Origin of the sequence: Streptomyces sp. NPDC101118 (assembly GCF_044759445.1) — a bacterium.
Lineage (GTDB): Bacteria > Actinomycetota > Actinomycetes > Streptomycetales > Streptomycetaceae > Streptomyces.
Genome location: NZ_JBIVZG010000016.1, coordinates 114,154 through 196,137 on the forward strand (window position 1 = coordinate 114,154; position 81,984 = coordinate 196,137).

Sequence of the window (81,984 nt, forward strand, 5' to 3'; positions counted from 1 at the left end):
TGCCGTCCATCACCCACTTCGTGGCCGGCCTGGGCACCACCGGCACCCTGATGGGCGCCGGCCGCTACCTGCGCGAGCACAAGCCGGACGTCAGGATCGTGGCCGCCGAGCCGCGCTACGACGACCTGGTCTACGGCCTGCGCAACCTCGACGAGGGCTTCGTCCCCGAGCTGTACGACGCCTCCGTGCTCACCACCCGCTTCTCGGTGGGCTCGGCCGACGCCGTCACCCGCACGCGGGAACTCCTCCAGCAGGAGGGCATCTTCGCCGGCGTGTCCACCGGCGCCGCGCTGCACGCCGCCATCGGCGTCGGCCGGAAGGCCGTCAAGGCGGGGGAGTCCGCCGACATCGTCTTCGTCGTCGCGGACGGGGGCTGGAAGTACCTGTCGACGGGCGTCTACACGGCGGCCACCACCGAAGAGGCCATCGAGACGCTCCAGGGACAGCTCTGGGCCTGAGGCCGCTGCGGGCCCGAGGCGGCCGCGGGCCTGAGCTGACCGACGGCCTGAGGCGGCCCCGGGCCTGAGGGGCCTTGGGCCTGAGGGGCCCTGGGCCTGAGGCGGCCCCGGCCCGAAGAGGCCCCGGCCCGAAGAGGCCCCAGGCCGGCCGGAGGCCCCTGCATCACCCGGCGAGGTGGCGGACCTGGTCCCACAGGACCGGGTCCACCACCCCGACCCGGCGGCGGAAGTCCCACACCGCGACCTCCCGCAGCTCGTCCGTCTCCAGGAAGCTCGGCCGCCCGTGCGCGTCGCCCACCACCCCCGGCGGCAGCGCGATCACCCCGGGCCGCTCGTCGTGGTACTTGCTGGTGATCTTGACGACCCGAGCCACCTGCCCCCGTACCGCCAGCACCAGACACGGCCGGTCCTTCTCGCCCGGCCCGTCCTCGAACGGCACCATCGCCCACCAGATCTCCCCGGGCTCCGGCCGCCTCCGCGGCCCCGGCCCGTGCGGCCCGCCCGGCGGCCGGCCCGTCCCGGGACGCGCCGGAGGCCGCGCCGGACGGCGCCCCATCAGCACCACCGCCACGGCCAGCGCCACCGCGGCGGCCAGCGCCGGCCACCAGGACGTGTCCATGCCCCGACGGTAACCGCGCCCCCGCCACCCGTCGCGGCGACATCGCTGGCCGCGTGTGCGGAGGGTCGCTCACCCGGGTGACAGCGCAGGTGAGTTCGCCCACACAGGCCTGCCGCAGAGGAGCGGCCGGCCGGTCGGCGCCTTACCTTTGACGGACGCACGGCCCCCGTCGCCCCCGCCGTCCCACGTCCACGGACCGTCCACGGAGGTTCCTGCTCCATGAAGCTCACCGTCGTCGGCTGCTCCGGCTCGTTCCCCTCAGCGGAATCGGCCTGCTCGAGCTACCTCGTCGAGGCCGACGGCTTCCGGCTGCTCCTCGACATGGGCAACGGCGCCCTGGGTGAGCTGCAGCGCCACTGCGGTCTCTACGACCTCGACGCGATCTTCCTCAGCCACCTGCACGCCGACCACTGCATCGACATGTGCGCGTACTTCGTGGCCCGCTACTACCGCCACGAAGGCGGCCGCTGCGGCACCATCCCGGTCTACGGGCCCGAGGGCACCGAACGGCGGCTGACCACGGCGTACGAGGACGTGCCGCACGAGCGGTCCATGAGCGAGGTCTTCGACTTCCGGACCCTCAAGTCCGGCAGCTTCGAGATCGGCCCGTTCCAGGTCCGCACCGAGCGGGTCGCGCACCCCGTCGAGGCGTACGGCATCCGGGTGGAGCACGGCGGCCGCTCCCTCACCTACTCGGGCGACACCGGCGTCAGCAGCGCGCTCGACGCGCTCGCCGAGGGCACCGACCTCTTCCTGTGCGAGGCCTCCTTCACCCACGGCAAGGAGGACATCCCCGACCTGCACCTCAACGGCCGCGAGGCCGGGGAGTACGCCCAGCGCGCCGGCGCCGGCCGCCTGGTCCTCACCCACATCCCCCCGTGGACGGACGCCGAGATCAACCTCGCCGACGCCCGAGCGGCCTACTCGGGCCCCACGGAACTGGCCCACGCAGGCGCGGTCTACGAAATCTGACCGACGCGGGCCTCCCCGCCCGTCCCGCAGGCCCGTCCGGCCGGTGTACCGACACGACGAAGCCCCCGTCCTTCCGCTGGGAAGGACGGGGGCTTCGGTCCCGTGTGGGGAGGTGCCGGAGCGGCTGGGCCCTACTTGGCCTCGGCCTTCTCCATCTCGGCGAGCTCCTCGTCGGACTCGCGGCCCGGGGTCGGGAGGTTGAACTTGGTGATCGCGAAGCGGAAGACCACGTAGTAGATCGCGCCGAACGCGAGGCCGACCGGGATGAGCATCCACGGGTTGGTGGACTTGCTCCAGCTCAGGCCGAGGTCGATGAGTCCGGCGGAGAAGGTGAAGCCGCCGTGGATGCCCAGGGCCCAGGTGATCGCCATCGACAGGGCGGTGAGCACCGCGTGGATCGCGTACAGCAGCGGCGCGATGAACATGAACGAGAACTCGATCGGCTCGGTCACACCGGTGACGAACGAGGTCAGGGCCAGCGAGACCATCATGCCCATCACGGCCTTGCGGCGCTCGGGGCGGGCGGAGTGCGCGATGGCGATGGCGGCGGCCGGGAGGCCGAACATCATGATCGGGTAGAAGCCCGTCATGAACAGGCCGGCGCTGGAGTCACCGGCGAAGAAGCGGTTCAGGTCGCCGTGGACGATGTCGCCGGCGGCGTTGGTGAAGTCGCCGAGCTGGAACCACGCGACGGTGTTGACGAACTGGTGCATGCCGATCGGGATCAGACCGCGGTTGATCAGGCCGAACAGGCCGCCGCCGGCAGCGCCGAGGCCGGTCATCCACTCGCCGAAGTTGGAGATGACCTCACCGATCGGCTCCCAGACCAGACCGAAGAAGACGCCGACGACCACGCCGACGAACGCCATGATGATCGGGACGAGACGGCGGCCGTTGAAGAAGCCGAGCCAGTCCACGAGCTTGGTGCGGTGGAAGCGCTGCCACAGGACCGCCGCGAGCAGACCCATGATGATGCCGCCGAGGACGCCCGGGTTGTTGTACGTCGCGGCGACGTCCACACCCTTGTTCGCGGTCGTGTTCACGACCGCCTCGGTCACCGGGAACGCGGTGAGGACGTTCTTGTAGACCAGGAAACCGACCAGCGCCGCCAGCGCGGTCGAACCGTCGGACTTCTTCGCGAAACCGATGGCCACACCGATGCAGAACAGCAGCGGCAGGTTGGCGAAGACGGCGTCACCCGCGGTGGCGAAGACGGCGGCGACCTTGGTCCAGCCGAGGCCGTCCGCGCCGAAGACGTCGGGCTGGCCGAGGCGGAGCAGGATGCCCGCGGCCGGGAGGACCGCGATGGGCAGCTGAAGGCTGCGACCGACCTTCTGCAGGCCCTGGAACAGGCCGGCGCCGCGCTTCTTCGCGGGCGCGGCAGCAGTTGCCGTACTCATTGACTTCCTCCAGAAGGCAAGGCGCCGCCTGGGGGGTTTGAGCCACGGGGGGACGGCGACGTCTCGGAAATGGGGGCACGTGAGCGCGGAAACCCGCTCGCGTGGTCTACACCAATGGGTGGTGTAGACCAGTTGTAGCACGGTGAGGGATAGATAAGGAACCTTCGATAAACTGTGGTCTACACCACACGGCGAAGGCCCCCGGACCGGTGGTCCGAGGGCCTCTGCGGGGCGGGCCGAAGGGCCCGTACGGCTACGCCTTGGTCACGTCCTTCTGCATCTCCTCGATCTCCTCGTCGGACTCGCGGCCCGGAGTCTTGAGGTCGAACCTGGTGATCGCGAAGCGGAAGATCGCGTAGTAGAGGGCGGCGAAGCCCAGGCCGATCGGGATGATCAGCCACGGCTTCGTGGCCAGCCCCCAGTTGATGACGTAGTCGATCAGGCCCGCCGAGAAGCTGAAGCCGTCGTGCACGCCCAGCCCCCACGTCACCGCCATCGACACGCCCGTGAGCAGCGCGTGGACCACGTACAGGGCCGGCGCCACGAAGAGGAACGAGTACTCCAGTGGCTCGGTGATGCCCGTGACGAACGAGGTCAGGGCCACCGACAGCATCAGGCCGCCCACCTCCTTGCGGCGCTGCGGCTTCGCGCAGTGCGTGATCGCCAGGGCGGCCGCCGGGAGCGCGAACATCATGATCGGGAAGAAGCCCGTCATGAACAGACCCGCGTTCGGGTCGCCGTTCAAGAACATCGCGATGTCGCCGTGGACCGTCTGCCCCTCGGGCGTCGTGTAGCTGCCGAACTGGAACCACACCGGCACGTTCAGGAACTGGTGCAGGCCGATCACCAGCAGCGCCCGGTTCGCGATGCCGAAGATGCCGGAACCCCACGCACCCAGGTCCACCAGCCAGTCGGAGAAGCTCTCCAGCGCGTCACCGACCGGCGGCCACACCCCCAGGCAGATCACCGCGAACCCGATCGCGACGAACGACATGATGATCGGCACCAGCCGGCGGCCGTTGAAGAACCCGAGCCAGTCGACCAGCTTCACCCGGTGGTACCGCTGCCAGAACCACGCCGACAGCAGGCCCATGATGATGCCGCCGAAGACGCCCGGGTTCTGGAACGTGTACTCGGCGAACGTGTCGTCCGCACCCAGGCAGCCGCCCCCGACGTCCGTCGTGCCCGTCGGGCAGGGCTCGGGGAACACGCGCAGCACTCCCCGGTAGACCAGGAAGCCCGCCACCGCCGCCAGGGCGGTCGAGCCGTCCGCCTTCTTGGCCATGCCGATCGCGACGCCGATGCAGAACAGGAGCGGCAGTCCGAGGTCGGCGTTGAGCAGGGAGCCGCCCGCGGCCGCCATGACCTTCGCGACGTCCACCCAGTTCAGGCCGTCCTTGCCGAACACGTCCGGCTGCCCCAGACGGTTGAGGATGCCCGCGGCCGGCAGCACGGCGATCGGCAGCTGGAGGCTGCGGCCCATCTTCTGCAGGCCCTGGAACAGACCGTTCCACCACCTCTGCTGCGGCTCCGCGGCTGCGCTGCTGGCGCTCATCGGCGTCCTCCCTGCCACCACCAGGTTTGGCGGTTGCCGCACACTGGTGTAGACCAGTCGTGGATACGGTCCGAACGGCCGCCCGCACGGCGCACCGCTACTGATCGTCATCATTCGGCACAGTCGGGACCAACGCCTCGTGAAGATGGTCCAACCGTGGGTTACCGTGACAAAGCGGGCCACCCGCTACCGGCAAACTGCCGCCGAGACTCGTTCCTTGAAGACAGGGGAAAGACACATGGCCACCAAGGCTGAGAAGATCGTCGCCGGGCTCGGCGGTATCGACAACATCGAAGAGGTCGAGGGCTGCATCACCCGCCTCCGCACCGAAGTCGTCGACCCCAGCAAGGTCGACGAAGCCGCACTCAAGGCCGCCGGCGCCCACGGCGTCGTCAAGATGGGCACCGCGATCCAGGTCGTCATCGGCACCGACGCCGACCCCATCGCCGCCGACATCGAAGACATGATGTGAGCTGAGCCCACCCGCTCACCCACCCCTCCACACACAGGCCCCGACCGGCAAACCCCGGCCGGGGCCCACGTGCGCAACGGCTACGCTCGTCCCATGTCTCGCATCGACGGCCGCACGCCCGAACAGCTCCGCCCGGTCACCATCGAACGCGGATGGAGCAAGCACGCCGAGGGCTCCGTCCTCATCTCCTTCGGCGACACCAAGGTCTTCTGCACCGCCTCCTTCACCGAAGGCGTCCCCCGCTGGCGCAAGGGCAGCGGCGAAGGCTGGGTCACCTCCGAATACTCGATGCTCCCCCGCTCCACCAACACCCGCGGCGACCGCGAATCCGTCCGCGGCAAGATCGGCGGCCGCACCCACGAGATCAGCCGCCTCATCGGCCGCTCCCTCCGCGCCGTCATCGACTACAAGGCCCTCGGCGAAAACACCATCGTCCTCGACTGCGACGTACTCCAGGCCGACGGCGGCACCCGCACCGCCGCCATCACCGGCGCCTACGTCGCCCTCGCCGACGCCGTCGCCTGGGGCCAGCAGAAGAAGCTCATCAAGGCCGGCCGCAAGCCCCTCACCGGCACCGTCGCCGCCGTCAGCGTCGGCATCGTCGACGGCGTCCCCCTCCTCGACCTCCGCTACGAGGAAGACGTCCGCGCCGAAACCGACATGAACGTCGTCTGCACCGGCGACGGCCGCTTCGTCGAAGTCCAGGGCACCGCCGAAGGCGAACCCTTCGACCGCAAGGAACTCAACGCCCTCCTCGACCTCGCCGCCGGCGGCTGCGCCGACCTCGAAGCCATCCAGCGCCAGGCCCTCGGCCTCTGACCGGCCCCTCCGGCCCCACCGCCAGGCCACCCGCGCAACCAACCCGCCGGACCGCCGCGTCTTGACGGATACGGGCGCACAGACCGAAGCTTCGGCACTGTGCGCCCGTCCGCACAAGATCCGACAACCGGGGGGACCCGCATGACCACGTACCGCCGCACCGCCGCGCTCGCGATCGCCGCCCTCATAGCGGCCCCCGCCCTCACCGCCTGCAGCGCCATCAGCACCGCCATGGACTGCGCCCAGACCGCCGTCGCCATCACCGACGCCGTCAACGACCTCCAGCAGGCCGTCTCCCAGGCGGGCAACAGCCCCCAGGACGCCCAGAACGCCCTCAACGAGATCGACCAGAACCTCAAGGCCATCGGCGACAAGACCGACAACGCCGACCTCGGCAAGGCCATCGACTCCCTCACCACCGGCGTCGACAACGTCCGCAACGCCATCGACCAGGGCAACCCCACCCCCGACGTCACGCCCATCGTCGACGCCGCCTCCGAGATCAGCAAGGTCTGCTCGCCCGGATAATCGACGCCATGAGCCGCCTCATCCTCGCCACCCGCAACGCGGGCAAGATCACCGAACTGCGCGCCATCCTCGCGGACGCCGGCCTGCCCCACGAGCTCGTCGGCGCCGACGCGTACCCCGAGATCCCGGACGTCAAGGAGACCGGCGTCACCTTCGCCGAAAACGCCCTCCTCAAGGCCCACGCCCTCGCCCAGGCCACCGGCCTCCCCGCCGTCGCCGACGACTCCGGCCTCTGCGTCGACGTACTCAACGGCGCCCCCGGCATCTTCTCCGCCCGCTGGGCCGGCCGGCACGGCGACGACCGGGCCAACCTCGACCTGCTCCTCGCCCAGCTCTCCGACATCGACGACGCCCACCGCGGCGCGCACTTCAGGTGCGCCGCCGCCCTCGCCCTCCCCGACGGCACCGAACGCGTCGTCGAAGGCCGCCTCCCCGGCACCCTCCGCCACGCCCCCACCGGCACCGGCGGCTTCGGCTACGACCCGGTCCTCCAGCCGGCGGGCGACACCCGCACCTGCGCCGAACTGACCCCGTCGGAGAAGAACGCGATCTCCCACCGCGGCCAGGCCTTCCGCGCCCTGATCCCGGTCATCCGGGAACTGCTGGGCTGACAGCAGGAAGCCCCCGCACCTTCGATCCGAAGGTGCGGGGGCCTATTCGCCTGTGGGCCCGGTGGGACTCGAACCCACGACACACCGGACCTAAACCGGCGCCCTCTTGGCCAGCTGGGGTACGGGCCCCTCGGGGCATACCTTACTGGTCGCCGGGAGCCCGGTGCGACGGGTCCCCGGTACGCCGTCGGCGATCACCTCCGCGGCACCAGGTGGCCGTAACCGCATGGCAGTTGGGGCAGAGCAACCGGAGGTTTTCCCTTCGGTCGTCGCTCCAGTCGCCGTTGATGTGGTCGACCTCGAGGGTCATGGGTCGCCCCAGCCACTCGGGAGCTGTGCCACATCGTGCGCAGCGCTCGGGCACTCCGGATTCCTTGAGCGCGCGGCGCAGGAACCGCGTTGCCGTGCGCCGCTTGCCCTCGTGCCGTACGAGGATCTCCGATGCGGATTTCTTCGGCACCGGTCCTGGCTTGCCGCGCTGGTGTGCCTGGCCGAGGAAATGGTCCGTCGGGAGGCCGTCCTCACGGATCCACCGCTTGAGCGCCGCGTGGGTGGCGCCGGAGGGGCGGATCCCCAGCCGCCGGAGCGTCCCGGCAAGCGATTCCGAGGCCGCAACGGCCTCCTGCAGAGTCCGGCCGGCGGGCTTGGTGTGCCGTTCGTACTTGCGGTGGCCGAAGTGCGAGATGTCGATGCCGAACTTGCGGAACCGTGAGCGGAGATAGCTGTCGAGCCTTGGATATCTCACCGTGCCGAGGAAATCGATGACCTCCTCGATGTGTGTGCACTGGGCGACGGCCTCGGCGAGGCGGTGCGCCGGGTACGACTGCCGCGCCCTCATCGGTGCCCCTGCGAGCGGCCACGGTAGGTGTCGGTGGTGGAGTGACAGTTGGGACAGAGAAAGCGCAGGTTCTCATGCCGATTGTCCCGCCAGTCGCCGCTGATGTGATCCACCTCCAGGGCGAGCGGTTCGCCGAGCCAGACGGCCTGGTTGCCGCACCCGGCGCAGCGCTCCTCAACACCGGTTTCCAGCAAGGCCCGTCGCAGGCGCGCGTTCGGCACCCGCCTGGGGTGTGGGGAGCGGTCCTCCCGCAGAATCTCGTCCGGGTACCGGCGGCGTCGGTTGTCCCGCATGCGATCGGTCCGGTGATGGGGGCTGAAGTGCGATGTGTCGATGCCGAAGCCCTTCACGCGGCGGCTGATGTGGGTGTGGTGGCCGCCCACCACATCCAGGCCGAGCCGCCTCAGGACGTCGCACATGTTGGTGGAGGCGGCGACCGCCTCCGTGAGGATCTCCTTCGTCCACTTCGCGCCCGTCGCCCTTTCGAAGTGGGACGTGTCCACGCCGAGCTTCTTCATGCGTTCGCGGATGTAGTTCCGCGTACCGCTCTTCGGGTCCACCCCGAGTTTCTCCAGCGCCTCCGTCAGCGTGCGTGACGAGCGGGCCGCCTCCATCAGGCGTTCCTTCGTGTACGGGCTTTCCGGCATCGTGTTCCCTCCCCGGCCGCCTGTGCGGCTCTCGGATGGAGTAACGAGCCGATATTCGGACGGTTACGTCCGATATACGGAAGGGCCCGCGCCGGTTGCTGCCGGTGCGGGCCCTTCCGGGGGAGGCGGTGGGGGCGGGGGTCAGATGCCCAGGTCCTTGATGATCTTGGCGACGTGGCCGGTGGCCTTGACGTTGTAGAGGGCGCGCTCGACCTTGCCCTCCTCGTCCACGACCACGGTGGAGCGGATCACGCCGGTCACCGTCTTGCCGTACAGCTTCTTCTCGCCGTACGCGCCGTACGCCGCCAGGACCTCCTTCTCCGGGTCGCCGACCAGGGTGACCTTCAGGTGCTCCTTCTCGCGGAACTTGGCCAGCTTCTCCGGCTTGTCCGGGGAGACGCCGATCACGTCGTAGCCGGCGCCCGCCAGCACGTCGAGGTTGTCGGTGAAGTCGCAGGCCTGCTTGGTGCAGCCGGGGGTCAGGGCGGCCGGGTAGAAGTACACGATCACCTTGCGGCCCTTGTGGTCGGCCAGCGAGACCTCGTTGCCGTCCGCGTCGGGCAGGGTGAAGGCGGGAGCCGTGTCGCCGGGCTGGAGTCGCTCGCTCATGTCCTCAAGTCTCCTCGGGAGGGGATCCGTACGGCACGAGCGTAAGCTGACAGACTGTCCACGTCGGACTACGCCCACCCACGACCATCACGGAGGCAGCGCGGTGTCGGATGTTAGGACCCCCGCCCAGATCGAGGCGGACATCATCCGCAGGCGCGAGCAGCTCGCGGAGACGCTCGACGAGATCGGCGTGCGCATGCACCCGCAGACGATCATCGGGGACGCCAGGGCCCGGGTGGCCTCGACGGTCGACGAGACGGCGGGCCGTGCCTTCGCCGCCGTGAACCGGGTGGTCATCGACCTCAAGGCCGGCCTGCGGCACGAGGACGGCGCCCCGCGCTTCGAGCGGGTCGTGCCGGTGGCGATGGTCGCCGTGGGTCTGATCGGTCTGCTCGCCGTCTCCGCGCGTCGCAGGCGCGGGTGACCCTGGGGGGCGCGGGGCGGGCGCGGGCAGGTAGGTTCGGTACGTGAGCGATAACCCCACCCACCACGACAAGCTGCCCATCCGGATGCTGCACGACCGCGTGCTGGTCCGGTCGGACTCGCCCGAGGGCGAGCGCCGTTCCGGCGGCGGCATCCTCATTCCGGCGACGGCTGCGGTGGGCAAGCGGCTGGCCTGGGCCGAGGTGGTCGCGGTCGGTCAGAACGTGAGGACCGTGGAGCCGGGCGACCGGGTGCTGTACGACCCCGAGGACCGTGCCGAGGTGGAGGTGCGGGGCGTGGCGTACGTGCTGATGCGCGAGCGGGACCTGCACGCGGTGGCCGCGGAGCGGCTGGAGGGGTCGGAGGACTCCACCGGCCTGTACCTGTAGACGGTTTTCCGAGGAAGGGCCGGTGACCTGGGTCACCGGTCCTTTTTTCGTGTTTTGCTACGGTGGTCTGGAACCCCGACGAGACGCGCCGTACCGGGTACGACAAGACGACGCACCCCGTTCCGCTCTCGTCCCGGAGGTGCCGTCATGGCCTGGGTTCTTCTTCTCGTCGCCGGTCTGCTCGAGGTCGGCTGGTCGGTCGGCATGAAGTACACGGAGGGGTTCACGCGGCTCTGGCCGAGCGTGTTCACCGGTGCCGGCATCGTGGCGAGCATGGTGTTGCTGTCGTACGCGGCGAAGTCGCTGCCGATCGGTACGGCGTACGGCGTGTGGGTGGGCATCGGTGCGGCCGGTGCGGCGGTGCTGGGCATGGTGGTGCTGGGTGAGCCGGTGACCGCCGCCCGGATCTTCTTCATCTGTCTGCTGCTGGTGGCTGTGGTGGGTCTGAAGGCGACCTCGGGTCACTAGTTCCGCCGCTGTCGGTGCCGCCGGGGCCTCCGGTGGTGGTGGTGCCGCCCGTGGTGGTGGTGCCGCCTCCGTCGGTGCCGGTGGTGGTGCCGCCGGTGGTTCCCGTGGTGGTGCCCCCCGTGGTGCCGGTGGTGGCGCCCTGGGTCCGGCCGCCTTCGTCGCCCCCGCCCGTGTTGCCCCCGTTGTTCCCGCCCTGGGTGCGTCCCTGGTCGCGGCCATGGTTCTGGCCTTCGGTCTGGCCCTGGGGGCGGCCGGGGCGCTCGCGGTCGGGGCCGCGGGTGCGGGTGGGCTCGGCGGGCGGTACGTACGCGGCGCCGGGCTGGAGTTCCAGGTCGAAGTCGACGGGGTCGGTGCCTTCCAGTGCGGCCGCGGTGTACGCGGCCCAGATGCGGGCGGGGTAGCCGCCGCCGTTGATGCGGGCCTCGCCGAGGGCGCCGTAGAGGGGCTGGAGGGTGCCGGCGTCGGGGTCCTGGCCCATGACGGCCACGACGGTGGCGAGCTCGGGGGTGTAGGCGGCGAACCAGGCGGCCTTGTCCTCCTCGGCGGTGCCGGTCTTGCCGGCGGCGGGGCGTCCTGCGGCGAGGGCGGCGGTGCCGGTGCCGCTCTCGACGACGCTCTGCAGCATGGAGGTGGTGGTGTCGGCGGCCTCGCGGGTGACGGCCTGGCGGGGGGTGCGGCGGGGGAGGGGGACGGAGTCGCCGTCCTTGGTGATCTTCTCGACGATGGTCCAGGGGGTGTGGCGGCCGTGGTCGGCGAGGGTGGCGTAGACCTGGGTCATGTCGAGGACGCTGGCCTGGAGGGTGCCGAGGGCCATGGCGGGTACGGCGTCGAAGGCGGGTACGTCCTTGGGCATCCCCATGTCGACGGCGGTCCTCTTGACCTTGGTGGGGCCGACGTCGACGGCCAGCTGTGCGTAGACGGTGTTGACGGAGTCGTTGGTGGCTTCGCGCACCGTGATGTCCCCGTAGGAGCGCTGGTCCTCGTTCTCGGGGGCGTAGGCGATGGCGGAGCCCTGGACGGGGCGCCGGTTGTCGCCGTTGTAGAGGGTGTTGGGGGTGATGCGGCGGCCGTCCTGGGTGGTGGATCCGTTCTGGACGGCGGCGGTGAAGACGAGGGGCTTGAAGGTGGAGCCGGGGGTGTAGTCGCGCCGGGTGGCGTTGTTGACGTACTGCCTGGTGTAGTCGATGCCGCCGTAGAGGGCGACGACCTTGCCGGTTGCGGGGTCGATGGAGGCGCCGCCGGCGCGGACGATGCGGTCTTTGGCGCGGTCGGGGTCGAGCTTGCTCATGAGCTGGTCGCGGACGGCTTCGACGAAGGCGGTCTGGCGCCGTTTGTCGATGGTGGTGGTGATGCGGTAGCCGCCGGCGGCGAGGTCGGTCTCGTCGATGACCTTGTTGGCGAGGAGGTGGTCCCGGATGGTTTCGACGAGGTAGCCGCGCTGTCCGGACATGCCGGAGGGGGCGCGGACCTTGCCGGGTTCGGGGAAGGTGGTGGCGGCGCGTTCCGCGGGGTCGAGCCACTTCTTCTTGACCATGCCGTCGAGGACGTAGTTCCAGCGGGCGACGGCGCGGCCGCGCTGCTGGGGGTGGGCGACGACGTCGAAGGCGCTGGGGGAGTTGAGGAGGGTGGCGAGGTAGGCGCCCTCGGCGGTGGTGATGCGGCTGATGTCCTTGCCGTAGTAGGCCTGGGCGGCGGCCTGGATGCCGTAGGCGTTGCGGCCGAAGTAGCTGGTGTTGAGGTAGCCCTCCAGGATGGACTCCTTGGTCTCCTCGCGGCCCAGCTTGATCGCGATGAAGAACTCCTTGACCTTGCGCTCGATGGTCTGTTCCTGGCCGAGGTAGTAGTTCTTGACGTACTGCTGGGTGATGGTGGAGCCGGATTGCTTGCCCTTGCCGGTGAGGGTGTTCCAGGCGGCGCGGACCATGGCTTTGGGGTCGACGGCGCGTTCGCTGTAGAAGTCGCGGTCCTCGGCGGCGAGTACGGCTTCCTGGACGTTCCCGGGCACTTGGGCGAGGGGGACGTTCATGCGGTTGACCTCGCCGTCGCGGGCGAGCTGGGTGCCGTCGGCGTAGAGGTAGACGTTGCTCTGGGCGGTGGCCGCCTTGTTGGCGGGCGGGATGTCGACGAGGAGGTAGCCGGCGACGAGGGCACCGCCGATGAGCAGGACGATGAGGGTCAGGCCGCCTAGGAGCATGCGCCAGGTGGGGATGAGGCGGCGCCGGCCGGTGCGGCGGCGGCGGGCGGGGCCGGGTCTGCCGGTGTGTCCGGCGGCCTGCTGGCCGGGGGTGGGGCCGGTCGGCGCGTCCGGATCCCGGGGGGGCCAGCCCCTCCGAGGTGACTCGTTGCTCATGTCTCCTGGGACTCCTCGGCCGGGTGTTCTGTCGCCCTGGTGGGCGATTTCTGTTGATCTGTACCCATGGAACTACGTCGCGAGCCGGTCGGCCGATATTCGGTCGCGAGGGTTCCCTCCGCCGCACTAAGCTCGCTCGCTTTGGCTGACACGGTTTCAGGCACTGGTTCCAGGGCCTGGTTTCAGGACCTGGTTCAGGCACTGCTTCCAGGCACTGGTTTCGGGCGCTGGTTTCGGGCACGGGTTCAGACGGGTTTCCTGTTCGCGGGGTTGCCCGTCGCCCGCGCACGTCCGGATAACGATGCGGACCGCGGAAGGGAGTGAGCGGGGTGTGGTCGCAGGTGCGGCTGTACGCGGCGGTGGCGGCCGGGGGCTTCCGGCGGTACGCGACGTACGGGACGGCCACGGCGGCGGGGGTGTTCACGAACACCGTGTTCGGGTTCATCCTGGCGTACACGTACGCGGCGCTGTGGGAGGAGCGGCCCGGGCTCGGCGGGTACGACCAGGCACAGGCGCTGACCTTCGTCTGGGTGAGCCAGTCGCTGCTGGCGGCGGGGGCGCTGATCGGCGGGGGGTTCCAGGAGGAGCTGCAGGAGCGCATCCGCACGGGTGACATCGCGGTGGACCTGTACCGGCCGGCGGACCTCCAGCTGTGGTGGCTGGCGGCCGATCTGGGCCGGGCCGCCTTCCAGTTGCTGGGGCGGGGGGTGGCGCCGCTGCTCGCGGGGGCGCTGGTCTTCGAGCTGGCGCTGCCGTCGGATCCGGCGCGCTGGCTGCTGTTCCTGGTGTCGGTGTGGCTGGGGATGGTGGTGGGCTTCGCGCTGCGGTTCATCGTCGGGCTGGTGACGTTCTGGCTGCTCGACGGGGCGGGGGTGAACATGGTGGCGCTGCTGGTGTCGATGTTCTGCTCGGGGATGCTGCTGCCGCTGACCGTGTTCCCGGGCGCCTTCGGGGAGTTGGTGCGGCTGCTGCCGTGGTCGGCGATGCTGCAGGTGCCGCTGGACGTGCTGCTGGGGACGCATGCGGGGGCGGGTGCCGCGGGGCGGGCGCTGGGTTTCCAGGTGGTGTGGGCGGTGGTGCTGCTGGGGGCCGGGCGGCTGGTGCAGTCCGCGGCGACCCGGAAGGTGGTGGTCCAGGGTGGTTGAGGCGGTGCGGGGGTACGGGCTGATCGTCGCGATGTGGGTGCGGTCGACGCTCGCGTACCGGGCGTCGTTCCTGCTCGCGGTGGTGGCCAGTTTCCTGACGAGTGGGCTGGACTTCGTGGCGATCTACATCATGTTCCGGCACGTGGACGGGCTGGGCGGCTTCTCGCTGCCGGAGATCGCGCTGCTGTACGGGGCGACGACGGTGTCCCTGGGGCTGGCGGACCTGGTGCTGGGCAATTCCGACCGGGTGGGCGCGCTGATCAGGACGGGGGCGCTGGACACCATGCTGGTGCGGCCGGTGCCGGTGTTCGCGCAGGTCGCCGCGGACCGGTTCGCGCTGCGCCGGGTGGGGCGGATCTCGCAGGGCGCGGTGGTGCTGGTGTGGGGGCTGGCGGCGGCGGGGGTGGACTGGACGGCGGCGCGGGTGGTGCTGGTGCCGGTGATGCTGGTGGCCGGCGGGGGGATCTTCGCGGCGGTGTTCGTGCTGGGGGCGGCGTTCCAGTTCGTGGCCGGGGACGCGGCGGAGGTGCAGAACTCCTTCACGTACGGGGGGACGACGATGCTCCAGTACCCGCCGACGGTGTTCGCGCGGGAGGTCGTGCGCGGGGTGACGTACGTGGTGCCGCTGGCCTTCGTGAACTGGGTGCCGGCGCTGTACCTGCTGGGGCGCCCGGATCCGCTGGGGCTGCCGGACTGGGCGGCGTTCGTGAGTCCGCTGGTGGCGCTGGTGGCGTTCGTGCCGGCGGCGTTCGCGTGGCGGGCGGGGCTGCGGGCGTACCGGAGCACGGGCAGCTGACGGGCGGGGCCCTGGGGTGCGGGCGGGTGCAGGGCGGGCGGGTGCAGGGCGGGCGGTGTGGTGCGGTCGGGTGGGGTGCGGTCGGGTGTGGTGCGGGTTCGACGTGGCGCGGAAGGAAGGGCGGAGATGGCGCTGATCGAGGTGGCGGACGTCGAGAAGGTCTTCGACGTACGGCGGCGGGCGGGCCTGTTCCGCCGGGAGAAGACACAGGTCAGGGCGGTGGACGGGATCAGCTTCGAGGTCCCGCGCGGCGAGGTCGTCGGGTACATCGGCCCCAACGGCGCGGGCAAGTCCACCACGATCAAGATGCTGACCGGCATCCTCACGCCGAGCGGCGGCCGGCTGCGGGTGGCCGGCGTGGACCCGTCGCGCGACCGGAACCGCCTCGCGCACCGGATCGGCGTGGTCTTCGGGCAGCGCACCACGCTGTGGTGGGACCTGCCGCTGCGGGACTCGTACGCGCTGGTGCGCCGGATGTACCGGATCCCGGAGGCCCGCTACCGGGCCAACCTGGAGCGCTGCGTGGAGCTGCTGGACCTGGGTGCGCTGCTCGACGTACCGGTGCGGCAGCTGTCGCTGGGGCAGCGGATGCGCGGGGACATCGCGGCGGCGCTGCTGCACGATCCGGAGGTGCTGTACCTGGACGAGCCGACGATCGGCCTGGACGTGATCAGCAAGGCGAAGGTGCGGTCCTTCCTGCGGGAGCTGAACGCGGAGCGGGCCACGACGGTGCTGCTGACCACGCACGACCTCCAGGACATCGAGCAGCTGTGCGAGCGGGTGATGGTGATCGACCACGGGCGGATGGTGTACGACGGCCCGCTGGGCGGTCTGCACGAGGTGGCCGGTGCCGAGCGGACGCTGGTGGTGGAGCTGGAGCGGGAGCTCCCGCCGGTGGTGGTGAAGGGGGCGCGGACGGTGAAGGTGGAGGGGCCCCGGCAGTGGCTGGCCTTCCCTGCCTCGGATTCGGCGGCCCCGCTGGTGGCGGCGGTGGCCGCGGAGTACCCGCTGCTGGACCTGTCCGTGCGGGAGCCGGACATCGAGGACGTGATCGCACGGATGTACGCGGGCGGCGGGGTGTAGGTCCTAGGGTGGACGGTATGAGTGACGAGCTGCCCGAGCTGCGGGCTTCGGACGCCGACCGGGAGCGGGTGGCGGAGCGCCTGCGGGACGCCCTCGCCGAAGGGCGCCTCGACATGGGGGAGTTCGAGGAGCGGCTGGAGGCGGCCTTCAAGGCGCGTACGTACGCCGAGCTCGCTCCGCTCACCCGGGACCTGCCCGCCCCGGGCGGCACGGCGCCCGGGGCGCCCCTGCCGTACGCCGCGCCGCCGGCCGGGGTGCCGGCCGGTGCGTCGTCCTGGCCCGCGCGGATCGGCGGGACGGGCACGTCCTCCGGGGCGGTGGCGGTGATGTCGGGCTTCCAGCGCAAGGGCCGCTGGACGGTGCCGGCGCGGTTCGACGCGGTGGCGTTCTGGGGCGGCGGTGAGATCGACCTGCGGGAGGCGACGTTCGCCGAGCGCGAGGTGGTGCTCAACTGCGTGGCCGTCATGGGCGGCATCCAGATCACCGTGCCGCCGGGCGTGGAGGTGGACGTGCGGGGCGTCGGCGTGATGGGCGCCTTCGACCAGCGCACGGCCGGGAGCGCGCCCGAGCCGGGGGCGCCGCGCGTGGTGGTGACCGGCTTCGCGTTCTGGGGCGGGGTCGAGGTGCGGACCAAGCCGCCGAAGGCCCGGCCGGGGCTGTCGGAGGGGCCGCCGCGCAAGCAGCTGTAGGGGCTCCGCGGGTGCGATGGCGCGGGTGCCGGCCGTACCGGTTTATGCGGCTGGTCTTTGCCATCTTTTGACGGGTGTGTGGCAGGGCTGTTAAGCGCCTGTTGTCCTCTTGTGGGATCTCGGAGGGGTGGGTCAACCTTGCGTTGGCGTCCGGTAGTTGGGGACAGCGCACCGCTGTCCTTGACATGTCCCTGACTGGATTCCGCCATCCCCACACCCGAGGAGGACCCCCCACATGTCCGTGATGCGCCCACCACGCCGCACACTCGCCGGACTCAGCGCGACCGCCGTCGCCGCGCTCGTACTCGGCGCGGTCTCCGCGCTCCCCGCCGCCGCGGCCGGCACCGCCGAGGGACACATCGAGAACGCGGGCGCCCCCGGCGCCATATCCGGCAGCTACATCGTCACCCTCGACGGCGCCGCCGCCGACTCCGCGCAGGGCCGGGCCATCGCCCGCGAGTACGGCGCGAAGATCAACAGGACCTACAAGAAGGCCCTCAACGGCTACGCGGTCCGGCTGAGCGAGGCACAGGCCCGCAAGCTCGCCGCGGACCCGGCCGTGAAGTCGGTGGTCCAGAACCGCCGCTTCACCATCGACGCCACCCAGCCGAGCCCGCCGTCCTGGGGCCTGGACCGGATCGACCAGAAGGCCCTGCCGCTCAACCAGAGCTACACGTACCCCGACCTCGCCGGCCAGGGCGTGACGGCGTACATCATCGACACCGGTCTGCGGATCACCCACCAGGACTTCGGCGGCCGGGCCTCGTACGGCTACGACGCCATCGACAACGACAACACCGCGCAGGACGGCCACGGCCACGGCACGCACGTCGCCGGCACCGTCGGCGGCACCTCGTACGGCGTCGCGAAGAAGGTCAAGCTGGTCGGCGTCCGCGTCCTGGACAACTCGGGCTCCGGCACCACCGAGCAGGTCGTCGCGGGCATCGACTGGGTCACCCAGAACGCCGTGAAGCCGGCCGTGGCCAACATGTCGCTGGGCGGCGGCGCCGACTCCGCGCTCGACACGGCCGTACGCAACTCCATCGCGAGCGGCATCACGTACGCGGTGGCGGCGGGCAACGAGTCCACCAACGCCAGCACCAAGTCCCCGGCCCGCGTGACCGAGGCCATCACCGTCGGCGCCACGACCAGCAGCGACGCCAAGGCCAGCTACTCCAACTACGGCACGGTCCTGGACCTGTTCGCCCCCGGCTCCTCGATCACCTCGGCCTGGAACAGCGGCGACACGGCGACCAACTCCATCTCCGGCACCTCGATGGCCAGCCCCCACGTCGCGGGCGCGGCGGCGCTGTACCTGGCGAGCAACCCGTCGAGCACCCCCGCGCAGGTGTCCACCGCCCTGGTGAACGCGGCCACCCCGAACGTGGTGACCAGCCCCGGCACCGGCTCGCCGAACCGCCTGCTGTACGTCGGCGGCGGCTCGACCACGCCGCCCGGGCCGCGGTTCGAGAACACCGGCGACTACGCGATCAACGACAACTCCACCGTGGAGTCCCCGGTCACCGTGAGCGGCGTCCCGGGCAACGCCCCGGCCACCCTCTCCGTCGCGGTCGACATCAAGCACACCTACATCGGTGACCTGAAGGTCGACCTGGTGGCGCCCGACGGCTCCGTCTACACCCTGCACAACCGCAGCGGCGGCAGCGCGGACAACATCATCCAGACCTACTCGGTCAACGCCTCCTCGGAGGTCGCGAACGGGACCTGGAAGCTCCGGGTGAACGACAACGCGAACATCGACACCGGCAAGATCGACTCCTGGGCCCTGCAGTTCTGAGGTCCTGAGGTCTGAGGTCCACGCCCTGACCCGGGCAGCGTGAGGGGGGCGGCCGCCACGAGCGGCCGCCCCTTCCGCGTCCCCGCCCCCGGCAGCGTGCCCGCCCCCTTCCGCGTCCCCGCCCCGGCAGGGCCCCCGCCCCCGGCTCCCGCCCTAGGGCATGCGCATGACCCCGCCGGGCGCCGGGCGCCGCTGCGGGAACGGCAGCGGCTCCGCCACCCGGCCGGCAGCCAGGACGAGCCCGCTGGCCCGGTGTACGGCGAGGAAGCCGAAGGGCCGGTCGAAGGCCACCCGGATCCGGCGGACGCGGTGCCTCGCCGGCGGCGGGCCGCCCCCGGGCCGCATCGCGATCGCGGTGACCGCCGCCGCGCGGAAGCCCTCCGCGTGGAACTCGGCCCGCGCCGACTGCCGGGCCTCGCCGACCGCGAGCGGCTCCGCGCTGATCCCGGGGAAGTGGTCCCCGTCCCGGAGTGCCGTCGCCAGCCCGAACAGCTGCGCCCGCTCCGTCAGGTCGTGCTCGGCCGAGACCTCGAACGCCACGGTCGAGACCTCCAGCGAGGGCGTCGGGGAGAACGCCTCCACGATGCCCACCGTCACGCCCGGGCCCGGGGTCCCCTCGGGCAGCAGGTCCCCGGGCAGGGCGGGGATGACGCCCGTCGACACGTCCAGGCCCAGCGCCAGCGCCTCGCCGGCCGGCACCTCCTCCGGGGCCCGTACGAGGTGGACGTCCACCCCGGCCTCGCCGCCGACCTGGAGGACGGTGAGCGGGCCGGCCGGGGTCCGGGCGACGCCGACCCGGTCGAGCGACGACGTCAGGCGGTACAGGCCCGCGACCGTACGGCCCGCCCAGGGCCCGTCCGCGGGACGCTGTGGCACCGGCTCGAAGGCGTGCAGCCAGGACACGTCGAGCGCCAGCGCCGAGGCCAGCACCATCAGGGCCGCGGCGGGGTCGGTCACCGGCATCTTCTCGATCAGCCCGCCGGTGCGTTCCTTGGCCCAGGTGTCCAGGGCGGCCCGGTCCGTGTCCGGTACGCCGGTGAGGGTGCCGCGGGTGCCCTCCGGCAGGCCCGCGGCCCACCGCTCGCGCAGGGGCAGGGCGGCGCGGGTCCACAGGCCCAGGGCGGTCTCCAGGCCGCCGATCCCGGCGAGGCCCTGGAACAGCTCCCGGGCCGTGGCGGCCGCCTCCCCGGCCGGTATGCCGAGCGCGTCCGCGAGTTCGTCGCGGGCCGGGCCCTCGGCGCCGTCGGCCAGGAGGGCGAGCAGGGGCCAGAGCCCGGCCGCCGTGAACACGGTGCTGTCCCCGGAACCGAGCGAACGGGCCCACCGCCGGGTGAGCCCGTTCACCGTCCGTACGGTCGAATTCCTCATGGGCCGGAGTCTGGCAGGCGGTGCTGTCAGCGCGTCAGGCCCCGGTCCACGGCGGTGATCAGCTCGCCGTCGGGGGTGTCGGCGTCGAGGGACCAGAACATCGCGCCGCCCAGGCCGTTGGCGCGTACGTAGGCGGACTTGCGGCGCAGCACCTGCGGGTCGTCGTACGTCCAGAGGGTGGTGCCGTCGAAGAGCCAGGCGTGGCCGCCGCGGCGGTCGCGGTACACCTCGTACGTGCCGGAGGCGGCGAGCTTCTTGAGGGCCTTGTAGTCCTCGTAGCCCGGGGCCCAGGTGGCCGGGGCGGGGCCGGTGGCGGGCTGGCCCATGCCGTCGCCGCCGCCGGTGACGCCGGTCCAGCCCTGGCCGTAGAAGGGCATGCCCACCACGAGCTTGCGGGCCGGGGCGCCGCGCTGCAGCCAGGCGCGCACGGTGCCGTCCACGCTGAAGTCGTCGCGGGCGTGGAGGGCGGACTGCTGGGCCGTCACGGGCTCGCCCGAGACGTGGAAGTCGTAGCCCTGGAGGGTGACGAAGTCGAGGTCGCGCATGATCTTCCGGACCTCGAAGCCCGCGTCGATCTTGGCCGGGGCGGTGGGCACGAACGCGGAGAGCTCGTACTTCCGCTTCACGGTCCGGCCGTACGCGTCGAGCTGGGTGCGGAACTCGTGGACCAGGGCGGTGAAGTTCCGCTTGTCCTCGGGCCGGTACTTCGTGTCGGTGTCGCCCGCGGAGCCGGGCCACTCCCAGTCGAGGTCGATGCCGTCGAAGACGCCGGCGGCCGCGCCGGCTCCGCCGCGGGTGCCGTCCTGCGGGAGGTTGCCCTTGACGTAGAGGTCGAGGCAGGAGGAGACCAGGGCCTTGCGGGAGGCGGGGGTCAGGGCGGCGTCGGAGAAGTGGGTGGACCAGCTCCAGCCGCCCAGGGAGAGCAGCACCTTCAGGCCGGGGTGCCGGGCCTTGAGTTCGCGCAGCTGGTTGAAGTTGCCCGCGAGCGGCTGGTCCCAGGTGTCGGCGACGCCGTCGACGGAGTTCGCGGCGTCCAGCGGGCGCTGGTAGTCGGCCCAGGCGTCGGCCTCGCCGGGGATGTTGCCCATGACGCACCTGCCGTCGGAACCGATGTTCCCGAAGGCGTAGTTGACGTGGGTCAGCTTGGCGGCGGTGCCGCTGGTGTCGAGGTCCTGGACCTGGAAGTCGCGTCCGTAGACGCCCCACTGGGTGAAGTAGCCGACGCGCTTGTACGCGTGCCGGGCGTGGGAGGTCGCGGCGGTGCGGTCCGTGGTGCGGTCGGCGGTGTCGTCGGCGCCCGCGGCGGGTGCGAACGCGGTGAGGAGGGAGAGGGAGCAGGCGGCTACGGCCAGCCTGGCGAGTGTGCTGCGGCGCATGGGCTTCCTTCGGACTTCCAACGCGGATACGGGAGTTGCCGGGCCGTGCACCGGGGAACGTATTGGTCTGGACCATCCCGGTCAAGGGGAGGTTGACGAAGCGGCCGGAAACGCTTGATCGTTGTACTGTCGGTAAGGGCTGCGCCGCAGGTTTCCCGACCTCACCTTCATCACATTGGGTGAATCTTTGGCCCTCGCTTGCGGTCAACAACCGACGGTTGCCAGGCTGTTGCTGTCTGTCAACCTGATGGGAGTGGCCCGTGACTTTCGGTGAGCAGCCGGCCTATCTGCGCGTCGCGGGGGATCTACGACGCAAGATCGTCGATGGGTCCCTGCCCCCGCACACCCGGCTGCCCTCGCAGGCCCGGATCCGCGAGGAGTACGGCGTGTCCGACACGGTCGCGCTGGAGGCGCGCAAGGTCCTCATGGCGGAGGGCCTCGTCGAGGGCCGCTCGGGCTCGGGCACGTACGTACGGGAGCAGCCGGTGCCCAGACGCGTGGCCCGCGCCGGGTACCGCACGGGGGGCACGTCCACCCCCTTCCGGCAGGAGCAGGCCGACAGCGGGGCGCGCGGCACCTGGGAGTCCAGCAGCGAGCAGACCACCGCGCCGCCCGAGATCGCCAAGCGCCTCGGGATCGAGCCGGGCGACCGTGTGATGTGCACGCGGTACGTCTTCCGCGACGCCGGCGAGCCCATGATGCTCTCCACCTCCTGGGAGCCCCTCGCCGTCACCGGCCGCACGCCCGTGATGCTGCCGGAGGAGGGGCCGCTGGGCGGCTGCGGCGTCGTGGACCGGATGGCCGCGATCGACGTGGTCGTGGACAACGTCGTGGAGGAGGTCGGCGCCCGCCCGGGGCTCGCGGAGGAGATCCTCGCGCTCGGCGGGGTCCCGGGGCACGTGGTCCTGGTCATCGGCCGCACGTACTTCGCCTCGGGACGCGCGGTCGAGACCGCCGACGTCGTCGTCCCGGCGGACCGCTACCGCGTGGCGTACCACCTGCCGGTCCGGTAGCGGGGGCGGGGGCGCGGGCCGGGGCGACTGTGGGGATGCGGGCCGGGGCGCGGGGGCGCGGGAGTGCCGGGGCCGGTCGGTGCCGCGTACGGGCCGGCCGCGAGCGGGAGCGTACGGTAGCCGGACGCGGTGTCCGGGTGCGTTAACCCGGAGTTGACGTGACGTCAGGCCGCGTAACCGCCGGGCAACGGCGCCGTGCGGCGGCCCGTCACGCACCCGCCCTACGGTCCCCGCATGACGGACACGGCCACCCACACCCCCCGGCGCCAGGGCCCCCGCCGCAACTACGCCCGGCTCGCCGCCGACGAGAGCCGCGAGGACTACTCGCTGCGCTACGCCCCCCACTCGTTCCGCCGCTGGTCCCCCGGCGCGGTCGCCGGCACCGCGCTCGGCGGCATCGCGTACCTCGCCGACTTCGCCATCGGCGCCTCGATCGTCTTCGCCTACGGGTTCACCAGCGGGATCGCGGCCATCCTGGCCGCCGCGGTGGTCATCTTCCTCACCGGGATCCCCATCGCCCGCGCCTGCGCCCGCCACGGCCTGGACATGGACCTGGTCACCCGGGGCGCCGGCTTCGGCTACTTCGGCTCGACCCTGACCTCCCTCATCTACGCGTCCTTCACCTTCATCTTCTTCGCGCTCGAAGGCTCGATCATGGCCCAGGCGCTGCACCAGGCCACCGGGCTGCCGGTCGAACTCGGCTACCTCGTCACCACGCTCGTCGTCATCCCGTTCGTCTTCCGCGGCATGGGCGCCCTCGCCCGCCTCCAGGCCTGGACCCAGCCCGTGTGGATCCTCGGGCTGGTGCTCCCCTTCCTGGTGCTGGCCTTCGAGGCCCCCGGCTCCTGGGCGGAGTTCGCCCACTTCGGCGGCACCGAGGGCGCCGGCTCCGGTTTCTCCTGGATCGGCTTCGGCTTCGGCACCGGCATCGCGCTCTCCCTCATCGCCCAGATCGGCGAACAGGCCGACTACCTGCGCTTCATGCCGGCCAGGACCGAGAAGAACGCCCGCACCCGGCGGCTCGCCGTCCTGGCCGCCGGCCCCGGCTGGGTCGTCATCGGCGCGGCCAAGCAGATCGGCGGCGCCTTCCTCGCCTTCGTCGCCCTCGAAGCCGTCGGCAAGACCCATGCCCTGGAGCCCATCGCCCCCCAGATCGAGGCGCTGCGCCCCTGGCTCGGCGCGTTCGCCCTGCCCGCCGCGGCCGTGTTCGTGATCGTCTCCCAGATCAAGATCAACGTCACCAACGCCTACAGCGGCTCGCTGTCCTGGTCGAACTTCTTCTCCCGGATCACCCACCGCCACCCGGGCCGGGTCTGGTACATCTTCCTGAACCTCGCCATCGCGCTCACGCTGATGGAACTCGACATGTTCGCCGTGCTCGGCAAACTGCTGGGGTTCTACTCCAACGTCGGCATCGCCTGGATCGCCGCGGTCGCCGCCGACCTCGTCATCAACAAGCGGCTGGGACTCAGCCCGCCCTACATCGAGTTCAAGCGGGCCTACCTGTACGCGGTGAATCCGGCCGGATTCGGGGCGATGGCCATCGCCTCGGTGCTGTCCATCCTCGCGTTCTTCGGGCTCTTCGGCCGGTACGCCGAGGCCTTCTCCACCTTCATCGCCGCCGGGGTCGCGCTGCTGCTCTGCCCCCTGATCGCCTGGGCCACGAAGGGGAAGTACTACCTCGCGCGCCCGAATCCCGTGAACGGCCCGGACGCCGACGTGCCCGACGTCACCGCCACCCACGAGTGCACCGTCTGCGAGACGGCGTACGAACTCCCCGACATCGCCGACTGCCCCGTCCAGTCGGGCCCCATCTGCTCGCTGTGCTGCTCGCTCGACGCCACCTGCGGCGACGTCTGCCGCAAGGGGAGCGGAGGGGGTGCGGTGGTGCTCCCGATGCCGTCCGTGCGCCGGATCTGACCCCGCGCACGCGCCTCAGTCGTACGCATGGCCGGATGCGTACGCCTGTGAGGTATCTCTTCGTGAAAACACGTATCCGCTCCGTAAAGGTCGGGCGTAAGCTCAGGCATATGCATCATGCGGTTTCCTGGGTGTGCCCGTCGGCGGAGGGTGAAGCGCGATGAACGACAGCGGTGCCGAGCTCCCGTGGCTGGTGATACGGCAGGACGACAACGGCAACCGCTACCGGGTGGGCCGCTACGCCACCCGGGCCGAGGCCCAGAAGGTCGCCGACAGCCTCGACGACCGCGGCCACAAGCAGCTGTACTGGGTCGAGCGGATCGGCCAGACGGTCACGCAGAACTGACGCACGGAACGACCCCCGACAGATCCCATAGGCTCCGCCCATGACGGTACGCGTGGTCGTGGGCGGAGCCCTTTGTCATGACGGGCGCCTGCTGGCCGCACGGCGCAGCGCCCCTCCCGAGCTGGCCGGACGCTGGGAGCTGCCGGGCGGCAAGGCCGAACCCGGCGAGACCGGGCGAGAGGCGCTGGTCCGCGAGCTGCGCGAGGAGCTCGGCGTCGAGGCCGAGCCGCTGGAGCGCCTCCCGGGGGAGTGGCCCCTGAAGCCCGGGCTGGTCCTGCACGTGTGGACCGCCCGCCTCGTCTCCGGCGAGCCCCGGCCGCTGGAGGACCACGACGAGCTGCGCTGGCTCGGCCCCGACGAGCTCGACGCCGTCGACTGGCTCGACCAGGACCGCCCCGCCGTCGCGGAGGCCGGCCGCCGCCTGCGGGCCGGCCGCGTCTGACCCCTCCGACACGCTTCGCCCGCCCCTCGACGTCCCGTCCTCCCCTCTGGCCACACCCGGCGCACGGTCGGGCGCGCGGGGTCGTCGTGGTGCGCCGGGCAGGGCGCATGGGGTCGGGTACATACGCCGTTCGTGCCACAGTGCGCCGGTGGGTGGGCCCCCGGGCGGTACGACGCCCCGGATATCGGGTATGTCGCTATTAATCCCTATCTCGTCCCTCTGAAAACCGGACTGGGGCCCCACGGGGCCCGGGAAGTGATCGGCGTGATCGAGACCGAAGGCGACCGCGCCGACCGCGCCGAGTGGGCCTTTCCCGCCGAACCCGGCGCGGTCCGCACCGCCCGTCACGCCGTCCGCGGCGCGCTGCGGACCTGGGGTCTCGACTCCGTCGGCGACGTGACCGTCCTGCTGGTCAGCGAGCTGGTGACCAATTCCCTGCGGTACGCGTCCGGGCCGATCGGCGTCCGGCTGGTACGACGAGATCCGGCCACCGACGCCTCCGTACCGCGCCCCGCGCTGCTCGTGGAGGTCTCCGATCCGCTTCCGGATCCGCCCCGCGAACGGGTCGCCACAGCAGACGACGAAGGGGGGCGGGGACTGCACCTGGTGGCGGTCTCCGCACAGCGCTGGGGCACCCGCCACGGAAAGACGGGGAAAACCGTGTGGTTCGAGTTGGCGCTGCCCGGTGAGTAAAGAGGTGAAGGGACTCCGAAGATCACCGCGAGCGGACCGGAGCCGCCACCGTGCCGACGGGGCCACGGGGGCGACCGAGACCGTGCTGTGATCGAGAACGCCGTACCGGTGATGGCCGTGGTGCTGAATACTTCGTCCATGACCGGTCCGGTTGCGGTGAGCTGGAGGGGACGGTCGCGTGAGCGAAATACCTGCGCAGGCACGAGAGACCCAAGTGCCCGGAGAACTGTGGCGCGAAAGCATGTGGCACAGCAGTCCGCCCGGCTCGATCTATGACTACATACGGGTCGCCTCGTTCTCGATCGGGCCCGACGGGCTGGTCGACCAGTGGAGCCTGCGCGCCGAAGAACTCTTCGGGCTGAGGGCGGCCGACGCGGTGGGCCGCGACCCGGTCGAGGCCTTCATGCCCGCCGAGCTGCGGGCCGGCGGCCACCGCAAGATCGCCGAGATCCTCGACGGCAAGGAGTGGACGGGCCTCGTCCCCTTCCGGATCCCGGGAGGCGACGGCGAGCACGGGGTGGCCGAGATCTACGTCATGCCCACCGAGACGGAGGACGGCGACCGGGCCGCACTCTGCGTCGTGGTCGACCTCCAGGCGCTGCGGCGCATCGAGTCCGACCTCGCCGCCTCTCAGGCGATATTCGGCCAATCTCCGTTCGGGTTCCTCCTCTTCGGCACGGACCTGACCGTCCAGCGCGCGAACCGCCGGTTCGCGACCGTCTTCGGCGGCGCCGTGGAGGACCACCGCGGCCGCACCGTCCACGACTACCTCTCCCGCCGCGAGGCCGACCGCATGACCGCCGCGCTGGAACGGGTCCTGGAGACCGGCGAGGCCGTCACCGACCTGCGCATCGTCGGCGCCGCGCCCGGCAGCCGCGAACAGCGCCACTGGTCCATCAACCTCTACCGCGTCCACGGCGCCTCCGGCCGCCCCATCGGCGTCGCCGGCCTGGGCACCGACGTCACCCGCCGCCACCTCGCCGCCCGCGAGGCCGCCGGCGTACGCCGCAACCTCGCCCTGCTCAACGAGGCCGGCTCCCGCATCGGCAACTCCCTCGACCTGGAGACCACCGCCCGCGAACTGCTCGACGTCACCGTCCCCGGCTTCTGCGACCTCGCCGCCGTCGACCTCTACCAGGGGCTGCTCCAGGGCGACGACGACGGCCCCGGCCGCGTGCACGCGCCCGGCCCCGGCCACGGCAACGGACCCGGCACCCAACGCCCGTACTCCGCCGCCACCGGCACCGCCGGCGGACGGCTCCCCTCCGCGCCCCTGCGCCGCGTCGCCTTCGCCAGCGCCGTCTCCGACGCCCCGCTGACCGGCACCGCCGCGTCCGTCGGCGAAGGGGCCGAACCCGCCGGTCCGGTCGCCGTCGGCGAGATCCACCGCTACCCCGCGGCCTCGCCCGGCGCCCTCGCCCTGCGCACCGCCCGGCCCCGGCTGATCCTGGGCTCCGGCCCCGACGACCTGGTGCAGTCCACCCTCGTCGTGCCGATGGTCGCGCACGACACGGTGGTGGGACTTGCCCAGTTCTCCCGTACCAAGGGCAGCGAGCCCTTCGGTGAGCGGGACCGCGCCGTGGCCGTCGAACTGGCCGCCCGCGCCGCCGTGTCCATCGACAACGCCCGCCTCTACCGCCGCGAGCACGAACGCGCCCTGATCCTCCAGCGCAGCCTGCTCCCCCCCGGCGACCCCGAGGCCGCCGGCCTGGACATCGCCTGCCGCTACCTCCCGGGCAACACCGCCACCGAGGTCGGCGGCGACTGGTTCGACGTCATCGAACTGCCCGGGCACCGCACGGCGCTCGTCGTTGGCGACGTGATGGGCCGCGGGCTGCGGGCGGCCGTCGCCATGGGCGAACTGCGCACCGCCGTACGCACCCTCGCCCTGCTGGACCTCGAACCCGCCGAAGTGCTGTCCGCGCTCGACGAGGTCGCCCGCGGCCTCGGCGCGCCGGGCGGCGCCCAGGCCTCCCGCTCCCGGGACGCCGACCTGTCCGAGGTGTACCTCGCCACCTGCGTGTACGCCGTCTACGACCCCGTCACCCGGCGCTGCACCATCGCCAACGCCGGCCACATGCCGCCCGTGCTCGTGGAGAGCGGCGAGGCGGGGGCGCTGCTGCTTGAGGTGCCGCCCGGCATGCCGCTGGGCGTCGGCGGCGAGCCGTTCGAGGAGGTCGAGGTGGAGCTCCCGGAGGGCGCGCTGCTCGCCCTCTACACCGACGGGCTGGTCGAGTCCCGCGACCACACCCTGGACGAGGGGCTGCGGGGCCTGCGCGAGGCGCTGACCGACCCCTCCCGGCCCCTGGAGGACGTCTGCGACCACGTGCTGAACAGCCTGGAGACCCGGCACGGCGAGGACGACATCGCCCTGCTGATGGCGCGGGTCCAGGGGCTGCCGGGTGACGCGGTCGGCGACTGGTCGCTGCCGCGGGAGGCCGTCTCGGTGGGCCGCGCCCGGGAGTTCGCCCGGGCGCAGCTGGTGGCGTGGGGTCTCGAAGGCCTCGCGGACACCACGGAACTGCTGGTCAGCGAGCTGGTCACCAATGCCCTGCGGTACGGCGAGGGCGAGATCCGGCTGCGGCTGCTGCTGGACCGGACCCTGGTGTGCGAGGTCTGGGACGGGGCCCTGGCGCAGCCGCGGCGGCGGCGGGCGCGCGACACCGACGAGGGGGGCCGGGGGCTGCAGCTGGTGGGCCTGCTCAGCACGTCCTGGGGCAGCCGGCGGACCCCGCGGGGCAAGACGGTGTGGTTCGACCTGGCCCTCCCGGGCGCCGAGGTCGCGGCCGCGGGTGAACTCTCGGCGGAGCAACTGCTGGAGCTCTACGGGTAGCCGGTCCCCGTGCGGGGTGCGGTTCGCTGCCGGTCCCGTGCCGGGTGCGGTCCCGTGCCGGGTGCGGTGCGGTGTGCCGGGGGCGCGGGTTCCGTGCCGGGTGCGGTGCGGTGCGGTGCGTTGCCGGGGGCGCGGGTTCCGTGCCGGGTGCCGTTGCGTGCCGGGGGCGCGGTGCCGATGCCATGTGCGGCGCCGTGCGGGGTGCGGTCCGTTGCCGCTGCGCGGAGCCTTCTCCCCGCCCCGCCCTTTCTCCGTTTCCCGGGGCTCCGCCCCGGACCCCGCGCCTCAAACGCCGGCGAGGCTGTATTCAGCCCCTCCGGCGTTTGAGGAGCGGGGGTCCGGGGGCGGAGCCCCCGAAGGGGTCCGGGCGGAGCCCGGGGAACGGTGGAAGGGCGGGTAGGGGACTCGCCCCGCAGGGCAACGACCCGCACCCGGCAGACGGCCCGCACCGCATCCGGCATGGGACCGGCATCCGGCACGGGACCGCATCCGGCATGGGACCGGCATCCGGCACGGGACCGGCATCCGGCACGGGACCGCACCCGGCACGGGACCCGCACCCGGCACGGGACCGGCACCCGGCATGGGACCGGCATCCGGCACGGGACCGGCATCCGGCACGGGACCGCACCCGGCACGGGACCCGCACCCGGCACGGGACCGGCACCCACCCGGGAGGGTCAGGCGGCGCGGTTCTTCAGGGCCGCCAGCCGCGCTTCGATCTCCGACCGGCGGCCAAGGTCGTCCAGGGACTCGAACTGCGCGTCCAGCGAAGAGGCGGCCAGCTCCTCCTTGCCCAGCGCCCGTGCCTCCTCCCGCCGCACCTTGTCCTCGAACCGGCTGATCTCACTCGTCGGGTCCAGCACGTCGATGCTCTTCACCGCGTCCAGCATCGTGTTCTGCGCCTGCGCCGTCCTCGCCCGCGCCACCAGCTCGTCCCGCTTCGCCTGCAGCTCCGTCAGCTTCGCCTTCATCGAGTCCAGCCCGGACTTCAGCTTGTCCACGACCTCCGTCTGCGCCGCGATCGTCGGCTCCGCCGTCTTCGCTTCCCTCTCCGACTGGAGCTGCCGGCCCAGCGCGACCTTCGCCAGGTTGTCGAAGCGGTCCGCGTCCGCCGTCGAGCCCGCCGCCCGCAGCTCGTCCGCCTTCCGGCTCGCCGCCAGCGCCTTCTCGCCCCACTCGGCGGCCGCTTCCACGTCCTCCCGGTGGTCCTGCTCCATCAGCCGCAGGTTGCCGATCGTCGTCGCGACCGCCTGCTCCGCCTCCGAGATGTTGTTGCCGTAGTCCCGGATCAGCTGGTCCAGCATCTTCTGCGGGTCCTCCGCCTGGTCCAGCAGCGCGTTGATGTTCGCCTTCGCCAGCTGGGTGACGCGGCCGAGGATGGTCTGCTTGCTCATCGTGGATCGCTTTCCTCGTAGTGGTCGTACGCGTACGTCAGAAACGGCCGCCGCCGCCCATGCGCCCCCGCGTGCCCCCGCCCCCGAACGAACCCGGACCCGGCCCGGAGCCGCCGCCGAAACCGCCCCCGGAGCCACCGCCCCGGCCCCCGCCGAAGCCCCCGGACCCGCCGCGCAGGATCTCGCCGAGGATGATCCCGCCCAGTACGGCGCCCCCGCGGCCGCCCGCGCCGCCACCGCCGTACGGCGGCTGGAAGCCCCGTACGTCCCGCTCGGCCAGCTCCTGCGCCTCGCGGGCCAGCGCGTCCGCCCGCTGCGCCTCCGCCAGCGCGCCCGAGGCGTCCTGGCCGGCCAGGGCCCGGGCCCGCTCCAGGTGCCGCTGCGCCTCCGCCAGCCGGGTGCGGGCCTGGCTGCCGACGGCGCCCCGCGTCGTCGTGACGTAGTCCGAGGCCGCACCGATCGCGCTCCGCGCGGTCAGCAGCGCCTGGTCCAGCAGGGCCCGGGCGCGCTGGTTCGCGGTCTCCCGCTCGCGCGCCCCGGCCAGAGCCTCGTCGAGGGCCGCGTCCGCCTCCTCGACCCGGCGCAGCGCGTCGATCGGGTCGTACCGCCCGCCCGCCACCTCCTGCCGTACGTCGGCCAGCACCGCCTCGGCCCGGCCGATCCGGCCCCGCAGGTCCGCGGTCGACACCCCCTCGGAGGTGCCGGTCAGCAGCCCGCGCGCGTCCGCGAGGTCCGTCTCGGTCTCGGTGAGCGCGCCGTCGAGCTTCCCGGCTGCCTCGGCCAGCTCCTGCGCGCGCCGCTCGACCGCGTCGACGAGCGTGGCGGCCTGGTCCACGGCGCCCTCGGCGGCCCGCACCTGCACGGCCGCCCGCGCGTTGTCGCCGGCGTCCACGGCCTGCCGGGCCAGGCCCAGGCTGGTGGTGGCGAACAGCAGCCGGTCCTTCGCCTGTTCCGGGTTGCTCCCCACGGGCGCCGAGGCGGAGTCGGCGTACCGGCCGCGCAGCGCGGTCAGGGTGGCCTCGGCGATGCCGGCCCGGCCGGTGAGCTCGCGGAACTGCGCCTCGACCGCCTCCAGGGCCTGCGGGGCGTTCTTCTCCAGGGCGCGCAGCCGGTCGAAGTCCGCCGACTCCCCGTCCAGCCGCCGGTTCGCCTCGGTGCAGCGGGCGATGATCTCGTCGAGCATCCGGCGGCGGGTGGGCTCGTCCTCCGGGTACGCGTCGTCGAGCTGCTGGCGCAGCCGGAAGGCGGCGGTGAGTTCGTCCTGGGCGTACGCGAGGGCCTCGGTGAAGGGCTTCGCGGCCTCCTCGCCGAACTGCGCCGACGCGAACCCGAGTTCCTCGGTGCTGGTGCGCACCGCGTCGTCGGTCTCGACGAGCAGTGCCTTCGCCTTGGCGTCGAGCTCCTCCACCGACGGCTGTCCGGGCGCCGGCCCGCCCCAGGTGGCGGTCCTGCCGGGCGGGGTACCGGACTTCTTGCGCCGGCTGCGGGTGTACGCGTACACGCCGAGCGCCCCGGCCGCGCCGACCGCCACCACTGGCAGTACGTAGTCCCCGGCGCCGCTCTCACTGCCGGAACCGGCACCGGGATCGGGGTCGCCCGGGGTGATCGAGGGGGTGGGCACGGGCCTGCCGTCGAGCACCGCGCCGTACCCGTCGGCCGCACCGATCGCGGCGCCGGCCCAGTCGTTCTGCCGCAGTGCCGGCTCGACGGCGTCCCGGGCCACCGTGGCGAGCTGCGCCTCGGTGAACCCGGAGTCGGCATCGGCCGAATAGGCGTACTGGCGGGCGCCGGTGGCGACGGCGAGGAGCAGGTCGTTCTGGCCGAGCCCGTTGCGCTCGGCAGTGGCGTCGGCCCAGCTCTGCGGTGACCGCCCGGAGAAGTCGTCCACGTACGCCACGAACAGCTGCACCCGGTGGCCGGCGTAGAGCCGCTCCAGCGCCTCGACTACCTCCCCCCGCCGCTCCCCGAGAGCCCCGACCCGGTCGGTCACCTGCCCCTGCCGGTCGAGGGAGATCGGATCGTCGGCCCGCGCGCCGGCGGCATGCACGACGAGCAGCACGCCGAAGGCCAGCAGAACGGCGGCGGCCGCCATGGCGGCGCGCAGGGGTATCCGGTCGCTGGCACGTCTCTTCGGCGGCGTCACATTTGGGAGGGTATGGGGGCCGGTGCCCCCTCGCGACCGGAGCCGCAGGGGGGCGAGCGGACGGCCGCAGGCCGTGGAGGGGCTGGTGTCAGGAGAAGATGACGGACCTGAGCTTCAGACGGTCCCCGAACTTCTTGCCCGGGTTCATGACGTAGAAGACGTCACCCTCGCAGTCGAAGTCGAGGAAGACCGTGGCCGTGGCGTCGGTGAAGTTCTGGGGCGCGAAGGCCGCGTTCTCCTCGGTGGCTCCGAAGAGGTTGATGCAGGTGCCGCTCTCGGGATCGGCCAGACCGGCTTGGACGCCGGGTCCGACCTTGTAGAGGAAATCGCCGGTGGAGGCGCTGGCGGGGTTGGGTGCGGACATGACGAGGGCGAGCACGCCGACTGCGGTGACGGCGGCCTGGCGAAGGCGCATGGAACGGCCCTTCGGGGACGGGTACGTGGCAGTACCAAGTGATCGATGCGAAATCACTCTAGAAGGGCTGAAAAAGCCGAAACGTTCCCTTCTGGCGCCTCGCCGTGTCGCCCCTCAGAGCCCGGATGAACGCCGCCCATGCGTCGTGGCCGAAGGCCACCAGAGGCCCACCGCCGTCCGCGCGCTGGGCGATGCGGGTGCCGGTGGGGTCCTGGGCGACGTAGACGCAGGCCTCGCCCTCACCGCAATGGGACGCCTTCCGCCAGGTGGGGTTGGGCATGACGGGCCCCTTCACGGCTTCCGGGATGACTGCAGGTCGGCGGCCCTCACGGCCTGTATGAACGCCGCCCAGGCGCCGGAATCCACGGCCACCACAGGTCCGCCGCCGTCCGCGCGCTGGGCGACGCGGGTGCCGGTGGGGCCGTGGGCGACGTAGACGCAGGCCTCGCCCTGTGCGCAGTACGACGACTTCTGCCACGACAGCGGCTCGTTCATCAGTGGGTCTCCTTCACAGCGAAGCGGCGATCTGGCGGATGAACTCAGCCGACTCTGCACGCTGAAGGGCCAGTCCCTCCAGGCGCTCGAAGAGCAGCCGGTACTGCGTGAGGCGTTCCTCCTCGCCCAGGAAGACAACACCGTGCGACTGGTCGAGTTGCACGGTGTCGAGCTGCGGCACGGGGCCGCTCACGTAGTTGATCGTCTGGCCCGAGCCCGGGTACGAGCCGGCCGAGAACGGGATCACACGCAGCTCGATGTGCGTCAACTCGGACATCTTGAGCAGGTGGTCCAACTGGCCGCGCACGACGGGGAGCCCGCCGAAACGCATGCGCAGCGCTGCTTCGTGCACGATCGCGCGGTACCGCACCGGGTCTGGTCCGTGCAGGACCGCTTGGCGCTTGATTCGGTGCGAGATCCGGTGCTCGATCGCGGGCGGGGAGAGCTCGGGGATGGCCTGGCGGTAGATCTCGCGAGCGTGTTCGACGGTCTGCAGGAGCCCAGGGATGTGCGAGGTGTGTGCGGTCCTCAGCCCTGTGCCGTGGTGTTCGAGTTCCGCCAGGTCGAGCAGGCCATCAGGAAGCACCCCGCGGTACTCCTCCCACCACCCGCGCCGACGCTCGGTCATGCGGGCCAGCGCTTGGACGTATGCCTCGTCCGGGCATTCGTAGAGGGCGGCCAACGCCCTGACGCGCTCCGGGCTCACGCCGATCCGCGCGGCCTCCATGTTGCTGATCTGCGTCTGCCGGATCCCGAGGTGCTGCGCGGCCTGGGTGGCGTTGAGGCCCGCGCGTTCGCGCAGGGTTCGCAGTTCGCGAGCTAGCCGGAGTTGGCGGGCCGTGGCCACTTCATGCTCCTTCGAACGGCCGTCGTAACCCACAGGAGTGGGTTTGTTACTTGTTCCCTGCGCTCCATGTAACTAATTACATGGAGCCGCTAGTTTGTGAGTCGGGCCTCCACCCGGAAGCACCCCGCTCGACGGAGCGACCTGGTCACCGGGCACCACACGCATCGACACCAACACCCCTCCGTGATCGGAGACTTCCATGAGTGTCACCGTAGCCCCGTCGTGGGCCTACACCCTCCAACTTCCGCAGGATCCCCGCGCCCCGGGTCTCGCCCGGCGGATGCTCCGCTGGGTCCTCCAGGTGCACGCGATGACCGCCGTGGAGCCCACGGCCGAGCTGCTGACCTGCGAGCTGGTCACCAACGCCTACCTGCACTCCGACACCCCGTACACCCTCCGCCTGCGCGCCCTCACCCCCGACCGCCTCCGCGTGGCGGTCTGGGACAGCAACCCGCACATCCCTCCGCCCTTCACGCCGGGCGGCACGGCCGACACCCCCGCGACGACCGCCGAGTGTGGCCGAGGGCTGTTCCTCGTGCAGTCCTACGCGGACAACTGGGGCGCGTACCCGCTGGGCAGCGGCGGGCTGTACGGAGAACCGGGCGGGAAGTTGCTGTGGGCGGAATGCGGGTCGCCTTGACCGGCCGTCCGCTTCCACCGCACCGCCCTGTCTTCACCCCGTGCGAGCCGACTGCCGCGTGAGGGAGAAGCGCGTAGCGATCGTGGGCGGCTTATGAAGGGGCACGGCCGGCCCGGAGGCCGCCAAGCCGGGCTGGGGGCCTACGGACGCTGACGCGTCCGCCCCGTGGGGCGGGCCCGCACCCCGGCGCCGGGACGCGCACCTGGTACCGGAGTGCCTGCGTTGTCCCCCTGGGCGTCCTTCCTGGGGGTGTCCGCCGAGGTCTTTGCCTTCCGGGGCGGGGTGGCCTGTCAAGGGTGGAACGAAGTGGAATCGCCGCAGGCGACGCGACGAAGGAGCGCCCTTGACAGGCCACCCCGCCCCGGAAACCCTCGGTCGGCGGACGCCCACAGACCGGGGCGGTACTCGAAGCCTCCGGAGGCGGGGGCATCCCTCAAGGGGCACGCGAAGCCACCCCGGGCCTGTCAAAGCTGCCCCCGTCCCGCGCCCGCACCTACGTGCCGGCCCAGCCTGAGGCCGTCCGCCGACCGAGGGTTTCCGGGCCGGGGCACCCTGTCAAGGGCGCTCCGCTGCGCTACGCGTCGCTGCGCGATGGCCCTTCGGGCCACCCTTGACAGGGCACCCCGGCCCGGAAGGAAAAGCCCTCGGCGGACAGCCCCAGGAAAACGACCTGGGGGGACATCAACCACCAACCACCCTCAGGGCCGGGACCCGGCGTCGGGGAAGGGGCATCCCCGGTTCCGCGGCACGTCGCCCGGTCACCGGAGCTGCCCCGGCCCCCGCCCCACGGGGCGGACGCGGCAGCGTCCGTAGGCCCCCCGCCCGGCTCGGCGGCCTCCGGGCCGTCTGTGCACCTTCATAAGCCGCCCACGATCGCTACGCGCTTCGGCCGTCGCGTGGCGCACGGCCCGGCGTGGCCGGACGTGAGCCGCCACAGATCCGGTACGCGCTTCGGCCGTCGCGTGGCGGGCGGCCCGGCGTGGCCGGACGTGAGCCGCCACAGATCGCTGCGCGCTTCGGCCGTCGCGCGGCGGGCGGGTCTGGCTGACCTGTTGAAACGCATCGTTTTCGTGCATGGGCGGGGTGTCGTGCGGTGTCAGCGCCGACCGCGGTGGCCCGGAGCCGCTACGGCCCGGGCCACCGGCGGGAGTCACTCCGGCCTGCGGCGGATCTTGTTGCCCAGCCAGATCAGTGGGTCGTACTTGCGGTCCACGGCTCGTTCCTTGAGGGGGATCAGGGCGTTGTCGGTGATCTTGATGCCCTCGGGGCACACCTCCGTGCAGCACTTCGTGATGTTGCAGTAGCCCAGGCCGTGCTCCTCCTGGGCGGTGCGCTTGCGGTCCAGGCCCTGCTCCGCAGCCGCGTCCAGCGGGTGCATGTCCAGCTCCGCCACCCGCATCAGGAAGCGGGGGCCGGCGAAGGCGGTCTTGTTCTCCTCGTGGTCACGCACCACGTGGCAGGTGTCCTGGCACAGGAAGCACTCGATGCACTTGCGGAACTCCTGGGAGCGGTCCACGTCCACCTGTTGCATCCGGTACTCGCCGGCCTTGAGGCCCTCGGGCGGGACGAAGGCGGGGACTTCGCGGGCCTTGGCGTAGTTGAAGGAGACGTCCGTGACCAGGTCGCGGACGACCGGGAAGGCGCGGAGAGGGGTGACGGTGATGGTTTCGTCGCGGGTGAAGGTCGACATGCGGGTCATGCACATCAGGCGCGGCCGGCCGTTGATCTCCGCGCTGCACGAGCCGCACTTGCCCGCCTTGCAGTTCCAGCGGACCGCCAGGTCCGCCGCTTGGGTGGCCTGGAGGCGGTGGATGATGTCCAGCACCACCTCGCCGTCGTGCACCTCGACCGTGAAGTCCCGCAGGCCGCCGCCCTCCGCGTCGCCCCGCCAGACCCGGAAGCGCGCGTCGTACGTACTCATTCGTAGAGCTCCTCTTCGGCGAGGTACTTGACCAGCTCTTCCTTCTCGAAGAGGGCGAGCAGGTCGGGGCGGATGGGATCCGTGCGGGTGCGGACCAGCTCGATGTGGTCGGCGGCCGGGTCCGTGGGGGTGGGCGACACCGGTGTGCAGAGGAGGTTCAGCGGGCGCCAGGAGCGTTCCATGGACGGGTAGTCCTCGCGGGTGTGGCCGCCGCGGCTCTCGGTGCGCTCCAGGGCGGCCCGGGCCACGCACTCGCTGACCAGCAGCATGTTGCGGAGGTCGAGGGCGAGGTGCCAGCCCGGGTTGAACTGGCGGTGCCCCTCCACGCCGGCGCGGCGGGCCCGTACGCGCAGGGCGGCGAGCCGCTCCAGGGCCTGGGCCATCTCGCCCTCCCGGCGGATGATGCCGACCAGGTCGTTCATCGTCTGCTGGAGTTCCTGGTGGAGGGTGTACGGGTTCTCCGCGCCCTCCTCCGCGTGGAACGGGGCCAGGGCTTCCGTCGCGGCCGCGTCGATCTGGTCCTGGGAGACGGTGGGGCGGGCGGGGAGTCCGGACGCGTACTCGGCGGCGTGCAGGCCGGCCCGGCGGCCGAAGACCAGGAGGTCGGAGAGGGAGTTGCCGCCGAGGCGGTTGGAGCCGTGCATGCCGCCCGCGACCTCGCCCGCGGCGAAGAGCCCGGGCACGCCGACCGTGGCGGCGGTGTCCGAGTCGACGGCGATGCCGCCCATCACGTAGTGGCAGGTCGGGCCGACCTCCATCGGCTCGGCCGTGATGTCGACGTCGGCCAGTTCCTTGAACTGGTGGTACATCGAGGGGAGCCGGCGTTTGATCTTCTCGGCGGGCATGCGGGTCGAGACGTCCAGGAAGACGCCGCCGTGCGGGGAGCCGCGGCCCTCCTTGACCTCGGAGTTGATGGCCCGGGCGACCTCGTCGCGGGGGAGCAGCTCGGGCGGACGCCGGTTGTTGTCCGGGTCCTCGTACCAGCGGTCGCCCTCCTCCTCCGTCTCCGCGTACTTCTCCTTGAAGACGTCGGGGACGTAGTCGAACATGAAGCGCCTGCCCTCGCTGTTGCGCAGGACGCCGCCGTCGCCGCGGACGGATTCCGTGACGAGGATGCCCTTCACGGACGGGGGCCAGACCATGCCCGTCGGGTGGAACTGGACGAACTCCATGTTGAGCAGGGGCGCGCCGGCGAGGAGGGCCAGGGCGTGGCCGTCGCCGGTGTACTCCCAGGAGTTCGAGGTGGTCTTGAAGGACTTGCCGATGCCGCCGGTGGCCAGCACGACCGCGGGGGCCTCCAGGACCGAGAAGCGGCCGGACTCGCGTTCGTAGCAGAAGACGCCGGAGACCTTGTCTCCTTGTTTGAGGATGCGGGTGACCGTGTACTCCTGGAAGACCTTGAGGCCCGACTCGTAGTCCCCGGTCTCCTCGTGGTCCTGCTGCTGGAGGGAGACGATCTTCTGCTGGAGGGTGCGGATCAGCTCCAGGCCCGTACGGTCGCCGACGTGCGCGAGGCGGGGGTACTCGTGGCCGCCGAAGTTGCGCTGGGAGATCTTCCCGTCGGGCGTGCGGTCGAAGAGCGCGCCCCAGGTCTCCAGCTCCCAGACCCGGTCGGGGGCCTCCTTGGCGTGCAGCTCGGCCATCCGCCACTGGTTGAGGAACTTGCCGCCGCGCATGGTGTCGCGGAAGTGCACCTGCCAGTTGTCGTGCTCGTTGACGTTGGCCATGGAGGCGGCGATGCCGCCCTCGGCCATCACGGTGTGGGCCTTGCCGAACAGGGACTTGCAGATCACCGCGGTACGGGCGCCCCGCTCCCGCGCCTCGATCGCGGCCCGCAGCCCGGCGCCTCCCGCGCCGACCACGACCACGTCCCACTGCTGCCGGTCGACTTGAGCCATGTCAGAAGATCCTCGGGTCGGTGAAGGCGCCGGTGGCGAGCAGGTACACGTACAGGTCGCAGAGCGCCACGCTGATCAGTGAGGCCCAGGCGAGGAGCATGTGGCGGGCGTTGAGCCTGCCCACCCAGCCCCACAGGCGGTAGCGGACCGGGTGTTTGGAGAAGTGCCTGAGGCGGCCGCCGATGATGTGCCGGCAGGAGTGGCACGACAGGGTGTAGGCCCAGATCAGCACGGTGTTGACGAGGAAGACGAGCGTGCCCAGGCCCATGTGGCCCCACTCGTAGTTCTCGTCGCGGAAGGTCAGCAGCGCGTCGTACGTGAGGATCGCGGCGACCGGCAGCGCCGCGTAGAAGAAGTAGCGGTGCAGGTTCTGCAGGACGAGCGGGAAGCGGGTCTCGCCGGTGTACTTCGCGTGCGGCTCGGCGACGGCGCAGGCGGGCGGCGAGGCCCAGAAGCCGCGGTAGTACGCCTTGCGGTAGTAGTAGCAGGTCAGCCGGAAGCCGAGCGGGAAGACCAGGATCAGCAGTGCGGGGGACAGGCCCCACCAGCTGCCGAACAGGGCCCAGTTGGGGCCGCCCTGCATCGGGACGCAGTTCTCCGCGAGGCAGGGCGAGTAGAACGGCGAGACGTAGGGCGCGGCGTAGTAGTCGGCGTTGGCGAAGGCCCGCCAGGTCGAGTAGACGATGAAGGCGAGCAGCCCCGCCGCGGTGGCGGCGGGGGCCAGCCACCAGCGGTCGGTGCGCAGGTGCCGGGCGGGGATCTCGGCCCGGGAGGCGTCGTGGACGCCGGTCAGCCGGGCGGGTGGTTCTGTTCCTGTGGCCAAGAGGGACTCCGGGTGGAGTGGACGAGGGGTGTGAGGCCTGGGGCGGCCCTGCGGCCGGGGCCGGCCGGGCGAGGCGGTGCCGGAGGAGGCGGACCGGAACGCGGCGGTGCGGGACCCCGGTGATGCGGGGGAGCGGCAAAGCCCGACCGCGGCCCCGCCGGGGCGGCGGGGCCGTGGTCAGGGCGGAGGCTACGCCGCTACGGCGCGCGACGGTCGCGGGCGCCGAGGCCCTCGTCGTCCGTGTCCGTCCACATCGCGCTGTCGTACGGGGTGTCCGGGATGGTGACCATCCCCTGGCCCGGGGGCGTGGGGGAGGAGGAGCCGGCCGGGGACTGGCGCGCGGCCTTCTGCTCCAGCTGCTCGACCTTGCGGGTCAGCTCGTCCAGGTTGCGCCGTACGGCATTCAAATCGTCCTGCAGGGACATGACTTGCCCTCACTTCCGCAGGTTGCGGTGGCAACGCTCATGTGCGCCTGCGAGTGTCGCGCCTCCCGTCCCCGGTTGTGAAGGGATGTGCCGGGATTGCGGGCGCGCAGGCGCGATCTGTGCGCCCCTCCTCCCCCCATTCTCATCCCTCGCAGGAGGGAACGCCCGGCCTTCCCGCGCTACCCCCGGGGGTGGGTGGCGGCAAGCGCGTTGGGCCGAGCGGGTGGGGTTGGCGGCGTGGCGCGGCGCGGGTGAGGGGGGAGCGGCGCGTGGTCGATTTCAGTGGCTTCGTCACCAGTGTGATCAGCTCCTTATACCGCCATACCGCCATACGTGATCGAGAACGGCCGCCCCGGAGGTACCACCCATGTCCCAGAGAAGGCGCAGATCGCTGGCGCTCCTGACCTCGGGCGTGCTCGCGCTGCCCCTCCTGGCGGGGTGCGGTTCGCCCGACGACGACGGCGGCCGGGCCGCCGGCCAGGACATCGGCGCCGCCGCCCGGCCGATGGTGGCCGACGGGGGCGTGATGCGCTGGGCCGTCGACGAGCTGCCCGACACCCTCAACGCCTTCCAGGCCGACGCCGACGCCACCACCACCCGCATCGCGGGGGCGGTGCTGCCGGCGCTGTTCACCCTGAACGCGCAGGGCCGGCCGGTGGCCAATCCGGACTACCTGGAGAAGGCCGAGGTCGTCGAGCGCGAGCCGAAGCAGGTCGTCCTCTACAAGCTCAACCAGCAGGCGGTGTGGAGCGACGGCCGCGAGATCGGGGCCCCCGACTTCGTCGCCCAGTGGCGCGCGCTGAACGGCCGGGACTCGGCGTACTGGACGGCCCGCAACGCCGGCTACGAGCGCATCGAGAAGATCGAGCGCGGCGGGGACGACCTGGAGGTGAAGGTCACCTTCGCCAAGCCCTACGCCGACTGGCGGTCGCTGTTCACCCCGCTCTACCCCAAGCAGGTCACCGGCACCCCCGAGGCCTTCAACGAGGGTGCGCGGGGTGCGCTCAAGGTCACTGCGGGCCCGTTCGCGCTCGGGGCGGTCGACAAGAAGAACGCCACGGTCGCCCTGTCGCGCAACCCGCGCTGGTGGGGCCAGCCGGCCAAGCTCGACACCCTGGTGCTGGCCGCGGTGCCGCGGGCCGACCGGCCGGCCGCGCTGGCGGCCGGGAAGCTCGACATCGCCGAGGTCGACCGGGCGGGCGCCGAGCGGATCGCGCTGGCGCTGCGGGACGCGAAGCGGGGTGCCGGCGCGGCCGGGAAGCCGGCCCACGGGCCCGGCTCCGCCGTCACCCCGGCGCAGGCCCTGAGGTCCTGGGCGCTCGCCCACGGCTCCGCCGAGGAGCAGGCCGAGGACGAGAAGGCCGCCCGCAAGCGGAACGCCGACGCGGTGGCCTCGTACGCCGCGGAACAGAAGGCGCTGGGCGGCTTCCGGGTGCGCAAGTCGCTGGAGCCCGCGTACACCCAGCTGGCGCTGAACGGCGCGAGCGGCCCGCTGGCCGACGAGCGGGTGCGCCGCGCCATCGCCCGGGTGCTGGACCGGCAGGCGCTGGCCGAGGCGGTGCTCAAGCCGCTGGGCCTGCCCGCCCGGCCGGTCGGCAGCCACCTGGCGCTGGCCGGGCAGCGCGCGTACGCCGACAACAGCGGCGCCCTCGGCGACCGGGACACCCGTGCCGCCCAGGCCCTGCTCGCCGACGCCGGCTGGCGCAAGGGCGCGCCGCTCGGGGACGCCGCGGCGGGCGCCCGGGCGGGCGGCGAGGCCGCGCGGCCGGCCGGGGACGACTCCAAGACGGCCCGGCCCGCCGGTGACGGCACCGGCAACGACGGGCTGTACATCGTGGGCCAGGAGGACGAGAAGAACCCGGGCCGCCGGCCGGTCGCCGACCGGGGCCGGTACGCCGGGGACGGCGCGTACGCCGCGGCCGCGGACGGCGAGGTCGTCGACGCGGACACCGCGTCCGCGCGGCGCGGCGGTGCCGCCCTGCTGGCCCCGGCCCCGCTGGCCGCCCTGCAGGAGGCCTCGCTGGTCGACCAGGCCGAGGCGCTGGCCGCGCCGGGCGCGCGTGACGACGGCAAGAAGCGTGCCGACGAGGACGCGGAGACGGCCGACGCGAAGGAGGGCGACGGGCGGGAGCCCGCGGCGGGCGTCCCGGCCAAGGGCACCCCGGCCCCGGCCCGCCAGGTCCGCACCTCCGGCTCCCTCCTGGCGAAGGACGGCAAGACGCTCAGCCTGCGGTTCGTGCTGCCCTCGGGTCCCGGCTCGGAGGCGCTGCGCACGGTCGGCGAGCGGATCTCGCAGATGCTGCGGGGCATCGGGATCAGCACCGAGCTGACCAAGGTGCCGGACGAGAGCTTCTTCAAGGACCACATCGCCTCGGGCCAGTACGACCTCGCCCTCTACTCGTGGCCCGCGACGGCCTACCCGGCCACCGACGCCCGGCCGATCTTCGCCAAGCCGGAGCCGGCGGCGGACGGCTCGCTGCTGGTCGAGCAGAACTACACCCGGGTCGGCACCGACCACATCGACCAGCTGTTCGACCAGGCGCTCGGCGAGCTGGACGAGGACGAGTCCCGGGAGCTGATGAAGAAGGCGGACGCCCGCATCTGGGCCGCCGCCGGCTCCATCCCCCTCTACCAGCGCCCCGAGCTGGTGGCGGTCAAGCCGGGTGTGAGCAACGCCGGCGCCTTCGGCCTCGGCACCCCCCGCTACCAGGACATCGGCTGGAAGAAGGCGGGCGCCGGCGGCCCCGGGGGCGCCGGGAAGAACTGAGGAAGAAGATCTGCAGAACGTGTGAAGGCATCCGGGCGCAAGCTCAGATGTGGCTCAAGTGCCTTGCCCGCCGGACCCGCCGGCGGGCAAGGTCGGTCGCACCCGTTGACCCGCCCCGGGACCTCCCGGGACCCCCTCCGGGGCCGTACCCTCCCCACCTCAGGGACGGCCCCGCGCGCACCGCAGCACCACAGCAGCACCGCCCCCGAAAGCTCAGCCCTCCGGCCTCTTGACAGGCCCCCGGCATGCGCTCCCCGCCACGCGACGTACCATGGGGTAAGGCCGTGGCAGGTTTTCCGCCCGGCGGGCTCGCGTACCGGACCGTACGCGACGCCATCCACGATCCCGGGAGAAGCGCCGCAGTATGCCCACGCGCCACGACATCCGTAACGTTGCCATCGTCGCCCACGTCGACCACGGCAAGACGACCATCGTCGACGCCATGCTCAAGCAGGCTGGCGCCTTCGCCGCCCACCAGCAGCTCGACGACCGCATGATGGACTCGAACGACCTGGAGCGTGAGAAGGGCATCACGATCCTCGCCAAGAACACGGCGGTGAAGTATCACCCCAAGGACGGCGGGGCCCCGATCACGATCAACATCATCGACACCCCCGGCCACGCCGACTTCGGTGGCGAGGTCGAGCGCGGCCTGTCGATGGTCGACGCCGTCGTCCTGCTGGTGGACGCCTCCGAGGGCCCGCTGCCGCAGACCCGCTTCGTGCTGCGCAAGGCGCTGCAGGCCCGGATGCCCGTCATCCTCTGCATCAACAAGACGGACCGCCCGGACTCCCGGATCGACGAGGTCGTCAACGAGACCTACGACCTGTTCCTGGACCTGGACGCCGACGAGGACCAGATCGAGTTCCCGATCGTCTACGCCTGCGGCCGCGACGGCATCGCCTCGCTGACCAAGCCGGAGGACGGCACGGTCCCGGCGGACTCCACCAACCTGGAGCCCTTCTTCTCCACGATCCTGGAGCACGTCCCGGCCCCGACGTACGAGGAGGACGCGCCGCTCCAGGCCCACGTCACCAACCTCGACGCCGACAACTTCCTCGGCCGCATCGCGCTGCTCCGCGTCGAGCAGGGCGAGCTGCGCAAGGGCCAGACGGTCGCGTGGATCAAGCGTGACGGCTCGATCTCGAACGTCCGCATCACCGAGCTGATGATGACCGAGGCGCTCACCCGCAAGCCGGCCGAGGTCGCGGGCCCCGGTGACATCTGCGCCGTCGCCGGCATCCCCGAGATCATGATCGGTGAGACGCTGGCCGACCCGGAGAACCCGGTCGCCCTCCCGCTGATCACGGTCGACGAGCCCGCGATCTCCATGGTCATCGGCACCAACACCTCCCCGCTGGTCGGCCGCGGCGGCACCGGCAAGGGCGCGGACGCCAAGTCCGCGGTCAAGGACCGCAAGGTCACCGCCCGCCAGGTCAAGGACCGTCTGGACCGCGAGCTGATCGGCAACGTCTCGCTCCGCGTCCTCGACACCGAGCGTCCGGACGCCTGGGAGGTGCAGGGCCGCGGTGAGCTGGCGCTGGCCATCCTGGTCGAGCAGATGCGCCGCGAGGGCTTCGAGCTGACCATCGGCAAGCCGCAGGTCGTCACCCGCGAGATCGACGGCAAGGTCCACGAGCCGGTCGAGCGCATGACCATCGACGTGCCCGAGGAGCACATGGGTGCCGTCACCCAGCTCATGGGCGTCCGCAAGGGCCGCATGGACAACATGTCCAACCACGGCTCCGGCTGGGTCCGCATGGAGTTCGTCGTCCCGTCCCGCGGCCTCATCGGCTTCCGTACGGAGTTCCTGACGCAGACCCGCGGCACCGGCATCGGCCACTCCATCCACGAGGGCCACGAGCCGTGGTTCGGCCAGCTGCAGACCCGCAACAACGGCTCCCTGGTCGCCGACCGCGCCGGTGCGGTCACCGCCTTCGCGATGACCAACCTGCAGGAGCGCGGCGTGCTGTTCACCGACCCCGGCACCGAGGTGTACGAGGGCATGATCGTCGGCGAGAACTCGCGTGCCGACGACATGGACGTGAACATCACCAAGGAGAAGAAGCTCACCAACATGCGCTCCGCCTCCGCCGACTCCTTCGAGGCGATCGTCCCGCCGCGGAAGCTCTCCCTGGAGCAGTCCCTGGAGTTCTGCCGCGACGACGAGTGCGTCGAGGTGACCCCGGAGGCCGTGCGCATCCGCAAGGTCGTCCTGGACCAGAAGGAGCGCTCGCGCACCGCTTCGCGCGCCAAGGCCGCCAAGTAGTCTGAGTCACAGCAGCCGTAACAGCCCGGCCCCCCACGCACTGCGTGGGGGGCCGGGCTGTTCGCGTTTGTCAAACGGATTGTTGCACTCCAGTGTCCGGATTCCGGTCGTCACACTCCGGAACGTGCGCTAACCGTCCGTTTCGGGCGTGTCTGTCTGTGCTCCCTTTGTCCGTATTTCGGTTTTTGAGCACTGTTGATGTTGTGAAACCGAGACCCTTTAAGTGTGGTTAACAGCCAGGGCGTCCTTAAGGATGGCTCCATTGAGCTCGGGTCAATGGGTCACGCGCTGTGGGGAGCGCCGACTCACGAGCACACTCGGGGCACTGTCTCGTAGCCGTCAGGGGTGTCGGCTGCGTATCCGTGTCCCTCATGTAGATCAGTGGACTCATGAGGAGGAAACCCATGCGCGGTGCCAAGAGCGCCAAGCTGGTAGCGGGCGCGATTGTCGTCGCCCTGGCTGCGACCGCCTGCGGCGGTGGCAAGGACGGCGGTTCGAACGACGCCGGCAAGGGTGCCGTCGACGCCAACGGCATCTTCTCGATCGAGGTCGGCGAGCCGGAGAAGCTCCTGCAGCCGGCCGACACGATGGAGTCCAACGGCTCGATCGTTCTCTCGGGCCTGTTCTCGCAGCTCGTCGACTACGACGCCGACGGCAAGCTCACGATGGTCAACGCCGAGTCCGTCGAGTCCAAGGACTCCAAGACCTGGACCGTCAAGCTGAAGCCGGGCTGGACCTTCCACGACGGCACCAAGGTGACCGCCGAGTCCTACGTCAAGGCGTGGAACTGGGCCGCGAACATCAACAACAACCAGGGCAACGCCTCCTGGTTCTCCGACATCAAGGGCTTCGAGAAGCTCCACCCGGAGAAGGAGGGCGCCAAGCCCACCGCCGACAAGCTGGACGGTCTGAAGGTCGTCGACGAGAACACCTTCACCATCGAGCTCGTCTCCGCGATCCCGTACTTCGCGTACAAGCTCGGCTACGAGGTCTTCTCCCCGCTGCCGGAGTCGTTCTACGCGAACCCGAAGGCCGCCGGCGAGAAGCCGATCGGCAACGGCCCCTACAAGTTCGACTCGTGGGAGCACAAGAAGCAGATCAAGATCGTCCGCTACGACGGCTACAAGGGCGACAACAAGGCGAAGAACGGTGGTGTGATCTTCAAGAACTACACCACCCTCGAGACCGCCTACGAGGACCTGAAGTCGGGCAACGTCGACGTCCTGCGTCAGATCGCCCCGAAGGACCTGCCGGTCTACCGTCAGGACCTCGGCGACCGCGCCGTGGACCAGGCCTACTCCGCCATCCAGACCCTGGCCATCGCGTTCTACGCGGACCAGTGGAAGGCCAAGCCGGTCAACCCGAAGGTCATCCAGGGCCTGTCGAAGGCGATCGACCGCGACACCATCACCAAGACCGTCCTCAACGGCACCCGTGAGCCGGCCACCGGCTGGGTCGCCAAGGGCGTCATGGGCTTCCAGGACAACGGTGGCTCCGACGTCACCAAGTTCGACCCGGCCGCGGCCAAGAAGCTCATCGCCGAGGGTGGCGGCGTTCCCGGCAACGCCATCTCCATCCAGTTCAACTCCGACGGTGGCCACAAGGAGTGGGTGGAGGCCGTCTGTGGCTCCATCACCAAGGCGACCGGCGTGAAGTGCGTCGGCGACGCCAAGCCCGACTTCCAGGCCGACCTCCAGGCCCGCAAGTCGAAGCAGGTCAAGTCGATCTACCGCTCCGGCTGGGTCCTCGACTACCCGGTGAACGCCAACTTCATCCGTGACCTGTTCAAGACGGGCGCGGCGGGCAACCAGGGTGACTTCACCAACAAGGAGCTCGACGGCAAGATCGACAAGGCCGACACGGCCGCGTCGCTCGAGGAGTCGGTGAAGGCGTACCAGGCCATCGAGAAGGAACTGGTCAACTACATGCCTTCCATCCCGCTCTGGTACTACAAGGTCAACGCGGGCTACTCGGAGAACGTCTCCGGCGTCCAGTACGCCCAGGACGGCGACCCGATCCTCGAGACCGTCGAGGTCAAGAAGAAGTAGTCACTGACGTAGTCCGCAGTACGGCTGTGGACTGACGGGGAGTCAGTCCACAGCCGGCCTTTACGCAGTGTCCGGGGGGCCCTTCCGTATGTGCACGCGCCGCCGCAACAGGCGCGTGCCGCACGGGAGGGCCTGTCCCGCGCCTGCCGCATTCTCAACGGAGGCATGATGGGGCGCTATGTCGCACGACGACTGCTCCAGATGATCCCGGTCTTCTTCGGGACGACCCTGCTCATCTTCCTTATGGTCTACAGCCTGCCCGGTGACCCCGTGGCGGGTCTGTTCGGCGACAAGGGAACGGACCCGGCCACGCTGGCCAAGCTCCGACATGAGTACGGGCTGGATCTGCCGATCCTTCAGCAGTACTGGAACTACCTTTCCGACATCCTGTTCCACTTCGACTTCGGCTCGCAGATCCGGAGCGGTCGTGAGATCACGGACGTCATGGGCGACGCCTTCCCGGTGACGCTCCAGCTGGCCACGCTGGCGTTCGCCATCGAGATCGTCCTCGGCATCGGCCTCGGCATCGTCGCCGGCCTCAAGGCCGGCCGTCTCGCCGACAACCTGATCCTGATCTTCACGCTGCTGATCATCTCGGTCCCGGTGTTCGTGCTCGGCTTCATCATCAAGACCGTCTTCGCGTTCAAGCTGGGGTGGATCGAACCCAACGTCGGCCAGGACGAGACGTGGGGCGAGATGCTCGCGCCCGCCATCGTGCTCGGCGCGTTGTCCCTGGCCTACGTGGCGCGTCTGACGCGTACGTCCATGGCGGAGAACCTGCGCGCGGACTACATCCGCACCGCGGTCGCCAAGGGCCTGCCGAAGCGCCGCGTCATCGGCGTCCACCTGATGCGCAACTCGATGATTCCCGTCGTGACCTTCCTCGGCACCGACATCGGCGCCCTCATGGGCGGCGCGGTCGTCACCGAAGGACTCTTCAACGTCCACGGTGTCGGTGGTCTCATCTACGACTCCATCGTGCGCCGCGAGGGCCTGACCGTCGTCGGCATCGTGACCGTCCTGGTCGTCGTGTACCTCATCGCCAGCCTTCTCGTCGACCTCCTCTACGCGGTCCTGGACCCGAGGATCCGTTATGCCTGACATCACCAAGACCGTCGACGCGCCGGCCGAGGAGACCTCGGCCCCCGTCGTCGCCGCCGCGCCGCAGAAGGCGGAGAAGGCCCGCAGCCTCTGGGGCGACGCCTGGGTCGACCTGCGCCGCAACCCGTACTTCATCATCTCGTCGGTGCTGATCTTCCTCCTGCTGCTGATCAGCGCCTTCCCGAGCTGGTTCACGAGCGCCTCGCCCACCGACGGCGACCTGGTGAAGCACTTCCTCACCAAGCCGGAGCTCGGCAGCATCGGCTCTCCGGACTGGTTCGGCTACGACGGCCAGGGCCGCAGCGTCTACGCCCGTGTCATCTACGGCACCCGCGCCTCGATCATCGTCGGCGTGGCCGTCACGGCGATCGTGACCGTGCTCGGCGCCATCATGGGCATGATCGCCGGTTACTTCGGCGGCATCACCGACGCGATCCTGTCCCGCCTGACCGACATCTTCTTCGGTGTCCCCTTCCTGCTCGGCGCCATGGTCGTCCTGCAGGCCTTCACCGACCGCACCGTGTGGACCGTGGTGTTCGCGCTGGCCTTCCTGGGCTGGACGCAGATCACCCGCGTCATGCGCGGTGCAGTGATCACGGTCAAGCAGGCCGACTACGTGCACGCCGCCCAGGCCCTGGGCGCCGGCACCGTCCGGATCCTCTTCCGGCACATCCTTCCGAACGCCATGGCCCCGGTGATCGTCGTCTCGACGATCGCGCTCGGCGGCTACATCTCCGCGGAGGCGACCCTCTCGTACCTCGGCCTGGGCCTCGCGTCCCCGACCGTCTCGTGGGGTGTCGACATCTCGGCCGGTGCGGCGCAGATCCGAGTGGCGGAGCACATCCTGCTCTACCCGTCGATCATGCTCAGCATCACCGTTCTGGCGTTCATCATGCTCGGCGAAGCAGTCCGCAACGCCCTCGACCCGAAGCTGCGCTGAGGAGGGCGTACGTGACCACCATCGACAAGACCACGACGGTCCCGGCCCCCCGCGACGGGGAGGCCTTCGACGGCCCGCTGCTGGAAGTCCGCGACCTGCACGTGGAGTTCCACACCCGTGACGGTGTGGCCAAGGCCGTGAACGGCGTCAACTACAGCGTGAGCGCCGGCGAGACCCTCGCCGTGCTCGGCGAGTCCGGCTCCGGCAAGTCCGTGACCGCTCAGGCGATCATGGGCATCCTCGACATGCCCCCCGGCAAGATCCCGCAGGGCGAGATCCTGTTCCGCGGCCAGGACATGCTGAAGATGAGCAACGAGGAGCGGCGGCAGATCCGCGGCCGGAAGATCGCCATGATCTTCCAGGACGCGCTCTCCTCGCTGAACCCCGTGCTCTCCGTCGGTTACCAGCTCGGCGAGATGTTCCGGGTCCACCAGGGCCTGTCCAAGAAGGACGCCAAGCTCAAGGCCATCGAGCTGATGGACCGGGTGAAGATCCCCGCCGCCAAGGCCCGGGTCAACGACTACCCGCACCACTTCTCGGGCGGCATGCGCCAGCGCATCATGATCGCCATGGCGCTGGCCCTGGAGCCGGACCTGATCATCGCCGACGAGCCGACCACGGCCCTCGACGTGACGGTCCAGGCGCAGGTCATGGACCTGCTCGCGGAGCTCCAGCGCGAGATGAACATGGGCCTGATCCTGATCACCCACGACCTCGGCGTCGTCGCCGACGTCGCGGACAAGATCGCGGTCATGTACGCCGGCCGGATCGTCGAGACCGCTCCGGTCCACGAGATCTACAAGCGCCCGGCGCACCCGTACACCAAGGGTCTGCTGGAGTCGATCCCGCGCCTGGACCAGAAGGGCCAGGAGCTCTTCGCGATCAAGGGCCTCCCGCCCAACCTGCTGCGCCTGCCCACCGGCTGCTCCTTCAACCCGCGGTGCACCGCGGCCCAGGACGTCTGCCGTACGGACATCCCGGTGCTGCACCCGGTGACCGAGCAGGACGGCAGCGAGCTGCCGGGCCGCAAGAGCGCGTGCCACTTCTGGAAGGAGACGATCCATGGCTGAGCCGACCAAGAACGACGAGGCCGCCAAGGACGCCGTCGCCGAGGTGGAGGCCGCGATCGAGGCCCCGGTCGCCAAGGGCGAGCCGATCCTCCAGGTCCGCAACCTGGTCAAGCACTTCCCGCTGACCCAGGGCATCCTGTTCAAGAAGCAGGTCGGCGCCGTCAAGGCCGTCGACGGCGTCTCGTTCGACCTGTACCAGGGCGAGACCCTGGGCATCGTCGGCGAGTCCGGCTGTGGCAAGTCCACGGTCGCCAAGCTGCTGATGAGCCTGGAGCGGGCCACCGCGGGCGAGGTCTTCTACAAGGGCCAGGACATCACCAAGCTGTCCGGCCGTGCCCTGAAGGCCGTCCGCCGGAACATCCAGATGGTGTTCCAGGACCCGTACACCTCGCTCAACCCCCGTATGACGGTGGGCGACATCATCGGCGAGACCTTCGAGATTCACCCCGAGGTGGCCCCGAAGGGCGACCGGCGCCGCCGCGTGCAGGAGCTGCTCGACGTCGTCGGTCTGAACCCGGAGTACATCAACCGGTACCCGCACCAGTTCTCGGGCGGTCAGCGCCAGCGCATCGGCATCGCCCGCGGCCTCGCGCTCAACCCCGAGATCATCATCTGCGACGAGCCGGTCTCCGCCCTGGACGTCTCCGTCCAGGCGCAGGTCGTCAACCTGATGGAGAAGCTGCAGGACGAGTTCAACCTCTCCTACATCTTCATCGCGCACGACCTGTCGATCGTCCGGCACATCTCGGACCGCGTGGGCGTGATGTACCTCGGCAAGATGGCCGAGATCGGCACGGACGCGCAGATCTACGACCACCCGACGCACCCCTACACCCAGGCGCTGCTGTCGGCCGTCCCGGTCCCGGACCCGGAGGCCCGCGCGAACCGCGAGCGGATCATCCTCACCGGTGACGTCCCCTCGCCGGCCAACCCGCCGTCGGGCTGCCGCTTCCGCACCCGCTGCTGGAAGGCGCAGGACAAGTGCGCCGAGGAGATGCCGCTGCTGGCCATCCCCGAGCGCTTCAAGGGCTCGGACTCCCCGGCCGCGCACGAGTCGGCGTGCCACTTCGCGGAGGAGAAGGCCGTCCTGGCCGTCTGATCCGCACGCGCAGCACTCCGTAGTACCCGCAGTACCGCAGTACGAGCGCCAGGGCGCCCGGTCCGCACCGTCGGCCGGGCGCCCTGCGCCGTTCCCGGGGCCCGCCGGGCGCCGCGCGGAAATGGGTTTGCGGCCGCGGGGCGCCGGGCCCGACAGTGGGCCGATGCTGACCGTACGGCCCGCCGGGCCCAACGACGCGTCCGACATCTGCGCCCTGATGAACGCGGTGGACACCGCGGAGATCGGGCGGCCCGAGACCGACCTCTCCGACGTCGAGGCGGACCTGCTGCACCCCGAGGTGGACCTGGCCCGGGACTCCTGGCTGGCCGTCGAGGGCGGCCGGGTGGTCGCGTACGCCGTGGTCTGGTGCGACGGCGACCCCGCCAGGGTCGACGGCGACCACTACGTACTGCCCGGCCACGGTGCGGCGGGGGAGCGGCTCCTGGCCCTGATGGAGGCCCGGGCGCTGGAGCGGGCCCGCGAGGGCGGGTCGCCGGCCGCGGTGCTGCACCTCAGCCTGAACGTCCGGCCCACCCTGGACACCGCCGTGCTCACCGGCCGCGGCTGGGGGCGGGTGCGCCGCCACTACGTGATGGTCCGTGACCTCGCCGCCCGGGCGGACCTGCCGCCCGCGCCCCTCGACGGCCTGACCCTGCGCGCCTGCGAGACGGAGGCGGACCGGCGGACCGCCCACGCCCTGCTGATGGACAGCTTCTCGGCCCACTTCGACCACCAGCACCGCTCGTACGAGCAGTGGCTCGACGACCTCGGCGCCCCGCGCGGGGCGATGGACTGGTCCCTGGTCTGGATCGCGCAGCTCGCCGGGCACGGCGACGTGGCGGTGCTGCTGAGCAGGGACAACCGTGCCGCGATGGGCTGGGTGCGCAGTCTCGGCGTACGCGCGGACGTGCGCGGCCGCGGCATCGGCGGCCACCTGCTGCGGCACGCCTTCGCCGTGTACGCGGCCCGCGGCCGGGACACCATCGGGCTGGGCGTGGACACGCTGAACGCGACCGGTGCCCTCGCGCTCTACGAGGCGCAGGGGATGCGTCCGCACTACTCCGTGGACACCTGGGAGGTGACCCTGGGTGATCTTGGCTGACGCCGGGGTGACAGCCGGGTGACACCGGCTCGCGGACGGCCGCGCATAATGTGCGCTCCGACACTTTTTGGGGTGATATTGGCGCCTAAGTGAGTCTTGGGAGCCAAGAGGAGGCACTCCATGCGCGGAGCCACCCACGCCAAGTGGGCCGCATGCGCGGTCGCCGTCGCGCTGACGGCGACGGCCTGCGGCGGCGGGAGCGACAGCGGCGGAGGGGACGGAGCCGGCATCGTCAGCTCCTCGTGGGGTGACCCGCAGAACCCACTCGAACCGGCGAACACCAACGAGGTCCAGGGCGGCAAGGTCCTGGACATGCTCTTCCGGGGACTCAAGCGCTACGACCCGAAGACCGGCGAGGCCCTGGACATGGTCGCGCAGAGCATCGAGACCACGGACCAGCAGAACTTCACGGTGACCCTCAAGGACGGCTGGAAGTTCAGCAACGACGAACCGGTGACCGCGCAGTCGTTCGTCGACGCCTGGAACTACGCCGCGGACGTGCGCAACAAGCAGAACAACTCGCCCTTCTTCTCCGACATCGTCGGCTACGAGGACGTGCACCCCGAGTCCGGGGAGCCGAAGTCCAAGACCATGAAGGGCCTGGTGGTGAAGGACGACAAGACCTTCACCGTCGCCCTGAAGGAGAAGTTCTCCACCTGGCCGGACACCCTGGGCTACCAGGCGTTCTCCCCGCTGCCCAAGGCCTTCTTCACCGACCACGCAGGCTGGCTCAACAAGCCCATCGGCAACGGCCCGTACACGGTGGACTCGTACACCAAGGGCACCGGCATGAGCCTGCGCAAGTGGGACGGCTACACCGGCCCCGACAAGGCGCAGAACGGCGGCGTCGACCTCAAGGTCTACACGGACAACAACACCGCCTACACCGACCTGCTGGCCGGCAACCTGGACCTGGTCGACGACGTGCCGGCGCAGCAGCTCAAGAACGTCAAGAACGACCTCGGCGACCGGTACATCAACCAGCCGGCCCTCATCATCCAGACCCTCACCTTCCCGCTGTACGACCCCGCATGGGGCAAGGCCGGCATGGAGAAGGTCCGCCAGGGCATCTCCCGCGCCATCAACCGCCCGGAGATCACCAAGCAGATCTTCCAGGACACCCGCAGCCCCGCCAAGGACTGGACCTCCTCCGCCCTGGGTGAGAAGGGCGGCTACAAGGACATGTGCGGGGACCTCTGCACGTACGACCCCGCCGCGGCCAAGCAGCTCATCCAGGAGGGCGGCGGTCTGCCCGGCGGCAAGATGACCATCACCTCGAACGTGGACACCGGTTCGCACCGCGTGTGGATGGACGCCGTCTGCAACAGCATCAACAACGCGCTCGGCCAGGGCCCCGTCTGCACCGTCAACCCGGTCGGCACCTTCGCGGACTTCCGCAACCAGCAGAGCTCCTTCAAGCTCACCGGCCCCTTCCGGTCCGGCTGGCAGGGCGACTACCCGCTGATCCAGAACTTCCTGGAGCCGCTGTACTACACCGGCGCCTCCTCCAACTACGGGAAGTTCAGCAACGCGGACTTCGACAAGCTCGTCGACCAGGCCAACCAGGAGAGTGACACCGCCGCGGCGATCGCGAAGTTCCAGGACGCCGAGAAGATCCTGGCCCAGCAGATGCCGTCCATCCCGCTCTGGTACCAGAACGGCAGCGCCGGCTACTCCGAGCGGCTGAGCGACGTAGCCCTCAACCAGTTCAGCGTCCCGGTCTACGACCAGATCAAGGTCAGCTGACGCCACGCCACTAGGAGTGGGCCCCCCGGCGCGCGAGCCACGGCGCCGGGGCGGCCCCCGGAACCCCGGAGGCGTCTATGGGACGCTACGTCATCCGACGGCTGCTGCAGATGATCCCCGTCTTCATCGGCAGCACCTTCCTGATCTTCCTCATGGTGTACGCACTGGGCGACCCCGTCGCGGCACTCTTCGGCGACAAGGCCCCCGACCCCGCCACCGCCGCCCGGATCCGCAAGGACCTCTACCTCGACCAGCCCCTGTGGAAGCAGTACCTGCACTACATGGGCCAGATCTTCCAGGGCGACTTCGGCACCGCCTTCAACGGCCAGCCGGTCACCGAGCTGATGGCCTCGGCCTTCCCGGTCACCCTGCGCCTGACGCTCGTGGCGATCGTCATCGAGATCGTCGTCGGCATCACCTTCGGCGTCATCAGCGGCCTTCGGAAGGGCCGCACGATCGACACCTCGCTCCTGGTGCTCACCCTGATCGTCATCTCGGTCCCGACCTTCGTCACCGGCTACCTGCTGCAGTTCGTCTTCGGCGTCAAATGGGGCTGGGTGTCGCCCACCGTCTCCTCCGACGCCCCCCTCAACGAGCTGATCCTGCCCGGCATCGTGCTCGCCCTGGTCTCCCTCGCGTACGTCACCCGCCTCACCCGCACCTCCATCGCGGAGAACGTCAAGGCCGACTACGTGCGCACCGCCACCGCCAAGGGCCTCCCGCGCAGGCGGGTCATCACGCGCCACCTGCTGCGCAACTCCCTGATCCCCGTGGTCACCTTCATCGGCACCGACATCGGCGCCCTGATGGGCGGCGCCATCGTCACCGAGCGCATCTTCAACATCCACGGCGTCGGCTACCAGCTCTACCAGGGCATCCTGCGCAACAACGCCCCGACGGTCGTCGGCTTCGTGACCATCCTCGTGATCGTCTTCCTGCTGGCGAACCTGCTCGTCGACCTGCTCTACGCGGTCCTGGACCCGAGGATCCGGTATGCCTGAGCCCGACCCCGAGCGCCCCGTGACCCCGCCCGAGGTCCCGGAGGGCCCCCCGCCCCCCGGCTCCGGGCACTACGACCCGGTGGGGCCCGGCCGCCGCGAGGCGATCGCCCCCACAGGACAGGGCGGACCCATGGACCTCGCGCTCGAAGAGGCCGAAAGCCTGGAGAAGGACCTGGAGCCCAACGGCCCCGGGCCCAAGGAGAAGGCCCGCTCCCTGTGGTCGGACGCCTGGCACCAGCTGCGCCGCAACCCGGTCTTCATCATCTCCTCGCTGCTGATCCTCTTCCTGGTCGTCATCGCCATCTGGCCCCAGCTCATCGCCAGCGGCGACCCCCTGCAGTGCGACCTGTCCAAGTCGCAGGAGGGCTCCGCGCCGGGCCACCCCTTCGGCTACGACACCCAGGGCTGCGACGTGTACACGCGCACCGTCTACGGCGCCCGCGCCTCCATCACCGTCGGCATCTGCGCCACCGTCGGAGCCGCCCTCCTCGGCTCCCTCCTCGGCGGGCTGGCCGGCTTCTTCGGCGGCTGGTGGGACGCGCTGCTCTCGCGGGTGGCCGACATCTTCTTCGGCATCCCCGTGGTCCTCGGCGGCCTGGTCTTCCTGTCCGTGGTCACCAGCACCACCGTCTGGCCGGTGGTCGGCTTCATCGTGCTGCTGGGCTGGCCGCAGATCGCCCGCATCGGCCGCGGTTCGGTGATCACCGCCAAACAGCACGACTACGTCCAGGCCGCCCGCGCCCTCGGCGCCGGCAACGGCCGGATGCTGATGCGGCACGTGGCACCCAACGCCGTCGCGCCGGTCATCGTCGTCGCGACCATCGCGCTCGGCACGTACATCGCGCTGGAGGCCACCCTCTCCTTCCTCGGCGTCGGGCTGCGGCCGCCCACGGTCTCCTGGGGCATCGACATCTCCAACGCCGCGCCGCAGATCCGCAACGCCCCGCACATGCTGCTCTGGCCGGCCGGGGCGCTGAGCATCACCGTGCTGGCGTTCATCATGCTCGGCGACGCGGTGCGCGACGCCCTCGACCCCAAGCTGCGCTGAGCGCCAAGGAGACGGGACATGCTGCTCGAAGTCCGCGATCTGCACGTGGAATTCAAGACGAGGGACGGGGTCGCGAGGGCCGTCAACGGCGTCAACTACTCCGTGGACGAGGGCGAGACCCTCGCCGTGCTCGGCGAGTCCGGCTCGGGCAAGTCCGTCACCGCCCAGGCCGTGATGGGCATCCTCGACATGCCGCCGGGGCGGATCCCGTCCGGCGAGATCCTCTTCAGGGGCAAGGACCTGCTGAAGATGAAGGAGGACGAACGCCGCAAGGTCAGGGGCGCCGAGATGGCGATGATCTTCCAGGACGCCCTGTCCTCGCTGAACCCGGTGCTCACCGTCGGCGCGCAGCTCGGCGAGATGTTCGAGGTGCACCGGGGCCTGTCCCGCAAGGACGCCAAGGCCCGGGCCGTCGAGCTGATGGACCGGGTGAAGATCCCGGCGGCCAAGCAGCGGGTGACGGACTACCCGCACCAGTTCTCCGGCGGCATGCGCCAGCGCATCATGATCGCGATGGCGCTGGCACTGGAGCCCTCGCTGATCATCGCGGACGAGCCCACCACCGCCCTGGACGTCACCGTGCAGGCCCAGGTGATGGACCTGCTCGCGGAGCTCCAGCGGGAGCTGAACATGGGCCTGATCCTGATCACCCACGACCTCGGGGTCGTCGCCGACGTGGCCGACAAGATCGCGGTCATGTACGCGGGCCGGATCGTCGAGGCGGCCCCGGTCCACGACATCTACCGGGCGCCGGCCCACCCGTACACCCGGGGCCTGCTCGACTCGATCCCGCGGCTGGACCAGAAGGGCCAGGAGCTGTACGCCATCAAGGGCCTGCCGCCCAACCTCCTGAACATCCCGCCCGGCTGCGCCTTCAACCCGCGCTGTCCGATGGCCCAGGCCGTGTGCCGCGCCGACGTGCCGCCGCTGTACGAGGTCACCGAATCGCCCGTACCGCGCGCCAGCGCCTGCCACTTCTGGAAGGAGTGCCTCCATGCCTGAGGCGATCCTCGAGGTACGCGACCTGGTCAAGCACTACCCGCTGACCCAGGGGATCCTCTTCAAGAAGCAGATCGGCGCGGTCAAGGCCGTCGACGGGGTCTCCTTCGCGCTCGGCGAGGGCGAGACGCTGGGCATCGTCGGCGAGTCCGGCTGCGGCAAGTCCACCGTCGCCAAGATGCTCGTCAACCTCGAACGCCCCACCTCCGGCTCGATCTTCTACAAGGGCGAGGACATCACGCAGCTGTCCGGCCGCGCCCTGAAGGCCGTCCGCCGCAACATCCAGATGGTGTTCCAGGACCCGTACACCTCGCTCAACCCCCGCATGACGGTGGGCGACATCATCGGCGAGCCGTACGAGATCCACCCCGAGGTCGCACCCAAGGGCGACCGGCGCCGCAAGGTGCAGGACCTGCTCGACGTCGTCGGCCTCAACCCGGAGTACATCAACCGGTACCCCCACCAGTTCTCCGGCGGCCAGCGCCAGCGCATCGGCATCGCCCGCGGCCTCGCCCTCCGGCCCGAGGTCATCGTGGCCGACGAGCCGGTCTCCGCGCTCGACGTGTCCGTCCAGGCCCAGGTGGTCAACCTGCTGGAGCGGCTCCAGTCCGAGTTCCGGCTGTCGTACGTCTTCATCGCGCACGACCTCTCGATCGTCCGGCACATCTCGGACCGGGTGGGCGTGATGTACCTCGGCCGGGTCGTCGAGATCGGCACCGACTCCCAGATCTACGACCACCCCACCCATCCGTACACCCAGGCCCTGCTGTCCGCCGTCCCGGTGCCCGACCCGGGCGCCCGCGAGCACCGCGAGCGGATCATCCTCACCGGCGACGTCCCCTCGCCCGCCAACCCGCCCTCGGGCTGCCGCTTCCGCACCCGCTGCTGGAAGGCGCAGGAGAAGTGCGCGCTGGAGGTGCCGCTGCTGGCGGTGCCGGAGTGGTTCCGGTCCGCCGGCGGACCGGCCGCGCACCCGTCGGCCTGCCACTTCGCCGCCGAGAAGCGGGTGGTCCCGCAGGAGGGCGAGCTGCCCCCGCCGCCCTCCCCGCCCCCGCCGCTGTCGAAGGAGCCGTAGGGGTGCCTCCCGGATCGGGCCGGGCGCTTTCGGGCGGCATATTCACCCGAAGCGATCAGCGGCAAACGATCACACGCACGAGGGATCCGCGAGGCCCCCGGTGGACGCCACCGGGGGCCTCGGCCCATGCCCGGACCGGGTGGGCGGCAGCCCCGTAGCAGGCCCGGGGCTGCCGCGCGGGGACTTTGCCAAGATCCACGGAGCGTGCTGCATTGATCACGACCGTGCAGAACGTCCCGTAACGCCCGGAACTCCGCACCCACACGGAAGGCCCCGGCATGTCCCACCTCCCGCACGCCGCCCTGTTCGAAGCGCTGCTGCCCCACCTCCCCGGCGACGCGCTCGTCACCGACCCGGTCCAGCTCGCGGCCCATTCCCACGACGCGGCCCCCTTCTCCGACCGGGGTTCACCCGCCCTCCTCGCCCTGCCCACCACCCCCGAGCAGGTCTCCCACATCCTGCGCGCCTGCTACGAACTCGGCGTCCCCGTCGTGCCGCAGGGTGCCCGCACCGGGCTGGCCGGCGCCGCCAACGCCGTCGACGGCTGCGTCCTGCTCTCCACCACGCGGATGGACCGCATCCTCGCCATCGACCCGGCCAACCGGCTGGTGCGCTGCGAACCCGGCGTCGTCACCAAGCACCTCAACGAGGCCGTCGCCCCCCACGGCCTGAGCTACCCGCCCGACCCGGCCTCCTGGGACCGCTGCACCATCGGCGGCAACATCGCGACCGACGCGGGCGGGGTCTGCTGCGTGAAGTACGGGGTCACCGCCGACTACGTGCTCGGCCTGGACCTCGTACTGCCCGACGGCCGCCGCACGCGCACCGGCCGCGAGACCGCCAAGGGCGTCGCCGGCTACGACCTGACCCGGTTGATCGTCGGCTCCGAGGGCACCCTCGCCGTGGTCGTCGGGGCGACGCTCGCCCTGCGCCCGCTGCGGCCCCCGGCCCACGCGCTCCTCGCCCGCTTCCCGGGCCTCACCGACGCCGGCGACGCGGTCGCAGCGATCACCGCACACGGGCACACGCCCTCCGCGCTCGAACTCCTCGACCGGGCCACCTCCCAGGCCGTGGCCGAACTGGGCCACCCCCTCATGGGCCCCGGCGGCCCCACCCTGATCGTCGAGAGCGAGGGCCCGGACCCGGCCGCCGAACTCGCCGCCATGGCCGGGCTGTGCCGCAGGACCGGCGCCGTCGAGGTCGTCGTGGCGGCCGACGGGGCCGAGTCGGCACGGATCGCCGAGGTCCGCCGGATGGTCGCCCCGGCGCTCCAGGCCCAGGCCGCCCGGCTCCCGGGGCAGGCCACCCTGTTCATGGAGGACGTGGCCGTGCCGCGCTCCGAACTCCCCAAGTTCGTCGCCACCGTCGAGGACATCGCGGCCCGCCAGCGGCTGCGCGTCTACACCGTCGGCCACGCCGGGGACGGCACCCTGCACCCCACGGTCGTCTTCGACGGCGCCGACCCGGCCCAGACCCGCCGCGCCAGAGCCGCCTACGACGACATCATGGCCGCCGGCCTCGCCCTCGGGGGCACGACGACGGCGGAGCACGGCATCGGCACGCTCAAGCGGGACTGGCTCACCAGGGAACTCGACCCCACCGCCCTGGAGCTGCAGCGCGGCCTCAAGCGCCTCTTCGACCCGAGGAACCTCCTGAACCCGGGCAAGGTCGTCCACGCCTGACCCCCTCCGGGGAAGGTCAGTTCCAGCGGACGACGCGGTAGGCGGCCCTGCCCTCCATGCCGCCGCCCCGGCCCAGCGCCCAGGCGAGGTACGGGCCTGCGGCGAAGACGGCGGGGTAGCGGTCGGTGGCCGGGGTCGCGTCCCGGGTGTTCAGCTTCCACAGACTGCCGCCGCCGAACTCGTACACGTACGCGGCCGGGGTGGACCCGGAGTCGCGGTGGCCCCACACGAGGCGGTCCTCGGTGAGGCGGAGGTCGATGGGGCGGTTGTTCGCGTGGTCGGCAGGCAGCGCGACGGTCACCGCCTCGTCGGTCCGGGTGTCCAGCACGTACACCGCGGCCGGCTGAGCGCCGAACCGGGTGGAGGGGCCGGTGACCAGCCAGGCGACGCGCGGGCCGGACACGGACAGGGAGTGGAATCCCTGGCCCACTGCGAGGCCGCCCGACACCACGAGCCGGACCTGCCCGTCGGTGCCGCGCTCGTGGATCTCGTACCGGTTCTCGGGCACCGAGGGGTCGTAATGGCTCGTGCGCACGAAGAAGAGCCGGCCGTCGTCCGTCGCCTCCGGCATCCCGGCCCGCTCGGCGACGGTCTCGTTCTCCCCGCTGCCGTCCAGCGGCCGCGCCATGATCCTCAGGGGGCCGGTTTCCGGCCCGCCGTCGGGCGAGACGGTCCGGGGCGTGGTCCAGTACGCCCGTCCGCCGCCGAGCGTGACCCTGAGACCCCGGTCCTGGTGCGAACCGACCCGGTCCCCGGAGTCGTCCAGCAGGCGCACCGCCCCGGCGGGGTCGCGGAGGAAGACGCACCAGTCCACCGGGCCACCTTCCTTCCAGGACGGCCGTGCCGTCTCCACCCACACCATGCTGCCCTCGTGCTCCCGGGCGGAGACCGGCGCCCGGTGCGGGGTGCGGCAGGCGGAGTCCTCGGTGGTCGGCAGGAGGCGGTGGCCGTCGGCGTCCTCCAGGCCGACGCGGCCCTGCCCGACCTGGACCGGGGTCTCGGGATCGCCCCCGGGCGTCGGGTTGGCCGTCACGACCAGCCGGCCGTCCCCGGTCAGTGCCAGTCCGCTGACGTCGGTGCCGTCCGCCGCCTTGTCCCGCGAGGTGTACGCCACCGTGTACTCGCGCCCCTCGACGGCCTCGCGGGCCTTCCCCGCGTCCAGCCGCACCGTCGTCTTGAACGAGTCGGGCGCCGGCGGCGGCCCCGTGGGCGCGGGGTGGTCGGGCGTGGGGAACGTAGGCCGGACGCTCGGCGTGTCGGCATGCGGACTCGGCACGACGATGGGCTTCCGGGGGCCCGAGGGGCCCGTCGCCCCCGCCCGGGCACCGGTCCCGGAGGCGGTCGGCCCCGCGCAGGCGGTGAGCCCGACGAGCAGCAGCAGGGCGGCGGTCACCGCCGGATTGGCGCGCATCGGGCCACCCTCGCACGGGGGGAAAACGATCTCCACAGGTACGCCGGATTCCGGCTACGGGCCGAGTGCGGGGTCGAGGACGACGTCCTCGGTGCGGGAGGTGGTCGACGGGGCCTCGGGGAAGTGGCAGGCCGTCAGGTGGCCCTCCGCGTTGCCCTCGATCCGCACCAGCGGCGGTTCCTCGGCCGCGCAGCGGTCCTGCGCCTTCCAGCACCGCGTGCGGAACCGGCAGCCGGAGGGCGGCGCGACGGGCGAGGGAACGTCTCCGGCCAGCCGGATCCGCTCGCGGCCCGCGTGCTCCTCCTCGTCGGTCAGCACCGCCTCCGGGACCGCCGACAGCAGCGCGTGGGTGTACGGGTGGCGCGGCCGGGTGTGGATCGAGTCCCGGTCGCCCACCTCGATGATCTTGCCGAGGTACATCACCGCGATGCGCTGCGAGAAGTGCCGTACGACGGCCAGGTCGTGCGCGATGAACAGGAACGCGATGCCCAGCTCCCGCCGGAGGTCCTGGAGCAGGTTGACCACCTGCGCCTGGATCGACACGTCCAGCGCGGAGACCGGCTCGTCGGCCACGATCAGTTTCGGCTCCAGGGCCAGCGCCCGGGCCACGCCGATGCGCTGGCGCTGGCCGCCGGAGAACTCGTGCGGGAAGCGGTTGTAGTGCTCCGGGTTCAGGCCCACCGTCTCCAGCAGCTCGCGGACCCGCCGCTCGCGGCCGCCCGGCGGGTCGATCCGGTTGATCTCCATGGGGCCGCCGATGATCGTGCCCACCGTCTGCCGCGGGTTCAGCGACGAGTACGGGTCCTGGAAGATCATCTGGATCTCGGAGCGGATCGGCGCCAGCTGCCGGCGGCCGGCGTGCGTGATGTCCTGCCCCCGGTACGAGATCGTGCCGCCGGTCGGCTCCAGCAGCCGGGTGAGCAGCCGGCCCGTGGTCGACTTCCCGCAGCCCGACTCGCCGACCAGCCCGAAGGCCTCGCCCGCGTGCACGGTCAAGTCGATGCCGTCCACGGCCTGTACCGCCCCGACCCGCCGCTTGAAGGGGAAACCGCCCATGATCGGGAAGTGCTTGGTGAGCCCGGTCGCGGTCAGCAGCGGTTCGCCGGCGGGCCCGCCGTCCGCGCCGCGCTGCGCGGGCAGGGTCAGTTCTTCGCTCATGACGTGCGGCTCCCGGGGCGGCCCTGGACCAGCCGGGGCCTGATCTGCTCGACGAAGAGGGTCTGCTTCTGTTCCGGCGTCAGGTGGCAGGCGCTGCCGCGCCCTTCCGGCAGCTCGGGCCGTACGTCCGTACAGCGCCCGCCGCCCACCTCCCGCGCGAAGGCGCAGCGCGGGTGGAACGCGCAGCCCGACGGCGGGCTGAGCAGGCTCGGCGGGCTGCCCGGGATGGGGCTCAGCGCGGTCCCGACGTCCGAGCCGAGCCGGGGCATCGAGCCGAGCAGGCCCCAGGTGTACGGGTGCTGGGGCGCCCGGAGCACCTCGCGCACCGCACCGCGCTCGACGGCCCGGCCGCCGTACATCACCAGGATGTCGTCGGCGGTGTTCGCGATGACCCCCAGGTCGTGCGTGATGAAGACGATCGCGGTGCCGAACTCCTGCTGGAGGTCCTTCAGCAGGTCGAGGATCTGCGCCTGCACGGTCACGTCCAGGGCGGTGGTCGGCTCGTCGGCGATCAGCAGGTCCGGGTCGCAGACCAGCGCCATCGCGATCATCGCGCGCTGGCGCATGCCGCCGGAGAACTGGTGCGGGTAGTCCCTGGCCCGGAGCCCGGGGTGCGGGATGCCGACCTTGCCGAGCATCTCCACGGCCCGCGCCCACGCCTCCCGCCGGGAGGCACCGGTGTGCTTCCGGTACGGCTCCGCGATCTGGCGGCCGATCGTGTAGTACGGCGACAGGGCGGTCAGCGCGTCCTGGAAGATCATCGCCATCTTGTTGCCGCGGAGCTTCTCCAGCGTCCGCTCCGGGGCACCGGTCAGCTCCTGCCCGTCGAGGACGATCTCGCCGGCGACCTCGGTGGTCTGCGGGTTGTGCAGGCCCAGCACGGTCAGGTTGGTCACCGACTTGCCGGAGCCGGACTCGCCGACGATGCCGAGGGTCCGGCCGCGCTCCAGCTCGAAGGAGAGCCCGTCGACCGCCTTGACGACGCCGTCCTCCGTCGTGAACCGGACGTACAGGTCGCGCACCGACAGGAAGGGCCCCGGGGCGGCGGGTGCGGCACCGCCCGCTTCCTTGGTCAGGGTCGTCAACGGAGCATCTCCTAGGCCAGCCGCACGCGCGGGTCGATGAACGCGTACAGGGCGTCCACGATGATGTTGAAGAGCAGGATCATGGCGGCGCCGAAGAGCATCACGCCCAGCAGCAGCGGCAGGTCCGAGTCGGTGACGGCGCGCACCGAGAGGTTGCCGATGCCGGTGAGCCCGAAGGTGTACTCGGTGATGATCGCGCCGCCGAGCAGCGAGCCCAGGTCGATGCCGAAGATCGTGACGATCGGCACCAGCGAACCGCGCCAGGCGTAGCGGAAGAAGACGTACCGGCTCGACATGCCCTTGGCGCGGGCGGTCTTCACGTGCTCCTCCTGGAGCTGCTCGACCATCGTGGAGCGCGCCATGCGGGTGTAGTTGCCGGTGAAGATCGTCGACAGGATCACCCAGGGCAGCAGCAGGCCGGTGAACCAGGCGACGGGGTTCTCGGTGAAGTCGGTGTACTTCGGCTGGGGCAGCAGCTCGGTCTGGAAGACGAAGACCGCGAGCGCCATGGGGCCGAGGAAGTAGATCTGCATCGAGCTGAGCACCAGCGAGCCACCGCTGAACACCTTGTCGGCGAGCGTGCCGCGCTTCCAGGCGGAGACCATGCCCGTGCCCAGCCCCACCAGCAGGAAGCAGACCGACGCGCCCACCGTCAGCGACAGCGTGACGGGGAAGCGGTCCAGCAGCAGCTCCCAGACCGGCTCGTTCTTGGAGAACGAGTAGCCGAAGCAGGGGGCGGGACAGGGCCCCAGGTCGAACTCCCGGCCGATGAGAAGACCCTTGAGGAACTCCCAGTACTGCACGGGTACGGGTTTGTCGATGCCCAGGTTCTTGTGGATCACCGCGAGCGCGTCCGGCGTACAGGTCTTGCCGCAGGCGAGCAGGGCCGGGTCGTGCGGGATGGCGAAGAACAGGAAGAACGTGAACACGCTGATCAGCAGCAGGATCACGACGGAGCCGAGGGTACGGCGCAGGAGGAATCGCAGCATGGGTGTGGGCAGCTCTCAGCAGCGGCGGCGGGGCGCCCGGCACCGCCCGCCCGCACGCAGGGGTCGCGTCGCGGGCGGGCGGACCGGAGGGCCGGTCGGTGAGGGTTACTTGACGAAGAGCTTGCGCGGGTCGATGCCGCCGAGGACGTCGTCGTACACGACGCCGCCGATGCCCGAGCCGGCGATCTGGACCTGCTTGTAGTAGCCGGTGGGCACCACGTTGACCACCTCGGTCAGCAGGTACTCGTTGACCTTGTTCCACTCGGTCGCGGCCTTCGCGGCGTCCGTGATGCCGTTGATCCGGTCGATGTCCGCGTTCACCCGCGGGTCGTTGACCTGCGAGTAGTTCTGCGCGCCGTCCTGGATCTGGCGGCCGTCGTACAGCGGCGGGATGACCGTGGACGCGGAGGGCCAGTCGGCGCCCCACGCGGTGTGGAAGATGTCGTACTTGTTGTTCACCTTGCTGACGACGTCGTAGTACGTGTCCTTGGGGATCTCCTGGCGCTGGACGTCGAAGCCGGCCTTCTTCAGGCCCTCCGCCATGCCGTTGGAGTACTGCTGGCCCTCGGGGGTGTTGATGTAGCCGAAGGTCAGCTTCATGCCGGCCTTGCCGGCCTCCTCCAGCAGCTTCTTGGCCTTCTCGGGGTCACCCGCGGGCTTGGCCTTCTTGCCGAACGGGTCGGACTCGCGGTAGCCGCTGACGGTGGGGGAGATCAGGCCGCCGGCGATGGCCATGGCGTCGTCGCCGCCGTAGGCGCGGATGAAGGGGGAGACCGGGAGCGCGTAGGCGATGGCCTTGCGGACCTTGATGTCCTTCAGCTCCGGCTTGCGCAGGTTGATGTTCATCTGGCCCACGTACGGCTGGAAGCCGTCGACCGAACGGGCCTTGAGCCCGGCGTCGGCCCTCACCTTGGCCAGGTTGGTGGCGTCCACCTGGTTGTTGAAGCTCAGCGCGGTCCTGTTCTCGCCGGTGTCGGCGATCAGGCGGCGGCTGGAGTCCTCGTACTGGTGGTTGAAGGTGATGTTGAACTGATCGACGTACGCGTTGCGGATCGGGTCGGTCTTCGGGTCCCAGTTCTCGTTCCGCACGAGCGTCATGGACTTGTCGGCCTTGAATTCCTTGATCCGGTACGGGCCCGAGGTGGCCGGTGCCTTGTCGTAGGCCTTCTGCGTGTCGCCCTTGGCCGAGACCACGCTGTACCCGGACATCGCGAGCGCGTAGGGCAGGTCGCCCTTCGGCTGCTTGAAGTGGAAGACGACGGTCTTGTCGTCCGGGGTGTCCAGAACCGTCGCGGGCAGGTGGGCGCCCTTGTACGGGCCGTCCGGCAGCAGCTTGCGGTACTCGGCGCCCGGCTTGTCGGCCAGCCACTGCTGGATGAAGGTCGGGCCCTCGGTGATCACCTGCGAGAACAGCCGCTCGAAGGTGTGACGGAAGTCCTTGGACGTGATCGGGGTGCCGTCGGCGAACCTGATGCCGTCCTTGAGGGTGTACGTCCACGTCCGGCCGCCGTCGGAAGGCGTGCCGCTGTCGGTGGCGAGGTCACCGACGATGGTGTGGCCCTTGCCGGTCGCGTCGGCCTTGTAGCCGGTCAGACCGCGGTGGATGAGCGACGCGAGGGACTGCTCGTCGGACACGTAGATGTTGCCCGGGTCGAGGTGCGCGTAGCTGTCGCGCTGGAGCACGGAGACGGTCCCGCCGGTCTTCGCGCCCGCGACGGGGGCGGCCGGACCGGTGGACGCGGCCTCGTCGCCGAACTTGATCTGCGCCTGCTGGCGCTGGGCGTTCTCCTTGTCCTTCTTGCCGTCGTTCTTGTCCCCGCCCGCGCCGCCCCCGCCGCAGGCCGTGAGCGCGAGTGCTCCGGCCGCGACCGCCGAGATGGCGGCGTACGCTCTGCGTCCACCCTGAGGAGTCAATGTTTCCACCTGTCCGTCCGTCATCGAGGGGATGTGCCTGGCGGTGATCAGCGCGCGGCCTTGGGATCGAAGGCGTCCCGGACCGAGTCCCCGAGCAGGTTGAACGCCACGATGAAGACGATCATCGCGATGCCGGGGAAGAACATGTACGTCAGATCGACCTCGTAGACGGACGCCGCCTTCGCGAACATCGCGCCCCAGTCCGGGGTGGGCTCCACGACGCCCACGCCCAGGAAGGACAGGCCCGCCTCGGCGGTGACGAAGTTGGGCAGCATGAAGGTGCCCTGGACGAGGATCGGTGTGACGAGGTTCGGCAGGATCTCCTTCCGGATGATCCGCCACGGCGAGGCGCCGCTGACCTTGGCGGCCTCGATGAACTCGCGTTCCCGCAGGGTGAGCGTGGTGCCGCGGAGCAGCCGGGCCAGCCCCATCCAGCCCAGGAACCACTGCACGGCGATCAGCGCGACCACCCGGACGTACGTCGGCGTCTCGTCCTGCGGGTCCACGAAGAGCGAGACGACCACCGGCATCGACGCGATGAAGAACAGCTGCGCGGGAAAGGCCAGCAGGAGGTCGATCAGCCGGCCGATCCAGTAGTCCGTCCGACCTCCGAGGTACCCCGCGGCCACGCCGAGGAGGATGCCGGTCAGGACGGTCGCCAGCGTCACCGCCAGCGAGATCATGAGCGAGGTGCGGATGCCGTAGAGGAGCTTGGTGAAGACGTCGTAGCCGTTGCCCGGTTCCAGGCCGAACCAGAACTCGGAACTCATCCCGCCGTTGGGGCCGATGGGCGTGCCGGCGCTGTCGAACAGCTCCATCCGCTCGTCGGCCCAGACGGTGTACGGGTCCTTGCCGTACAGCTTCGAGATCACCGGCGCGAGCAGCCCGACGGCGAAGAAGAAGAGCACCACGTACGCGGAGACCATCCCCGCCCGGTCGCGGCGGAACCGCCGCCACATCAGCTGTCCGGGTGAACGTCCCGTCAGCTCCTGCGCCTCCGCGGGGTCGATCTTCGCGAGGGGGTCCAGCGGCGGCGGAGTCCCGGAGGAGTCCGCCTCGGCCTGGGAAGGACTGGTCATCGAGTGAAGCCCCCGCGCTCTGAGTGGGAATTGAGCGGAACTCTCTTCAGTGGCGGGGGGCCAGTCAAGGGGGCCGACACGCCGGACAGGGCCGGGCGCCACAACTTGAGCAAAGGGAGTTCCGATCGCCGCCGTACAGTGCTTGACGAGGCGTCAGGCCGTGCTGACATGGGCGATAAATACCCATCAACTTCGTTAACAAGCAGGCAACTTCACTGTCGCAACACCGATATGTGAACGAGGCAGGCTGGACAGCGTACGGCCGTGCGGGTGCCGTCGGCCGGCCGGGAGACCCAGGTCCCCCGGCCGGCCATCCGCACGCCGTCCCGCGCAACCACGCGCCCCCGTCCGGCGGGTGCCATGCGCCCCCTCGTGCACCCGTGCTCCGAAGGATGCGTTCGCACGGAAAGTTATGATCCGTAGCGCACGGTGGGTATGACTCCGCCAAGTGCTGTCCGTCGCGCGCGCCGGCGGGCAGGGTGAGCACGTTGAGAACGCTGACAAGCCGTCCGGGTACGCGAACACATGTGGAGGTGAACCGCCGTGGCACTCTCGATTTCGGCGGTGGTGCTGCTGGCGATCGTCGTCTTCCTGCTGGTCCGCAAAGCGGGCCTGAAGGCGGGACACGCGTTTGTCTGCGTGCTGCTCGGGTTCTACCTCGCCAGCTCTTCCATCGCTCCCACCATCAGCGAACTGACCTCCAACGTGGCGGGCATGATCGGTGGCCTGAAGTTCTAGTCCGGGGCTCGTAGTCTGTCCCCCATGAACGGTCTTCCCGCCCGCCGCCTGCTCCTGGTGCACGCGCACCCGGACGACGAGTCGATCAACAACGGCGCCACCATGGCCAAGTACGCGGCCGAGGGGGCCCACGTCGCCCTGGTCACGTGCACCCTGGGGGAGGAGGGCGAGGTCATCCCGCCCGAGCTCGCCCACCTGGCGGCCGACCGGGACGACACCCTCGGCCGGTACCGGATCGACGAGCTGGCGGCGGCCATGGCCGAACTCGGCGTCACCGACCACGGCTTCCTGGGCGGCCCCGGCCGCTTCCGGGACTCCGGGATGATGGGCGTCCCCCAGAACCACCGCCCCGGCGCCTTCTGGAACACTGAGGTGGACGATGCCGCGCCGTACCTGGTCGAGGTGATCCGCCGGGTCCGTCCGCAGGTCATGGTCACGTACGACCCCAACGGCGGGTACGGGCACCCCGACCACATCCAGGCGCACCGCGTCGCCATGCGAGCCGCCGAACTCGCCGCGGAGAAGGCCTTCCGCCGCGACCTCGGCGAGCCGCACGAGATCCGGAAGATCTACTGGAACCGCATCCCGCGCTCCGTGGTCGAGGAGGGCTTCGAGCGGCTGCACGCGAAGGGCGAGGAATCGCCCTTCCCGGGCATCGCGACCGTCGAGGACGTTCCGGGCGTCGTGGACGACTCGCACATCACCGCCGAGATCGCCGCGGACGCGTACGGATCCGCCAAGGCCGCCGCGATGCGGGCGCACGCCACCCAGATCGCCGTCGACGGCCCGTTCTTCGCCCTCTCCAACGACCTGGCGCAGCCGCTGTTCGTCAAGGAGTACTACGAGTTGGTCAAGGGCGCCCCGGGCGTCCCGGCCGGCGAGCGCGAGCACGACCTCTTCGCGGGGGTGGACGGGTGACCTCGATGCCCGGCCGGATCGCCGCCACCCTCGGTCTGTTCGTCGCCGGTCTGCTGACCGGCCTCGCGGGCGCGCTCGTCGTCGACGCCTGGTTCCCCGGCGGGCTGTTGCTCGCCCTGCTGGGCACGTTCGGCTGTTTCCTCGGCGGGCGGATCGCCACCGGGGGCGTGCTCGGCACCGGTGCCGCGGCCGCCGGCTGGTTCGTCGCCTTCCTGCTGCTGTCCACCCCGCGGCCCGAGGGTGACGCCGTTTTCGTTGCCGGAATCAGCACGTATGTCTACATGCTGGGTGGAATCGTCGCCGCTGTGATCTGCGCCACCCTCCGCCCGCCGGCGGAACGAGCCGTTCCGGCCGCAGGGTCCGGCAGGTGACGTGCCGTTCGGGCCGACGCCGGGACCTCGTCCGGGGGTTGTGAGGACGGCGCCCGTGCGGCCTCGGGGGCGCACGCCGGAACCGGGCTGTCACATGCGGACAGTTGCGTTCCGGCGGTGGCCAGTATGGTGGACGGCGCCGCCGAGCTGCCCGCGCACGGTACGACGGGCGGCGGAGCCAACCGGGAGAACCTGCCTTGAGTCGTGAAACTGACAGTTCGTCCTCCGGGCCCCACGGGCGCGGCGGAGCCGCCTACCCCTCGGGTACGCCGCCGTACGGATCCCGCCAGAATCCGGCCACGGACACCGGGGCGAACGCTCCGGAGGAGCAAACGATGACTTCGAAGCCCACGCCGTCCTCCCTGGAACCGGACGAGCCCAAGACCGAGACCACGCTGACGACCCGGATCCGGATCAACATCCCGGGTTCGCGGCCCATCCCGCCCGTGGTCGTCCGCAAGCCGGTCGCCGCCGAGGACACGGTGGCGGAACCGGAGCCCGCCCCCGCGGCGTCGCAGAACGAGGAGCCGCCCGCGGCCCCGGCCGCGGCGGAGGCGCCCAAGCCGGAGCCGAGCGGCTGGTTCGCCCCGCGCAAGGGTGCGACCCCGCCTCCGGCGTCCCGCCCCGCCCTCCCAGGACCGGGCGCGGCCCCGGCTGCCGGGTCCCCTGCGGGGGGCCCGGACAACGGGGGAGCGGACATGAACGGACAGGGACCGGGCCAGCGTTCCGGCGGACCCCGCGCGGGCCTGCCCCAGCGGCCCGTCGGCCGCGGACCGGGCGCCCCCGGCAGCCCGGCCGCGCGCGGCGCGGGTGCCTTCGGCGCCGGCGCCCCCACGGGTGCCCCGGCCGGTGCCCCGGGTACGCCGCCCCGCGCGCCCGGCAACCGCCCCGGCGGCCCGGCGGCGGGCAACGGCTTCGGCCCCGGCGCGCCCGGCGCGCCCACCGCCCCCGGCGCTCCTGCCGGCAACGGCTTCCGCCCCGGTGCCCCCGCGGCCCCGGCGGCCGGCAACGGCTTCGGCCCGGGCGGTCCCGGCGCACCGGGCGCCCCCGCGGCTCCCGGCGGGCCCGGAGCGGGCGCCCCGGCCGGCGGCCACGGCTTCCCGCCGCCGGCTCCGGGCGCGGGCAGCGCGTACCCGCAGGGCGGCCCCGGCGACGGCGCCCTGCACCGGCCCGCCGGCCCGACGACCGGGCCCGGCCTCGGCACCATGCCGGTCGCGCCCCGCCTGGACGACGACACCAGTGCGTTCACCCCGCAGTGGCCCGGCCCGGACCTCGGCGACGACGCGCCCACCAGCGCACTGCCGGTCGTACCGCCGATGCCGCAGCCCGGTGCGCCCGCCGTCGAGAACCCCGGTTTCGACACCTCGGCCTTCGACGGCCCCGGCATCGACACCTCGGCCTTCGACCGCCCGGCCTACGACGCCCCCGCGTTCCCGCAGGGCCCGGCCGCCGGCCAGGGCCCGGCCGTCCCCGCACCGGGCCGGCCCGGCCCGGGCGGACCCGGTACGGGCGGACCCGGTACGGACAGCCCCGGCCTGAGCAGCCCCGCCGCGGCGCCCCGGCGCCCGGTGCCCAAGCCGAAGAAGGCCGCGGCCGCCCGCAAGGGTGGCTCCAAGCTGGTGCTGGCCTGCTCCGGCGCGGTCGCCCTGCTCGGCGTCGCCTACGGCGCCGGGCTGCTGCTCAACCACTCCGACGTGCCCAAGGGCACCACCGTGCTCGGCGTGGACATCGGCGGCAGCAAGGAGGAGGCGCTCGGCAAGATGCAGCAGGCCTTCGGCGGCCGTGCCACCGCGCCGATCCAGCTCACCGTCGGCGGCCGGCAGGTCGAGCTCAAGCCGGAGAAGGCCGGGCTCAGCCTCGACAGCCAGACCACCGTCCGCAACGCCGAGGGCAGCGACTACAACCCGCTCTCCGTGATCGGCTCGCTGTTCGGCAACGAGCGCGCCGCCGACCCGGTGGTCCACGTCGACGAGGAGAAGCTCCAGGTCGCCCTGGAGGACCTCGCGGGCGGCTCCGGCTCCGTGGTCGAGGGCACCATCAAGTTCGAGCCCAACAAGGTCACCGCCGTCCCCGGCAAGGCCGGCAACGCCCTCGACGTCGACAAGTCGATGGCCGCCGTCGAGCAGGCGTACCGGAAGCAGCTGGAGACCGGCCGCGCCCCCGCCGTGGACCTCCCGGTCACCAGCAAGGAGCCGGTCATCGACCAGGCCGAACTCGACCGCATGATGAAGGAGTTCGCCGAGCCCGCGATGTCCGGCAAGGTCATCGTCAAGGCCGGCGGCAAGTCGATCCCCTTCGGCCCGGCCCTGTCGCTGCCGAAGATCCTCGGCGTCAAGGCGGTGGACGGCAAGCTCGTCGACACGTACGACCTGGTGGCCCTCAAGGAGCTGTACGGGGACACCTTCGACGGCGTGCTGATCACCCGCGGCACCGGCGAGAAGACCGCGGTCAAGCCGGAGGACGTGGTCGGCGTGCTGCGGCAGGCCCTGCGCGGCAAGACCGCCGCCGAGCGCACCGCCGAGATCGAGCTCGACCCGAGCTGACCCGCGACGCCCCTCCGCGCCAGGAGGGGCCCCGACGGTCCGAGGGCCCCCGCCGGAACACCGGCGGGGGCCCTCGCACGTCCGGACCCGGCCAGCATGTCCCGCGCCGGACTCCGCCCACCGCCCCTCGCCCGACCGCCCCTCGGCCGACCGCCCCTCGCCCGACCGCCCCACGGCCCGCCGCATTGCGCCCACCGCACCCCGCCGACGGCCCCTCGCACCCCGGCCCACCGCACCGTCACGGTCCCGCCCATGACATCCGTCATGCCGGACCCACGACCCGCGACACTGTCGCCGCCACCCCGCCGCGGGCGAGCCTTGGGGCATGACGACGACGACCGTGCAGAGCACCGCCACCGCCCGCCAGGCCTTCCGGGCGACCTTGCGGGAGCGGGCCGAGCAGGGCCGTACGCGGGCGGCGCGGCCCGGCTCTACCGCAAGGACACACTGAGGCCGTGAACACCACCCGCGTACGCACCGTGCCCGGCCCGGAAGCACCGGTCGGGACCGGCACCGGCGAACGGCCCGGCAACCGCCGCCAGACGGTCGTCAAGGTCCTCTGGACCTCGGTCTGGCTCTTCTACCTCGGCGCGCCCGTCACCGACCTGGTCGCCGGCGGGCACAGCACCGGGGTGCGGATCCTCGGCTGCCTGGGCCTGACCGCCTTCGTCGCCTGGTACCTGGTCCTGCTCTTCAGGACCGGCCACCGGGCGAGCACGGCCAGGCTGCTGGCCTCCGTCGGCGTCCTGGCCGCGCAGGCCCTGGTGCTGTCGGTGTGTCTGGGTCGGGAGTGGCTGGTGCTGTTCGTGTACGTGTCCATCGCGTCCGGCGCCGCGCTGCCGGCCCGGGTGGCGCGGTGGACGGTGCCGGGCGCGACCGCGCTGCTCGTCCTGGCCGCCCTCTCCGTGCCGGCGGGCGGGTACTACCTGGCCGGCCTGGTGGTGCCCGCGCTCCTCGGCGGCTTCGCGATGATCGGCGTACGGGAGATGCTGCGCACCACCCTCGAACTGCGGGAGGCGCGGGCCACGGTGGCCCAGCTGGCCGCCAACGAGGAGCGGCTGCGGCTGGCCCGGGACCTGCACGACCTGCTGGGCCACTCCCTCTCGCTGATCACCCTCAAGAGCGAGCTGGCCGGGCGGATGCTGCCGGACCACCCCGGGAAGGCGGCCGCGCAGGTCGCGGACATCGAGAGGGTCAGCAGGCAGGCGCTGGTCGACGTGCGCGAGGCGGTCAGCGGGTACCGGCGGCCGACCCTCCCCGGCGAACTGGCCGGTGCGCGCACCGCCCTGGCCGCCGCGGGCATCGTGGCGGACCTGCCGGTGGGCCCGGAGCTGCCGGTGGACCCGGACCTGCCCGAACTGCCGGAGGAGGCCGAGTCGGCGCTGGCCTGGGCGCTCCGGGAGGCCGTCACGAACGTGGTCCGGCACAGTGGTGCCCGCCGGTGCACGGTGCGGCTGGCCGCCCGCCAGACGCCGGCCGGGCCCGAGCTGGAGCTGTCGGTGGCGGACGACGGGCCGGGCGCGGGTGCCGTCGTACCCGGCAACGGCCTGGCGGGGCTGACGGAGCGGCTGGCCGCCGTGGGCGGGACGCTGTCCGCCGGGCCCTCGGCAGGGGGTTTCACCCTCTCCGCCCGGATCCCCCTCACCCCCCTAGGATCGGGCTCATGACCGCCGCACCCGTCCGAGTCCTCCTCGCGGAGGACCAGTCGATGGTCCGGGAGGCCCTCGCCGCGCTGCTCGGCCTCGAACCCGACGTCGAGGTGGTGGCCCAGGTGGCGCGCGGGGACGAGGTGCTGGCGGCGGCCCGCAGCCACGACGTCAACGTGGCGCTGCTGGACATCGAGATGCCCGGCAAGACCGGCATCGAGGCGGCGCGCGAGCTGCACGAGGCCCTGCCGGCCCTGAAGATCGTGGTGCTGACGACCTTCGGCCGGCCCGGCTACCTGCGCGGCGCCATGGAGGCCGGCGCCTCGGCCTTCCTGGTCAAGGACGCCCCGGCGGCGCAGCTGGCCGACGCGGTGCGCCGGGTGCTGGCGGGGGAGCGGGTCATCGACCCCACGCTGGCGGCCGCGGCCCTGGCGGAGGGCGCCAACCCGCTGACCGGCCGGGAGCGCGAGGTGCTGCGGGCGGCGGCGGACGGGGCGACCAACGCCGAGCTGGCGGCCGCGATGCACCTGTCCCAGGGGACCGTGCGCAACCACCTCTCGACGGCCATCCAGAAGCTGGCCGCCCGCAACCGCGCCGAGGCGGTGCGCCTCGCCCGCGAGAAGGGCTGGCTCTGACCTTCCCGGCCGGCCCCGGCCGCCGGCCTCCGGCCTGATCCGGGGGCCGGGCCTACGCCAGTTCGCGCAGGAAGTCCGCGACCAGCGGGGCGATCTCCGGCAGGCGCTCCTCCAGCGCGAAGTGGCCCGTCTCGAAGAGGTGCAGCCGCGCCTCCGGCAGGTCGCGCAGGTACGCGTGGGCGCCGGGCGGCGTGAAGAACGGGTCGCCGGCGCCCCAGACGACCAGCGCCGGCGGCGCGTACTCGCGCAGCCAGGCCTGCCACTCGGGGTAGCGCGCGACGTTGGAGCGGTAGTCCAGGGCCAGGTCCACCTGGGCGTCCTTGCGGCCCGGGAGCTCCAGGAAGTGCTGGTCGAGGGTCCAGCTGTCGGGGTCGAGGCGGGCCGGGTCGGCGGCGCCCGTCTCGTACTGGAAGCGGGTGCCCTCGGGGGTCAGCAGGCCCCGGATCTGCTCGACGTCGCCCGGGACCTCCCGGCGCAGGGCGATGAACTGCCGTGCGGCGTCGGAGAGTCCGTCCTCGTACGCGTTGCCGTTCTGCACCACCAGACCGGTGATCCACTCGGGGTGGCGGGCGGCGATCCGGAAGCCCACCGGCGCCCCGAAGTCGAAGACGTACAGGGCGAAGCGCTCCAGGCCGAGGGCGGTGACGAAGCCCTCGGTGACGTCGGCGAGCCGCTCGAAGGTGTACGTGAAGCCCGCGGGCGCCTCGGTGCGGCCGAAGCCCGGGTAGTCGGGGGCCACCAGTCGGAACTCGCCGCCCAGGGTCTCCATCAGCCGCCGGTACTGGTGGGAGCCCGAGGGGAAGCCGTGCAGCAGGAGCAGGACGGGGGCGTCGGCCGGGCCGGTCTCGCGGTAGAAGACCCGGACCCCGTCGACCTCGACGTACCGGTGGACGATCTGCGCCGAGCTGCTCATCACATGCCTCCGTAACGGAAAGACCCATTAGGTGCCGGGTGGCTCCCAGCATCGGCGATCACTACTAACGTGTCAACGGGTAGATGTAGCATTAGGGAATGACTGCACCGTTCCCCCTCACCGGCGAACCGCTCGCCCTGGACCTGGTCAACACCCGCGTCCTCGACGGCATGGTGGACCTCCTCGCGACACCGGAATCCCTCACGGCCTGGCTCGGCACCCAGAGCGGCCGTCTCGGGGCCCGCCCCGACGCCGGACCGGCGGAACTCGCCGCCGTCCACGCGGTACGGCACACCGCCGCCCGCCTCATCGGCGCGGCCCGCGCCGGGACCCCCGCCCCGCCCGAGGACCTCGCGGAGCTCAACAGGACCCTCGCGGCCGCCCCCGCCCACCGGCACCTCGGCCAGGACGCCGACGGCGGCTACACGGGCGGCACCCGGCGCCCCGGCACCCCCGCACAGCGCCTCGCGGCCGAACTCGCCGAGGCCGTCGCGGAGCTGCTCCTCGACCCCCGCTTCGAGAAGGTCCGCCAGTGCGAGGGCCACGACTGCGTGCTGCTCTTCCTGCCCGCGCACCCGCGCCGCCGCTGGTGCGTGCCGTCCGTCTGCGGCAACCGGGCACGCGTGGCCCGCTACTACCAGAAGCACAAGGAGCGCGACGAGGAGCGGTGAGAGACGTTCCCCGGCCCCGACGGGTCAGGCGGCCCCGACGGATCGGTCCGCCCCGACGGATCGGTTGGCCCCGACGGCTCAGTTGAGCATCGCCCGCGCCGCGGCCGCCTCGGCGCGGATCCGTTCCGCCGCGGCCTCGTCCACCGTGTCCATCAGCTCGGCGTACCCCTCCAGCTCCGCCGCGCCCCGCAGGAACTCGCCACGCTGCACCAGCAGCTGGGCCCGCTCGTAGCGCAGCCGGGCCGGGTGGGAGGGCAGCAGCAGCGACAGCTCCGTGGCCGCCAGCTGCACGCCGCACTGCTCGGGCCGGGCGCCCGCCCAGGCCCGTACGTTGTTCAGGATCCGCAGCACGATCTCCAGTGGGGGAGCAGGCTCCAGCTGCGCCGGGTCGAGCGGCGCGCCCGTGGCGCTCACCACCAGCAGCTCCGCGTCCGCGCCGGTCAGCGGCCGGCCGCCCGAGTACGGGTCGGCCAGCACGTGCTCCGACGGGTCGCCGAAGCCGACCACGAAGTGCCCCGGCAGGGCGACCCCGTACACCGGCGCCCCGGCCCGCCGGGCGACCTCCATCCAGACCACCGACAGCAGGATCGGCAGCCCGCGCCGGCGCCGCAGCACCTCGTGCAGCAGCGAGGAGTCCAGCCGCTGGTAGTCCACCGGGACGCCCTGGAACCCGTACCGGCCGCCGAGCAGCGCCGCCATCGCGGAGGCCCAGCGCCGGCCGCCGCGCAGCCCGTACGGGAGTTCGCCGGCCAGCCGGTCCAGCTCCATCTCGGCCTCGTCCATGCCCCGCTCGTCCAGTGCGGGGTCCAGCTCCGCCGCCAGCAGCAGGCACAGCCGCGCGAGGTCCGGCCGTTCGGACCGGGCCTCCCGGGCGAACTCCTCGCGGCCGCTCACGGCACGGCCGGGGCGCGGAAGTGGTGGTACGCGTGGTGCGGGGCGAAGCCCAGGCCGTCGTACAGGGCCAGCGCGCCCGCGTTGTCCGTCTCGACCTGGAGCCAGGCGGCCGAGGCGCCCTCCTCCAGCGCCTGCCGCGCCAGCGCCGCCATCACCGCGCCGGCCAGCCCCTCGCGGCGCCGCTCCGGCGCCACCTCCACGGCCATGAACCCGGCCCAGCGCCCGTCCACCACGCACCGGCCGATCGCCACGACGGTGCCGTCCTCCGCCGCTGTCGTCGCGAACCACACCGAGGGCCCGGCCGACAGCACCTTCACCACCTCGGGGGACACCTCGCCGGAGCGCTGGTAGCGGGCCGTCCAGGCCGCGTCCGCGGTACGGGACAGCCGCACCCGGGACACGTCCGCCGCCGCGTCCGCGAGCGGCGCCAGTGCGGCGATCCGCACCTCGGCCGACACCTCGCGCACCCAGCCGCGCCGCTCCAGCTCCACGCAGAGCGCCTCCTGGGTGCCCTCGGCGCCGGTGGCGAGCTGCGCGTACGCCGGAAGTCCCCGTTCCGCGTACCAGGAGGTCACCCGGGCGAGTGCATCGTCGAGCGGCATCCCCGGATCACCGAGCGGCAGCACCGAGTTGGCGCGCCGCGTGAATCCGGCGGCCGCCCGCAGCTCCCAGTCGCCCAGCCGCTCGCTCTCCACCGGCTGCCAGGCCCGGGCGGAGACGGTCGCGAGCTCCTCGAAACCCGCCGCAGGACCGCGCCGGCGCGCCGGGGCAGGGGGCACAATCTTGCCCGCGACCAGCGTCGATTCCGCGATGCGGACGGTTTCCCCGGTCCGCCGTGTGATCAGCAGCACACCGTCGTTCCAGGATGTGAGAACACCGACCGTGTCAGTGAAGGTGCCCGTGCCGTCCCGGTCGGGGTTCAGGCGGCGTACAGAGACGCGTTTACCCACGTCAGCCGGGGTGATACGCACTTCAAACCGTCCACCGGCAGTGATTTCCACAGCTCTGTATGCCCCTCCTGTTCGGATCGTGCCCCGGAACGGAGATACTAGGTGCGGGCATCGACGACGCCGCGCTCCCGCGCGATTTGGACAGCCCTACCGAGGAGGAACGAGAGCGTGACCTACGTCATCGCGGAGCCTTGTGTCGACGTCAAGGACAAGGCCTGTATCGAAGAGTGCCCCGTCGACTGCATCTACGAGGGTTCCCGGTCCCTTTACATCCACCCCGACGAGTGCGTCGACTGCGGTGCCTGTGAGCCGGTCTGCCCCGTCGAGGCGATCTTCTACGAGGACGACACTCCGGAAGAGTGGAAGGACTACTACAAGGCGAACGTCGAGTTCTTCGACGAGCTCGGTTCGCCCGGTGGTGCTTCCAAGCTCGGCCTGATCGAGCGTGACCACCCGTTCATCGCGGCCCTCCCGGCCGACATCAACGCCGGTCACTGAGGTGACATCCCCGGTCCTGTACGGCCCCGCCGTACAGGACCGGCGTGTTTTCCTGCCCCGTACCGCCACTACGAGGCGCTCCGAAGCCCGTACGAGAAAGTGAGCAGCGCACCGTGCCCGCAGTATCGTCCCGCCTCCCCGTCTTCCCTTGGGACAAGCTGGAGCCGTACAAGGCGACCGCAGCGGCCCACGCGGACGGCATCGTCGACCTCTCGGTCGGCACCCCCGTGGACCCGGTTCCCGACCACATCCAGCGGGCGCTGATCGCGGCCGCCGACTCCCCGGGCTATCCCACGGTGTGGGGCACGGCCGAGCTGCGCGACGCGATCGCCGGCTGGGCGGAGCGCCGCCTCGGCGCGGCCTCCGTCGCGCACACCAACGTCCTCCCGGTGGTCGGCTCCAAGGAGCTGGTGGCCTGGCTGCCGACCCAGCTGGGCCTGGGCCCGGGCGACAGGGTCGCGTACCCCCGCCTCGCCTACCCGACGTACGAGGTCGGCGCCCGGCTGTGCGGTGCCGAGCCGGTGGTCTACGACGACCCGACGGAGCTGGACCCGGCCGGGCTGAAGCTGCTGTGGCTGAACTCGCCGTCCAACCCGACGGGCCGCGTGCTGCCCAAGGAGGACCTCGTCCGGATCGTGGCCTGGGCCCGCGAGCACGGCGTGCTGGTCTTCTCCGACGAGTGCTACCTGGAGCTGGGCTGGGAGGCCGACCCGGTCTCCGTCCTGCATCCGGACGTCTGCGGCGGCTCGTTCGACGGCCTCGTCGCCGTCCACTCCCTCTCCAAGCGCTCCAACCTGGCCGGCTACCGCGCCGCGTTCCTGGTCGGCGACGGCGCGGTGCTGGGCGAGCTGCTCCAGATCCGCAAGCACGGCGGCATGATGACCGCCGCCCCCGTGCAGGCCGCCACCGCCGCTGCCCTCGGCGACGACGCGCACGTGGCCGAGCAGCGCGAGCGGTACGCCGCCCGGCGCGCGGCGCTCAAGGGCGCGCTGGAGGCCCACGGCTTCCGGATCGAGCACAGCGAGGCGAGCCTGTACCTCTGGGCCACGCGGGACGAGCCCTGCTGGGACACCGTGGCGTACCTCGCGGAGCTGGGCGTGCTGGTGGCGCCGGGCGACTTCTACGGCACCGCGGGAGCCGACTTCGTCCGGGTGGCGTTCACCGCCACCGACGAGCGGGTGGCCGCCGCCGTGAAGCGGCTGGGCGCGGCCGCCGCGTAACACCCGCGGTCGCGCCGAAGGCCCCGGAGCGCGTGCTCCGGGGCCTTCGGCGTCCCTGGCCGAGGAGGGGGTGTCAGCCGAGGGGGGACGGGACGGGCAGCTGGCCGGTGGCGACACCGCCGACCGGCAGTCCGCCGAGCGAGGGCGGGGCGGCAGGCAGCTTGCCGGTCACGGCATCGGTGGCGGGCAGCTTCCCGGCGACTCCGTCGGCGGCGGGCAGCTTCCCCGCGACTCCGTCGGCCGCGGGCAGCCCGCTCTCGGACGCCTGTCCGGCGGTCTCGCCGAGCAGGGAGGTGGCGCTGCCGGTGAGGCCGCTGGCGGACTCCTCGGCGGTGGCGGTCAGCGAGCCGAGCTGGGGGGCGGTCGTGGCCTCCGCGGCGCTCGCCGCGCCGGCCGCACCGACCACGGGTGCCGCCCCCGCCGCGAGCAGCAGCGCGGTGCGGGCGATCCGGCGGGTCAGGGGGAGGGACATGGTGCTCCTTGAAGCTGGGGGATCGTGCCGTACGCCGTGACAACAGCTCCCGGGGCGGGGTTGGTTGCGGTGACCGCAGGTAAAGGATTGGTAACGCATCGCATTATCGGCTGCGGTGAAAACCGTACGAGCACCTGGTCAGGGCGGTGCCGAACCCTTCCGGCACGGCTCCGGGCCGCCGCCCCCTGAGGGTGACCGCCCGGAAATCCGTACGGCCTGGTAGCCCGTCCCGCGGTCGAAGGAGCGCGGCCGCGCGCAGGACGGGTCGGGGACCGGCGGCCGCTCCCGCAGGATCCGCCGCGCCCGGCGCTCGCCCAGGCTGGTCGCGTACCACGGCACGTCGCCGGAGAGCCTCAGCTCCTCCCGGATCCCGGCCAGCGCGCAGGAGCGCAGCGGCTCCGGCAGCCGGTCCAGGGCCGGTACCGCGTCCGCCGACAGGAACTGCACGTACTCCAGGTCCAGCCGGCCGTCCCGCTCGAACCGGGCCACGTTCCGCTCGGCGACCAGCCCGTCTGGCGACACCAGCCCGAAGGCCAGCACGGACGCCCCCGCGGACGCCGCGACCGCCCGGGGCAGCAGCCGCGCCCCGAACACCCCGGCCGCGGCGATCAGTACGAGCACCACCCCCAGCCAGAGCTCGACGGCCGCCACGGAGAGCCGCAGCCGGGTCAGCCCGTACGCGTCCACGTACAGGTCCATGCGGCGCAGCGCGGAAGCCACCACCACCAGGGTCAGCAGGCACAGCGCCCCCAGCACCGCCCGGACCAGCCGCCGGTCGCCGGGAGTGGACCGGGGCGCCCAGCGCAGGGCGAGGGCGATCACGGCCAGGGTGAGCACGGTGGCCCAGAGCAGTTGCCAGAAACCCTGCCGGGCGTACTCGGCGTAGCTGAGACCGGTGCGCTCCAGGACCTCGGAGTACCCGCCGAACAGCACCGTCAGCTGTACGGCGTTGAAGCCGGCGAAGAGCAGGTCGAGCATGATCAGCGGCAGCGCCCACTCGGCCCGGGAGCGGGCCCTGCCCGGGGTCACGCGGATGCGGTCCCAGCGCATCGGCGCCGCCGCGACCCGGGCGGCGGCGAGCGCGGCGAGCCCGCCCAGGACGAACAGCACCAGCCGCAGCGGGCCGTCCGTGCCGGACAGGTCGGGGGTCATCCGCTCCAGCAGCTCCGCGAACGCGGCGTCGGCGGAGGCGAACAGGGCGCCGAAGAGCACCAGCAGCACCAGCGCCACCCCGGCCGCCTTGAGCAGCGGCAGCAGCCGGGGGTCGCGCCGCCCGGCGCCACGGGCCCGCAGGCCCTCCCAGCCCCAGCGGACGGCACCCGGCGCGGCCGCGAACAGACCGGCCGGACCCAGCAGCACGCCGGGCCACGTGCGGCTGCCGTGCAGCGCGAAGGCGGCCAGCCCGAGGGCGGCCAGCACGGCGAGGGAGGACGGCCACGCGGAGTCCCGCAGCGCGGGCACCACGAGCAGGGCGAGGCAGCCGGCCGCCCAGACCAGGCTCCAGGGCCGGGCCCGCCGCCCGGCGGCCCGGGCGGCGGCGTACGCGGCCACGGCGGCCGGCAGCACGGCGAGGAGCAGCCCGATCCCGACGCCGTCGGCCAGCAGCAGCGCGGCGGCGACCCCGGTACCCGGCACGGCCCACAGGGTCACGGCGGGGACGGGTGCCGCCGGCCCGCTCCGCACGACCGCCTCCCACCCGGGCGCCGCCGCCCGCGCGACCGCCACCCCGGCGGGCGCCTTCCACGGATCCCGGCCCGCGGGCCCGCCCACGGCGCCGGCGGTCCCCGCCCCCTGCGCCGCGGGCCCAGGGACGGGACCCGCCCCCGCCCCCGCCCCTCCGGCCGTACCGGGAACTTCCGCCGCGTTCTCGCTCACGGTCACCCCTCCCCTTCGGTCGCCCCGCGGGCTGTCGGCGGGACGGCGGAGCGGCAGGTTAGGTCCTCCGCGGGCGAACGGCCCCCGCCGTGCCGCCCGTTGTGCCACGACCGTGACATCCGTCCCCGTCCCGGGTTCCGTCCCCGGGCTCCCGCCCCGGGCCCCGGGCCCCGGCCCCGTCCCCGGGCTCCCGCCCCGTCCCCGGGCTCCCGCCCCGTCCCCGGGCTCCGGCCCCGGGCCCCGGCCCCGTGCGGTTCGTTGCCGGGGGCGCGGTGCCGATGTCGGGTGCGGCGTGGCGGGGGTGCGGGCCGTTGCCGCTGCGCGGAGCCGTTTCCCCACCCCGCCCCTTCCCGAACCGGGGCTCCGCCCCGGACCCCGCGCCTCAAACGCCGG

At 71.8% G+C, this 81,984-nt stretch carries 75 protein-coding genes, 1 tRNA gene and 1 riboswitch (1 of these 77 only partly in view); of the genes, 45 read left to right on the plus strand and 31 right to left on the minus strand.

Features of this window, described 5'->3' with window-relative positions; genetic code table 11:
* Positions 1-458, plus strand: the end of a protein-coding gene (locus tag ACIQUQ_RS24465; protein WP_403979454.1) for a PLP-dependent cysteine synthase family protein. It extends 493 nt beyond the left edge of the window; the window shows 458 of its 951 coding nt (coding positions 494-951); the start codon falls outside the window, past its left edge; its stop codon occupies positions 456-458.
* Between the two features lie 163 nt (positions 459-621).
* Here the strand turns inward: ACIQUQ_RS24465 and ACIQUQ_RS24470 are convergent, their stop codons facing one another.
* Positions 622-1,077 (minus strand): type II toxin-antitoxin system PemK/MazF family toxin, encoded by a 456-nt coding sequence (locus tag ACIQUQ_RS24470; protein ID WP_403979457.1) that lies wholly within the window; start codon positions 1,075-1,077, stop codon positions 622-624.
* Between the two features lie 219 nt (positions 1,078-1,296).
* Here ACIQUQ_RS24470 and ACIQUQ_RS24475 point away from each other — a divergent pair, with 219 nt between their 5' ends.
* The gene (locus ACIQUQ_RS24475) at positions 1,297-2,049 is read left to right on the plus strand and encodes an MBL fold metallo-hydrolase (protein WP_403979459.1); all 753 of its coding nucleotides are present in this window, start codon (positions 1,297-1,299) and stop codon (positions 2,047-2,049) included.
* Positions 2,050-2,180: 131 nt separating this feature from the next.
* Here the strand turns inward: ACIQUQ_RS24475 and ACIQUQ_RS24480 are convergent, their stop codons facing one another.
* Both ACIQUQ_RS24480 and ACIQUQ_RS24485 read right to left on the minus strand, forming a co-directional pair.
* Complete coding sequence (locus ACIQUQ_RS24480; RefSeq protein ID WP_403979461.1) at positions 2,181-3,449, minus strand: PTS transporter subunit EIIC; 1,269 nt, start codon at positions 3,447-3,449, stop codon at positions 2,181-2,183.
* Between the two features lie 253 nt (positions 3,450-3,702).
* Positions 3,703-5,004 carry a PTS transporter subunit EIIC gene (locus tag ACIQUQ_RS24485; protein ID WP_403979463.1) on the minus strand — a complete coding sequence of 434 codons (1,302 nt, stop codon included), beginning with the start codon at positions 5,002-5,004 and terminating at the stop codon, positions 3,703-3,705.
* A gap of 145 nt (positions 5,005-5,149) precedes the next feature.
* Between ACIQUQ_RS24485 and ACIQUQ_RS24490 the strand changes: the two genes are divergently transcribed.
* The 4 genes from ACIQUQ_RS24490 (at position 5,150) to rdgB (ending at position 7,434) form a co-directional block, all read left to right on the plus strand.
* A complete protein-coding gene (locus tag ACIQUQ_RS24490) occupies positions 5,150-5,476 on the plus strand; it encodes a glucose PTS transporter subunit EIIB (protein ID WP_403979641.1) in 327 nt (108 codons plus the stop codon).
* A 93-nt stretch (positions 5,477-5,569) separates the two neighbouring features.
* The gene (gene rph, locus ACIQUQ_RS24495; protein ID WP_403979466.1) at positions 5,570-6,295 is read left to right on the plus strand and encodes a ribonuclease PH; all 726 of its coding nucleotides are present in this window, start codon (positions 5,570-5,572) and stop codon (positions 6,293-6,295) included.
* A gap of 141 nt (positions 6,296-6,436) precedes the next feature.
* Complete coding sequence (locus ACIQUQ_RS24500; RefSeq protein WP_403979469.1) at positions 6,437-6,823, plus strand: hypothetical protein; 387 nt, start codon at positions 6,437-6,439, stop codon at positions 6,821-6,823.
* Positions 6,824-6,831: 8 nt separating this feature from the next.
* Positions 6,832-7,434 carry an RdgB/HAM1 family non-canonical purine NTP pyrophosphatase gene (gene rdgB, locus ACIQUQ_RS24505; RefSeq protein WP_403979471.1) on the plus strand — a complete coding sequence of 201 codons (603 nt, stop codon included), beginning with the start codon at positions 6,832-6,834 and terminating at the stop codon, positions 7,432-7,434.
* Positions 7,435-7,487: 53 nt separating this feature from the next.
* On the opposite strand, the gene ACIQUQ_RS24510 is transcribed toward rdgB, so the two are convergent.
* The 4 genes from ACIQUQ_RS24510 to bcp form a co-directional block, all read right to left on the minus strand.
* Positions 7,488-7,563: transfer RNA gene (locus tag ACIQUQ_RS24510), tRNA-Leu, on the minus strand.
* Positions 7,564-7,576: 13 nt separating this feature from the next.
* The gene (locus ACIQUQ_RS24515) at positions 7,577-8,272 is read right to left on the minus strand and encodes an HNH endonuclease (RefSeq protein WP_403979474.1); all 696 of its coding nucleotides are present in this window, start codon (positions 8,270-8,272) and stop codon (positions 7,577-7,579) included.
* Positions 8,269-8,919 carry an HNH endonuclease gene (locus ACIQUQ_RS24520; RefSeq protein ID WP_403979477.1) on the minus strand — a complete coding sequence of 217 codons (651 nt, stop codon included), beginning with the start codon at positions 8,917-8,919 and terminating at the stop codon, positions 8,269-8,271. The genes ACIQUQ_RS24515 and ACIQUQ_RS24520 overlap by 4 nt, the downstream gene beginning before the upstream one ends.
* A 141-nt stretch (positions 8,920-9,060) precedes the next feature.
* Entirely contained in the window at positions 9,061-9,528 is a 468-nt protein-coding gene (bcp, locus tag ACIQUQ_RS24525) for a thioredoxin-dependent thiol peroxidase (RefSeq protein ID WP_399944857.1), read from the minus strand.
* A 103-nt stretch (positions 9,529-9,631) separates the two neighbouring features.
* Here bcp and ACIQUQ_RS24530 point away from each other — a divergent pair, with 103 nt between their 5' ends.
* From ACIQUQ_RS24530 to ACIQUQ_RS24540, 3 genes are all read left to right on the plus strand, one after another.
* A complete protein-coding gene (locus ACIQUQ_RS24530; RefSeq protein ID WP_403979480.1) occupies positions 9,632-9,952 on the plus strand; it encodes a DUF3618 domain-containing protein in 321 nt (106 codons plus the stop codon).
* 85 nt (positions 9,953-10,037) lie between these two features.
* Positions 10,038-10,340 (plus strand): co-chaperone GroES, encoded by a 303-nt coding sequence (locus tag ACIQUQ_RS24535; protein ID WP_264203395.1) that lies wholly within the window; start codon positions 10,038-10,040, stop codon positions 10,338-10,340.
* 53 nt (positions 10,341-10,393) lie between these two features.
* A riboswitch (guanidine-III (ykkC-III) riboswitch) is annotated at positions 10,394-10,457 on the plus strand.
* A 30-nt stretch (positions 10,458-10,487) separates the two neighbouring features.
* Complete coding sequence (locus tag ACIQUQ_RS24540) at positions 10,488-10,808, plus strand: DMT family transporter (protein WP_399944864.1); 321 nt, start codon at positions 10,488-10,490, stop codon at positions 10,806-10,808.
* On the opposite strand, the gene ACIQUQ_RS24545 is transcribed toward ACIQUQ_RS24540, so the two are convergent.
* Entirely contained in the window at positions 10,753-13,158 is a 2,406-nt protein-coding gene (locus ACIQUQ_RS24545; protein ID WP_403979483.1) for a transglycosylase domain-containing protein, read from the minus strand. The genes ACIQUQ_RS24540 and ACIQUQ_RS24545 overlap by 56 nt on opposite strands.
* Positions 13,159-13,499: 341 nt before the next feature.
* On the opposite strand from ACIQUQ_RS24545, the gene ACIQUQ_RS24550 reads away from it, so the two are divergent.
* The 5 genes from ACIQUQ_RS24550 to ACIQUQ_RS24570 all read left to right on the plus strand — a co-directional run bounded on the left by ACIQUQ_RS24550 (position 13,500) and on the right by ACIQUQ_RS24570 (position 18,669).
* On the plus strand, positions 13,500-14,303 hold the full coding sequence (locus tag ACIQUQ_RS24550) for an ABC transporter permease (RefSeq protein WP_403979645.1): 804 nt from the start codon (positions 13,500-13,502) through the stop codon (positions 14,301-14,303).
* A 4-nt stretch (positions 14,304-14,307) separates the two neighbouring features.
* The gene (locus ACIQUQ_RS24555; RefSeq protein WP_403979648.1) at positions 14,308-15,099 is read left to right on the plus strand and encodes an ABC transporter permease; all 792 of its coding nucleotides are present in this window, start codon (positions 14,308-14,310) and stop codon (positions 15,097-15,099) included.
* A 126-nt stretch (positions 15,100-15,225) separates the two neighbouring features.
* Positions 15,226-16,182, plus strand: coding sequence for an ATP-binding cassette domain-containing protein (locus ACIQUQ_RS24560; protein WP_403979486.1), 957 nt, complete (start codon positions 15,226-15,228; stop codon positions 16,180-16,182).
* 17 nt (positions 16,183-16,199) lie between these two features.
* Positions 16,200-16,871, plus strand: coding sequence for a DUF1707 domain-containing protein (locus ACIQUQ_RS24565; RefSeq protein WP_403979489.1), 672 nt, complete (start codon positions 16,200-16,202; stop codon positions 16,869-16,871).
* A 235-nt stretch (positions 16,872-17,106) separates the two neighbouring features.
* Positions 17,107-18,669 carry a S8 family peptidase gene (locus ACIQUQ_RS24570; RefSeq protein ID WP_403979492.1) on the plus strand — a complete coding sequence of 521 codons (1,563 nt, stop codon included), beginning with the start codon at positions 17,107-17,109 and terminating at the stop codon, positions 18,667-18,669.
* A gap of 153 nt (positions 18,670-18,822) precedes the next feature.
* Here ACIQUQ_RS24570 and ACIQUQ_RS24575 read toward each other — a convergent pair whose 3' ends face one another.
* Together ACIQUQ_RS24575 and ACIQUQ_RS24580 are read right to left on the minus strand one after the other, a co-directional pair.
* Complete coding sequence (locus ACIQUQ_RS24575; RefSeq protein ID WP_403979494.1) at positions 18,823-20,037, minus strand: serpin family protein; 1,215 nt, start codon at positions 20,035-20,037, stop codon at positions 18,823-18,825.
* A gap of 26 nt (positions 20,038-20,063) precedes the next feature.
* A complete protein-coding gene (locus ACIQUQ_RS24580) occupies positions 20,064-21,413 on the minus strand; it encodes a glycoside hydrolase family 18 protein (RefSeq protein WP_403979499.1) in 1,350 nt (449 codons plus the stop codon).
* A gap of 260 nt (positions 21,414-21,673) precedes the next feature.
* Here ACIQUQ_RS24580 and ACIQUQ_RS24585 point away from each other — a divergent pair, with 260 nt between their 5' ends.
* The 6 genes from ACIQUQ_RS24585 to ACIQUQ_RS24610 all read left to right on the plus strand — a co-directional run bounded on the left by ACIQUQ_RS24585 (position 21,674) and on the right by ACIQUQ_RS24610 (position 28,660).
* A complete protein-coding gene (locus tag ACIQUQ_RS24585) occupies positions 21,674-22,426 on the plus strand; it encodes a GntR family transcriptional regulator (RefSeq protein WP_403979502.1) in 753 nt (250 codons plus the stop codon).
* Between the two features lie 234 nt (positions 22,427-22,660).
* Positions 22,661-24,346, plus strand: a complete 1,686-nt coding sequence (locus tag ACIQUQ_RS24590; protein ID WP_403979505.1) for a purine-cytosine permease family protein — start codon at positions 22,661-22,663, stop codon at positions 24,344-24,346.
* A 160-nt stretch (positions 24,347-24,506) separates the two neighbouring features.
* Entirely contained in the window at positions 24,507-24,692 is a 186-nt protein-coding gene (locus tag ACIQUQ_RS24595) for an SPOR domain-containing protein (protein WP_403668805.1), read from the plus strand.
* A gap of 40 nt (positions 24,693-24,732) precedes the next feature.
* A complete protein-coding gene (locus ACIQUQ_RS24600; RefSeq protein WP_403668803.1) occupies positions 24,733-25,134 on the plus strand; it encodes a (deoxy)nucleoside triphosphate pyrophosphohydrolase in 402 nt (133 codons plus the stop codon).
* A gap of 255 nt (positions 25,135-25,389) precedes the next feature.
* Positions 25,390-25,827 carry an ATP-binding protein gene (locus ACIQUQ_RS24605; RefSeq protein WP_403979508.1) on the plus strand — a complete coding sequence of 146 codons (438 nt, stop codon included), beginning with the start codon at positions 25,390-25,392 and terminating at the stop codon, positions 25,825-25,827.
* A 241-nt stretch (positions 25,828-26,068) separates the two neighbouring features.
* Positions 26,069-28,660, plus strand: a complete 2,592-nt coding sequence (locus tag ACIQUQ_RS24610; RefSeq protein ID WP_403979511.1) for a SpoIIE family protein phosphatase — start codon at positions 26,069-26,071, stop codon at positions 28,658-28,660.
* A 680-nt stretch (positions 28,661-29,340) separates the two neighbouring features.
* Here the strand turns inward: ACIQUQ_RS24610 and ACIQUQ_RS24615 are convergent.
* The 6 genes from ACIQUQ_RS24615 to ACIQUQ_RS24640 all read right to left on the minus strand — a co-directional run bounded on the left by ACIQUQ_RS24615 (position 29,341) and on the right by ACIQUQ_RS24640 (position 33,957).
* Positions 29,341-30,057, minus strand: coding sequence for a PspA/IM30 family protein (locus ACIQUQ_RS24615; protein WP_403979514.1), 717 nt, complete (start codon positions 30,055-30,057; stop codon positions 29,341-29,343).
* Positions 30,058-30,094: 37 nt separating this feature from the next.
* Positions 30,095-32,149 (minus strand): TPM domain-containing protein, encoded by a 2,055-nt coding sequence (locus ACIQUQ_RS24620; RefSeq protein WP_403979650.1) that lies wholly within the window; start codon positions 32,147-32,149, stop codon positions 30,095-30,097.
* A 139-nt stretch (positions 32,150-32,288) separates the two neighbouring features.
* Positions 32,289-32,615, minus strand: a complete 327-nt coding sequence (locus tag ACIQUQ_RS24625; protein WP_403979517.1) for a hypothetical protein — start codon at positions 32,613-32,615, stop codon at positions 32,289-32,291.
* Positions 32,616-32,673: 58 nt separating this feature from the next.
* Entirely contained in the window at positions 32,674-32,895 is a 222-nt protein-coding gene (locus ACIQUQ_RS24630) for a DUF397 domain-containing protein (RefSeq protein ID WP_403979520.1), read from the minus strand.
* A gap of 11 nt (positions 32,896-32,906) precedes the next feature.
* The gene (locus ACIQUQ_RS24635) at positions 32,907-33,110 is read right to left on the minus strand and encodes a DUF397 domain-containing protein (protein WP_403979523.1); all 204 of its coding nucleotides are present in this window, start codon (positions 33,108-33,110) and stop codon (positions 32,907-32,909) included.
* A 13-nt stretch (positions 33,111-33,123) separates the two neighbouring features.
* Positions 33,124-33,957, minus strand: coding sequence for a helix-turn-helix domain-containing protein (locus tag ACIQUQ_RS24640; RefSeq protein ID WP_403979526.1), 834 nt, complete (start codon positions 33,955-33,957; stop codon positions 33,124-33,126).
* Positions 33,958-34,156: 199 nt separating this feature from the next.
* Here ACIQUQ_RS24640 and ACIQUQ_RS24645 point away from each other — a divergent pair, with 199 nt between their 5' ends.
* The gene (locus ACIQUQ_RS24645; protein WP_403979529.1) at positions 34,157-34,597 is read left to right on the plus strand and encodes an ATP-binding protein; all 441 of its coding nucleotides are present in this window, start codon (positions 34,157-34,159) and stop codon (positions 34,595-34,597) included.
* 1,150 nt (positions 34,598-35,747) lie between these two features.
* On the opposite strand, the gene ACIQUQ_RS24650 is transcribed toward ACIQUQ_RS24645, so the two are convergent.
* From ACIQUQ_RS24650 to ACIQUQ_RS24665, 4 genes are all read right to left on the minus strand, one after another.
* Complete coding sequence (locus ACIQUQ_RS24650; protein WP_403979532.1) at positions 35,748-36,518, minus strand: succinate dehydrogenase/fumarate reductase iron-sulfur subunit; 771 nt, start codon at positions 36,516-36,518, stop codon at positions 35,748-35,750.
* Entirely contained in the window at positions 36,515-38,416 is a 1,902-nt protein-coding gene (locus ACIQUQ_RS24655) for a fumarate reductase/succinate dehydrogenase flavoprotein subunit (protein ID WP_403979535.1), read from the minus strand. Before ACIQUQ_RS24655 ends, ACIQUQ_RS24650 begins: the two co-directional genes overlap by 4 nt.
* Position 38,417: 1 nt before the next feature.
* Entirely contained in the window at positions 38,418-39,239 is an 822-nt protein-coding gene (locus ACIQUQ_RS24660; RefSeq protein WP_403979538.1) for a hypothetical protein, read from the minus strand.
* Positions 39,240-39,436: 197 nt separating this feature from the next.
* Positions 39,437-39,664, minus strand: a complete 228-nt coding sequence (locus ACIQUQ_RS24665; RefSeq protein ID WP_399944923.1) for a hypothetical protein — start codon at positions 39,662-39,664, stop codon at positions 39,437-39,439.
* Between the two features lie 367 nt (positions 39,665-40,031).
* Between ACIQUQ_RS24665 and ACIQUQ_RS24670 the strand changes: the two genes are divergently transcribed.
* The 14 genes from ACIQUQ_RS24670 to ACIQUQ_RS24735 all read left to right on the plus strand — a co-directional run bounded on the left by ACIQUQ_RS24670 (position 40,032) and on the right by ACIQUQ_RS24735 (position 59,611).
* Positions 40,032-42,431 carry an ABC transporter family substrate-binding protein gene (locus ACIQUQ_RS24670; protein ID WP_403979541.1) on the plus strand — a complete coding sequence of 800 codons (2,400 nt, stop codon included), beginning with the start codon at positions 40,032-40,034 and terminating at the stop codon, positions 42,429-42,431.
* A 364-nt stretch (positions 42,432-42,795) separates the two neighbouring features.
* Positions 42,796-44,700 (plus strand): translational GTPase TypA, encoded by a 1,905-nt coding sequence (gene typA / locus ACIQUQ_RS24675; protein ID WP_403979544.1) that lies wholly within the window; start codon positions 42,796-42,798, stop codon positions 44,698-44,700.
* A 404-nt stretch (positions 44,701-45,104) separates the two neighbouring features.
* Positions 45,105-46,748, plus strand: coding sequence for an ABC transporter substrate-binding protein (locus tag ACIQUQ_RS24680; RefSeq protein WP_403979547.1), 1,644 nt, complete (start codon positions 45,105-45,107; stop codon positions 46,746-46,748).
* A gap of 168 nt (positions 46,749-46,916) precedes the next feature.
* A complete protein-coding gene (locus tag ACIQUQ_RS24685; RefSeq protein ID WP_403979653.1) occupies positions 46,917-47,849 on the plus strand; it encodes an ABC transporter permease in 933 nt (310 codons plus the stop codon).
* Entirely contained in the window at positions 47,842-48,789 is a 948-nt protein-coding gene (locus tag ACIQUQ_RS24690; protein WP_403979550.1) for an ABC transporter permease, read from the plus strand. The genes ACIQUQ_RS24685 and ACIQUQ_RS24690 overlap by 8 nt, the downstream gene beginning before the upstream one ends.
* An 11-nt stretch (positions 48,790-48,800) precedes the next feature.
* Positions 48,801-49,859 carry an ABC transporter ATP-binding protein gene (locus ACIQUQ_RS24695; protein WP_403979552.1) on the plus strand — a complete coding sequence of 353 codons (1,059 nt, stop codon included), beginning with the start codon at positions 48,801-48,803 and terminating at the stop codon, positions 49,857-49,859.
* Complete coding sequence (locus tag ACIQUQ_RS24700) at positions 49,852-50,958, plus strand: ABC transporter ATP-binding protein (protein ID WP_403979554.1); 1,107 nt, start codon at positions 49,852-49,854, stop codon at positions 50,956-50,958. Before ACIQUQ_RS24695 ends, ACIQUQ_RS24700 begins: the two co-directional genes overlap by 8 nt.
* Positions 50,959-51,121: 163 nt before the next feature.
* Positions 51,122-52,060: a GNAT family N-acetyltransferase gene (locus ACIQUQ_RS24705; RefSeq protein WP_403979557.1), complete on the plus strand. Its 939-nt coding sequence runs from the start codon at positions 51,122-51,124 to the stop codon at positions 52,058-52,060.
* Between the two features lie 120 nt (positions 52,061-52,180).
* Entirely contained in the window at positions 52,181-53,806 is a 1,626-nt protein-coding gene (locus ACIQUQ_RS24710; RefSeq protein WP_403979560.1) for an ABC transporter substrate-binding protein, read from the plus strand.
* Between the two features lie 77 nt (positions 53,807-53,883).
* Complete coding sequence (locus tag ACIQUQ_RS24715; protein WP_403979562.1) at positions 53,884-54,807, plus strand: ABC transporter permease; 924 nt, start codon at positions 53,884-53,886, stop codon at positions 54,805-54,807.
* 130 nt (positions 54,808-54,937) lie between these two features.
* Entirely contained in the window at positions 54,938-55,855 is a 918-nt protein-coding gene (locus tag ACIQUQ_RS24720; protein ID WP_403979655.1) for an ABC transporter permease, read from the plus strand.
* An 18-nt stretch (positions 55,856-55,873) separates the two neighbouring features.
* Positions 55,874-56,857 (plus strand): ABC transporter ATP-binding protein, encoded by a 984-nt coding sequence (locus tag ACIQUQ_RS24725; protein ID WP_403979565.1) that lies wholly within the window; start codon positions 55,874-55,876, stop codon positions 56,855-56,857.
* Entirely contained in the window at positions 56,850-57,929 is a 1,080-nt protein-coding gene (locus ACIQUQ_RS24730; RefSeq protein ID WP_403979568.1) for an ABC transporter ATP-binding protein, read from the plus strand. Before ACIQUQ_RS24725 ends, ACIQUQ_RS24730 begins: the two co-directional genes overlap by 8 nt.
* A gap of 278 nt (positions 57,930-58,207) precedes the next feature.
* Positions 58,208-59,611 carry an FAD-binding oxidoreductase gene (locus tag ACIQUQ_RS24735; RefSeq protein ID WP_403979571.1) on the plus strand — a complete coding sequence of 468 codons (1,404 nt, stop codon included), beginning with the start codon at positions 58,208-58,210 and terminating at the stop codon, positions 59,609-59,611.
* 16 nt (positions 59,612-59,627) lie between these two features.
* On the opposite strand, the gene ACIQUQ_RS24740 is transcribed toward ACIQUQ_RS24735, so the two are convergent.
* The 6 genes from ACIQUQ_RS24740 to ACIQUQ_RS24765 form a co-directional block, all read right to left on the minus strand.
* A complete protein-coding gene (locus ACIQUQ_RS24740) occupies positions 59,628-61,022 on the minus strand; it encodes a hypothetical protein (protein WP_403979574.1) in 1,395 nt (464 codons plus the stop codon).
* 54 nt (positions 61,023-61,076) lie between these two features.
* The gene (locus tag ACIQUQ_RS24745; protein WP_403979577.1) at positions 61,077-62,180 is read right to left on the minus strand and encodes an ABC transporter ATP-binding protein; all 1,104 of its coding nucleotides are present in this window, start codon (positions 62,178-62,180) and stop codon (positions 61,077-61,079) included.
* Positions 62,177-63,265 (minus strand): ABC transporter ATP-binding protein, encoded by a 1,089-nt coding sequence (locus tag ACIQUQ_RS24750; RefSeq protein ID WP_403979580.1) that lies wholly within the window; start codon positions 63,263-63,265, stop codon positions 62,177-62,179. The genes ACIQUQ_RS24745 and ACIQUQ_RS24750 overlap by 4 nt, the downstream gene beginning before the upstream one ends.
* Before the next feature lie 11 nt (positions 63,266-63,276).
* Positions 63,277-64,254, minus strand: a complete 978-nt coding sequence (locus ACIQUQ_RS24755) for an ABC transporter permease (RefSeq protein ID WP_403979583.1) — start codon at positions 64,252-64,254, stop codon at positions 63,277-63,279.
* A gap of 105 nt (positions 64,255-64,359) precedes the next feature.
* Positions 64,360-66,192, minus strand: coding sequence for an ABC transporter substrate-binding protein (locus tag ACIQUQ_RS24760; RefSeq protein WP_403979586.1), 1,833 nt, complete (start codon positions 66,190-66,192; stop codon positions 64,360-64,362).
* Between the two features lie 23 nt (positions 66,193-66,215).
* On the minus strand, positions 66,216-67,247 hold the full coding sequence (locus ACIQUQ_RS24765; RefSeq protein WP_403979589.1) for an ABC transporter permease: 1,032 nt from the start codon (positions 67,245-67,247) through the stop codon (positions 66,216-66,218).
* A 543-nt stretch (positions 67,248-67,790) separates the two neighbouring features.
* Between ACIQUQ_RS24765 and ACIQUQ_RS24770 the strand changes: the two genes are divergently transcribed.
* The 7 genes from ACIQUQ_RS24770 to ACIQUQ_RS24800 all read left to right on the plus strand — a co-directional run bounded on the left by ACIQUQ_RS24770 (position 67,791) and on the right by ACIQUQ_RS24800 (position 74,098).
* Positions 67,791-67,985, plus strand: a complete 195-nt coding sequence (locus ACIQUQ_RS24770) for a hypothetical protein (RefSeq protein WP_399944978.1) — start codon at positions 67,791-67,793, stop codon at positions 67,983-67,985.
* A 24-nt stretch (positions 67,986-68,009) separates the two neighbouring features.
* On the plus strand, positions 68,010-68,903 hold the full coding sequence (gene mshB, locus ACIQUQ_RS24775) for an N-acetyl-1-D-myo-inositol-2-amino-2-deoxy-alpha-D-glucopyranoside deacetylase (RefSeq protein ID WP_403979592.1): 894 nt from the start codon (positions 68,010-68,012) through the stop codon (positions 68,901-68,903).
* 5 nt (positions 68,904-68,908) lie between these two features.
* Positions 68,909-69,274: a DUF6113 family protein gene (locus ACIQUQ_RS24780; protein WP_403979657.1), complete on the plus strand. Its 366-nt coding sequence runs from the start codon at positions 68,909-68,911 to the stop codon at positions 69,272-69,274.
* Between the two features lie 335 nt (positions 69,275-69,609).
* Positions 69,610-71,817, plus strand: a complete 2,208-nt coding sequence (locus ACIQUQ_RS24785) for a peptidoglycan binding domain-containing protein (RefSeq protein ID WP_403979595.1) — start codon at positions 69,610-69,612, stop codon at positions 71,815-71,817.
* 325 nt (positions 71,818-72,142) lie between these two features.
* Positions 72,143-72,268, plus strand: coding sequence for a hypothetical protein (locus ACIQUQ_RS24790; RefSeq protein WP_403979598.1), 126 nt, complete (start codon positions 72,143-72,145; stop codon positions 72,266-72,268).
* Between the two features lie 4 nt (positions 72,269-72,272).
* Positions 72,273-73,484: a sensor histidine kinase gene (locus tag ACIQUQ_RS24795; RefSeq protein WP_403979601.1), complete on the plus strand. Its 1,212-nt coding sequence runs from the start codon at positions 72,273-72,275 to the stop codon at positions 73,482-73,484.
* On the plus strand, positions 73,481-74,098 hold the full coding sequence (locus ACIQUQ_RS24800) for a response regulator (protein WP_403979604.1): 618 nt from the start codon (positions 73,481-73,483) through the stop codon (positions 74,096-74,098). Before ACIQUQ_RS24795 ends, ACIQUQ_RS24800 begins: the two co-directional genes overlap by 4 nt.
* A 52-nt stretch (positions 74,099-74,150) precedes the next feature.
* On the opposite strand, the gene ACIQUQ_RS24805 is transcribed toward ACIQUQ_RS24800, so the two are convergent.
* Complete coding sequence (locus ACIQUQ_RS24805; RefSeq protein ID WP_403979607.1) at positions 74,151-75,011, minus strand: alpha/beta fold hydrolase; 861 nt, start codon at positions 75,009-75,011, stop codon at positions 74,151-74,153.
* Positions 75,012-75,109: 98 nt separating this feature from the next.
* On the opposite strand from ACIQUQ_RS24805, the gene ACIQUQ_RS24810 reads away from it, so the two are divergent.
* On the plus strand, positions 75,110-75,682 hold the full coding sequence (locus ACIQUQ_RS24810) for a CGNR zinc finger domain-containing protein (RefSeq protein ID WP_403979610.1): 573 nt from the start codon (positions 75,110-75,112) through the stop codon (positions 75,680-75,682).
* A 78-nt stretch (positions 75,683-75,760) separates the two neighbouring features.
* Here ACIQUQ_RS24810 and ACIQUQ_RS24815 read toward each other — a convergent pair whose 3' ends face one another.
* The gene (locus ACIQUQ_RS24815) at positions 75,761-76,576 is read right to left on the minus strand and encodes a transglutaminase-like domain-containing protein (RefSeq protein WP_403979613.1); all 816 of its coding nucleotides are present in this window, start codon (positions 76,574-76,576) and stop codon (positions 75,761-75,763) included.
* Complete coding sequence (locus tag ACIQUQ_RS24820) at positions 76,573-77,577, minus strand: GNAT family N-acetyltransferase (RefSeq protein WP_403979615.1); 1,005 nt, start codon at positions 77,575-77,577, stop codon at positions 76,573-76,575. Before ACIQUQ_RS24820 ends, ACIQUQ_RS24815 begins: the two co-directional genes overlap by 4 nt.
* Before the next feature lie 117 nt (positions 77,578-77,694).
* On the opposite strand from ACIQUQ_RS24820, the gene fdxA reads away from it, so the two are divergent.
* Together fdxA and dapC are read left to right on the plus strand one after the other, a co-directional pair.
* Positions 77,695-78,024 carry a ferredoxin gene (gene fdxA, locus ACIQUQ_RS24825; RefSeq protein ID WP_399945004.1) on the plus strand — a complete coding sequence of 110 codons (330 nt, stop codon included), beginning with the start codon at positions 77,695-77,697 and terminating at the stop codon, positions 78,022-78,024.
* A 113-nt stretch (positions 78,025-78,137) separates the two neighbouring features.
* Entirely contained in the window at positions 78,138-79,244 is a 1,107-nt protein-coding gene (dapC, locus tag ACIQUQ_RS24830; protein WP_403979618.1) for a succinyldiaminopimelate transaminase, read from the plus strand.
* 73 nt (positions 79,245-79,317) lie between these two features.
* Here dapC and ACIQUQ_RS24835 read toward each other — a convergent pair whose 3' ends face one another.
* A complete protein-coding gene (locus tag ACIQUQ_RS24835) occupies positions 79,318-79,716 on the minus strand; it encodes an ATP-binding protein (protein ID WP_403979620.1) in 399 nt (132 codons plus the stop codon).
* Positions 79,717-79,854: 138 nt separating this feature from the next.
* Complete coding sequence (locus tag ACIQUQ_RS24840; protein ID WP_403979622.1) at positions 79,855-81,699, minus strand: DUF4153 domain-containing protein; 1,845 nt, start codon at positions 81,697-81,699, stop codon at positions 79,855-79,857.
* Positions 81,700-81,984 lie beyond the last annotated feature (285 nt).

Coding starts and splice junctions, on each gene's coding strand:
- ACIQUQ_RS24470 (WP_403979457.1), bottom strand. CDS start 1,077: ATGGACACGTCCTGGTGGCCGGCGCTGGCCGCCGCGGTGGCGCTGGCC.
- ACIQUQ_RS24475 (WP_403979459.1), top strand. CDS start 1,297: ATGAAGCTCACCGTCGTCGGCTGCTCCGGCTCGTTCCCCTCAGCGGAA.
- ACIQUQ_RS24480 (WP_403979461.1), bottom strand. CDS start 3,449: ATGAGTACGGCAACTGCTGCCGCGCCCGCGAAGAAGCGCGGCGCCGGC.
- ACIQUQ_RS24485 (WP_403979463.1), bottom strand. CDS start 5,004: ATGAGCGCCAGCAGCGCAGCCGCGGAGCCGCAGCAGAGGTGGTGGAAC.
- ACIQUQ_RS24490 (WP_403979641.1), top strand. CDS start 5,150: ATGGTCCAACCGTGGGTTACCGTGACAAAGCGGGCCACCCGCTACCGG.
- rph (WP_403979466.1), top strand. CDS start 5,570: ATGTCTCGCATCGACGGCCGCACGCCCGAACAGCTCCGCCCGGTCACC.
- ACIQUQ_RS24500 (WP_403979469.1), top strand. CDS start 6,437: ATGACCACGTACCGCCGCACCGCCGCGCTCGCGATCGCCGCCCTCATA.
- rdgB (WP_403979471.1), top strand. CDS start 6,832: ATGAGCCGCCTCATCCTCGCCACCCGCAACGCGGGCAAGATCACCGAA.
- ACIQUQ_RS24515 (WP_403979474.1), bottom strand. CDS start 8,272: ATGAGGGCGCGGCAGTCGTACCCGGCGCACCGCCTCGCCGAGGCCGTC.
- ACIQUQ_RS24520 (WP_403979477.1), bottom strand. CDS start 8,919: ATGCCGGAAAGCCCGTACACGAAGGAACGCCTGATGGAGGCGGCCCGC.
- bcp (WP_399944857.1), bottom strand. CDS start 9,528: ATGAGCGAGCGACTCCAGCCCGGCGACACGGCTCCCGCCTTCACCCTG.
- ACIQUQ_RS24535 (WP_264203395.1), top strand. CDS start 10,038: ATGCTGCACGACCGCGTGCTGGTCCGGTCGGACTCGCCCGAGGGCGAG.
- ACIQUQ_RS24540 (WP_399944864.1), top strand. CDS start 10,488: ATGGCCTGGGTTCTTCTTCTCGTCGCCGGTCTGCTCGAGGTCGGCTGG.
- ACIQUQ_RS24545 (WP_403979483.1), bottom strand. CDS start 13,158: ATGAGCAACGAGTCACCTCGGAGGGGCTGGCCCCCCCGGGATCCGGAC.
- ACIQUQ_RS24560 (WP_403979486.1), top strand. CDS start 15,226: ATGGCGCTGATCGAGGTGGCGGACGTCGAGAAGGTCTTCGACGTACGG.
- ACIQUQ_RS24565 (WP_403979489.1), top strand. CDS start 16,200: ATGAGTGACGAGCTGCCCGAGCTGCGGGCTTCGGACGCCGACCGGGAG.
- ACIQUQ_RS24570 (WP_403979492.1), top strand. CDS start 17,107: ATGTCCGTGATGCGCCCACCACGCCGCACACTCGCCGGACTCAGCGCG.
- ACIQUQ_RS24575 (WP_403979494.1), bottom strand. CDS start 20,037: ATGAGGAATTCGACCGTACGGACGGTGAACGGGCTCACCCGGCGGTGG.
- ACIQUQ_RS24580 (WP_403979499.1), bottom strand. CDS start 21,413: ATGCGCCGCAGCACACTCGCCAGGCTGGCCGTAGCCGCCTGCTCCCTC.
- ACIQUQ_RS24590 (WP_403979505.1), top strand. CDS start 22,661: ATGACGGACACGGCCACCCACACCCCCCGGCGCCAGGGCCCCCGCCGC.
- ACIQUQ_RS24595 (WP_403668805.1), top strand. CDS start 24,507: ATGAACGACAGCGGTGCCGAGCTCCCGTGGCTGGTGATACGGCAGGAC.
- ACIQUQ_RS24600 (WP_403668803.1), top strand. CDS start 24,733: ATGACGGTACGCGTGGTCGTGGGCGGAGCCCTTTGTCATGACGGGCGC.
- ACIQUQ_RS24610 (WP_403979511.1), top strand. CDS start 26,069: ATGTGGCACAGCAGTCCGCCCGGCTCGATCTATGACTACATACGGGTC.
- ACIQUQ_RS24615 (WP_403979514.1), bottom strand. CDS start 30,057: ATGAGCAAGCAGACCATCCTCGGCCGCGTCACCCAGCTGGCGAAGGCG.
- ACIQUQ_RS24620 (WP_403979650.1), bottom strand. CDS start 32,149: ATGGCGGCCGCCGCCGTTCTGCTGGCCTTCGGCGTGCTGCTCGTCGTG.
- ACIQUQ_RS24625 (WP_403979517.1), bottom strand. CDS start 32,615: ATGCGCCTTCGCCAGGCCGCCGTCACCGCAGTCGGCGTGCTCGCCCTC.
- ACIQUQ_RS24630 (WP_403979520.1), bottom strand. CDS start 32,895: ATGCCCAACCCCACCTGGCGGAAGGCGTCCCATTGCGGTGAGGGCGAG.
- ACIQUQ_RS24635 (WP_403979523.1), bottom strand. CDS start 33,110: ATGAACGAGCCGCTGTCGTGGCAGAAGTCGTCGTACTGCGCACAGGGC.
- ACIQUQ_RS24645 (WP_403979529.1), top strand. CDS start 34,157: ATGAGTGTCACCGTAGCCCCGTCGTGGGCCTACACCCTCCAACTTCCG.
- ACIQUQ_RS24650 (WP_403979532.1), bottom strand. CDS start 36,518: ATGAGTACGTACGACGCGCGCTTCCGGGTCTGGCGGGGCGACGCGGAG.
- ACIQUQ_RS24655 (WP_403979535.1), bottom strand. CDS start 38,416: ATGGCTCAAGTCGACCGGCAGCAGTGGGACGTGGTCGTGGTCGGCGCG.
- ACIQUQ_RS24665 (WP_399944923.1), bottom strand. CDS start 39,664: ATGTCCCTGCAGGACGATTTGAATGCCGTACGGCGCAACCTGGACGAG.
- ACIQUQ_RS24670 (WP_403979541.1), top strand. CDS start 40,032: ATGTCCCAGAGAAGGCGCAGATCGCTGGCGCTCCTGACCTCGGGCGTG.
- typA (WP_403979544.1), top strand. CDS start 42,796: ATGCCCACGCGCCACGACATCCGTAACGTTGCCATCGTCGCCCACGTC.
- ACIQUQ_RS24680 (WP_403979547.1), top strand. CDS start 45,105: ATGCGCGGTGCCAAGAGCGCCAAGCTGGTAGCGGGCGCGATTGTCGTC.
- ACIQUQ_RS24685 (WP_403979653.1), top strand. CDS start 46,917: ATGGGGCGCTATGTCGCACGACGACTGCTCCAGATGATCCCGGTCTTC.
- ACIQUQ_RS24690 (WP_403979550.1), top strand. CDS start 47,842: ATGCCTGACATCACCAAGACCGTCGACGCGCCGGCCGAGGAGACCTCG.
- ACIQUQ_RS24700 (WP_403979554.1), top strand. CDS start 49,852: ATGGCTGAGCCGACCAAGAACGACGAGGCCGCCAAGGACGCCGTCGCC.
- ACIQUQ_RS24705 (WP_403979557.1), top strand. CDS start 51,122: ATGCTGACCGTACGGCCCGCCGGGCCCAACGACGCGTCCGACATCTGC.
- ACIQUQ_RS24710 (WP_403979560.1), top strand. CDS start 52,181: ATGCGCGGAGCCACCCACGCCAAGTGGGCCGCATGCGCGGTCGCCGTC.
- ACIQUQ_RS24715 (WP_403979562.1), top strand. CDS start 53,884: ATGGGACGCTACGTCATCCGACGGCTGCTGCAGATGATCCCCGTCTTC.
- ACIQUQ_RS24720 (WP_403979655.1), top strand. CDS start 54,938: ATGGACCTCGCGCTCGAAGAGGCCGAAAGCCTGGAGAAGGACCTGGAG.
- ACIQUQ_RS24725 (WP_403979565.1), top strand. CDS start 55,874: ATGCTGCTCGAAGTCCGCGATCTGCACGTGGAATTCAAGACGAGGGAC.
- ACIQUQ_RS24730 (WP_403979568.1), top strand. CDS start 56,850: ATGCCTGAGGCGATCCTCGAGGTACGCGACCTGGTCAAGCACTACCCG.
- ACIQUQ_RS24735 (WP_403979571.1), top strand. CDS start 58,208: ATGTCCCACCTCCCGCACGCCGCCCTGTTCGAAGCGCTGCTGCCCCAC.
- ACIQUQ_RS24740 (WP_403979574.1), bottom strand. CDS start 61,022: ATGCGCGCCAATCCGGCGGTGACCGCCGCCCTGCTGCTGCTCGTCGGG.
- ACIQUQ_RS24745 (WP_403979577.1), bottom strand. CDS start 62,180: ATGAGCGAAGAACTGACCCTGCCCGCGCAGCGCGGCGCGGACGGCGGG.
- ACIQUQ_RS24755 (WP_403979583.1), bottom strand. CDS start 64,254: ATGCTGCGATTCCTCCTGCGCCGTACCCTCGGCTCCGTCGTGATCCTG.
- ACIQUQ_RS24760 (WP_403979586.1), bottom strand. CDS start 66,192: ATGACGGACGGACAGGTGGAAACATTGACTCCTCAGGGTGGACGCAGA.
- ACIQUQ_RS24765 (WP_403979589.1), bottom strand. CDS start 67,247: ATGACCAGTCCTTCCCAGGCCGAGGCGGACTCCTCCGGGACTCCGCCG.
- mshB (WP_403979592.1), top strand. CDS start 68,010: ATGAACGGTCTTCCCGCCCGCCGCCTGCTCCTGGTGCACGCGCACCCG.
- ACIQUQ_RS24780 (WP_403979657.1), top strand. CDS start 68,909: ATGCCCGGCCGGATCGCCGCCACCCTCGGTCTGTTCGTCGCCGGTCTG.
- ACIQUQ_RS24785 (WP_403979595.1), top strand. CDS start 69,610: ATGACTTCGAAGCCCACGCCGTCCTCCCTGGAACCGGACGAGCCCAAG.
- ACIQUQ_RS24790 (WP_403979598.1), top strand. CDS start 72,143: ATGACGACGACGACCGTGCAGAGCACCGCCACCGCCCGCCAGGCCTTC.
- ACIQUQ_RS24800 (WP_403979604.1), top strand. CDS start 73,481: ATGACCGCCGCACCCGTCCGAGTCCTCCTCGCGGAGGACCAGTCGATG.
- ACIQUQ_RS24805 (WP_403979607.1), bottom strand. CDS start 75,011: ATGAGCAGCTCGGCGCAGATCGTCCACCGGTACGTCGAGGTCGACGGG.
- ACIQUQ_RS24810 (WP_403979610.1), top strand. CDS start 75,110: ATGACTGCACCGTTCCCCCTCACCGGCGAACCGCTCGCCCTGGACCTG.
- ACIQUQ_RS24835 (WP_403979620.1), bottom strand. CDS start 79,716: ATGTCCCTCCCCCTGACCCGCCGGATCGCCCGCACCGCGCTGCTGCTC.